Origin of the sequence: Streptomyces subrutilus, assembly GCF_008704535.1 — a bacterium.
Lineage (GTDB): Bacteria > Actinomycetota > Actinomycetes > Streptomycetales > Streptomycetaceae > Streptomyces > Streptomyces subrutilus.
The window spans coordinates 3,242,916-3,357,720 of record NZ_CP023701.1; the positions used below are offsets into that span (position 1 = coordinate 3,242,916).

Consider the following 114,805-nt stretch of genomic DNA (forward strand, 5'->3'; position numbering starts at 1 on the left):
AGTTGCACGCCCACCAGAACAGCGGTGCGGCCGTCCGCACCCTCGGCGGCTCCGGCTACGCCTGCAACCTCTCCGCCGAGTGGCTCAAGTCCTGACCTCCGCCCCCGTGGCACCCCCACCCCCTTTCCTGTGAACGGAGTCACCGCATGAACCTGCGCTCCAGCTGGGTGGCCCAGACCGGCCAGACCCGCGAGGACACCCGGCTCACCCAGACCGGTGCGACCACCCCGGCCAACCCCCTCCAGGCCCGCTCGGGCATCCTGCCCGGCTCGTACGACGGCCAGTACCGGCTCTCCGGCTTCTGGCTGGAGGGCACCTCGGCCATGGCCGCCACCCTCCACGAGGGCCGCGCCGTCATCCAGGGCATGAGCGGCCAGGGCGTCTACCCGGTGGCGCTGCCCGAGACCGTCGTCCTGACCTTCGCCGACGGCGACGCCCAGGCCGGCCGCGTCGACCTCGTCGTGCTGCGCGTGTACGACAGCTCGTACGACACCTCCGGCAAGTACGAGGCCGTCGTCGAGGTCGTCCAGGGCACCCCGGGCCCCGCCCCGGCCGCACCCGCGGCCCCGCCGCTGTCGCTGCCGCTGTACCGGGTGGCCGTCCCGGCCGGCGCCAGCGCCGGCAAGGGCGGCATCCCGTGGGGCTCCGGCCTGACGGACCTGCGCAGCACCGTCGTCGCGATCGGCGGCATCCTGCCCGCCGTCGGCGACACCGGCAACGGCGCCTACCCGGGCCAGTACCAGGACTCCGGCGCCGCCCTCCAGCGCTGGGACGGCGCCGCCTGGGTCCCGTACCCGTCCGCGCTCGGCGGCATCGCCCCCAAGGGCACGCTGACCACGGCCAGTTACGCGGGCCAGTACCGCGACACCCCCCAGCGGGTCCTCCAGCGCTGGAGCGGCGCCGCCTGGCAGCCCGCCTTCCCCGCGCCGCTGTTCGCCGAGTCCCGGGACGCCGGGTTCGTGACCTCCGTGGCCTACACCGCGGCGCTCCAGGACACCGCCGTCACCGCGCTGACGCTCGCCTTCACCGGCCCGGCGTCGGGCGCGGCGCTGCTCACCCTGGGCGCCCGCGCCTGGACCACCGACGCCCCGGGCGCGTACGCGTACACCTCGGTGCGCATCACCCAGGGCGCGACCGTCGTCTGGGAGCCGGACGACGAACGGGCCGCCGTCTCCTCCGGGGCGTTCGCCAACTCGGTCTCCACCGTCCTGCGGCTGTCGTCGCTGACCGCCGACGCCCCGTACACGGCGACGGTGATGCACCGCGGCTCGCAGGCGGCCCCGCGGACCTGGTTCGACAGCATCTTCCTGCGCGTCGACCCGCTGTTCTGAGGCCCGTGACCACACCGGACCGCCCGTGACCGCCCCGATCCACCCCGAGAAGAACCTCCCGAGGAGAAGCACGTGAACCTCCGATCCGCCTGGCTCGCCGTGACCGGCCAGACCCGTTCCGACACCCGCGTCGCCCCGCTCGGCGCCCTCACCCCCGTATCCCCGGTCGCCAGCCGGTCCGGCATCATGCCGGGTTCGGCCGACGGCAAGCTGCGGATCTCCGGGTTCACGATGGCCGGCACCACCGCGATGGGCGCCACCGTCTACCCGGGCCGGGCCGTGGTCCAGGGCACCGACAGCCAGGGCGCCTACCCGGTCGCCCTCACCCAGAGCGTCGCGCTGACCTTCGCCGACGGCCACGGCACGTACGGCCGCATCGACCTCGTGGTCATCCGCGTCTACGACAACGAGTACGACGCCTCCGGCCGCACCGAGGCCGCCGTCGAGGTCGTCCGGGGCACCCCGTCCGCGACCCCCGCCGTCCCCGCGGCCCCGCCGCTCTCCCTCCCGCTGTACACGGTCGCCGTCCCGGCCGGCACCAGCGCGGGCACGGGCGGCATCAACTGGACCACCGCCCTCGTCGGCCTGCGGACGGCCACGGTCGCCGTCGGCGGCATCCTGCCCGTCACCACCGACACCGCGCTCGGCGCCTACCCGGGCCAGTACCGGGACATCGCCGGCGGCCTGGAGCGCTGGGACGGCACGGCCTGGCTGCCGTACCCGGCCAAGCCCGTCTGGCAGGACTGGACCCCGGTGTGGACCACGGCGACCGGCGCGGCCCTCCCGTCCTTCGGGGACGCGTCGATCACCGCCCGCTACATCCAGCAGGGCCCGACCGTGCACCTCGACTTCTCGATCACCTTCGGCGCGTCCACGAACTTCGGGCCCGGCGCGTCCGTCTCCGACAACTGGCGCTTCACCCTGCCCGTGAAGGCGGCGTCGCTGACCCGCTGCATCGGGTTCGCCGAGCTGAACGCCACCACCGTGAACCGGGCGGTCGCGCGGATGCGGCTGACCTCCACCTCCTTCTTCGAGCTGGAGCTCTCCTCCGGCATGCCCGGCGCCGTGCCGGTCAGCGCCTCCGGCCTCACCGACGCCCTCACCCCCTGGACCTGGGCCGCCGGCCACACCATCAGCGGCTCCGGGACCTACGAGGCCGCCAAGTGAGCGCCCACACCCCGTACCGCGCGATCTTCTGCGACGTACGCACCGACCGGACCATCGACATCCTGCCTCTGCGGGACGTCTCCATCGACGACTACATCGGCAAGCCCGGCGCCCTGTCCGGCACGATCCCGATCCCCGACAGCGCCATCGCGGCGCGCGTCGCCCGCATCGAGGAGGGCCGGACCGCCGTCTACCTGGAACGCGGCGGCGACCTGTGGTGGGGCGGGATCATCTGGACCAGCACCCTGCAGAGCGACGGGCGCGGCGTGCTCTCGCTGAGCCTGCAGGCCGCGACCTTCGACTCGTACGCCACCCGCCGCCGCATCCGCGCGGACCTCGCGTTCCCGCCCACCGACCAGCTGGAGCTCGCCCGCGAACTCTGGCGGCACCTCCAGCGCGCGGAGGGCGGCGACATCGGTGTCACCTACGGCACCGAGAGCTCCGGCCGGCTGCAGTCGGCGTCCTGGCGGGACGGCGACGAGGTCCTCTACTCCGAGGCGATCGAGGGCCTGGCCGCGTCGGAGAACGGCTTCGAACAGCAGATCTCGGTCTTCCGCGACCCGGTCACCGGGAACCGCACCCGCCAGCTGCGCCTGGGCAGCCCGCGCATCCACACCGGCGTCACCGACCTCGTCCTGGACCGGCCGGGTGCGATCCTCTCGTACTCCTTCCCCCGCGACGCGACGCGCGGCGGCACCACCTCCCGGGCCCGCGGCGCCTCCGTCAACGCCAACCAGGCCGAGGAGTCCCGCCCGGTCTACTCGGACGAGCTGGTCGCCCAAGACCTGATCGACGGCGGCTGGCCCCGGATCGACCTGGCCTCGGACCACAACACGGTCGGCGACAAGGCCGCGCTCACCTCACTGGCCGCGGCCGAGCTGGCCCAGGCCCGGGGCGCCGTGGTCATCCCCGCGATCACCATCCGCCTCGGCGGCGTGGTGCCGCCGACGCTGCTCGGCCGCACCACCCGCATCCGCATCACCGACGAGTGGCACCCCGAGGGCCTCGACGCCCGCTACCGGATCATCGGCGCCAAGGTCACCCCGCCGGAGCGGGGCCGCCCGGACACCGCCGAGCTCTACCTGGAGGAGGTCTGATGCCCCAGCTGCCCGAGGACATCATCGATCGGCTGACCGCGATGGAGCGCCGCATCCAGCAGCTGTCCACCGCCGTCAACACCCGCCCGGCGCTCAACAACGTCTCCGGCGGCGAGGTCCGCATCACCGACGGCGGTTCGCTGTCGGTGGTCGAACCCGGCGGCACCAAGATCCTGGGCGTGGGCTTCTGGTCGACGACCGAGTACGGCATGGAGATCAAGCGGCAGAGCGGCAAGACCGCCCTGACCGTCCGCAACGTCACCGCCGGCGACTACGACCAGGCGGTCCGCGTCTTCGACGCCTACGCGCACGAGCTCTTCTCCGACGACGTCGTCAGGGGCGGCCTCGCCCGCCCCTGGCTGGCGATGCTGCCCCCGCAGGACACCGCCACCACCCGCTGGCCGCAGACCACCAGCACCGCCTGGACCACCGTCGCCCGCTCCTTCAACCCGCTGTGGCAGCCCCGGATGCGGCTCAACTTCCTCACCGCGGCCGCGGCCGGGGTCACCGGCCAGGTCCGGGTCCTCGTCGACGGGGTCCAGTGGGGCGACCCGGTCACCACACCGGCCGCCTTCGACCGCACCGCCCTCGTCGTCGAGGACCTCACCACCCGATTCGGCAGCCTGGTGAAGGTCGAGATCCAGGCCATGGTCACGGCCGGCACGGGGGCCGTGTTCGCACAGCCGCTGATGATGTACGGCACCCAGAGCTGACCCCCCACCCGACCCGAGAGGACCCCACCCACCCATGGACATCGACCCGAACCAGCCCTGGGGCATCGCCATCGACTACGCGGGCCGCGCCACCGTCACCGAGGCCGGCCACACCATCCACGTACGGGTCTACGACGCCGGGCTCGGCAGCAGCCAGGAACCGGACCCGGTCAACGGCTACCCGGCCGTCTACGTCACCGCCCAGTTCGCCGAGAACGGCGACCTCGGCTCCCAGCTGCGCGGCTCCGGCCAGGTCGTCCTGGAGCCGCCGGCCGACGGCCCGGTGACCCCCGACCCCACCGCGGTGGCCGAAGCGGTGGCCGCGTCCCTCACCGACTTCGCCCGCCGCACCACGGCCTACCGCACCCTCTGCACCACCTGGCCCACCCCCTGACACCCCCGCCCAGCCCCGCCGACGTTCGAGGCGCGGGCCGGGGCAGCGCCCGAACCCCGCGCAGCGACCCCCACCCAGCCCCGCCGACGTTCGAGGCGCGGGCCCGCACCCCCGCCTGGCCCGGCCGGCACGTGATGCCCGAGTCCACACCCCCCGGCCACGCCGCCGCTTGAGGCGCAGGCCGGGGCAGCGCCCCCACCCGGCCCCGCCGACACCCGAGGCGCAGGCCCGCACCCCCTCCAGCCCCGCCGGCGTTCGAGGCGCGGGCCCGGGCAGCGCCCGAAACCCGCGCAGCGGCCCCCACCCGCACACCCGCACCCCGGCCGAAGGCACACCAGCCCCGCCGGCGTTCGAGGCGCGGGCCCGCACCCGCACCCGCACCCCCACCGCCCCCACAGCCCCCACAGCCCCCGCCAAAGCCACCGGCTTCGCCCTGCCCGCCCGAAGGAGGCCCCCATGGCCACCCCCCTCACCCCCCCGACCCTGCTGGAAGCCCTCCGCGCCGAGGGCGTCAACGTCGTCGAACACCCCGGCTGGCGCACCCGCAACCGCAACCACAAGGGCCCCTGGGGCCCGGTCAACGGCGTCGTCATCCACCACACCGTCAGCTCCGGCAGCACCTCCAGCGTCGCCCTGTGCCGCGACGGCTACGCCGAACTGCCCGGCCCGCTCTGCCACGCGGTGATCGACAAGGCCGGCACCGTGCACCTGATCGGCCACGGCCGCACCAACCACGCCGGGCTCGGCGACGGCGCCGTACTCGACGCGGTCGTCGCCGAAGCCCCCCTCCCCGCCCCCCGCCGCAACGACACCGACGGCAACGCCCACTTCTACGGCTTCGAGTGCGTCAACCTCGGCGACGGCCGCGACCCCTGGCCCGCGGCCCAGCTCGACGCCATCGAGCGCGCCTCCGCCGCGCTGTGCCGCGCCCACGGCTGGCAGGCCGCCTCCGTCATCGGCCACAGGGAGTGGACCAACACCAAGGTGGACCCGCGCGGTTTCACCATGGAGTCCCTGCGCACCCGCATCGGCGCCCGCCTCTCCGGCACCCCCGCCGACGGCAACGGCAACGGCAGCACCGGCGGCGCCGACAACGGCAGCGACAACGGCACCGCCAAGGGCCGGGCCCCCTTCCCCGGCGCCGGCTTCTTCCGTTCCTCCCCCGTCTCCCCCCTCGTCACCGCCATGGGCCGCCGCCTCGTCGCCGAGGGCTGCTCCGCGTACGCCGTCGGCCCCGGCCCGCAGTGGTCGGAGGCCGACCGCCGCTCGTACGCGAAGTGGCAGCAGAAGCTCGGCTTCCGCGGCGCCGACGCCGACGGCTGGCCGGGCCGCACCTCCTGGGACGCCCTCAAGGTCCCCGCCAACTGAGCACACAGCACACAGCACCCCCCGAGAGAAGGTCTCCGCATGTCCGACGCGTCGAAACGCACCCTCCGCACACTTGTCCAGACGGCCCTCGCCCTGGCCGTCCTGCTGCCCGCCGTCATCGACGCGTCCGGCCTCCCCGCGACCCTCCCCTGGGTCGCCGGCGCCCTCGCCGCGGCCGGCGCGCTCACCCGTGTGATGGCCCTGCCGGGCGTCCAGGCAGTCCTGCCCGGCTGGCTCCGTACGGAGTGGCCGTACGACCGGGACCGCGACCTCCTCGCCCTCGCCACCCGCCCCGAAAGCGCCACCGGGAGCGAGGAGGGCGACCGCGCATGACGGACCCCGATCCGCTCTCCGTGGCGGTGGAACTGGAGCGCCTGCGCGGCACGATGGAGGCCGGCTTCGCCCGCGTCGACGGCTCGCTCGCCCTGCTCGTGCAGCGCAGTGACCAGACGGACCGGCAGCTGGCCGACCACGAGTCCCGCCTCGACTCCCTGGAACACGCCCGCTGGCCCCTGGCGAGCCTGACCGCCCTGGCCGGAGTCGCGGCGGTCATCATCACCGCCTGGCAGATGACCCGCTAGCCGGGCGCGGGGGTGCTGCCGGGGCCCACCGTCCCCGGCAGCACCCCACCCCCTCAACCCGACCGCACCGCACCGCGCCCACCACACCCACCGTCCCCGGCCTGCCCGACCACCCCCCGCCCCCGCCCTAAGCTGCCGACTGCCCCCGCGCCCCCCGCGCGAGACGCCGACCAGCAGGGAGCAGCACATTGGGCACCGTGGCCCCGGAGCCGACCAGCGTCGACGACGCCCCGCCCGCCGACCCGGACCGCCGGCCACCCGGCCGCACGCCCCGGCTGCGCGGCCTCCACGGCCCGCTGCTCGCCTTCCTCGTCACCTCGGGCGCGTTCTGCGCGGCCTGGGCCGCCCGCGGCGCCTACCCCTTCGGCAGCACCGGCCGCGCCGTCAACGACCAGGCCAACCAGTACGTCCCCTTCCACCGGGCCCTGTGGGACCTGGCCCACGGACAGGCCGCCGGCGACCTCCTCTTCACCTGGCGCGGCGGCTTCGGCCAGCAGTTCCTGTCCGACTACTCGACGTACCTCGGCAACCCGTTCTCCTGGCTCGTCGTCCTCGTCCCGCGCGCCCACGTCGACCTCGCCGTCTTCGCGCTCACCCCGCTCACCCTCGGCACCGCCGCCGCCCTCATGACCGCCTACCTCGGCCGGCTGCAGCCCGGCCCGTGGTGGCAGCGCGCGGTCCTCGGCTCCTGCTACGGCCTGTGCGGCTGGGCCCTCAGCGACGCCTCGTACATCCCGATGTGGCTGTGGGGCCTGGTCGCCCTCCCGCTGCTCGGCATCGCCGTGGAGTGGTGCGTCGAGGAACGCCGCTGGCCCGCCGCGGCCCTGCTCGTCGCCCTGGCCTGGTACGGCAACTTCTACACCGCCATGATGGCGACCATGGCCGCCGGCATCCTCCTCGCCGTGCGCCTCGCCACCCTCGACCTCACCCGGGCCCACCGGCTGCGCGCCGCCGGCCGGGCCGCTTCGGCAGCCGCGACCGGCGTCCTCCTGACCCTCCCGTTCCTGCTGCCGTCGTTCCTCTCCAGCGGCGCCGCGCAGCCCACCCGGGCGGCCTCGTTCGACCCCGTACGGATCGACGTCCTGCTGGCCGGCATGCTGCCCGCGACCCACCTGTGGGGCGGCCGCCCGCGCCTGTACGTGGCCTCGCTCGGCCTGATCCTCGCCGGCTCCTTCGTCCTCAACACGGCCGTCGCCCGGCGCACCCGCCTGGTGTGGACCGCGGCGCTCCTGCTCGTCCTCGCGTCCTTCCAGTTCCCGCCCACCCAGTACGCGTGGCACGGACTGGCCGTCCCCAACGGAAACCCGTACCGCGAGGCCTTCGTCTTCAGCGGCCTGCTGGTGATCGTCGCCTGGCTCTCGCTGGCCCACCGCCCGCGCCCGCTCCACCTCGCCCTGGCCGCCGCCCTGCTGGTGACGGCCGCCTTCGCGCTGCGCCGCACCGACGACTTCGGCGGCTGGACCTGGCCCGCCGTCCTGGGCGGCGGCGCGCTGTCACTGCTGGCGCTGGTGCTGCTGGGGCTCGGCGAACGGCGCCGGTACCTGGTCCCCGTGGCGGCCGTGCTGATGGTCGGCGTCGTCTTCGCCGAGTCCACCGCGGCCGCCGCCAACGCCGACGCCCGCCGCGCCCGCGAACGCTGGGCGAAGCCGGCCGCGACCTCCGGCCCGTCCATCGGCGCCCACTTCGCCGCCGTCCGCGCGGTGGACGGCTGGCCCGCGTACCGGACCGACTCCGGCGCGCCCCAGACCTCGTACAACGACGCGCTCGCCCTGCGCGCCGAGGGCCCGCAGTACTACAGCAGCTACCTCCCCGAGGCCACCTACCGCGCCCTCGAACCGCTCGGCTACGGCTACAAGAACGACGGCCGCACCTTCTTCGGCGCCGACAACCCGGTGCTCGACGCGATCTTCGCCATCGGCGCCCGCGTCCGCCCCGGCACCGCCCCGGGCACCTGGACCGGACAACGCTTCCCGGCCCCGCCCCTGGTCACCGTCCGCTCCGCCCCCCACACCTCGCCGAACCCGGCGGACAGCGTCTTCGCCCGCCAGGAGCAGGTCCTGGGCGCCACCGTCTACGCGGTCCCCCCGGTCACCCGCACCGCCACCCCCGCCGGCGCGGCCTACACCGCCCGCTGCACCCCCGGCACCGAGGCCTTCTGGTACTCCCCCGCCCTCACCGGCACCCTCACCGCCCCCGCCCCGGACCGGCCCCTGGCCGGCCCCGCCACCGGCGTGCTCCCCCTGGGCCCGGTCCCCGCCACGGGCCGCGTCGACGTCACCGTCCGCACCCGCGGCGCGGCCGCCGCCCCCCACCCCCTCGGCTGCCTCGACCGCGCCGCCCTCACCCGGGCCGTCACCGCCCTCACCGCCACGGGCGCCACCACCACGACCACCACCGGCCACAGCGTCGAGGCCGCCTTCCCCGCCACCGCCACCGGCACGGCCGTCATCGCCACCACCGCGGTCCCGGGCTGGCACTGCGACCACCCGCTGCGCCCCTTCCACGGCCTCCTCGCGGTAGCCCTCCCCCAGGGCACCACCCGCATCGCATGCACCTTCACCCCCCGCGGCCTCACCCCCGGCCTGGCCGGCGCCGCCCTGGCCGCCCTCCTCCTCACCACCACCGCCACCACACCCCACCTCCGCCGCCGCCGAGGGCGCACCGGCCCCGACTGACCGCCGCCCGCGGCCCCCCGGACCGGCGCCGTCGGCCGGAAACGGAGAAGCCCCCCGCCGCTCCTTTCGGAGCGGCGGGGGGCTTCCCGTCACGCGTTCACGAACCTCAGCCGTTGTACGGGCCGTAGTCGTAGTCCTCCAGCGGAACGGCCTGGCCGGAGCCGGTGCCGAAGGGCGAGTAGTCGATGTCGTCGTAGCCGACGGCCGAGTACATCGCGGCCTTCGCCTCCTCGGTGGGCTCCACTCGGATGTTGCGGTAGCGGGCGAGGCCCGTACCGGCCGGGATGAGCTTACCGATGATGACGTTCTCCTTGAGGCCGATCAGGGAGTCGGACTTGGCGTTGATCGCCGCGTCCGTCAGGACCCTGGTCGTCTCCTGGAAGGACGCCGCCGACAGCCACGACTCGGTCGCGAGCGAGGCCTTGGTGATACCCATCAGCTGCGGACGGCCGGAGGCGGGGTGACCGCCCTCGGTGACCACACGACGGTTCTCGGTCTCGAACTTCGACCGCTCGACCAGCTCGCCCGGCAGGAGCTCCGCGTCGCCGGACTCGATGATCGTCACGCGGCGCAGCATCTGCCGGATGATGATCTCGATGTGCTTGTCGTGGATCGACACGCCCTGCGAGTTGTAGACCTTCTGGACTTCGCCGACCAGGTGGACCTGGACGGCACGCTGACCGAGGATGCGCAGCACGTCGTGCGGGTTGGTGGCACCCATGGTGAGCTTCTGGCCCACCTCGACGTGGTCGCCCTCGTGCACGATGACCTTGGCGCGCTTCGAGATCGGGAACGCCGTCTCGTCGCTGCCGTCGTCGGGCGTGATGACGATCTTCTTCGTCTTCTCGGTCTCCTCGATCCGCACGCGGCCGGCGGCCTCGGAGATCGGGGCGACACCCTTCGGGGTACGGGCCTCGAAGAGCTCGACGACACGCGGCAGACCCTGCGTGATGTCGTCACCGGCCACACCACCGGTGTGGAAGGTACGCATCGTCAGCTGGGTACCGGGCTCACCGATGGACTGGGCGGCGATGATGCCGACCGCCTCACCGATGTCGACCAGCTTGCCGGTGGCGAGCGAGCGTCCGTAGCAGAAGGCACAGGTGCCGACCGCGGACTCGCAGGTCAGGACCGAGCGGGTCTTGACCTCCTCGACGCCGTTGGCGACCAGGGCGTCGATGAGCACGTCACCGAGGTCGACGTTGGCCGGCGCGATGACCTTGCCGTCGATGACGACGTCCTCGGCCAGCATGCGGGCGTAGATCGAGGTCTCGACGTCGTCGGCCTTGCGCAGCACGCCGTCCTCGCCGCGGACGGCGATCTTCAGCTTCAGGCCGCGCTCGGTGCCGCAGTCCTCCTCGCGGATGATCACGTCCTGCGAGACGTCCACCAGACGACGGGTCAGGTAACCCGAGTCGGCGGTACGCAGGGCGGTGTCCGCCAGACCCTTACGGGCACCGTGCGTGGAGATGAAGTACTCCAGAACGGTGAGGCCCTCGCGGAAGGACGCCTTGATCGGACGCGGGATGGTCTCGTTCTTCGCGTTCGACACCAGACCACGCATACCGGCGATCTGTCGCATCTGCATCATGTTTCCTCGGGCACCCGAGTCAACCATCATGAAGATGGGGTTGGTCTTGGGGAAGTTCGCGTTCATCGCCTCGGCAACCTCGTTGGTCGCCTTGGTCCAGATCGCGATGAGCTCCTGCGTGCGCTCGTCCTTGGTGATCAGACCGCGCTCGTACTGCTTCTGGACCTTCTCGTCCAGCTCCTCGTAGCCCTTGACGATGGCCTTCTTGGCCTCGGGCACGACGACGTCGGAGATGGCCACGGTGACGCCCGAACGGGTCGCCCAGTGGAAGCCGGCCGCCTTCAGGTTGTCGAGCGTCGCCGCCACGATGACCTTGGGGTAGCGCTCCGCCAGGTCGTTGACGATCTCGGAGAGCTGCTTCTTGCCCACCGAGTAGTCGACGAACGGGTAGTCCTCGGGCAGCAGCTCGTTGAAGAGCGCGCGGCCCAGGGTGGTCTTCAGCCGGAAGCTGTCGCCCGGCTGGAACTCCTGCTCGCCCTCCTCGGCGACCGGCGCCACCCAGCCGCGCGGCGGGATGGTGCCCACCGGGAAGCGGATGTCGACGGAGGACTGGAGCGCGAGCTCGCCGTTGTCGAACGCCATGGTCGCCTCGGCGGTCGAGCCGAACGCACGGCCCTCGCCCTTGACGTCACGGAGCTCGCCGTCGGTGGTCAGGAAGAACAGACCGAGGACCATGTCCTGGGTCGGCATCGTGACCGGACGGCCGTCGGCCGGCTTGAGGATGTTGTTCGAGGACAGCATCAGGATGCGGGCCTCGGCCTGCGCCTCCGCGGAGAGCGGCAGGTGCACGGCCATCTGGTCACCGTCGAAGTCCGCGTTGAACGCGGTGCAGACGAGCGGGTGGATCTGGATGGCCTTGCCCTCGACCAGCTGGGGCTCGAAGGCCTGGATGCCGAGGCGGTGCAGCGTGGGCGCACGGTTCAGCAGGACCGGGTGCTCGGCGATGACCTCTTCGAGCACGTCGTAGACGACCGTGCGGCCGCGCTCGACCATGCGCTTCGCCGACTTGATGTTCTGCGCGTGGTTCAGGTCCACCAGGCGCTTCATCACGAACGGCTTGAAGAGCTCCAGCGCCATGGCCTTGGGCAGGCCGCACTGGTGCAGCTTCAGCTGCGGGCCGACGACGATCACGGAACGCGCGGAGTAGTCCACGCGCTTGCCGAGGAGGTTCTGGCGGAATCGACCCTGCTTGCCCTTCAGCATGTCGCTGAGGGACTTCAGGGGACGGTTGCCGGGACCGGTCACCGGACGACCGCGACGACCGTTGTCGAAGAGGGCGTCCACGGCCTCCTGAAGCATGCGCTTCTCGTTGTTCACGATGATCTCGGGGGCACCGAGGTCCAGGAGGCGCTTCAGGCGGTTGTTGCGGTTGATCACGCGGCGGTACAGGTCGTTCAGGTCGGAGGTCGCGAAGCGGCCACCGTCCAGCTGCACCATCGGACGCAGGTCCGGCGGGATCACCGGCACGCAGTCCAGAACCATGCCCTTGGGCTTGTTGCTGGTCTGCAGGAACGCGGAGACGACCTTGAGGCGCTTGAGCGCACGGGTCTTCTTCTGGCCCTTGCCGGTACGGATGATCTCGCGGAGGCGCTCGGCCTCCTCCTCCAGGTCGAAGGACTCCAGACGCTTCTGCAGCGCGGCGGCGCCCATGCAGCCGTCGAAGTACGTGCCGAAGCGGTCACGCAGCTCGCGGTAGAGGAGCTCGTCGCCCTCCAGGTCCTGGACCTTGAGGTTCTTGAAGCGGGCCCACACCTCGTCGAGGCGGTCGATCTCGCGCTGGGCGCGGTCACGGAGCTGCTTCATCTCGCGCTCGGCGCCTTCGCGCACCTTGCGGCGCACGTCGGCCTTCGCGCCCTCGGCCTCCAGCTCGGCCAGGTCGGTCTCGAGCTTCTTGGCCCGGCCTTCGAGGTCCGCGTCGCGGCGGTTCTCGATCTGCTGGCGCTCGACGGAGACGTGCGCCTCCAGCGACGGGAGGTCGCGGGTGCGGCGCTCGTCGTCGACGAACGTGATCATGTACGCGGCGAAGTAGATGACCTTTTCGAGGTCCTTCGGCGCGAGGTCCAGCAGGTAGCCGAGGCGCGACGGGACGCCCTTGAAGTACCAGATGTGGGTGACGGGAGCGGCGAGCTCGATGTGGCCCATCCGCTCGCGGCGCACCTTGGCGCGCGTGACTTCGACGCCACAGCGCTCACAGATGATGCCCTTGAAGCGGACACGCTTGTACTTGCCGCAGTAGCACTCCCAGTCCCGGGTCGGACCGAAGATCTTCTCGCAGAAGAGTCCGTCCTTCTCGGGCTTGAGGGTGCGGTAGTTGATGGTCTCCGGCTTCTTGACCTCGCCGTGGGACCAGGTTCGGATGTCGTCCGCGGTGGCAAGGCCGATCCGCAGCTCGTCGAAGAAGTTGACGTCGAGCACTGTGCGTCAATCCCTCTTTCGGGGTCGAGTCTCAATCATGGTCTGAACGGTCCCGGGGATGACGGGGGGCTCTTGAGTGAGCCCCCCGTCAGGCCCGTCAGACCTCTTCGACGCTGCTCGGCTCACGCCGGGACAGGTCGATACCGAGCTCCTCCGCCGCGCGGAAGACGTCCTCGTCGGTGTCGCGCATCTCGATGGACATGCCGTCCGAGGACAGCACCTCCACGTTGAGGCAGAGCGACTGCATTTCCTTGATGAGCACCTTGAAGGACTCGGGAATGCCCGGTTCGGGGATGTTCTCGCCCTTGACGATGGCCTCGTAGACCTTCACGCGGCCGGTGACGTCGTCGGACTTGATGGTCAGCAGTTCCTGGAGGGCGTATGCGGCGCCGTAAGCCTCGAGCGCCCACACCTCCATCTCACCGAATCGCTGGCCACCGAACTGTGCCTTACCACCCAGCGGCTGCTGCGTGATCATCGAGTACGGACCGGTCGACCGCGCGTGGAGCTTGTCGTCGACCAGGTGGTGGAGCTTGAGGATGTACATGTACCCGATCGAGATCGGGTCCGGGAACGGCTCACCGGAGCGGCCGTCGAACAGACGCGCCTTGCCGGACGGGAGGACCAGGCGGTCGCCGTCGCGGTTCGGGATGGTGTGCTCGAACAGGCCGGCGAGCTCGTCCTCACGGGCACCGTCGAACACCGGGGTGGCGACGTTGGTACCGGGCTCGACCTTGTCGGCGCCGATGACCTTCAGCCGCTCGGCCCAGTCCTCGGCCAGGCCGGAGACGTCCCAGCCGCGGCTGGCGAGCCAGCCGAGGTGGATCTCCAGGACCTGTCCCGGGTTCATTCGGGACGGGACACCCAGCGGGTTGAGGATGATGTCGACCGGCGTGCCGTCTTCCAGGAAGGGCATGTCCTCGATCGGAAGGATCTTGGAGATGACGCCCTTGTTGCCGTGGCGGCCGGCGAGCTTGTCGCCGTCGGTGATCTTGCGCTTCTGGGCGACGTAGACGCGGACCAGCTGGTTCACGCCCGGAGGAAGCTCGTCGCCCTCCTCGCGGTCGAAGACGCGGACACCGATGACCTTGCCGATCTCACCGTGAGGGACCTTGAGCGAGGTGTCGCGCACCTCGCGGGCCTTCTCACCGAAGATCGCGCGGAGCAGGCGCTCCTCGGGGGTCAGCTCGGTCTCGCCCTTGGGCGTGACCTTGCCGACCAGGATGTCGCCGGCGACGACGTCCGCACCGATGCGGATGATGCCGCGCTCGTCGAGGTCGGCGAGGACCTCCTCGGAGACGTTCGGGATGTCCCGGGTGATCTCCTCGGGGCCCAGCTTGGTGTCACGGGCGTCGACCTCGTGCTCCTCGATGTGGATCGAGGAGAGGACGTCGTCCTGTACGAGGCGCTGCGACAGGATGATCGCGTCCTCGTAGTTGTGGCCTTCCCACGGCATGAACGCCACGAGCAGGTTCTTGCCGAGGGCCATTTCGCCCTCTTCGGTCGCGGGACCGTCGGCGAGGACCTGGGACTCGATGATCCGGTCGCCCTCGTTGACGATGACCTTCTGGTTGACCGAGGTGCCCTGGTTCGAGCGGGAGAACTTGGCGACGCGGTACGTGGTGTACGTGCCGTCGTCGTTGGCGACGGTGATGTAGTCGGCCGAGACCTCCTGGACCACACCGTCCTTCTCCGCGCGGATCGAGTCACCGGCGTCGACCGCACAGCGGTACTCCATGCCGGTGCCGACGAGCGGCGCCTCCGCCTTGATGAGCGGAACGGCCTGGCGCATCATGTTCGCGCCCATGAGGGCGCGGTTGGCGTCGTCGTGCTCCAGGAAGGGGATCATCGCGGTCGCGACGGACACCATCTGGCGCGGGGAGACGTCCATGTAGTCGACGTCGTCGCCGGCGATGTAGTCGATCTCGCCGCCACGGCGGCGGACCAGCACGCGGTTCTCGGTGAAGCGCATCTCGTCGTTCAGGCCGGCGTTGGCCTGGGCGATGACGAAGCGGTCTTCCTCGTCGGCGGTCAGGTAGTCGACGTCGTCCGTGACGACACCGTCGATGACCTTGCGGTACGGGGTCTCGACGAAGCCGAACGCGTTGACGCGGCCGTAGGAGGCGAGCGAGCCGATCAGACCGATGTTCGGGCCTTCGGGGGTCTCGATCGGACACATGCGGCCGTAGTGCGACGGGTGCACGTCACGGACCTCGAAGCCGGCCCGCTCACGGGACAGACCACCGGGACCCAGAGCCGAGAGACGACGCTTGTGCGTCAGACCCGACAGCGGGTTGTTCTGGTCCATGAACTGCGACAGCTGGCTGGTGCCGAAGAACTCCTTGATGGAGGCGACGACCGGCCGGATGTTGATCAGGGTCTGCGGCGTGATCGCCTCGACGTCCTGGGTCGTCATCCGCTCGCGGACGACGCGCTCCATACGAGCCAGACCCGTGCGGACCTGGTTCTGGATGAGCTCGCCGACGTTGCGCAGACGACGGTTGCCGAAGTGGTCGATGTCGTCGGTCTCGACGACGATCGAACGGCCGGACTCACCGGTGGTCTCGGTCTCGCCGGCGTGCAGCTTGACCAGGTACTTGATCGTCGCGATGACGTCGTCGGTGGTGAGCACCCCGGCGTCCAGCGGCTCGTCGGCGCCGAGCTTCTTGTTCACCTTGTAGCGGCCGACCTTGGCGAGGTCGTAGCGCTTGGGGTTGAAGTAGAGGTTCTCGAGCAGCGTCTGAGCGGCCTCGCGGGTCGGCGGTTCGCCCGGACGCAGCTTGCGGTAGATGTCGAGCAGCGCGTCGTCCTGACCCTGGGTGTGGTCCTTCTCCAGGGTGGCGCGCATGGACTCGTACTCGCCGAACTCCTCCAGGATCTGCTCGGTGGTCCAGCCGAGAGCCTTCAGGAGGACGGTGACGGACTGCTTGCGCTTGCGGTCGATGCGGACACCGACCATGTCGCGCTTGTCGATCTCCATCTCCAGCCAGGCACCCCGGGACGGGATGATCTTGGCGGAGAAGATGTCCTTGTCGGACGTCTTGTCGATCGAGGAGTCGAAGTAGACACCGGGGGAGCGGACAAGCTGCGACACGACGACACGCTCGGTGCCGTTGATGACGAAGGTGCCCTTGTTGGTCATGAGCGGGAAGTCGCCCATGAAGACCGTCTGAGACTTGATCTCTCCGGTCTCGTTGTTCGTGAACTCGGCCGTGACGAACAGCGGAGCCGCGTACGTGAAGTCGCGCTCCTTGCACTCGTCGACAGAGTTCTTCGCCGGCTCGAAACGGTGGTCGCGGAAGGTCAGCGACATCGACCCGGAGAAGTCCTCGATCGGCGAGATCTCCTCGAAGATCTCTTCCAGACCGGACTTGGTGGGGACGTCCTGTCCACTCTCAAGCGCCGACTCGACGCGAGACTTCCAGGCCGCGTTGCCGAGAAGCCAGTCAAAGCTCTCGGTCTGCAGCGCCAGGAGGTTCGGAACCTCGAGAGGCTCCTTGATCTTTGCAAAGGAGATGCGCAGCGGGGCGCTGCTGGCACCGTTGTTCGTATTGGTCGAGGCGTTGCGCGAGGCGGCCAAGAGGGGGTCCTTCCGAGGGCTCGGACTCACTACGCGCGTACCGGTCCCAGCAGACACAGAAGACGGCCGCTCCCGAACCGGCCGAAAGGACCAGGTCAGGACGATCAATCAGGTGTGCTCAAGCGTGGGCATGCCCCTGGCGACGGGCAGGGGGCAGCTAACAGGCAGCGCAAAGGGTCAGTGTAGCCACTTGGCTCACTGATGTCCAGACCAGGTTTCCGGAAACCGGCAACAGGCCTTCCCCTTGTAGTCCAACGCGTGCGGCCCTCGTACACAGAGCGCGTATCAGTACTGCCCTCTTCGTAGTCGATCCATGCCTCGGATCTCGGATCGGACCGGCCGAGGTGGCGACGGCTCTGAGAATTGCGCGCCGCGTCCCGTTCGTCAAGGCCCCCTGCTCCGTGCGGATCATCTTCGGACCCGGCCGCGGGGCAACGAAGATCACCCTACTCCCCAACGAGACCAGGGCAAATCAGGCACCCGGGGTACGCCAAAGGGCGACCACCCTTACGGGTGATCGCCCTTCGCCGGAGCCTCGCAGAGGCCCCGGAGGTGTTACTTGACCTCGACAGCCGCGCCGGCAGCCTTGAGGGACTCGGCAGCCTTGTCAGCGGCCTCCTTGGCGACCTTCTCCAGGACGGGCTTCGGGGCGCCGTCCACGAGGTCCTTGGCCTCCTTGAGGCCCAGGGAGGTGAGCTCGCGCACGACCTTGATGACCTGGATCTTCTTGTCGCCGGCACCGGTGAGGATGACGTCGAACTCGTCCTGCTCCTCCGGGGCGTCGGCAACGGCGCCCGGGCCGGCCGGACCGGCAACGGCGACGGCCGCGGCGGCGGTGACGTCGAACTTCTCCTCGAAGGCCTTCACGAACTCGGAGAGCTCGATGAGGGTCATGCCCTCGAACTGGGCGAGGAGGTCGTCCTGAGAGAGCTTCGCCATGATGGGCGATCCTTCCACTAATTCGGCAGGTGCCGGATGTATATAGAGGCGGGCGTAACGGCCCGCTACGACCCACGCACTAGGCGGCGTGGATCAGTGCGCGAGCCGAATTACTCGGCACCGCCCTGCTCGGCGAGCTTGACGCGAAGCGCTTCCGCGGTGCGGACGAACTTCGACGGCAGCGCCTGGAAGAGCGAGGCAGCCTGAGACTGCTTGCCCTTGAACGCGCCGGCCAGCTTGCTGAGCAGAACCTCGCGGGACTCGAGGTCCGCAAGCTTCTTGATCTCATCGGCGGTGAGCGCCTTGCCATCAAGGACACCCGCCTTGATGATGAGGTTGGGGTTGTCCTTGGCGAAGTCACGCAGGCTCTTCGCCGACTCCACCGGGTCACCGGTGATGAAGGCGACCGCGGTCGGACCAGCGAAGTGCTCGTCCAGCGCGGTGATCCCGGCCTGGTTGGCCGCAATCTTGGTCAGCGTGTTCTTCACCACGGCGTACTGGGCGTTCTCACCGAGCGAACGACGCAGCGTCTTGAGCTGCGCGACGGTGAGACCCCGGTACTCGGTCAGCACGGCGGCGTTCGAGCTCTGGAACTGGTCCGTGAGCTCGGCTACCGCGGCAGCCTTGTCGGGCCTTGCCATAGAGCGTCGGCCTCCTTCCGGGTGATGAGGACCGCTCAGAAGGGGCTGAACAAGACGAAACGCCCCGGCGCACGCGCACGGGGCGTAAGCTCGACCGAATCACTCCGGGAGCTTCTCCACGAACACCTGCGCAGGACGTCCGCAGTCAGCGGATCCTTCGGCCACCGCACCCTTGCGAGCACGGCAACGACCAGCGGTCTTTGGCTTCTCGGGAAGCGTACGTGAAACGCCCCAGCCGAGGCAAATCGCCTCCGGCTCCGGCGGGCGGCGGACGCCGGGGCCGCCCGCCCGCGGCCCGCGCGGAGGCTCAGGCGGCGCCGCCGCCGGAGTCCTTCATCGCGGCCCCGAGGTCGGTGACCTGGTCGGCGGGCGGCGCGGTGATCTCGACGGGCTGGTTGTAGCCCTTGAGCTTCATGGTCACGTCCGTGGCCCCCGCGGTGCCCTGGGCGCGCGAGCGGAGCTGCTTGGTGCGGCTGTTCTCGTCGATCCACAGGTCCAGGGTCATGGTGGTGACGCCGGCCTTCTCCAGCGACCGCAGCGTGGTCTCCTGGCGCTGGCGGGCCTCGGGGTCGGCCTTGGCGACGGCCTCCCGCATCTGGTCCAGCGTGACGGTGCCCGTGAGGTGCTGCGTCTTCTGGCCGTCGAGGACCTCCTCGCCGACGATCCTGACGTCCTTGGACTGGAGCAGCGCGTCCACCTTGTCGCCCGGGTTCTCGGCGCCCTTGGTGCTCTTGCCCAGTCCGTCCAGCTCCGCGCCGGCCTTGGGGTCCATGGCCTTCACGTCGAACTTGAGGTACTTGCCCGCGGAGCCGAGGTACATGATCCCGTCGACCAGGCGGATCTCGACCTGCTCCGGGCTCTCCGCCGAGGACATCTTCATGGCGAGCGCGGTCGACGGCTTCAGCCGCATCGAGACGTCTGCGGAGAACGCGCCCTCGGGGCTGGTGCCCGTCATCGCGTACTCCAGCGACGTGATGTCCGCCGCGGCCTTCTTCGTGCTCTCCAGCAGGGAGGCCGGGGTGGCCGCGGCCGCTCCCCGGGTCCCGGCCGCCGGCGCGGACGCCGAGGCCGAGGGCGCCCCCGCCGCGCCGGTCTCGTCCTTCTTGCCGTTCTCGCACGCCGTGGCGCCGCCCACCAGCAGTACGGCGGCCAACGCGGCGACAACGGTCTTCTTGCGGTACGCAGACACGGAGGTCCCCACCCCTTTTGATCGAAAGTTCACTCGACCCGACCTTACGTTTCGCCTCCGACAATGCGTACGGGGTTTCGGCCCGGGTGAGCGATATGTGGCGCGGAACACCGAAACGGGCCCCCCGCCGCCCGGTGAAGGGAGGCGAGGGGCCCGTTCAGCCGCTCGGTGAGCCGTCAGGCTCAGACCGCGGCCGGGTCTTCCTCGACGAGGAGGTTCCGGGTGCGGTTGGAGTCCAGCTGGATACCGGGGCCCATCGTGGTGCTCAGGGCGGCCTTCTTGATGTAGCGGCCCTTCGCGGCGGACGGCTTCAGACGCAGGATCTCGTCCAGGGCCGCGCCGTAGTTCTCGACCAGCTGCTCATCGGAGAAGGAGACCTTGCCGATGATGAAGTGCAGGTTCGAGTGCTTGTCGACGCGGAACTCGATCTTGCCACCCTTGATCTCGGTGACGGCCTTCGCGACGTCCATCGTGACGGTGCCGGTCTTCGGGTTCGGCATGAGGCCACGGGGACCGAGCACGCGGCCGAGGCGGCCGACCTTGCCCATGAGGTCCGGGGTGGCGACCACGGCGTCGAACTCGTTCAGGCGGTTGCCCTTGGCGATCTCGTTGATCAGCTCGTCGTCGCCGACGATGTCGGCGCCGGCGGCTTCCGCGGCTGCTGCACGGTCACCGGTCGCGAAGACCAGGACCCGGGCGGTCTTGCCGGTGCCGTGCGGGAGGTTCACGGTGCCGCGGACCATCTGGTCGGCCTTGCGCGGGTCGACACCCAGGCGGAAGGCGACCTCGACGGTGCTGTCGAACTTGGTCGTGGAGGTGTCCTTGGCGAGACGGACGGCCTCGAGCGGGGCGTACTGCTTCTCCCGGTCGACCTTGGCGTCCGCAGCGCGGAGAGTCTTGCTGCGCTTCACTTCTGCTCCTGTGTTGTGGCTTCAGGTGTGGAGTCGTGGTGCGGACCAGCGCTTGGTCCTACCACTGGTGGTGCTGGGGGTGGCTGGATCAGCCTTCGACCGTGATGCCCATCGAACGCGCGGTGCCGGAGATGATCTTCTCCGCGGCGTCGATGTCGTTGGCGTTCAGGTCGGGCATCTTCAGCTCGGCGATCTCGCGGACCTGGGCGCGCGTCAGCTTCGCGACCTTGGTCTTGTGCGGCTCGCCGGAGCCCTTCTCCACGCCCGCGTGCTTCAGGATGAGGCGCGCGGCCGGCGGAGTCTTGGTGATGAAGGTGAAGGAGCGGTCGTCGTAGACCGTGATCTCCACCGGCACGACCATGCCGCGCTGCGACTCGGTCGCGGCGTTGTAGGCCTTGCAGAACTCCATGATGTTGACGCCGTGCTGACCGAGCGCGGGGCCGACCGGCGGAGCCGGGTTGGCCGCACCGGCCTTGATCTGAAGCTTGATAAGCCCCGTGATCTTCTTCTTCTTGGGAGGCATTGCTCTCTCCGGGTCCTAGTGAGAGTTTTTCGCCGCCGTCCGGTCATCCGGATGGAGGCATACCGCACCACGATAACGGGTATGGGTGCGGGGCTGAAAACCGAGCAGGTCAGACCCCCCTTTACGGGCGGTCTGACCTGTCCGGAAGCTGTGGCTCAGAAGCCGTCGCCCACGCGAAGCGGAGCCGCGCGGGTCAGTTCTTCTGGATCTGGTCGAAGCTCAGCTCGACCGGGGTCTCGCGGCCGAAGATCTCGACGAGGCCCTTGACCTTCTTCGAGTCCGGGTTGATCTCGTTGATGGTCGCCTGGAGCGTGGCGAACGGGCCGTCGGTGACGGTGACCGAGTCGCCGACCTCGAAGTCCAGGACCTCGATGGTGCGCTTGACGGAGGGCGCGGGCAGACCGGCCTCTTCCGCGGCGGCCTTGGCGGCCTTCTCCTGCGCCTCGGGGGCGAGCATCTTGACGATCTCGTCCAGCGTCAGCGGGTACGGGTCGTACGCGTTGCCGACGAAGCCGGTGACACCGGGGGTGTTGCGGACGACGCCCCAGGACTCGTTCGTCAGATCCATGCGGACGAGAACGTAACCGGGCAGCTTGTTCTGCCGGACGTTCTTGCGCTCGCCGTTCTTGATCTGGACGATCTCTTCCTCGGGCACCTCGGCCTGGTAGATGAACTCCTCGACGTTCAGCGAGACGGCACGCTGCTCCAGGTTGGCCTTCACGCGCTTCTCGTAGCCGGCGTAGGTGTGGATCACGTACCACTCGCCGGGCAGGAGGCGCAGCTCCTCGCGGAGGGCCTGGATGGGGTCGACGGGCTCGGCCGGCTCTTCCTCGGCGGCCTCGTCGTCAGCCTCGACCTCGGCCGCGGCCTCGGTGTCGCCCTCGTCCTCGGCTTCGTCGGCGGCCGGCGCCTCCTCGGCGTCGTCCTCGACCTCGGCGTCAGCCTCGACCGCGTCCTCGTCCTCGACGTGCAGCGCGGCCTCCTCGGCCGGTGCACCCGCCTCGGCGTCGGCGAGTTCGACTTCGTCGGAGTCCGCGTCTGCGGCCTCGACGATGTCGAGCGCGTCCTCGACGGACTCGACGGAGTCGGGGCTCGCGTTCAGGTTCGGGTCAGACACGGTGGCTGCTTCTTCCTGGATACAAAAGGTGGTCGAACATGCGAAAACGGGCGGCACCCATCAAGGCGCCGCCCTCCGCGGGGATCAGCCGAAGACGAACTTGATGGCTTCCTGGAACCCATAGTCAATCACGGTCACCAGACCGATCATGATGACGACGAAGACAATCACCACGGTGGTGTACGTCGTGAGCTGGTTGCGAGTGGGCCATACAACCTTGCGGAGTTCCGCGACGATCTGACGGTAGAAGAGCGCGAGACGACCCAGGGGGCCCTTCTTGCCGCGCTTACCGCCCTTGCGGGCCTTCTTCTCGCGAGTGTCGTCCTCGGCGTCAGGCATGTCGATGGAGCCCAGGGCGTCCGTCACGTCTCTCACCTGAATCCGGGTCGTGGCCGTACCGCGCCCGGTTGCGCCGCACGGCACTGCATCGAAGTACGTACCTGCGCACACACGTCCGAGAAGGAGTGTGGAGCAGGGCCGGAGGGACTCGAACCCCCAACCGCTGGTTTTGGAGACCAGTGCTCTACCAATTGAGCTACGACCCTTTGCGTCCCCCAACCTACCGCATCCGGGCGAGTGCACGGAGTGCTCACGCTCTGGAGCGGCTGGCGAGGTCCAACGACAGGTGAGTGTACGTGAACCCGGCCCTGACGTCGAACAGAACCCCTCCGGACATCTCCGCGGTCCGGTGACTGAAACGGTGTGCGGCCCTTCTTGGCGGTCTGGGACGATTGGCCGCATGACCTCTGCAACGCCTTCCTCCGAGCGCCGGGTGTCCGCCCGTATCGGCGCCATTTCCGAGTCCGCCACCCTCGCCGTCGACGCCAAGGCCAAGGCCCTCAAGGCCGCCGGGCGCCCGGTGATCGGCTTCGGCGCGGGCGAGCCCGACTTCCCGACGCCGGACTACATCGTCGAGGCCGCGGTCGAGGCCTGCCGCAACCCCAAGTACCACCGCTACACGCCGGCGGGGGGTCTTCCGGAGCTGAAGGCCGCCATCGCCGCGAAGACGCTGCGCGACTCCGGCTACGAGGTCGACGCGTCGCAGGTCCTGGTGACCAACGGCGGCAAGCAGGCGATCTACGAGGCCTTCGCGGCCATCCTGGACCCGGGTGACGAGGTCATCGTCCCGGCTCCGTACTGGACCACCTACCCGGAGTCGATCCGCCTGGCGGGCGGTGTCCCGGTCGAGGTGGTGGCCGACGAGACCACCGGTTACCGGGTCTCCGTCGAGCAGCTGGAGGCCGCGCGCACCGAGCGCACCAAGGTCGTCCTCTTCGTCTCCCCGTCCAACCCGACCGGAGCCGTCTACTCCGAGGCCGACGCCGAGGCGATCGGCCGCTGGGCCGCCGCCAACGGCCTGTGGGTCCTCACCGACGAGATCTACGAGCACCTGGTCTACGGCGACGCCAAGTTCGTCTCGCTCCCGGCGATCGTCCCCGAGCTGGCCGACCGCTGCATCATCGTCAACGGCGTCGCCAAGACGTACGCCATGACCGGCTGGCGCGTGGGCTGGATCATCGGCCCGAAGGACGTGGTCAAGGCCGCCACCAACCTCCAGTCGCACGCCACCTCCAACGTCTCCAACGTGGCGCAGGTCGCCGCGCTGGCCGCCGTCTCCGGCAACCTGGACGCGGTGCACGAGATGCGCACCGCCTTCGACCGGCGCCGCCAGACGATCGTGCGGATGCTCAACGAGATCGACGGCGTCTTCTGCCCGACCCCCGAGGGCGCGTTCTACGCGTACCCCTCGGTCAAGGAGCTGCTCGGCAAGGAGATCCGCGGCAAGCGCCCGCAGACCTCGGTCGAGCTGGCCGCCCTGATCCTGGACGAGGCCGAGGTCGCGGTCGTCCCGGGCGAGGCCTTCGGCACCCCCGGCTACCTGCGCCTCTCGTACGCGCTGGGCGACGAGGACCTGGTGGAGGGCGTGTCCCGGCTCCAGAAGCTACTGGCGGAGGCCACGGCCTAGAGCGGCCCGGCGGTTCCCGAGTGGCGGCTCCCCCGCGGGGGAGCCGCCACTGCGCGTTCGGGGCCGCCGGCGGGCGCCGCGGTGGCCGACTCACACGTTCGAGCAAGCCCCCGATCGGTAAAACGCCCTCCCGTTCGGGGCGCGCGTACGGCAGGATCACCGGATGGAGCACGCACGCGACCTCACGCTTCTGCCCAAGGCCCACCTGCACCTGCACTTCACCGGCTCGATGCGACCGTCGACGCTGCTGGAGCTCGCCGACAAGTACGGCGTCCGCCTCCCCGACGCGCTGACCGCCGGGGAGCCCCCCAAGCTGCGCGCCACCGACGAGCGCGGCTGGTTCCGCTTCCAGCGGCTCTACGACGCCGCCCGCTCCTGCCTGCGCGAGCCCGACGACATCCGGCGCCTGGTGCGCGAGGCCGCCGAGGAGGACGTGCGGGACGGGAGCGGCTGGCTGGAGATCCAGGTCGACCCGACCTCGTACGCCCCGCTGCTCGGCGGCATGATCCCGGCCGTCGAGATCATCCTCGACGCCGTGGACGCGGCCTCGCGCGAGACCGGCCTCGGGATGCGCGTGGTCATCGCCGCGAACCGCATGAAGCACCCGCTGGACGCCCGTACCCTCGCCCGGCTCGCCGTCCGCTACGCCGATCGCGGGGTCGTCGGCTTCGGACTCTCCAACGACGAGCGGCGCGGCATGGCCCGCGACTTCGACCGGGCCTTCGCCATCGCCCGCGAGGGCGGCCTGCTCGCCGCCCCGCACGGCGGCGAGCTCACCGGCCCGTCCTCGGTGCGCGACTGCCTCGACGACCTGCACGCGGCCCGCATCGGGCACGGCGTACGGGCGGCCGAGGACCCCAGGCTGCTCAAGCGGCTGGCCGACCGGCAGATCACCTGCGAGGTCTGCCCGGCCTCGAACGTGGCCCTCGGGGTCTACGAGCGCCACGAGGACGTGCCGCTGCGGACGCTCTTCGACGCGGGGGTGCCGATGGCGCTGGGCGCCGACGACCCGCTGCTGTTCGGCTCGCGGCTGGCGGCGCAGTACGAGATCGCGCGGACGCACCACGGCTTCACCGACGCCGAACTCGCCGAGCTGGCCCGCCAGTCGGTGCGCGGGTCGGCGGCGCCCGAGGACACGCAGGCCAAGCTGCTGGCCGGGATCGACCACTGGCTCAGCGGGTGAGCCTGAGGTCCCCTTCGTAGCAGTCGGCGCGCACCCGGCCGCCGTCCGGGAAGCCGATCTCCAGGTGGGTGCGGCCCTGTTCGGGCAGGGCGTACTCGGCGACGGAGGCGACGGTCTCGCCGAGGTGGCGCAGGAACGGGTGGTCGCCGAGGTCCTCGCCGACCTCGATGCGGCCCCACTCCCCCATGTCGTACGGGGCGTGCGGCGCACCGGACTCGACGATCAGGCACTGGTCGGATCCGGTGGTGATCCGGATGGAGTCGCCGACGCTGTCGATCAGCCACACGTCGAGCGGTGCCTCGGAGCGCTCGCCGTCGCTGACGTGCCAGGACGCGACGACTCTGCTGAGGGTGCGCCCCACGAGTCGGGTGGGGTCCGTACCGGCCCCGTGGAGCGGACAGAGCATGGGCGGCCGGGGCTCCTCAGATGCTGACGCCGACCGTCACCGGCTCGTTGACGAGGGTGACGCCGAAGGCCGCGTGGACGCCCGCGACGACCTCGCGGGCGAGGGCGAGGAGGTCCTCGGTGGTGGCCTCGCCGCGGTTGGTGAGGGCGAGGGTGTGCTTGGTGGAGATGCGGGCGGGGCCGGTGCCGTAGCCCTTGGTGAATCCGGCCTTGTCGATCAGCCAGGCCGCGCTGGTCTTCGTCCGGCCGTCGCCCGCCGGGTAGGCGGGCGGGGCGGTGTCGGGGCCGAGGCGGTCCTGGGCGCGGGTGAGGAAGGCGGCGTAGGCCTCGTCGGTGAGGACCGGGTTGTGGAAGAAGGAGCCGGCCGACCAGGTGTCGTGGTCGGCGGGGTCGAGGACCATGCCCTTGCCGGCCCGCAGCCGCAGCACGGTCTCGCGGGCGGTGGCGGCCGGCACCCGGTCGCCGGCCGCGACGCCGAGGGCGCGGGCGGTCTCGGGGTACTTGATCGGCGCGGAGAGCCCGCCGGCGTCCTCCAGGGCGAACCGCACGCGCAGGACGACGTACCGCTCGGGCCGGTCCTTGAAGAGGCTGTGGCGGTAGCGGAAGGCGCACTCGGCGGCGGTCAGGGTGACCGTCTCGCGCAGGGTGCGGTCGTAGGCGACGACCTCGGTGATGGTGTCGCGGACCTCCTGGCCGTACGCCCCGACGTTCTGGATCGGGGTGGCGCCGGCGGAGCCGGGGATGCCGGCGAGGCACTCGATGCCGGCGAGGCCCGCTTCGACGGTACGGGCGACGGCGTCGCTCCAGTTCTCGCCCGCGGCGAGCTCCAGGCGGGTGCCGTCCAGCGCGAAGCCGGTGGTCGCGATGCGCAGGGCGGTGCCGTCGAAGCCCCGGTCGCCGATGACCAGGTTGCTGCCGCCGCCGATGACCAGGAGCGGGGTGCCGCTCTCGTCCGCGGCGCGGACGGCCGCGACGACCTCGGCGTCGGTGGTGGCGGTGATCAGGCGGGCGGCGGGGCCGCCGAGCCGGAAGGTGGTCAGCGGGGCGAGGGGGGCGTCGTGGAGTTCCTGCACGGGGACAAGAGTACGGTCCGCGGCCCCCGCATCCCTGCGGGGCCACGGACCGTAACCGCGAGCGGTGGGGCGGGCCGGCGGGTCAGCCGGCGGAGCGCACCTTCCGCGGCGGCGCGGCCGCGCGGGCGGCGGGCACGGCCGGCGCGGACCCCGGCCGGCGCGGCAGCAGCAGGGCCAGCGCGGCGGCGAGGGCGACGGCCCCGGCGCCGATCCACAGGGCGGGGACGGTGCCGTCGGTGAAGGCCTGCGGGGTCTCGTAGCCGCCCCGGGCGGAGAAGACGGAGGCCAGGATCGCGACGCCGAGGGCGCCGCCGACCTCGCGCAGGGCGTTGTTGGTGCCGGAGGCCTTGCCCTGGTCGGCGGGGCCGACGGTGGACATGAGGACGTTGGCGGCGGGGGCGAAGTAGAGGGCCATGCCGATCCCGCTGAGGATCAGCGGCGGCAACTGGGCGGCGTAGGGGAGGTCGGTGGTCAGGATGGCCGCGAACCAGCCGAGGCCGAGGGCCTGGAAGGCCAGTCCGGCGGCGACGACGGGACGGCCGCCGATGCGGTCGGACAGGATGCCGGCGATCGGGGCGACGATCATCGGCATGCCGGTCCACGGGAGCATGCGCAGGCCGGCTTCGGTGGGCGAGTAACCGGCCACGCCCTGGAGGAACTGGCTGAGCAGGAAGATCGAACCGAACATACCGAGGAACATCAGCAGGCTGGCGAAGTTGATTCCGAGGAAGCCCCGGTTGCGGAAGAGACGCATGGGGAGCATCGGGTTGGGGCTGCGGAAGCCGTGGCGGACGAAGGCGCCGACGAGCGCGGTGCCGGCGATCAGGCCGGTGAGCACGGGGGCGCTGGTCCAGCCGTGGGCGTTGGCGTTCACCAGCCCGTAGACGATGCCGAAGAGCCCGCCGCTGATCAGCAGGGTGCCCGGGACGTCGAGGCGGGAGCCGGGGGCGGTGGACTCGGCGAGGCGCAGGCGGGCGAGCGGGATGAGCGCGAGGCCGATCGGGACGTTGAGCCAGAAGATCCACTGCCACGAGATGTGCTCGGTCAGGCTGCCGCCGATCAGCGGCCCGCTGGCGACCGCGAGGCCGGTGACGGCGCCGTAGATGCCCAGTGCCATGCCGCGGCGGGCCGCCGGGACGGCCGCGGTCAGCAGGGTCAGGGTGAGCGGCATCATGATCGCGGCGCCGACGCCCTGGACGGCGCGGGCGGCGATGAGGGCGTCGATCCCGGGCGAGAGCGCGGCGGCGGCGGAGGCTCCGGTGAAGACCGAGAGCCCGACGACGAACAGCCGGCGGCGGCCGAATCGGTCACCGAGGGCGGCGCCGAACATCAGCAGGACGGCGAAGGTGAGCGTGTACGCGTTCACCGTCCACTCCAGGTCCTCCAGCTTGCCGCCGAGGTCGGACCGGATGGCGGGGAGGGCGGTGGTGACGACGAGGTTGTCGAGGGCGGCCATGAAACTGGCGGTACCCGTGAGCACGAGCGCCCAGACGGCCGGGCCACGGAGCCTGGTGTCGGTGGCGGAGGCGGAGGCGGAGGCGGAGGCGGTGGTGGGGTCGGTGCCGTCTTTGGTGGCGGCACCTGCTTCGGTGCCGGTTTTCCTGTTCGGCTCTCTCTTCGGCCCTCTGCCGGTCTCGCTGCCTGGCGTGTTCACGGTTCCCCCTGCTGATTGCTGTTAGTTATTGCTGACTAACTTGTGCGACCAGAAAGACGCGCACACGGCCCCCACCCCCGAACCGACCGCGGACCGGGGTCGGTCCGGGGCTGCGCGCCGTGCGGTCGGACTACCACCCGGACTACTACGGGGTGGTGGAGGCGGTCTGCGTCTGGGGCCGGGGCTGGGGCTGGGGCTGGACCACCGAGTAACACCCCTCCCACACCCGGTGGCCGGGCGGAAAGCCCATGGCGGCCAAGGCGTTGATGAGCATCCCGTAGGCCATGAAGGTGGTGGTCTCACCGGTGTCGGCCCCCAGGGGCAGGTGCACGGTGTCCCACAGCTCCATCCAGCCGGCCCGCACCATCTCCCCGAACTCCGGCTCGCCGGCGGCCTCGGCGGCGGCCACGGTCACGTAGGTCTGCATCTGCATCTGGAGCTTGTCGGGCTGGTCGGTGATGAGCTGCATGTACGCCGCCCCCATGACCTTGACGGCCTTCTCCCCGTGGACCCCCTTCCCCGCCTCCTCCAGCGCGAGGCGGATGTCCTCCATGCAGCGCGCGCTGGCGGCGAGGAAGATCGCCTGCTTGTTGGGGAAGAGCCGGAACAGGTACGGCTGCGAGACACCCACCCGCTTGGCGATCGCCTCGGTGGAAGTCCCGTAATAACCCCCCCGCGCGAACTCGTGCATCGCCGCACGGATGACACTCTCCCGCCGCTCGGCGGCGCTCATCCTGACCATGCGAGAAAGTTAGTGGCTAATCACTAACTTGGTCAAGGGGGTGTGGGGAGCGGGGGTTGGGGACCCGGGCGGTGGGACGGGTCGGTCGGCGGTGTGGGGGCGGCGGTGCGCCCGCCGCCCCCCTCCGCCCCTTCCCGCGTCCCCTCAGCCCAGCGCCACCACGGCCCGGGCCATGCCCAGGACCTTCTGGCCGGCGCTCGTGGCCGTCAGGTCCACTCGGACGCGGTTGTCGTCCAGCTTGGCGGCGACCTTGGCCGTGACCTCGATCAGACCGCCCCGGTCGTCGTTCGGTACGACGACCGGGCGGGTGAAGCGCACGCCGTACTCGACCACCGCGCCCGGGTCGCCGACCCAGTCGGTGACCACGCGGATCGCCTCGGCCATGGTGAACATGCCGTGCGCGATCACGTCCGGCAGTCCCACCTCCTTGGCGAACTTCTCGTTCCAGTGGATCGGGTTGAAGTCGCCCGAGGCGCCGGCGTACCGGACCAGCGTGGCGCGCGTCACGGGGAAGGAGCCCGCCGGGAGCTCGGTGCCGACCTCGACGTCCGCGTACGTGATCTGCGCTGCCATGTCAGGCCTCCTCGGGGGCGCGGGAGACGAGCTTCGTCCAGGCCGTCACCACGTGCTCGCCGGACTCGTCGTGGACCTCGCCGCGGATGTCGATGATGTCGTTGCCGGCCATCGACTTCACGGCCTCGATGGTGGAGGTCACCGACAGGCGGTCACCGGCGCGCACCGGGCGGGCGTACGCGAACTTCTGGTCGCCGTGCACGACCCGGCTGTAGTCCAGGCCCAGCTGCGGGTCCGCGACGACCTGGCCGGCCGCGGCGAAAGTGATGGCGAACACGAAGGTCGGCGGCGCGATCACGTCGGGGTGGCCGGCGTTCTTGGCGGCTTCGGGGTCGGTGTAGACGGGATTGTCGTCACCCACTGCCACCGCGAATTCGCGGATCTTCTCCCGGCCGACCTCGTAAGGATCGGTGGGCGGGTAGCTCCGCCCTACGAAGGACTGGTCGAGAGCCATGACTCGCTACCTCCTGGTGAAGGGACTGGGACACGAAAGAACGGAAAGGAACAGGGTGGAACGACTGGTGGAACGATGCGGGAAACGACATGAGGCCGCCCCCCAGTGAAGGGGGACGACCTCATGACTGTGCCTGTTAAACGGGACTTCGCTGGTGTCAGCGGGTCTCGCGGTGCGCGGTGTGCGAGTTGCAGCGCGGGCAGTGCTTCTTCATCTCAAGACGGTCCGGGTTGTTACGCCGGTTCTTCTTGGTGATGTAGTTCCGCTCCTTGCACTCCACGCAGGCCAGCGTGATCTTCGGGCGGACGTCGGTGGCAGCCACGTGAGTGCTCCTTGACGGAAATTGGGACGGATGAACGCATACAAGAGTAGCCGACCGGGAGACCGACCCCGCAATCGGCTACTGTGTGTAGCGGCGACCGGACTTGAACCGGTGACACAGCGATTATGAGCCGCTTGCTCTACCGACTGAGCTACGCCGCTTTGATGTGATCGACTCCCCACCCGAGGGTGGGGAACCTCTCTCACCAGAGCCCCAATGCGGAATCGAACCGCAGACCTTCTCCTTACCATGGAGACGCTCTACCGACTGAGCTATTGGGGCGAGCGATGAAGACATTACACGGTTGCCCGCCGATCGCCCAAATCCTTTGCGGGGACAGGGCTCCGAGGGGGTCGGCCCCTCATTCCCGATCAAGGCGAAGAGGGCTTCGGACCCCGATTTCGCGCAGATTGTGTCCGGGCTCACATCCCCGCGCCCGCCCGGAGCCCCCGGTGAGCCCCCCGCGAGCCCGCTGCGAGCCGCCCGGGAGCGCTCGACGAGCACCCCTGGGAGCCCTCGGCGGGAGCCGGGCGCGTGCGGGCGGGTGCTCCGGCGCGCGGGCACCACACCGGTACGACTATTTCCCTCCTCCGCGAAGCGGCGTGCCCCGCGCCCTAGGCTCTGAGCACGCTGCGTGATCTTGGGCCGCGGGCCGGAGGCCACGGCTCAGGAACCGCCCGAGCCACCGCAGGAGCGCGATGTCCGACAGCCAGCCGCAGCAGCCGTTCCAGTCCCCGCGCGGTGGCCGCGGCGAGGGCGGCGGCCACGGACCCGCACACGGCCCCGCGGACGGCACCGGTCACCGCGGCGGCCCCACCCCCGGCCACCCGGTCGCCGCCGAGGGCGGCACGCTGCTGCTCACCGGCGCCCGGCTCACCGACGGCCGCACCGTCGACGTGCGGCTCGGCGGGGGGCGCATCCAGGCCGTCGGCACCGCCGGGAGCCTGCCGGCCGCGGCCCTGTCCCGAGTGGACCTGACCGGCTACCTGTTGCTGCCCGCCCCCGCCGAACCGCACGCCCACGGCGACACCGCCCTGACCGCCGACGGCGACGGGCCCGTCTCCTACGCCCCCGACGAGGTCCAGCGCCGCGCCACCGAGGCCGCCCTGCTCCAGCTCGGCCACGGCGCCACGGCCGTGCGTTCGCACGTACGGATCGGGGACGTGCACGGCCTCGGCCCGATGGCGGCCGTGCTCCAGGCCCGCCGCTCCCTGCGGGGCCTCGCCGACCTCACCGCCGTGGCCGTGCCCCGGCTGCTGACCGGGCTGGCGGGTGCGGACGGGCTCGCCATGCTGCGCGACGCGGTCAAGATGGGCGCCTCCGTGATCGGCGGCTGCCCCGACCTGGACCCCGACCCGGCCGGGTTCCTCGAAGCCGTCCTGGAGCTCGCCGCCGAACACGGCTGCCCCGTGGACCTCCACACCGACGGCGACGACCCGGCCCGCCTCGCCCGCCTCGCCGCCATGGCCGGCGGGCTGCGCCCCGGGGTGACCATCGGACCCTGCGGCGGGCTGTCCCGGCTCCCGCTCGACGTGGCCGGCCGCGCCGCCGACCAGCTGGCCGCGGCCGGGGTGCGCGTCACCTGCCTCCCCCAGGGCGACTGCGCGGCCCTGGAGCGCCGCGGTCTGCGCACCGCGCCCGTACGCCTCCTGCGGGCCTCCGGGGTCGGGGTCGCGGCCGGCAGCGGGGCGCTGCGCGACGCCGGGAACCCGGTCGGGCGCGGGGACCCGCTGGAGGCCGCGTACCTCCTGGCGTCCCAGGGCGGGCTGCGTGCGGGCGAGGCCTACGAGTCGGTGAGCTCCTGTGCCCGCGAGGCGATGGGTCTGCCGGAGGTGCGGGTGGAGGCCGGCTTCCCGGCGGAGCTGCTGGCCGTGCGCGGGGACCGGATCGCGGGCGTGCTCTCCCTCGCGTACAGCCGCATCGTGATCCACCGGGGGCGGGTCGTAGCCCGTACGAGTGCCGTACGGGAGTACTGCGACTCGGCGGTCGCGGTGGCCCTGGACCTGCCCCGTCAGGGCCGTACGGAGCCCGGGCCGTGAAGGTCCGCCGGAGCGTTCGCGGGCGTGGGCGGCCGGGTCGTCGTACGGTCGGGGCATGCGCATCGTCATCGCGGGTGGACACGGTCGGATCGCGTTGCGGCTGGAGCGCCTGCTCGCCGCGCGCGGGTACGAGGTGGCGGGGATCGTCCGCGACCCGGCTCAGGGCGACGCCCTCAGGGACGCGGGCGCCGAACCGGTGCTGTGCGATCTGGAGTCGGCCTCGGTGGAGCACGTCGCGGGCATCCTGCAGGGAGCGGCGGTGGCGGTCTTCGCCGCGGGTGCGGGGCCCGGCAGCGGGGTCGACCGCAAGGACACGGTGGACCGGGGTGCGGCGGTGCTGTTCGCGGACGCGGCCGAACGGGCGCGCGTGAGCCGCTTCCTGATGGTCTCCTCGATGGGCGCCGATGCCCGGCACGAGGGTGACGAGGTCTTCGACATCTACCTGCGGGCCAAGGGCGAGGCCGACGAGCACGTCCGGACCAGGCTGGGTCTGGAGTGGACGATCCTGCGGCCGGGCTCGCTGATGGACGACGCGGGGACGGGGCTGGTCCGCCTGGAGGCGCACACGGGACGCGGATCCGTGCCGCGGGACGACGTGGCCGCGGCGCTGGCCGAGCTGATCGAGACTCCGGCGACGGCGGGGCTGACGCTGGAGCTGGTCTCCGGTTCGACGCCGGTCGCGGTGGCCGTCAAGGACGTGGCGGGCAACTGAGGCCCGCGGCCGGGCGGCGCCGAGGCGGCCGCGTCCGTTCCGCTCGTCTCGGTGCTCGGGACGGGCGGAACGTGCGAGAAGACCCCCGCTGCTGCGTTTCCGCAGCAACGGGAGTCTCTATCGCGTGGCGACGCCAGGATTCGAACCTGGGTAGGCTAAGCCGACGGATTTACAGTCCGCTCCCATTGGCCACTCGGGCACATCGCCATGAGATGTCGCCGTGAGGCCGCTTTGGGGCGGTGCTCTGTGGCAACGACGTAAACGATACCCGATGACCGGGGGTGCTTCGCCACCGGATTGATCAGCGCTGCGGGTGGGCGCGGTGGCTAGGCTTTGCGGAGCGGGCCGGGGACGTCCGGCCGTGCCCTCCGGGGCCGTCACCACCGAATTCAAGGAGCCACAGGACATGGCCGACTCCAGTTTCGACATCGTCTCGAAGGTCGAGCGGCAGGAGGTCGACAACGCCCTCAACCAGACCGCCAAGGAACTTTCGCAGCGCTACGACTTCAAGGGCACGGGCGCCACGATCGCCTGGTCCGGCGAGAAGATCGTGATGGAGGCGAACGCCGAGGAGCGCGTGAAGGCGATCCTCGACGTCTTCGAGACCAAGCTGGTCAAGCGCGGCATCTCGCTCAAGGCGCTGGACGCCGGCGAGCCGCAGCTCTCCGGCAAGGAGTACAAGATCTTCGCCACGATCGAGGAGGGCATCTCCCAGGAGAACGCCAAGAAGGTCGCGAAGATCATCCGTGACGAGGGCCCCAAGGCCGTCAAGGCCCAGGTCCAGGGTGACGAGCTGCGCGTCAGCTCGAAGAGCCGTGACGACCTGCAGGAGGTCCAGGCGCTGCTCAAGGGCAAGGACCTCGACTTCGCGATCCAGTTCGTGAACTACCGCTGACCCAGGTCCCCGACCTGACCCGACGCCGGCCCGGCGGTCCTCTCGGACCGCCGGGCCGCGGCCGTTGCGGCGGTGGGGTCGCGGGGCGTGTGTGCGGGGCGTGAGCGGCGCGCGCGCCACCTTGGGCCTCCGTGGGCACTTGGGTGCCGGTCGGTGCGCCCATCACGCTGCTGTCATCCATCACCGCGTGGCAGGGGGGTTCTCGGATGCCTGGGGCCGGCACGTTTCGCGAAGACTTCGGGGCATCGGTCGTGGTGGCGCTGGTCGCGCTGCCGCTGTGCGTGGGGGTGGCCGTCGCCTCCGGGGTGCCGGCCGAGCTGGGGATCGTCACGGGGGTGGTGGGCGGGCTGGTCACCGGGTGGTTCCGCGGGAGTTCGCTCCAGGTGAGCGGTCCGGCGGCCGGTCTCACCGTGCTCGTCTACGAGGCGGTGAGCACGTACGGACTGCCCGCGCTGGGGGTGCTGGTGCTGGCGGCCGGGGTGCTGCAGGCGGGCATGGGGGTGCTGCGGCTGGGGCGGTGGTTCCGGGCGATCTCGCTGGCCGTGGTGCACGGGATGCTGGCCGGGATCGGGCTGGTGCTGATCGCCGGGCAGTTGTACGCCCTGGGCGGGGTGGCGGCACCTGGGCACACCCTGGCGAAGCTGGGCGGGGTGCACGACCTCGTGGCGCGCGCCGACTGGGCGGCCGTGGGGCTCGGGGCGGGGACCGTGGCCCTGCTGGTGGCGTGGCGCCGCATGCCGGCCCGAATACGGATCGTGCCCGGTGCGCTGGTCGCAGTGGTGGCCGCCACGGCGGTGGCGGCGCTGCTCGGGCTGTCGGTGGACCGGGTACGGGTGACGGGGGTGCTGGAGGCGGTGGCGCCGCCTTCCTGGGGGGACTTCGGGGTGCTGGCTTCCTTCGGGGCGGTCGGCACGGTGGTGGCGCTGGCCCTGATCGCCTCCGCCGAGACGCTGTTCAGCGCGGCGGCCGTGGACCGCATGCACGACGGGCCGAGGACCGAGTACGACCGGGAGCTCATCGCGCAGGGTGTGGGCAACGGTGTGTGCGGGTTGTTGGGGGCGCTGCCGATGACCGCGGTGATCGTGCGGAGCGCCGCGAACGTGGAGGCGGGGGCCCGGACCCGGGCGTCGCGGGTGATGCACGGTGGCTGGCTGCTGCTGTTCGCCGTGGCCGTCCCGCGGGTGCTGGAGCTCGTGCCGTTGGCGGCGCTGGCGGGGGTACTGCTGCACGCGGGCTGGAAGCTGCTGCCGGCCCGGGCGGTGGCGGCGCTGTGGAAGACGCACCGGGGCGAGGCGGTGGTGCTGGTGGCGACGGCGGGCGCGGTCGTGGCCACGAACCTCTTCGAAGGGGTGCTGCTGGGGCTGGGGCTCGCCGTCGCCAAGGCGGCCTGGGAGACCTCCCACGTGCATCTGGAGGAGGTGTGGGAGGGCGGGGAGCTGTGCGTGCGGGTGGTGGGGAACGCCAGCTTCCTGCGGCTGCCGAAACTGCTCGACGCGCTGGACGCCCTGCCGCACGGGAAGCCGGTACGGCTCGATCTGACCGGGTTGCGGCATCTCGACCATGCCTGCCTGACCGCGCTGGAGGGCTGGCAGCGGCGGCGCGATCCGCTGCCGGGCCGGGGCCGGGAGGGCGTGGGGTAGGCGGCTCGGTTCGGGTCCCGTCCGGCCTCGGGGGTACGGGCCCGGTGCGCGGTCGCGAACGCCGGTGCACGGGCTCTCGATGCAGGTGTCAAGGTGCGGGCCGTGGCGGCGCGGCCGTCCGGCTGCGGCCCGTCGAGTCCCCGGTGGCGCTGCGGATCAAAGGGATCGCGGGGATCGCGGGGCGTCGTGCGCCGTGCGTATGTCCTCGGGCCGACCGGGTCTGCCGGGCGTCGCAGGCCTTGGAGGCCTCGGGGGTCTGGTCGTGGCTTGCTGTGGCAACTGCTCCGTTTCGTTCATGTGTTCATGGTGGACCATGCCGCCGTCGGCCCGCCCGGCCTGTGGACAACTCGGCCGGGGCCGGGTCAGCGTGAGGCGAAGGGGGCGTCGGTCGGGACGATTTCGCGGCCCAGGGGGAGCAGTGAGAGCGGGACCATCTTGAAGTTGGCGATGCCGAACGGGATGCCGATGATCGTGACGCAGAGGGCGATGCCCGTGACGATGTGGCCCAGGGCGAGCCACCAGCCCGCGAGGACGAGCCACAGGACGTTGCCCACGCAGGACGGGGCGCCCGCGTCGTGCCGCTCGACCGTGGTGTAGCCGAAGGGCCAGAGGGCGTAGACCGCGATGCGGAAGGCGGCCACCCCGAAGGGGATGCCGATGATCGTGATGCACAGCAGGACGCCCGCGAGGACGTAGCCGAGGAACAGCCAGACGCCGCTGAGCACGAGCCAGATGATGTTCAGGATGGTTTTCACTGCCGGCGGCCTGCCATCTGTTCGAGCCGGGCGATGCGCTCGGCCATCGGGGGGTGGGTGGAGAACATCTTGGAGACCCCCGCGCCGGGGCGGAAGGGGTTGGCGATCATCATGTGGCTCGCCGTCTCCAGTCGGGGCTCCGGGGGCAGCGGGAGCTGCTTGGTGCCGGCGTCGAGCTTGCGCAGGGCGCTGGCCAGGGCGAGCGGGTCGCCGGTGAGCTGGGCTCCGGAGGCGTCGGCCTCGTACTCGCGCGAGCGGCTGATGGCGAGCTGGATCACGGACGCGGCCAGCGGGCCGAGGATCATGATCAGCAGCATGCCGAAGAGGCCGGGGCCCTCGTCGTCGTTGGACCGGCCGACCGGGATCAGCCAGGCGAAGTTGACCAGGAACATGATCACGGAGGCGAGTGCTCCGGCGACGGACGAGATGAGGATGTCGCGGTTGTAGACGTGGCTGAGCTCGTGGCCGATGACTCCGCGCAGCTCGCGTTCGTCGAGGATGCGCAGGATGCCCTCGGTGCAGCAGACCGCGGCGTTGCGCGGGTTTCGGCCGGTGGCGAACGCGTTGGGTGCCTCGGTCGGTGAGATGTAGAGCCTGGGCATGGGCTGGCGGGCCGAGGTCGAGAGCTCGCGGACCATGCGGTAGAGCTCGGGGGCCTCGAACTCGCTGACGGGCCGGGCGCGCATCGCGCGCAGCGCCAGCTTGTCGCTGTTCCAGTACGCGTACGCGTTCGTCCCGAGGGCGACCAGGACGGCGACGATCAGGCCCGTCCGTCCGAAGAAGCTGCCGATGAGGATGATGAGTGCGGACATCCCGCCGAGGAGTACGGCGGTCTTGAGCCCGTTGTGCCGGCGGTGCACGGTACGCCCTCCAAGTGGTGCGGCAGGGGACCCGTCGATGGTCGGTGGATCTGAGGGTCTACGGTCCAGTGGACCCTTCCTTCCTGGTCAACGCGAGGTGGCGGCGTCAGGTTCCCAGGGCGCGGCGGGCCGGCCGCCGGGCGCCGCCCGCCCGGGGCGGGCGGGGGCGGGCGGCGGTGCGTTGGCCCGTACGGGTGAGGGCGGGCGGCGGGCGGGCCGGGGCTACTGGGCGAAGAGGCTGCCCGTCGCGAAGCGCAGGACCAGCTGCGGGGCTCCGGACAGGGCCAGGGCGATGGCGGCGGTGAGCACGATGGCGGCCGTGACGGGCCACGGGGCCCGTGCGGCGGCGGCCGGGGCCTCGGTGTCGCTTCCGGGGTCCGCGGGGTCCTGGGCGGCCCCTGTGGCCTCGGCGGCCGGTTCCGGGGTGCGGAAGAGGAGCGCCGTCCAGCGCAGGTAGTAGTACAGGGCGACGACGACGTTGACGGCCATGACCGCGGCGAGCCAGCCCAGGCCCGCGTCGACGGCGGAGCGCAGGACGGTGACCTTGGCGAAGAGGCCGATGATGCCCGGCGGCAGGCCGGCGAGGCAGAGCAGGAAGAAGGCCAGGGCGAGTGCGGCGAGCGGGCGCTGCGCGTAGAGGCCGCGGTAGTCGTCGAGCCGGTGGAGCGGCTTCGTCCGGGCGACGAGCGCGGCCACGGAGAAGGCGCCGAGGTTCACGGCCGCGTACATGAGGGCGTAGGCGACGGTGGAGCCGATCTGGTCGCGGTCGGAGTACGCGGCGGCGGCGATCGGGACCAGCAGGTAGCCGGCCTGGCCGACCGAGGACCAGGCGAGCAGGCGTACGGCGCTGTTCGGGCGGTCCGGGGACTGGCGCAGGGCGGCGGCGTTGCCCAGGGTCATGGTGAGGGCGGCGAGGACGGCGAGGGCGGGGCCCCAGATGTCGGAGTACGCCGGGAAGGCGATGACGGTGACGAGGATCAGGCCGGTGAAGCCGACGGCCTTGCCGATCACCGAGAGGTAGCCGGCGATGGGCAGGGGGGCGCCTACGTAGGTGTCGGGGACCCAGAAGTGGAAGGGGACGGCCGCGGTCTTGAACGCGAAGCCGACGAGGGTGAGCGCGACGCCGGCCATGGCGAGGGTGTCGAGCTGCCCGGGCACGTCTTCGAGGCGGTCGGCGACCTGGGTGAGGTGCAGGGAGCCGGTGGCGGCGTAGACGAAGCTGACGCCCATCAGGGAGACGGCGGTGGCGGTGACGGAGGAGAGGAAGAACTTGAGGGCGGCCTCGGAGGAGAGGCGGTCGCCGCGGCGCAGGCCGACGAGGGCGAAGGCGGGCAGCGAGGCCACTTCGAGGGCGACGATCAGGGTGGCGAGGTCGCGGGAGGCGGGCAGCAGGGCGGCGCCGGCGGCGGACGAGAGCAGCAGGAACCAGTACTCGCCGGCGGGCATGCGGGCGTCGCGGACGGCGGTGACCGACAGCAGGGCGGTGATGAGGGCGCCGCCGAGGACGAGGAACTGGACGACGAGGGCGAAGTGGTCGGCGGTGTAGCTGCAGGTGTCGGGGGTGCCGGGGAGGCAGAAGGTGGTGCGGTCGCCGGCGCGCAGCGGCAGCAGGGAGGCGGTCGCGGCGGCGAGGCCGGCGACGGAGACCCAGCCGAGGACGGGCTTGCGGCGTTCCGGTACGAAGAGGTCGGCGACGAGGACGGCGAGGCCGACGGCGGCGGTGAGGACGACGGGTGCGACGGCGAGCCAGTCGACGGACTGGACCAGGCTGGGGGTCCCGGCGGCGGAGGCCGTGAGGGCCGTCATGAGGTGCCTCCTGCGAGGAGCTTCTGGACGGCCGGGTCGGTGAGGCCGAGGAGGACCGCGGGCCACAGGCCGGCGAGGACGGTGAGGGCGACGAGCGGGGTCCAGGCGGCGAACTCGTGGCGCTGGATGTCCGCGACGGTCAGGTCGGGGCCGGTCGCGGGGTCGCCCATGCAGACGCGCCGGACGACGATCAGCAGGTAGGCGGCGGTGAGCAGGGTGCCGAACGCGCCGAGGGCCATGTAGGTGAGGAAGGCGGGGCGGGAGAGGCCGGGGGCCGGGTCGAAGGCGCCGAACAGGGCCAGCATCTCGCCCCAGAAGCCGGCCAGTCCGGGCAGGCCGAGGGAGGCGACGGCGGCGAAGGCGAGGAACGCGCCGAGGCGGGGGGCGCGGCCGTAGAGGGCGGCGCCGGTGGCGCCGGCGAGGGTGTCGAGGTCGGCGGTGCCGTAGCGGTCCTTGAGCGCGCCGACCAGGAAGAAGAGCAGGCCGGTGATCAGGCCGTGGGCGATGTTGGCGAAGAGCGCGCCGTTGACGCCGGTGGGGGTCATGGTCGCGATGCCGAGGAGCACGAAGCCCATGTGGCCGACGGAGGAGTACGCGATGAGGCGCTTGAGGTCGCCCTTGCTCCCCTTGCGGGCGAGCGCGAGGCAGGCGAGGGAGCCGTAGACGATGCCGACGGCGGCGAAGGCGCCCAGGTAGGGCGCGAAGGTGGCCATGCCGTCGGGGGTGACGGGCAGCAGGATGCGGACGAAGCCGTAGGTGCCCATCTTCAGCAGGACGCCGGCCAGCAGGACGGAGCCGACGGTGGGGGCGGCGGTGTGGGCGTCGGGGAGCCAGCTGTGCAGCGGCCACATCGGGGTCTTGACGGCGAGGCCGGTGCCGATGGCGAGGACGGCCAGGAGCTGGGTGGTGTGGGTGAGTTCGCGGCCGTTGTCAGAGGCGAGTGCCACCATGTCGAAGGTGCCGCTGTTCACGCCGATGAGCAGCAGTCCGAGCAGCATGACGACGGAGCCGAGGAGGGTGTACAGGATGAACTTCCAGGCGGCGGACTGCCGTTGTGCACCGCCCCAGCGTGCGATGAGGAAGTACATCGGGATGAGGACCATCTCGAAGGCGAGGAAGAACAGCAGCAGGTCGAGGACGGCGAAGGTCGCGAGGGTGCCGGATTCGAGGACGAGCAGCAGGGCGACGAAGGCCTTCGGGGAGGGGCCTGCGGGGAGCTTGAAGTAGCTGTAGAGCGCGCAGAGGAAGAACAGCAGCGCGGTCATCAGGAGGAGGGGGAGCGAGATGCCGTCGATGCCGAGGTGGATGCGGACGTCCAGCGCCTGGATCCAGCTGATGTCGGTGGTGGCCTGGAAGCGGGCCGGGGCGTCGTGGTCGAAGCCCAGGGCGAGGGCGATCGCCGCGGCGAGGATCACGCCGGTGACGGTCACGCCGTGGCGCAGGACGGCCTGTTCGGGGTTGCGGCCCTTGAGGCCGGGCGGGGGCGGCAGGAGGGCTGCGACGGCGCCGAGGAGCGGTGCGGCCACGACGAACGCCAGGAGGAACTGCATCACGGACGGGCTGATATCAATCACGGCTGACTCACGGCTCACGATCCGGCGTTGACGTTGGCGAGGACGGCGGTGGCGATCGCCAGGACCACGGCGCCGGCGAGCAGGGCGCTCAGGTAGGTCTGCACGTTGCCGGTCTGGGCGCGGCGGACGAGGGTGCCCAGCAGCCGGGGGGCGGCGCCCGCGCCGCGGACGTACGTGTCGACGACCTCGCGGTCGAGGAACCGGACGAGGCGTGCGGCCGCGCGGACGGGGCGGACGAACAGCCGGTCGTAGACGGCGTCGAGGTGGAAGCCGTCGGCGGCGTGGCGGTGCAGGGGGCCCAGCAGCGCGCGTCCGGGGTCGGGGGCGGGGCCGGTCGGTACTGCGGGGTGCTGGTGGGTGACCTCCGCGACCTCGGGGGTCTCGGCGGCGGATTCGGCGGCGGCGGTGGCGGCGGAGATGCGGGCGGAGACGGCGGCGGGCTGTTCGGCGGTGGCTCCGGCCGCGGCGGCCGCGCCGATGGCGGCGGGGGCCGTGGCGGTCCGGGCGGTGTCGCGCTGCCAGAGGCCGTAGGTGAGGAGGGCGCCGATGACGGCGGCGCCGGTGCCGAGGAGGGAGGTGGTGAGGGTGGGGACGAGCCGTCCCCCGTCGAACCAGTCGGCGAGGGGGCCCGCGGCGAGGCCGAATCCGACCGAGGGGATCGCGAGCAGCCACAGCACGCCGGTCATGGCGACGGGTTCCCTGCCGTGGTCGGGGGCGGCGGCGCCGCGGCCGCGGAAGGCCATGAGCCACAGCCGGGTGGCGTAGGCGGCGGTGAGCACGGCGCTGAGCAGGCCGGCGACGAGGACGGTCCAGCCGGCGGCGGGGGGCGCGACGGACGAGTGGCCGGCGGCGCTGAGCTCGGCGGCGACGAGGACGGCTTCCTTGGAGAAGAAGCCGGCGAACGGCGGGATCGCGGCGAGGGCGAGCAGCGCGATCGTCATCGTCCAGAAGGCGTCGGGGATGCGCTTGGCCAGGCCGTCCATCCGGCTCATGGCGGCGAGGGAGTTGGTGCCGGCGGCGTGGATGATCACGCCGGCTCCGAGGAACAGCAGCGCCTTGAAGGCGCCGTGGGACAGGAGGTGGAAGACGGCGGCGCCGCGGTCGCCGACGGCCAGGGCGCCGGTCATGTAGCCGAGCTGGCCGATCGTGGAGTAGGCGAGCACGCGTTTGATGTCGTCCTGGGCGAGGGCGGCGAGGCCGGAGCCGATCATCGTGACGGCCGCCATGACGGCCATGACCAGCAGGGCGGCGTGCGACGCCGTGAAGACCGGCAGGAGGCGGGCGACGAAGTAGACGCCGGCGGCGACCATCGTCGCGGCGTGGATGAGCGCGGAGACCGGGGTGGGGCCGGCCATGGCGTCGGGGAGCCAGGTGTGCAGCGGGAACTGCGCCGACTTGCCCGCGACGCCCGCGAGGAGGAGCAGGGCGACCGGTGTCGGGTGGTCGAGTCCGCCCGCGGCGACGGTGTCGAGGATCTTGGTGATGCGGAAGGAGCCGGCGTCGGTGGCGAGGGCGAACAGGCCGATCAGGAAGGGGACGTCGCCCAGCTTGGTGACGAGGAAGGCCTTCAGGGAGGCGGAGCGGGCCGCCTGCGTCTCCCAGTAGTGGCCGACGAGGAAGTACGAGCAGATGCCCATGACTTCCCAGCCGACCAGCAGCACCATGAGGTCGCCGGAGTAGACGACGAGCAGCATGGCGGAGGTGAAGAGGGAGACGAGGGCGGCGTACGAGGGGTAGCGCGGGTCGTCGCGGAGGTAGGCCGTCGAGTAGACCTGCACACAGGTGGCGACGAGCCCGACCAGGACGGCGACGAGCACGGCGAAGCCGTCCAGGTGCAGGGAGAGCTCGATCGGCACCGAGCCGGTCGGGGTCAGCTCGGTCGCGGTGTCGATGGCGGCTCCGCCGCCTTGGCGGAGGGCGACGAGCACGGCCAGGACGGCGGCGGCCAGCGTCGGGAGGAGGGCGAGGGGGCGTACGAAGCCGGGTGCGGTGCGGCCGAGGAGGAGCCCGGCCACGGCGCCCAGGAAGGGCAGCAGGGGGACGAGTACGGCGAGGGTCGTGGTGCTCACGCGGCGGCCTCCGGCCGTGCGGTGCCGGCGGCGGTGCCGGGGCCGGGGTTCTGGTCGGGCTCGTGGCCTTCGGCGGTGTCGCGCAGCCGGTCGACGTCCGAGGTGCCGCGGTTGCGGTAGACCATCAGCACGATGGCGAGGCCGATGCCGATCTCGGCGGCGGCGATGGCGATGGTGAACAGGGCGAGGGCCTGGCCCGAGTGCAGGGTGTCGCGCAGCCAGACGTCGAAGGCCACCAGGTTGAGGTTGACGGCGTTGAGCATCAGCTCGACGGACATCAGGACCAGGATGGCGTTGCGGCGGGCGAGCACGCCGTACAGGCCCGTGGCGAAGAGGAGCGCCGCCAGGACGGCGGGGTAGGCGAGGTGCATCAGCGCTGCCCCTTGTCGCGGGCGTCGGCGGGGGCAGCGGGGCCCGAGGGGACGGTGGGGGCCGTGGGGACGGTGGGGTCGTTCTTGCGGGACAGCACGATGGCGCCGATCAGGGCCGCGAGGAGGAGGACGGAGAGCGCCTCGAAGGGCAGCACCCAGTACTTGAAGAGGATCGCGCCGGTGACCTCGGTGGAGCCCTGGACGGGACCGTCGAGGTCGATCCAGGTCGCGCGGAAGGCGTCGACGACGACCCAGACGAGCGCGACGGCGGCGACGGCCGCGACGCCGAGCGCGACGGGGCGGTTGCCGGAGTCGGCGTCCGGGGAGCGGCCGATGGGCGCCTTGGTCAGCATCAGCCCGAAGAGGAGCAGGACGACCACGGACCCGAGGTAGATCAGGACCTGGACCCAGGCGATGAACTCGGCGGTCAGCAGCAGGTACTCGACGGCGATGCCGCCGAGGGCGACGACCAGCCAGAGGGCGGCGTGCACCAGCTGTTTGGTGGTGACCGTGACGAGGGCGGCGCCGAGGGTGGCGAGGCCGACCAGGACGAAGGCGATCTCGACCCCGGTCGGGGAGAGGAAACCGGGGGCCTGCGCGGTGGCGGCCGCCGTGGCGGCGGTGAACGGGGCGGTGGGCATCAGGCGGTACCTCCCGCCGGGTCGTCGGGCCGCTCCGGCCCGGGGGCGGGGCCGGGGTCGGGGGCTCGTTCGGTACCGGCGGGCGGGGCCGGGGTCGTGCCCGGGGCAGGGGTCGTGCCTGCGGGCGGGGTCGCGTCCGTACCCGTACCTGTACCCGTACCTGCGGCCGGGGCCGGGGAGGGCGCGGCGGCCGCTGCGGCCGCGGCCTCGGCCTTGTCGGCCGCCTTGCGGGCGGCGGCGAGTTCCTTGGGTTCCTCGGCGGCCGGGTCCAGGGCGGGCGGGGCCGGGACGGTCCACATCCATTCGCGGAGCTTGTCCCGCTCGTGGGTCAGCTCGTGGATGTCGGTCTCCGCGTACTCGAACTCCGGTGACCAGAAGAGCGCGTCGAAGGGGCACACCTCGATGCAGATCCCGCAGTACATGCAGAGCGAGAAGTCGATGGCGAAGCGGTCGAGGACGTTGCGGCTGCGCTCGCGGCCGCCGGGGGTGGAGGCCGGGACGGTCTCCTTGTGGGAGTCGATGTAGATGCACCAGTCGGGGCACTCGCGGGCGCAGAGCATGCAGACCGTGCAGTTCTCCTCGAACAGCCCGATGACGCCGCGGCTGCGCGGCGGGAGTTCGGGCTGGACCTCGGGGTACTGGGCGGTGTGCGAGCGCCTGGTCATCGTGCGCAGGGTGACGGCGAGCCCCTTGGCGAGGCCGTGTCCGGGAATGGGCATCAGTTGATCGCCACCTTCACGATGCCGGTGAGCGCGATCTGGGCGAGCGCGAGCGGGATGAGTACGGTCCAGGCGAGCTTCTGGAGCTGGTCCTCGCGCAGCCGCGGGTAGCTCACCCGGAGCCAGATCACGACGAAGGCGAGCAGCGCGACCTTCAGGAGGGTCCAGACCCAGCCGAGTCCGTCGGCTCCGAGGGGGCCGTGCCAGCCGCCGAGGAAGAGGACGGTGGTGAGGGCGCAGAGGACGACGATGCCGGCGTACTCGGCGAGCAGGAACAGCGCGAAGCGCAGGCCGGTGTACTCGGTGTACGCGCCGAAGATGATCTCGGAGTCGGCGACGGGCATGTCGAAGGGGGGCCGCTGGAGCTCGGCGAGGCCGGCGGTGAAGAAGACCAGTCCGCCGACGATCTGCCAGGGCAGCCACCACCACTCGAAGGCGTCGACGATGCCGGGGAGGGAGACGGTCCCGGCGGCCATCGCGACGGAGGCGGCGGCGAGCAGCATCGGGAGTTCGTACGCGAGCAGCTGGGCGGCGGTGCGCAGGCCGCCGAGCAGGGAGAACTTGTTGGCGGAGGCCCAGCCGGCCATCAGCGAGCCGAGGACCCCGACGCCCATCACGGCGAGCGCGAAGAACAGTCCGGCGTCGACGACCTGGCCGACCGCGCCCTCGCCCGGGCCGATCGGGATGACGAGCAGGACGAGGAGGTAGGGCAGCAGGGCGACGGCGGGGGCGAGTTGGAAGATGCGGCGGTCGGCGTTGGCCGGGACGATGTCTTCCTTCTGCGCGAACTTGACGCCGTCGGCGACGAGCTGGGCCCAGCCGTGGAAACCGCCGGCGTACATGGGGCCGAGACGGCCCTGCATGTGGGCCATCACCTTGTGCTCGGTCTGCCCGACGACGAGCGGGAGCACGAGGAAGACGGCGAAGACGACGATCAGTCGCAGCGCGACGTCGAGGACGTCGTTCACGCGTCGCCTCCGTTGTCGGGGTGTCGGGTACCGGGCCGGGGCTCGGGCTCGGATGCGGGCTCGGGCTCGGGCTCGGGGGTGAGTCCCGGATCGGGCTCGGGCTTGGGCCCCGGCTTCGGCTCGGGCTCGGGCTTGGGCCCCGGCTTCGGCTCGGGCTCGGTTCCCCGCTCGGGCTCGGGCTCGGGCTCGGGTCCCGGTGTGGGCTCGGCCGACGGCTCGGGCTCGGGTCCCGGTGTGGGCTCGGCCGACGGGTCGGGCTCGGGTCGGCTTACGGGTTCCGGTGCCGCCGGTGGTTCTTCGAAGGCGGGCTTCGGGGCGTGCCAGGGCGCGTCCGCGCTGCGCGGGGCCGGTCGCGCGGCCGGGGCCGCCGGTCCGCTCGCCGGGCCCGCGGCCTGGCTGGCCGAGCCCTCCGAGACCGAGCGGGTGCGGCGCGGCGGCCGGGCGGGAGCCGCCGGATCGGGCTCCGCGGCCGGAGGAGTCCCCGGGCCCGCGGCCTGGGTGGCGGAGCCCTCGGACACCGAGCGGGTGCGGCGCGGCGGGGCGCCCTCGCGGCCGGCGCGGCCCGCAGCACCCGCACCCGTACCCGCAGCGCCCGTGCCCGCGGCGGCGGTGCGGGCGGTGCGGGGGGTGCGGGCCGGGCGGGCGGGGGCCGGCGGGAGCTGGCCCTTCATCGGGCCCCAGTCGTTGGGGTCGGGGACGCCGGGCGGGAGCATCTGGCGGCGCTTGGGCCCGTCGGGGTCCGCGCCCTCACCCGGTTCCTTGGCGCCGGGCCAGGCCTTGGCGACGCGCGCGGCCAGGACGAAGTCCTTGCGCAGCGGGTGTCCCTCGAAGTTCTCGGGCAGCAGCAGCGGGACGAGGTGGGGGTGGTCGGTGAAGACCACGCCGAACATCTCGAAGGTCTCGCGCTCGTGCCATGCGGCCCCGGCGTAGACGGCCACGGCGGAGGGCAGCGCGGGCGCTCCGTGCGGGACGGTGGTGCGCAGCAGGAGGCGGCGTACGCGGTGGTCCTCCAGCGAGACCACGTGCGCGCAGACCCGGAAGCCGGTGCCCGGTTCGTCGACGGCGCTCAGCCAGTCGAAGAAGGTGCAACCCAGCTTGTCCCGGGCGATTTCGAGCGCCGGGATCCAGGAGCCGACCGGGACGTCGACGGTCAGGACGTCGTACGCGCGGGAGCCGAGGGCCTCCTCGCCGAAGACGGCCGGCGCCGCGTCGGGCAGCGAGTCGTAGAGGTTCACGTGCCGGCTCCGGGGGTGGGCGGGGGCGTGACCAGGCCGCTGGTGAGCTGGCCGACGGAGGGCGAGTCGGCGTACCGCTCGGCCAGGGACTCGCGGGCGATCTTCTCCTGGAGCTTGAGGATGCCCTGGAGGAGCGCTTCGGGGCGGGGCGGGCAGCCGGGCACGTAGACGTCGACGGGGATGATCTGGTCGACGCCCTTGGTCACCGCGTACGAGTCCCAGTACGGGCCGCCGCAGTTGGAGCAGGCGCCGAAGGAGATGACGTACTTCGGCTCGGGCATCTGCTCGTACAGCCGCTTGACGGCCGGGGCCATCTTGTCGGTGACGGTGCCCGAGACGATCATGAGGTCGGCCTGGCGCGGCCCGGGCGCGAAGGGGATGACGCCGAGGCGGATGAAGTCGTGCCGGGCCATGGACGCGGCGATGAACTCGATGGCGCAGCAGGCGAGGCCGAAGTTGAAGACCCACAGGCTGTAGCGGCGGCCCCAGTTGAGGACCACCTTCATCGGTTCCGGGGCCAGCCGGGAGAGGACGCCCAGGCGCTTGGGCTCCGGCAGCAGCCGGGGCTGCGGCGCCGCGGTGCCCGCCGCCGCGGGCGGGATCGCGCCCGTCGCGCCTGTCGCGCTCGTCGCGCCTGTCACGTCTGGTGCGGTTGCGGCGCCTGTCGCTGCCGGTGTCGCATCCGGTGTCACGTCCATTCGAGGACGCCCTTCTTGTACGCGTAGAGCAGGCCCACGGCGAGGAACCCGAGGAAGATGAACATCTCGACCAGCGTCGTGGTGCCGTAGCCGGCGACGGCGAACACGGTCGCCCAGGGGAACAGGAAGATCGAGTCGACGGCGAAGATGACGTAGAGGAAGGCGTAGACGTAGTAGCGGACCTGGGTGTGCGCCCAGCCCTCGCCGACCGGGTCGACGCCGCACTCGTACGTCAGGAGCTTCTCGGGGGTCGGGACGGCGGGGCGCAGCAGGCGGTTCGCGCCGAAGGCCACGGCGACGAAGAGCACACCGAGGACGGCGAGCAGGCCGACGACCGAATAACTCCGGAAGTAGTCCGCGGCGAGCACGGTCACGGTCGATACCGTTGGTTCGGGCACGTCCGTCTTCGCTCCTCGGCCGCCGTCGGTGATCTGTTACGGACGGGAGTCTAGGGCCTGCCTCCCACGGGGTGGGGTTATCCCCCGTTCACCGCACCCGGCCGCCCCATGGCTCCGGGGGGAGCGGCTTGGCAGGCTGTGCCGCATGACCGCGCGCATGCACACCACCGATCACGCCGGGGACGACCGGCCGCCGCCCGTACGCCCCGCCTTCGACGCCGTGACCTGGAAGGAGATCGTCCATCTGCTGGTGAACCTGCCGGTGGCGGTCGTCGGGTTCGTGTACACGGTGTCCATGGTCGGCGTCTCGGGCGGGCTGGCCGTGACGGCGGTCGGGCTTCCGCTGCTGGCGTGCGGACTGTTCCTGTCCCGCCAGTTGGGACGGCTGGACCGGGCGCGGGCCCGGGTGCTGCTGGGCGTCCGGGTGGAAGAGCCGACTCCGATCCCCGGGCCGAAGCGGTCGGGCGGTTTCTTCCCCTGGTTGTGGACGAGCCTGAAGGACCCGGTGGCGTGGCGCACGGTGCTGTACGGGCTGGTCCGGCTGCCGTGGGGGGTGCTGACCTTCACCGTGGTGCTGACCGGGCTGTTCGTGCTGTGGCCGGTGCTGCCGTACGTGACGCGGCTGCTGGCCAACGCGGACCGGGCGATGGTACGGGGCCTGCTGTCGCCCTCCGACGACCTGGAGCGGCGGATCGCCGAGCTGGAGTCGGACCGGACGGTGGTGGTGGACACCTCGGCGGCGGACCTGCGGCGCATCGAACGGGACCTGCACGACGGGGCCCAGGCCCGGCTGGTGGCGCTGGCCATGGGTCTGGGCCTGGCGAAGGAGAAGCTGCTCGCGGACCCCGAGGGCGCGGCGGCGATGGTCGACGAGGCGCACGGCGAGGTGAAGCTGGCCCTCCAGGAGCTGCGGGACCTGGCGCGGGGCATCCACCCGGCGGTGCTGACGGACCGGGGGCTGGACGCGGCGCTGTCGTCGGTGGCCGCGCGGTGCCTGGTGCCGGTGAAGGTGGCGGTGGACCTGCCGGCGCGGCCGGCGGAGGCGATCGAGGGCATCGCGTACTTCGTGGTCTCGGAGCTGCTGCAGAACGTGAGCAAGCACGCGGCGGCGCGGGGCGCGGCCGTGGAGGTGTGGCGGGCCGGCCCGCGGCTGCTGATCCGGGTGTCGGACGACGGGCGGGGCGGGGCGCGGCCGGAGGGCGGGTCGGGGATGGCGGGGCTCGCGGAGCGGCTGGGGGCGGTGGACGGGGTGTTCGTCGTGGACTCCCCCGAGGGGCGCGGGACGGTGGTGACCGCCGAGCTGCCGTGGCGCGACCGCTCGGCCGCGCCGCCGCGGCACTGACGGCACCCGGCCCGGACGGAGCTTGACGCTGACGCGGCCCGGCACCCCGTGGGCCCCCGCCCGGTTCGGGCGGGGGCCCACGCGTGTCGGGGGCCGGGCCGGGACCTCGGCCCGGCCCGGGGTGGGGTTATCCCCCGGGCGCAGAGGCCCACTCGCCGCATGGCCGGGGGGTGGGGGCGGGCGGCAGGGTGGGGGTATCGAGGGACGACGGGAAGGACGGGCCGGGAGCATGGGCAACGGCAAGGGCGGGGACGGCGCGGTCGGTGCGGGCGGCGGGATCGGCGCGGGCGTCACGGGCGACGCGGGCGGCGGGATCGGTGCGGTGTTGCGGGCTCCGTTCGCGGCGCGGACCTGGGGGGCGCTGGGGTACCTGCTGAGCGGGCTGCCGCTGAGCACGCTGTACTTCTCGCTGGCCGTCGCCGGGGTGAGCGTCGGCGCGGGTCTGCTCGTCACCTTCCTCGGCGTTCCGGTGCTGGCCGGCGTGCTGGCCATGTGCCGCGGGTTCGGGCGCGTGGAGCGGGGCCGGGCGCGCGTCCTGCTGGGGGCACGGGTGGGCGAGCCCGCGCCGGTGCGGGCGAAGAAGGCCGGGGCGCTGGCCGCGCTGGGGGCGGTGCTGAAGAGCGGCAGCGCCTGGCGGCACGTGCTGTACAGCGTGGTCCACTTCCCGTGGGCCGTGTTCGGTTTCGTCGTGGCACTGGTGTTCTGGGTGTGCGGCTGGGCGTACTTCCTGTACCCGCTGTGGTTCTGGGTGTTCCCGGCCTTCACCGACCAGCCCGGTCTGCAGCTCTTCCAGAACGGCGGCCACAGCGTCTACCTGGACTCGCCGGCCCGGATCGCCGTCACCTCGCTGGCCGGGCTGGTGCTCACGCTCGCCACCCCGTGGGTGCTGCGCGCCCTGACCACCGTGGACCGGGTCCTGGTCGGCGCGCTGCTCGGGCCGTCCCGGCTGGACAGCCGGGTCACCGAGCTGGAGTCGGACCGGACGGTGGTGGTGGACACTTCGGCGGCGGACCTGCGGCGCATCGAACGGGACCTGCACGACGGGGCGCAGGCCCGGCTGGCCGCGCTCGCGATGGACCTCGGGCTGGCGAAGGAGCGGCTCGCGCAGGACCCGCGGGCGGCGGCGCGGATGGTGGACGAGGCGCACGGCGAGGTGAAGGTCGCCCTGCAGGAGCTGCGGGACCTGGCGCGGGGCATCCACCCGGCGGTGCTGACGGACCGGGGGCTGGACGCGGCGCTCTCGTCGGTGGCCGCGCGGTGCGCGGTTCCGGTGCGGGTGGCGGTGGACCTGCCGGCGCGGCCGGCGCAGGCGATCGAGGGCATCGCGTACTTCACGGTGTCGGAGCTGCTGCAGAACGTGAGCAGGCACGCGGCGGCCCGGTCCGCCTCGGTGGACGTCTGGAAGTCCGGGGAGCGGCTGCTGATCCAGGTCGCCGACGACGGCCGGGGCGGGGCGGGCCCGGGGGCCGGGTCGGGCCTGACGGGGCTGACGGAGCGGCTGGACGCGGTGGACGGCGTCCTGGTCGTCGACTCCCCCGCGGGCGGCGGGACCACGGTCACGGCCGAGCTGCCCTGGCGCTCGTAGGCCGGGCGCGGGGGCCTCGCGCGCGGTCGCCAGCCGAGCGGGCGCGGGCCCGGCCGGCCGGGCCGCCCCGCGCGAAGTCGGTACGCCGTGCGCGCACCCGTACCCGCTCGCCCTCGCCCTGGCCCTCGCCCTCCGCCTCCCCCGCCCCGGCGGGGTTTTCGGGTGTCCGGGAGAAGTCGGGTCGAACGGCCCGGCCGATGGGCCCGGGCCCGGGCAGCTCCCCTCCCGGACGGCGGCCGTGGCACGGCCCGGCGGCCCGCGGGGAACTGCCGTCGCACGAAAACTCCCCGCGTACGCACCCCTGTTGTGCCGGCTCTGCCGTGATCCGAGCCAGGGACTGGGATGCTTGGGGCAGTCAGGAAGTGCGGGAACGAGTGGACGCGGGAGCTGCTGAATCGTGGAAGACAGGGTGCGGGTGGTCATCGCCGAGGATTCGGTGCTGCTGCGGGAGGGCCTGACCCGGCTGCTGACCGACCTGGGGCACGACGTGGTCGCCGGTGTCGGGGACGCGGAGGCCCTGGTCAAGACGGTGGCGGAGCTCGCGGCCGAGGATGCGCTGCCGGACGTGGTGGTGGCGGACGTACGGATGCCGCCGACCCACACCGACGAGGGGGTGCGGGCCGCGGTGCAGCTGCGGCGCGCGTACCCGGGCATCGGGGTGCTCGTGCTGTCCCAGTACGTGGAGGAGCAGTACGCCACCGAACTGCTGGCCGGTTCGACCACCGGGGTGGGCTACCTGCTCAAGGACCGCGTGGCCGAGGTCCGCGAGTTCGTGGACGCGGTCGTCCGGGTGGCGCGGGGCGGTACGGCCCTGGACCCGGAGGTCGTGGCCCAGCTGCTCGGCCGCAGCCGCAAGCAGGACGTGCTGGCGGGGCTGACCCCGCGGGAGCGCGAGGTGCTCGGGCTGATGGCCGAGGGCCGCACGAATTCCGCCGTGGCGAAGCAGTTGGTGGTGAGCGACGGCGCGGTGGAGAAGCACGTCAGCAACATCTTCATGAAACTGGGGCTGTCGCCGAGTGATGGGGATCACCGGCGTGTTCTCGCCGTTCTCACCTACCTGAAATCTTGATCGACTGACAGTCTGTCAGATATGGCAAGCCGGCCGGACCGTCTCACAGGGCGGTCCGTCGGTCCGGAATGTGACCGCTCCCGGGGACTGGAACCCTACGGACGTAGGGTGGGAACCGGGGGAGCTCACGCCTCGAAGGAGGTCCAGTTCAGTGACCAGCCAGGTCAGTAGCCCAGCCGAGCAGGCCGACGGGGCCGGGGGTGCGGTTGTCGGCGGACAGCGCACCCCGGCGGGCCCGGACGGCAAGGAAGTCCGCCGCCTCGATCGTGTGATCATCCGATTCGCGGGTGACTCGGGTGACGGCATGCAGCTCACCGGTGACCGGTTCACCTCGGAGACGGCGTCGTTCGGCAACGACCTGTCGACCCTCCCGAACTTCCCCGCCGAGATCCGCGCCCCCGCCGGGACCCTGCCGGGCGTGTCCTCCTTCCAGCTCCACTTCGCCGACCACGACATCCTCACGCCGGGCGACGCCCCGAACGTGCTGGTCGCGATGAACCCGGCCGCCCTGAAGGCGAACATCGGGGACGTGCCGCGCGGCGCGGAGATCATCGTCAACACCGACGAGTTCACCAAGCGCCCCATGGCCAAGGTCGGCTACGAGACCTCCCCGCTGGAGGACGGCTCGCTCGACGCCTACAACCTCCACCCGGTGCCGCTCACCACCCTCACCATCGAGGCGCTGAAGGACTTCGGCCTGCCCCGCAAGGAGGCCGAGCGCAGCAAGAACATGTTCGCGCTGGGCCTGCTGTCGTGGATGTACCACCGGCCCACCGAGGGGACCGAGAGCTTCCTGCGGCAGAAGTTCGCGAAGAAGCCGCAGATCGCGGAGGCGAACGTGGCCGCCTTCCGCGCGGGCTGGAACTTCGGCGAGACCACCGAGGACTTCGCCGTCTCCTACGAGGTGGCGCCCGCGACCAAGGCGTTCCCGACGGGCACCTACCGCAACATCTCGGGGAACCTGGCCCTGTCGTACGGGCTGATCGCGGCGAGCAGGCAGGCCGATCTGCCGCTCTACCTGGGTTCCTACCCCATCACCCCGGCCTCGGACATCCTGCACGAGCTGAGCCGGCACAAGAACTTCGGCGTGCGGACCTTCCAGGCCGAGGACGAGATCGCCGGCATCGGCGCGGCCCTGGGGGCGGCCTTCGGCGGCTCGCTGGCCGTGACCACCACCTCCGGGCCGGGCGTGGCACTGAAGTCGGAGACGATCGGGCTCGCGGTCTCCCTGGAGCTGCCGCTGCTGATCGTGGACATCCAGCGCGGCGGACCCTCGACCGGCCTGCCGACCAAGACGGAGCAGGCCGACCTGCTGCAGGCGATGTACGGGCGCAACGGCGAGGCCCCGGTCCCGATCGTGGCCCCGCGCACCCCGGCTGACTGCTTCGACGCGGCGCTCGACGCGGCCCGGATCGCGCTGACCTACCGGACGCCGGTGTTCCTGCTCTCCGACGGCTACCTGGCCAACGGCTCCGAGCCCTGGAGGATCCCCGAGGTCGAGGACCTGCCGGACCTGAAGGTCCGGTTCGCCGCGGGGCCCAACCACGAGCTGGCCGACGGCACCGAGGTGTTCTGGCCGTACAAGCGCGACCCGCGGACGCTGGCGCGCCCGTGGGCCGTCCCGGGCACGCCCGGGCTGGAGCACCGCATCGGCGGCATCGAGAAGCAGGACGGCACGGGCAACATCTCGTACGACCCGGCCAACCACGAGCTGATGGTCCGCACCCGCCAGGCGAAGGTCGACGGCATCGTCGTCCCCGACCTGGAGGTCGACGACCCGGACGGCGCCCGCACGCTCGTCCTGGGCTGGGGCTCCACCTACGGCCCGATCACCGCGGCCGTACGCCGTCTGCGGGTGGCCGGCGAGGCCATCGCCCAGGCCCACCTGCGCCACCTCAACCCGTTCCCGGGGAATCTCGGCGAGGTGCTGGGACGCTACGGGAGGGTGGTGGTGCCGGAGATGAACCTCGGGCAGCTCGCCACCCTGATCCGGGCGAAATACCTGGTCGACGCCCAGTCGTACAACCAGGTCAACGGCATGCCGTTCAAGGCGGAGCAGCTCGCGACGGCTCTCAAGGAGGCCATCCATGACTGAGGTGACGGACTCTCCGGCCCACTCGTCCCACCCGACCCTGCTGTCCCTGGTGCCCAAGGCCGAGGCCAAGCAGTCGATGAAGGACTTCAAGTCGGACCAGGAGGTCCGCTGGTGCCCCGGCTGCGGCGACTACGCGGTCCTCGCCGCCGTGCAGGGCTTCATGCCCGAACTGGGGCTGGCGAAGGAGAACATCGTCTTCGTCTCGGGCATCGGCTGCTCCTCCCGCTTCCCGTACTACATGAACACCTACGGGATGCACTCGATCCACGGCCGCGCCCCCGCCATCGCGACGGGCCTCGCCACCTCGCGCCGCGACCTGTCGGTCTGGGTGGTCACGGGTGACGGCGACGCCCTGTCCATCGGCGGCAACCACCTGATCCACGCGCTGCGCCGCAACGTCAACCTCAAGATCCTGCTGTTCAACAACCGGATCTACGGCCTGACCAAGGGCCAGTACTCCCCCACCTCCGAGGTCGGCAAGATCACGAAGTCGACGCCGATGGGCTCGCTGGACGCGCCCTTCAACCCGGTGTCCCTGGCGCTGGGCGCGGAGGCCTCCTTCGTCGCCCGGACGGTCGACTCCGACCGCAAGCACCTCACCGAGGTGCTGCGGCAGGCCGCCGACCACCAGGGCACGGCGCTGGTGGAGATCTACCAGAACTGCAACATCTTCAACGACGGCGCCTTCGAGGTGCTGAAGGACCGGGACCTGGCCGAGGAGGCCGTGATCCGGCTGGAGCACGGGCAGCCGATCCGGTTCGGCGCGGGCGGTGCCAAGGGCGTGGTGCGCGACCCGGCCACCGGCGACCTGGGGGTCGTCGAGGTCACGCCGGAGAACGAGGCGCGGATCGTGGTGCACGACGTGAACGCCGCGAGCCCCACCACGGCCTTCGCACTGTCCCGGCTGGCCGACCCGGACACCCTGCACCACACCCCGATCGGGGTCTTCCGCAGCGCCGTGCGGCCGGTCTACGACACGCTCATGGCCGAGCAGCTCGACACGGCCGTCGAGCGCAGCGGCAAGGGCGACCTCGGGTCGCTGCTGAGCGGCACCGACACCTGGACCGTCGTCGGCTGAGCCGCGGCGGGCCGGCGGGGCCCGGACCTCCCCGGACGGGGGTCCGGGCCCCGCCGCGTTCCGGGGGACGGGGCCCGGCGGGCCGGCGACACGCCCCCGCAACGCGCTTTCAAAAAGTTAGCGCTTACCGTAGGGTGGTCTTAGTGACCGTCCAGCGAGGAGAGCAACCATGAGCATCGTCGTCACCGGAGCCACCGGAGCCCTCGGCCGTCTGGTCGTCGGGGAGCTGCTGGAGCGGGTCCCCGCCGACCGGGTCGCCGTCGTCGTCCGCGACGCGGCGAAGGCCGCCGACCTGGCCGCGCGCGGCGTGGAGGTCCGCGTCGCCGACTACGACGACCCCGCGGCGCTGGCCGGCGCCTTCCGGGCCGGCGACCGGGTGCTGCTGATCTCCGGCAGCGAGGTCGGGCGGCGCGTCGCCCAGCACACCGCCGTCCTGGAGGCCGCCCGGGCCGCCGGCGTGGCGCAGTTCGCGTACACCGGGATCCTCGGCGGGCCCGAGGCCGACTTCGACCTGGCCGCCGAGCACACCGTCACCGAGCGGGCCGTCCTGGACTCCGGGCTGCCGTACACCTTCCTGCGCAACGGCTGGTACCACGAGAACTACACGGGGCAGCTGGCGGGCGTGCTGGAGCACGGCGCGGTCCTGGCCAGTGCGGGCGAGGGCCGGGTCGCCTCGGCGGCGCGCGCGGACTACGCGGCCGCGGCGGCCGAGGTGCTCACCGGCGAGGGCCACCTGAACCGGGCCTACGAGCTCTCCGGGGACACGGCCTGGAGCTTCGCGGAGTACGCGGCCGAGCTGTCGGCGCGCACGGGCCGGGAGATCCGCTACGCATCGGTGGGCCCCGACGAGCACCTGGCAGTCCTGACCGGCGCCGGCGTGCCCGAGGGCTTCGCGGCGGTGCTCGTCGACGTGGACCGGGCCATCGCCCGCGGCGCCCTGGCGGGCACCGGCGGGGACCTGGCGCGGCTGATCGGGCGCCCGACGACCCCGCTCGGCGACGCGATCGAGGCCGCCCTCGCCTGATCCGGTCGCGGCCGCCGGCCCGCACCGGCCGCGGGCCGGCGGCCGGTCCCCGGGAGCCGACCGCGATGTCATGAGTCTCTCCCGGTAACGGGCATGACATCCGGTCTGCGCGGCGCTACCGTCGTGAGGTTGGCTGGAAGTCGTACAGGAGGCCCCCGTGAAGGCACGGACCGAGCAGCGCACGGGTTTGCTCAGCGGATTCACCGCGTACGGACTGTGGGGGCTGGTCCCGCTCTTCTGGCCGCTGCTCCAGCCCGCCGGCGCCGTCGAGATCCTCGCCCACCGGATGGTGTGGTCCCTGGCCGTGGTCGGCGTGGCCCTGCTCGCGCTCCGCCGCTGGGCCTGGATACGCGAACTGCTGCGCCAGCCCCGCAAACTCGCCCTGACCACCGTGGCCGCCTCGGTGATCACCGTCAACTGGGGCCTGTACATCTGGTCCGTGAACAACGGCCACGTCGTCGAGGCCAGCCTCGGCTACTTCATCAACCCGCTGGTCAGCATCGCGTTCGGCGTGCTCGTGCTGGGCGAGCGGCTGCGCCGCGCCCAGTGGGCGGCCGTCGGCATCAGCGCGCTGGCCGTGCTCGTGCTCGCGGTCGGCTACGGGCGGCCGCCGTGGATCTCCCTCACCCTGGCCTTCTCCTTCGCGACCTACGGGCTGATCAAGAAGAAGCTCGACATGGGCGGCCTGGAGTCGCTGACCGCCGAGACGGCCGTGCTGTTCCTGCCCGCCCTCGGCTACCTGCTGTGGCTCGCCGCCCAGGGCCGGTCCACCTTCGCCGCCGACGGCATCGGGCACGCTGTCCTGCTCGCCGCGACCGGCCTGGTCACCGCGGTCCCGCTGGTGCTCTTCGGGGCCGCCGCGATCCGGGTCCCGCTGTCGACGCTCGGCCTGCTCCAGTACATGGCCCCGGTGTTCCAGTTCGGGCTCGGCGTCCTCTACTTCCACGAGGCCATGCCGCCGGAGCGCTGGGCCGGCTTCTCCCTGGTGTGGGCCGCGCTCGCGCTGCTCACCTGGGACGCCCTGCGCACGGCGCGGCGCTCGCGGGTCCGGCTGGAAACCGCCCCCGTCGCGGCCCCGGAGGCGACCCCCGCGGTGACGCGCGAACCGGCGTAACCCCGCACACACCGACCCCACGGTCCCCGGTACGCATCACGCGTACCGGGGACCGTCCGCTTTCCGAACCACCCTGACCGGATTGTGGTCTTGACGGATTGTCATGCTCTCGCTGAACATCAGCTCGCACTGACGCATGACGCACCGACGCACGACGCACTGACGCACGAATGCTCACCCGCTCTCTCCCCACCCGTTCCGTCACATCCCCGCGGAATCCCGGAGCCCCCACATGAGCCTGTCCGTCTCCCGGCGCCTCGCCGCCGTGACCGCGTTCGCGGTCGCCGGCCTGTTCGCCGCCACCGCCCCCGCCGCACTGGCCGCACCCACGGCGGTCACCGCGGCGCCGACGCCCCCCGACATCCCGCTGGCCAACGTCAAGGCCCACCTGACGCAGCTGTCCACGATCGCCGCGAACAACGGCGGCAACCGCGCCCACGGCCGGACCGGCTACAAGGCCTCGATCGACTACGTGAAGGCCAAGCTGGACGCGGCCGGCTACACGACCACCCTGCAGACCTTCACCTCCAGCGGCGCCACCGGCTACAACCTGATCGCCGACTGGCCGGGCGGCGACCCCAACTCTGTCCTGATGTCCGGCTCCCACCTGGACTCGGTGACCGCGGGCGCCGGCATCAACGACAACGGCTCCGGCTCGGCCGCCGTCCTGGAGGCCGCGCTCGCCGTCTCCCGCGCCGGCCTCCAGCCCACGAAGCACCTGCGCTTCGGCTGGTGGGGTGCGGAGGAGCTGGGCCTGGTCGGCTCGAAGTACTACGTGAACAACCTGCCGGCCGCCGAGAAGGCGAAGATCTCCGGATACCTGAACTTCGACATGATCGGCTCGCCGAACCCCGGCTACTTCGTCTACGACGACGACCCGACCATCGAGCAGACCTTCAAGAACTACTACGCGGGCCTCGGCATAGCGACCGAGATCGAGACCGAGGGCGACGGCCGCTCCGACCACGCGCCCTTCAAGAGCGCCGGGATCGCGGTCGGCGGCCTCTTCTCCGGCGCCGACTACACCAAGACGGCGGCCCAGGCGCAGAAGTGGGGCGGCACCTCCGGCCAGGCCTTCGACCGCTGCTACCACTCCTCGTGCGACTCGCTGACGAACATCAACGACACCGCCCTGGACCGCAACGCCGACGCCATCGCCTACGCGATCTGGAACCTCGGCGCGTCCACTCCGGTGCCCCCCGGCAAGTCCTTCGAGAACACCGCGGACGTCGCCATCCCGGACTCCCCCGCCGCCGCGGTGACCTCGCCGATCACGGTCTCCGGCGTCACGGGCAACGCCCCCGCCACCACCAAGGTCGACGTGAACATCGTCCACACCTACCGCGGTGACCTGGTGATCGACCTGATCGCCCCGGACGGGACGGCCTACCGGCTGAAGAACTCCAGCTCCGACTCGGCCGACAACGTCGTGGCCAGCTACACGGTGAACGCGTCGAGCGAGGTCGCCAACGGCCTCTGGAAGCTCCAGGTCAAGGACGTGGGCGCGCAGGACGTCGGCTACATCAACAGCTGGAAGATCACCTTCTAGCCCTACGCGTCCTCCGCGCGCCCCCGCAGCGACGCGGGCAGCGGCTCCTGTATCCGGGCGCGCAGTTCGTCGGCGACCGCGCCGATGTCCACCCGGCCCAGTTTGGCCGCTTCGACCAGGTCGCCGAGCACCTCCGGCGACGGCAGTTGTCTGGCCCCGGCCACCCGCAGGTACGAGCGGGTGGCCGCGGCCGCGTAGAACTCGTTCATCGGGGACTCCAGCGCCGGGCACACCGCGAGGGTGTGCAGAAACGCGGCGGCCCGCCACGCGGTGTCCGGGGCGGGCTGTTCGGGCACCAGGACGAGGTCGTTCTGGTGCCGGGCGACCGCGGCGGCCACCCCGGAGGGGTCCCACACGGCGGGGTCCGAGGGCAGGTGGTGGGCCAGAGCGGTCCAGGCCCACTCCATGGTGATCTTCAATTCCCGAACCGCTCCTGGAAGTAGCTCCAGTGGTCGGCGAACTCCTCTATGCCGGACAGGAAGCTCTTCCGGTCCTCGTCGAGTTCGCGTTCCGTGACTTCGGTGATGAGCGCGGTGACCGTCGTCCCCAGCGCCGCCGCGCGCGCCTTGAGGCGTTCGTGGAACTCTTCGTCCAGGCGGATGGTGACGTGTCTCGACATGCGCTCCACCGTACAGCGCCACCGCTGTACGCAGGAGCCGCAGGACGCGAGGGTGGCCCGGACCACACGGTCCGGGCCACCCCCTGCGTGCGCGCACCCGCCGGCGCGACTACTTGTTCGCGTCGGCCGTCCGCACCAGCGCGTCCTTGGTGACGGCGCCCACGTAGACCTTGCCGTCGTCCGTGACCAGGGCGTTGACCAGGCGGGTCGACAGGACGCGGCCCTGGCCGAAGCTCCCGCTGACCTTCTCCCCGAGGGAGCTCAGGAACTGCCGGGCCTCCTTGGGGGTGTTCTGGTCCTTCTCCAGCTCGTTCAGGCCCTTGCCGGCGCCGGTGTCGATGCGCGCGACGGTGGCCCAGCCCTCGCCGAGGACCTTCACGTCGCCCTTGCCGCCGGCCACGTCGCCGAAGCCCGGGAGGGACTCCAGGGCCTTCCACTGGCGGTCCCCGCCGGCCTTGCCGTGGTCGGCGCCCTCCGTGCCCTCGGTGACCTTGGCGCCCTTGGGCGGGGTGAAGGCGAAGGCGCCGGCGGCGGGCTTGGCGAAGTCCACCTGGGTGAAGCCGGCGTCCACGATCGGCTTGCCGCCCTGGGCGGACAGCAGCCGCACGCGCAGCGGCACGCCGTTCTCGGCGTCCACCGCGATCTGCACCGAGCCCACCGTGGAGCCGCTCTGCTTGGGCTTCAGCACGAGCTGGTAGGCGTTGCGGCCGGCCACCTGCGCGGTCTCGCCCACACTGACGTCGGTGGTCGGGCCGGCGGCCTTCAGCGCGTCCTGGGCCAGCTGCTGGGGCGAGCCGGTCAGCCGGTCACCCGGCGCGTGGTCCGCGCCCTTGCCGGCGCCCTTCTCGTGGAAGGCCTCGTTCGACTTGGAGTCGTAGCCCCACACGTCGTCGCCGTTGTGGACGAGGGTGTACTCGTCCTTGCCGTCCAGGAAGGTCAGCTTCTGCCGGTCCGGGCCGTCGGCCGCGACCTTGAAGGTGTGCGTGCCGTTCGCCAGCTGCGCGACCTTGTCCTCGGGGGCGGCGGAGCCGCCCGTGACGCCGCCGCCGCCGAGCAGACCGCTGGCGATCTTCGGCAGGCCCAGGTCGGTGCTGAGCTTGGCGGTGCCGGAGAGCTGCTGTACGTCCGAGGCCGCGATCTTCTCGATCAGCTGCTGCGCCGTCACCCCGGGCAGGTCCGGTCCTCCGGCGTTGGCGAAGGCCGGGACCATCGCGATGGTCGCCGCGGCCACACCCGCCACGGCGACCGGCACGCCGTACCGGGCGACCTTGCGAGAAGTCTTCGTGTTCGCTGCCATGTCAGTGCCCTGCCCTCTGTGTCGACGGCGGCGACCCCGGTGTCGCCGCGCTCACCCGATCTGGTGGGGTTGATGACTCCATCTGACCAAATTGCCGGCCCCGGGGCGTCAGCCCCCGGAAGCAACTGCGCGTACGACCGTGGGATGACACGGGCCGGGCCCCGCCGCCCCGCCCCGTAGGGGTCCCGGGGGCGGAAGGGCCCGTTCCAGCGGCGGCCACCGGGGGCTCAGCCCGCGCGGTGCACGACCGCGTCGCACAGTTCTTCCAGTGCCGCCTTGGCGAAGCACTCCGGCAGTGGGGCGAGCGTGGCCCGCGCGTCCTCCGCGTACCGGATGGTGTCCCGGCGCGCCTGCTCCAGGGCCGGGTGGGCCCGCAGCCGGGTCAGGACCTCGGCGTGGCGGGCGTCGTCCGTCAGGTCGCCGTCCAGGAGCCGTACGAGTTCCAGGTCCTCCTCGCGGCCCTCGCGCGCGGCCGTCTCGCGCAGCAGCAGCACGGGCAGGGTCGGGATGCCCTCGCGCAGGTCGGTGCCCGGGGTCTTGCCGGACTCGTGCGCGTCGGAGGCGATGTCGAGGACGTCGTCGGCGAGCTGGAAGGCGGTGCCGAGCCGCTCGCCGTACTGGGTCAGGATGTCGACGACCGACTCGTCGGCGCCGGACATCAGCGCGCCGAAGCGGCCGGACACGGCGATCAGCGAGCCGGTCTTGCCGGCGATGACGTCGAGGTAGTGGGCGACCGGGTCGCGGCCGTCGCGCGGGCCGGCCGTCTCCAGGATCTGGCCCGTGACCAGCCGCTCGAAGGCCTCGGCCTGGATGCGGACGGCCTCCGGCCCGAGGTCCGCAAGGATGTGCGAGGCGCGGGCGAACAGGAAGTCACCCGTCAGGACGGCCACCGAGTTGCCCCAGCGGGTGTTCGCACTGTCCACCCCGCGGCGCACGTCCGCCTCGTCCATGACGTCGTCGTGGTAGAGCGTCGCCAGGTGGGTGAGCTCCACGACCACGGCGGACGGCACGATGCCGGGCGCGTACGGATCGCCGAAGCGGGACGCGAGCATCACCAGCAGCGGGCGGAACCGCTTGCCTCCGGCCCGCACGAGGTGCTGCGCGGCCTCGGTGATGAAGGGGACTTCGCTCTTGGTGGCCTCCAGCAGACCCGCCTCGACGGCGGCCAGTCCGGCCTGGACATCGGTCTCAAGAGCCTGGTCCCGCACGCTCAGTCCGAACGGCCCGACGACGGTCACGAGGGGTACTCCTGTCTGCTGACGATCACGCTGACGATCACATGGATTGTCGATGTGTCGCTGCCATCACTCAAGCCAGCGTATCCGGTCTGATTTCGATCACCGAGAGCGCCTGTCCGGCGGCCACCCGCGCACCGCCCGAACCGCACCGGTATGTTCGTGAGGAGCCGATACAACCGGAGAATACGTTTTGTCCAGAACCATGACCGACAAGGACGAGCCGACGGACCCGGAGGCGGAGCGGCCGCCGCCCTCCGACGACCACGCCTTCCTCGGCCACCCCCGGGGCCTCGCCACCCTGTCCGGGCTGGAGGTCTGGGAGCGCTTCTCGTTCCTGGGCATGCAGGCCATCCTCGTCCTGTACTTCGCCGACGCGGTGGCCGACGGCGGCCTGGGGATGAACCCGGGCACCGCGGCGTCCGTCGCCGCGGCCTACGGGACCATGGTCTACCTCGTCTCCGTCGCGGGCGGCTGGCTCGCCGACCGCATCCTCGGTTCCTACCGCGCCGTCCTGTGGGGCGGCATCCTGATCGCCTGCGGCCACTACGCCATGGCCGTGCCGACCGCCGCCATGACCTGGACCGGCCTGGGCCTGATCAGCGCGGGCACCGGCCTGCTCAAGCCCAACGTCGCCACCATGGTCGGCAAGCTGTACCGCACCGACGACGACCGGCGCGACGCCGGCTTCGCCCTCTACTACATGGGCATCAACATCGGCGCCTTCGCCGGCCCGCTGATCACCGGCTGGCTCGGCGAGCACCAGGGCTGGCACTGGGGCTTCTCCGCCGCCGCCGTCGGCATGACCGCCGGCCTGGTCCAGTACGTCCTGGGCCGCCGTCACCTGGCCGGGCGCCGGCACTCGGCCGAGTACGCCCTGGCGCCCGCCGCGATGCGCACCGCCGTGTGGCGGATCGTCGGCGGCTGCGTCGCCTTCGCGGTCCTCGCGACCGCCCTGGCCGCGGCCGGCTGGCTGACCATGGGCCGCTTCGTCGACCTGCTCACCCTCGTCTCGGTGATCGCCCCGGTCGTCTACTTCGCCGTCATGTTCCGCAGCCCCCGGGTGACGGCGGCGGAGCGCGGGCGGCTGCGCCCGTACGTGGTCCTCTTCCTCGCCTCCGTGGCCTTCAACTTCATCCTCTTCCAGGCGTACTCGACGATGATGCTGCTGGCCTCGACCAACGCCCGCACCTCCATCCTCGGCTTCGAGTTCCCCTCCAGCTGGTACGCCTCCGCCCTCGGCGCCTTCGAGGTGGCGCTGGCCCCGGTCGTCGCCGCCCTGTGGGCCCGGATGGGCCACCGCCAGCCGCACTCCTCCAACAAGATCGCCATCGGCGTGGTCCTGGGCGGCCTGTCCTTCCTGCTGATGGTCGTCCCGACCTCGGGGCACAGCGGCGACTCCTACCAGATGGCCGCCTGGTGGATCGTCGGCTCGTACCTGCTGCTCGGCCTCGGCGACGTCCTGCTGGAGACCTCCGGCATGTCGGCCACCAGCAAGCTCGCGCCCAAGGCCTTCGCCAGCCAGACGATGGCCCTGTGGTTCCTCTCCCTCGCGCTGGCCAACGGCATCCAGGCCCAGGTCGTGAAGGTCTACGACCAGGTCTCGCACCCCGTGTACTTCGGGGTCAACGGCGCCATCGCGGTCGCCGCCGGCCTCGTCGTGATGGCCCTCGCGCCCTGGCTGCGGCGCACGATGCACCCCGTCCACTGAGGCGATGTCCCCTCGGCCGATTGGCGACCCCACCCCATGATTATCCGTACCGATTTCCCCTACGCGACCACCCACGAGGACGTCCGCATCCCGCTGCCCGACGGCGTCGAGCTGTACGCCCGCGTCTGGCGCCCGGTGACCGACGAGCCCGTGCCGGCCCTGCTGGAGTACCTCCCGTACCGGCTGACCGACTGGACCGCCCCCCGCGACTGGCAGCGCCACCCCTGGTACGCGGGCCACGGCTACGCCTCCGTCCGCGTGGACGTGCGCGGCCACGGGTGCAGCGGCGGCCTGCCCGGCGACGAGTACGACGCCCGGGAGCTGACGGACGGGGTCGCGGTCGTGGAGTGGCTCGCGGCGCAGCCGTGGTGCACGGGGGCCGTGGGCATGTTCGGCATCTCGTGGGGCGGCTTCAACAGCCTCCAGATCGCCGCGCTCGCGCCCGAGGCCCTCAAGGCGGTCGTCACCGTCTGCTCGACCGACGACCGCTACGACAACGACGTGCACTACATGGGCGGCTCGGTACTGGCCGTGGACATGCACGCGTGGGCGGCCACCATGCTCGCCTTCGCCTCCCGCCCGCCGGACCCCGCGTACGTCGGCGACGGCTGGCGCGCGCAGTGGCTGGAGCGGCTGGAGGCCGTGGAGCCGCTCGTGCACACCTGGCTCTCGCACCAGACCCGCGACGACTACTGGCGCCACGGCAGCGTCTGCGAGGACTACGGGGCGATCCGCGCCGCGGTCCTCGCGGTGGGCGGCTGGCACGACCCGTACCGGGACACCGTGCTGCGGCTGGCCGAGCACCTGCCGCCGGACCGGGTGCGCGGCCTGATCGGGCCCTGGTCGCACCAGTACCCGGACCGCGGGCTGCCGCCCGGGCCGGCGATCGGTTTCCTCCAGGAGACCCTGCGCTGGTGGGACCACTGGCTCAAGGGCGAGGACACCGGGGTGGCGGACGAGCCGCTGCTGCGCGCCTGGATCAGCGACTCGCACCCGCCCGCGACCGTGTACGAGGAGCTGCCGGGCCGCTGGGTCGGCGAGAGGGCCTGGCCCTCGGCGTCGGTGATCCCCGTCCCGTACGGGCTCCGGGGCGCGCCGGTGGCCGTGGCCTCGCCGCAGCACACGGGGCTGGACGCGGGCCGCTTCTTCCCCTTCGGCAACGACGCCGACCTGCCGCCGGACCAGCGCGAGGAGGACGCCAAGTCGGCCTGCTTCGAGTTCCCGGTGGAGGGCGGGGAGCCGGTGGAGATCCTGGGGCGGCCCTCGGTGACGCTGCGGCTGCGGATGGACGTGCCGTACGGGCAGGTCGTGGCCCGGCTGTGCGACGTTGCCCCGGACGGCTCCTCGACCCTGGTCACGCGGGGCGCGCTGAACCTGTCCGCCCGCCACGGCCGGGACCGGGCGGTGCCGTGGCCGGCCGGCGCCACCGAGGACGTCGTCTTCGAGCTGAACGGCATCGGCCACTCCTTCGCACCGGGCCACCGCATCCGGCTGTCGCTGTCCTCCGCGTACTGGCCGTGGATCTGGCCGCGGGCCGGCTCCGAGGCCGGCTGGACCCTGGACCCGGAGGGCAGCGCGGTGACGCTGCCGGTGCGGGCGGGCTCGGCCGCGGACGGCGGGATCGCGTTCGGGCCGCCGGAGCAGTCCGCCCCCCTGGGGGTGGTGTACCCGGACACGCTGGACGAGCCGCGGCCCGAGCGGCTGGTCGTGCGGGACGTGGCGCGCGGCACGTGGCGGCTGGAGGTGGACCCGCGCTACGGGGGCACGCGGGTGTACCCGGACGGGCTGGAGTTCGGCGAGGACGCGGTGGAGGTGTACGAGATCCAGGACGCCGACCCGCTGTCGGCCAGGACCCGCTCGCAGTGGACGGTGCGGCTGCACCGGCCGGAGCTGGGCTGGGACGCGCGGGTGGAGACGCGCTCGGAGATCTCGTGCGACGAGGGCGGGTTCCTGACGCGCGACGAGGTGGTGTGCCGGGAGGGCGAGGAGGTCCTCTTCCACCGCACCTGGGAGCGCCGCCTGCCCCGCACGGCCGGCTAGCCGGGGGTGCCGCGGCCGCGCGGGGCATCCGTGCGGCCGCGGGCCGCGTCAGGCGAAGAGGCGTTCCAGGACCACCGCGATCCCGTCGTCCTCGTTCGACAGGGTCATCTCGTCGGCCACGGCCACCAGCTCGCGGTGGGCGTTGGCCATCGCCACCCCGCGGGCGGCCCAGGCGAACATGGGGATGTCGTTGGGCATGTCCCCGAAGGCGATCGTCCCGGCCGCCCGGGCGTCCAGGAAGGCCGCCGCCCGCGCCAGTCCGCTGGCCTTGTCGATGCCGGGCGGCTGGAGCTCGACCGTGTGCTCCCCCGCCATGGTGACGTTGACGAGGTCGCCGACCACCGACCGGGCCACCCGCGTCAGCTCGTCGTCGTCCAGCCGCGGGTGCTGGAGCAGCACCTTGTTGATGGGGGCCGACCACAGGTCGCTGCGGCGCGGCACCCGGACCGTGGGCAGGTGCGGGTGCCACATCCGGTAGCCCGGCCCTATCAGCATCTCCGCGTCCAGCCCCTCCTGGTTGACGGCCGCGTACACCTCGCCGATCTCCGCCTCGATCTTGCCGAGGGCCACTTCGGCCAGCCCCCGGTCCATGGAGACGGAGTGCAGCAGCACCCCGCGCGCCGCGTCGTACACCTGCGCGCCCTGCCCGCACACCGCGAGCCCCTCGTAGCCGAGGCCGTCCAGGACGTGCCGGACCTGTGGGACCGGGCGGCCCGTGACGACGATGTGCCGGGCGCCGGCGGCGCGGGCGGTGGCGAGTGCCCGGCGGGAGCGGGCCGAGACGGTGTCCCCGGCGCGCAGCAGAGTCCCGTCCAGGTCGGTGGCGATCAGGTCATAGGGGAGGGCGGAAGTCACCGGGCCAAGGATACGGACCCCCTCGGACAAGTCCTACAAATAGCGCCCGAATCCGGCCTCCCGCAGGCCCCACCGGCCACGTAACGTGTCAACGAGCCACCGGGACACCCCCGGACCGCGTCGAAAGCGAGGCAGCATCCCATGCCCCAGCAGAGCCCCCTCGAAGTACCCGAGGGCGACCCGTTCGGGCCGCACAACCTGCCCTACGGCGTCTTCTCCACCGCCCGGGAGGACCGCCGGCGGATCGGTGTCCGCATCGGCGGGCACGTGCTCGACGCGGGCGCGGCCGCCGCCGCGCTCGGTTCCCCGTACGCCGGACTGCTCGGACAGCCCTCCCTCAACCCGCTGCTGGCCGCCGGGCGCACCGCCTGGCGCGACGTGCGCCGGGCCCTGACCGCCTGGGTCACCGACCCCGGGCACCGGCCGGCCGTGGAGCCGCACCTGCTGCCGCTGGACGAGGTCGTGCTGCACCTGCCGTACGAGGTCGCCGACTACGTCGACTTCTACGCGAGCGAGCACCACGCCACCAACGTCGGGAAGATCTTCCGCCCGGACGGGGACGCCCTGACGCCCAACTGGAAGCACCTGCCGATCGGTTACCACGGCCGGTCGGGCACGATCGTCGTCTCGGGCACCGACGTCGTACGGCCCTCCGGCCAGCGCAAGGCCCCCACCGACCCGGTGCCGGTCTTCGGCCCGTCCGTCAAGCTCGACATCGAGGCCGAGGTCGGCTTCGTCGTCGGCGCCCCCTCCGAGCTCGGGCGCCCGGTGCCGCTGGCCGGGTTCGAGGACCACGTCTTCGGCCTCTTCCTCCTCAACGACTGGTCGGCGCGCGACATCCAGGCCTGGGAGTACGTGCCGCTGGGCCCCTTCCTCGGCAAGTCCTTCGCCACCTCGGTCTCCGCCTGGGTCACGCCGCTGGAGGCCCTGGACGCGGCGCGCACCGCCCCGCCCGCCCGCGACGTCCCGCTGCTGCCCTACCTCGACGACGCGGGCGACGACCGGCCCGGCGGCTTCGACCTGCGCATCACCGTGTCCGTCAACGGGCAGGAGATCGCGCGGCCGCCGTTCGCCTCCATGTACTGGACCGCCGCCCAGCAGCTCGCGCACATGACCGTCAACGGTGCTTCGCTGCGCACCGGCGACGTCTTCGGCTCCGGCACGGTCAGCGGGCCGCGGACGGACCAGCGCGGCTCGCTGCTGGAGCTCACCTGGAACGGCCGCGACGCCATCGAGCTCTCCGACGGCAAGCGCACGTTCCTGGAGGACGGGGACACCGTCACCCTGACCGCGTGGGCCCCGGGCCCCGACGGCACCCGGGTGGGCCTCGGCGAGGTCACCGGCCGCATCACCGCGGCGCGCTAGGACGGCCCGGCGGCGGGCCGCACTCCTTTGGGTGCGGCCCGCGTGCGCGGGCCGGAGCGGGCCGGGATGGTGGACGGGACCGGGTCCGTACCCCACCGCAAGGAGCCGCCATGCCCGTCCGCAGACTGAAGACCGCGCTCGCCTGCACGGCCGCCGCGTCGCTCTGCCTGGCGGCCCTGGCCCCGGCGGCGCACGGGGTGGACGGCCCGGCGCCCGACCCGCGCAACCGGCAGGCCATGCGCGACATGGCGACGGCGATGCGGGTGACGGCCAAGTACGTGGACGAGCGGGCGGCCCTCAGGGACGGGTACGTCCCGCACGGCGAGAGCTGCATGAACAACCCGTTCGGGGCGGGTGCCATGGGCTACCACTACGTCAAGCAGGCCAACTGGGGTTCGAAGGACCCCGCCAGGCCGACCGCACTGCTCTACAGCAGGGAGAAGGACCGCAACGGCCGGCGCACGCTCCAGACGGTGGAGTGGATGTCCACCGACCGGGACCAGGACCTGAAGACGACCGACGACCGGCCGACGATGTTCGGGCTGCCCTTCGACGGGCCCATGCCCGGCCACTGGGCGGGCATGCCCAAGCACTACGACCTCCACATGTGGGCGTACAAGGAGAACCCGGCCGGCCGCTTCCACAACTGGAACCCGGCGCTGACCTGCCCCGGCAAGAAGCCCGCCCCGGCCCACCCGGACCCGGAGCACGCGCACGGCCACTAGAACGCCCCTGCGGTCAGATCGTGCTCGGGCGACGCGCTACGCGGTAGCACGTACGCCGCACGGGCCCGGCCCCCCTCGGGGGCCGGGCCCGTGCGGCGTACGGGTGGTCAGCGGACGAACGTGCTCGCCTGCCCGGCCAGGTCCAGGAAGTACTGCGGGGCCACGCCCAGCACCAGGGTCACCGCGACGCCCACCGCGATGGTGGTCATGGTCAGCGGCGAGGGGACGGCCACGGTCGGGCCGTCGGTCTTCGGCTCGCTGAAGAACATCAGCACGATCACCCGGACGTAGAAGAACGCGGCGATGGCGGACGAGATCACACCGACCACGACCAGCACCCCGGCCCCGCCCTCCGCCGCCGCCTTGAACACGGCGAACTTGCCGGCGAAGCCCGACGTCAGCGGGATGCCGGCGAAGGCGAGCAGGAACACGGCGAAGACCGCCGCCGTCAGCGGCGAACGGCGCCCGAGACCCGCCCACTTCGACAGGTGCGTCGCCTCGCCGCCCGCGTCGCGCACCAGCGTGACCACCGCGAAGGCGCCGATCGTCACGAAGGAGTACGCGCCCAGGTAGAAGAGGACGGCCTGGACGCCCTCCGCCGAGGTCGCGATGACACCGGCCAGGATGAAGCCCGCGTGCGCGATCGAGGAGTACGCCAGCAGCCGCTTGACGTCCGTCTGGGTCACGGCGATCACCGCGCCCGCCAGCATCGTGACGATCGCGACGCCCCACATCACCGGACGCCAGTCCCAGCGCAGGCCCGGCAGCACCACGTACAGCAGCCGCAGCAGCGCGCCGAAGGCGGCCACCTTCGTCGCCGCCGCCATGAAGCCGGTGACCGGGGTCGGGGCGCCCTGGTAGACGTCCGGGGTCCACATGTGGAAGGGGACCGCGCCGACCTTGAAGAGCAGGCCCATCAGGATCAGCGCGCCGCCGATCAGCAGCAGCGCGTCGTTGCCCATGGTGGCCGCCAGCGCCGGGTCGACGGTGGTGACGGTGCCGTCGACCACGTCGGCGATCACCGCGTACGAGACCGAGCCCGCGTAGCCGTAGAGCAGGGCGATGCCGAAGAGGAGGAAGGCGGAGGAGAAGGCGCCCAGCAGGAAGTACTTCACCGCGGCCTCCTGCGACATCAGCCGCTGGCGGCGGGCGACGGCGCAGAGCAGGTACAGCGGGAGGGAGAAGACCTCCAGCGCGATGAACAGGGTCAGCAGGTCGTTGGCCGCCGGGAAGATCAGCATGCCGGCGACGGCGAACATGGCCAGCGGGAAGACCTCGGTGGTGGTGAAGCCCGCCTTCACGGCGGCCTTCTCGCTGTCGCTGCCCGGTACCGACGCCGCCTGGGCGGCGAAGGAGTCCACCCGGTTGCCGTGCGCGGCCGGGTCGAGGCGCCGCTCGGCGAAGGTGAACACCGCCACCACCGACGCCAGCAGGATGGTGCCCTGGAGGAAGAGCGCCGGGCCGTCCACGGCGATGGCGCCCATGGCCGCGATGCGCGCCTTGGTGCTCCCGTACCCGCCGGCGGCGAGGCCGACGACCGCCGCGAAGGCCGAGGCCAGTGCGGCGACGGCCAGGAACACCTGGACGTGGTAGCGGGCCTTGCGCGGGACGAAGGCCTCGACGAGGACTCCGACGATCGCCGCGCCCACCACGATCAGCGTGGGCGCGAGCTGCGCGTATTCGATGACCGGCGCCGGGATCCGGTCGACCGGTCCCTCGGCAGCCAGCGTCCACAGGCTCTGGGCAGCAGTCAGGGTGCTCACTTGGCCGCCTCCCCCTTCTCGGCGGGTACGGCCTCGACCGCCACCTCGGGCTTCGGGTCGGTCTGTTTGACGTCCGACATGGTGTGCTGCACCGCCGGGTTGACGATGTCGGTCAGCACCTTGGGGTACACGCCCAGCCCGATCAGCAGCACGATCAGCGGGGCGACCACCAGCACCTCCCGTACGCGCAGGTCCGGCATGGTGCGGACCTCCTCCTTCACGGGGCCGGTCATCGTGCGCTGGTAGAGCACCAGGGTGTAGAGCGCGGCCAGCACGATGCCGGTGGTGGCGATGATCCCGACGACCGGGTAGCGGGCGAACGTGCCGACCAGGACGAGGAACTCGCTGACGAAGGGGGCCAGCCCCGGCAGCGAGAGGGTGGCGAGGCCGCCGATCAGGAAGGTGCCGGCCAGGACCGGGGCCACCTTCTGCACGCCGCCGTAGTCGGCGATGAGCCGCGAGCCGCGCCGCGAGATCAGGAAGCCGGCGACCAGCATCAGCGCCGCCGTCGAGATCCCGTGGTTGACCATGTAGAGCGTCGCCCCGGACTGGCCCTGGGAGGTCATCGCGAAGATGCCCAGGATGATGAAGCCGAAGTGCGAGATCGACGCGTAGGCGACCAGCCGCTTGATGTCCCGCTGGCCGACCGCGACCAGCGCCCCGTAGACGATGCTGATCAGGGCCAGGACCAGGATCACCGGCGTGGCCCACTTGCTGGCCTCGGGGAAGAGGCCGAGGCAGAAGCGCAGCATCGCGAAGGTGCCGACCTTGTCGACGACCGCGGTGATCAGGACGGCGACCGGGGCCGTGGCCTCGCCCATCGCGTTCGGCAGCCAGGTGTGCAGCGGCCACAGCGGGGCCTTCACCGCGAAGGCGAAGAAGAAGCCGAGGAACAGCAGCCGCTCGGTGTTGGTCGCCATGTCGAGCGTGCCCGCGGCGCGGGCCGCGGTGATCTCCTGGAGCGAGAAGTTCCCGGCGACCACGTAGAGCCCGATGACGGCGGCCAGCATGATGAGGCCGCCGACCAGGTTGTAGAGGAGGAACTTGACGGCCGCGTACGAGCGCTGCGCGGCCGCGTTCTCGTCGGAGCCCGCGTGGGCCCGGTCGCCGAAGCCGCCGATGAGGAAGTACATCGGGATGAGCATGGCTTCGAAGAAGATGTAGAAGAGGAAGACGTCGGTGGCCTCGAAGGAGATGATCACCATCGCCTCGACCATGAGGATCAGGGCGAAGAAGCCCTGGGTCGGGCGCCAGCGCGAGGACTGCGTCTCCAGCGGGTCGGCGTCGTTCCAGCCGGCCGCGATCACGAAGGGGATGAGCAGGGCGGTGAGGGCGATGAGCACCACCCCGATGCCGTCCACCCCGAGCTCGTAGCGGACGCCGAAGTCGGCGATCCACGCGTGGGATTCGGTGAGCTGGTAGCGGTCGCCACCGGGCTCGAAGCGGACCGCGACGACCACGGCCAGGGCCAGCGTCGCCAGCGAGAACAGCAGCGCGAGCCATTTGGCGGCGGTCCGGCGGGCGGCCGGGACGGCCGCCGTCAGGATCGCGCCGACCGCGGGCACCGCCGCCGTCACCGTCAGAAGCGGGACATTCATCTCACACCGCCCTCATCAGCAGGGTCGCGGCGATCAGGATCGCCGTGCCCCCGAACATCGAGACCGCGTAGCTGCGGGCGTAGCCGTTCTGCAGCTTGCGCAGCCGGCCCGACAGCCCGCCGACCGAGGCGGCCGTCCCGTTGACCACGCCGTCGACCAGGCTGTGGTCCACGTAGACGAGCGAGCGGGTCAGGTGCTCCCCGCCGCGCACCAGCACGACGTGGTTGAAGTCGTCCTGGTAGAGGTCCCGCCGGGCCGCCCGGGTGAGGAGCGAGCCGCGCGGGGCGACGACCGGGACGGGCTTGCGGCCGTACATCGACCAGGCGACGGCGACACCGACGACCAGGACGGCCATGGTGGCCGCGGTGACCGTCAGGGCGCTGACCGGCGGGTGGCCGTGCTCGTAGCCGGTGACGGGCTCCAGCCACTTCAGGAACCGCTCGCCGATCTCGAAGAACCCGCCGGCGAAGACCGACCCGAAGGCCAGGACGATCATCGGGATGGTCATGGACCTCGGGGACTCGTGCGGGTGCGGGGCGTGGCCCTCGGCGTCGGGCTGCCAGCGCTTCTCGCCGAAGAAGGTGAGGAGCATGACGCGGGTCATGTAGAACGCGGTGATGCCGGCGCCCAGCAGGGTCACGCCGCCCAGGATCCAGCCCTGGGTGCCGCCCTTGGCGAAGGCCGCCTCGATGATCATGTCCTTGGAGAAGAAGCCGGACAGGCCGGGGAAGCCGATGATCGCGAGGTAGCCGAGGCCGAAGGTCACGAAGGTGATCGGCATGTGCGTGCGCAGGCCGCCGTACTTGCGCATGTCGACCTCGTCGTTCATCCCGTGCATCACGGAACCCGCGCCGAGGAAGAGGCCGGCCTTGAAGAAGCCGTGCGTGACCAGGTGCATGATGGCGAAGACGTAGCCGATCGGGCCGAGGCCGGCGGCCAGGATCATGTAGCCGATCTGCGACATCGTCGAGCCCGCGAGGGCCTTCTTGATGTCGTCCTTCGCGCAACCGACGACCGCACCGAAGAGCAGCGTGACCGCGCCCACGACGGTGACGACCAGCTGCGCGTCGGGGGCCCCGTTGAAGATGGCGCCGGAGCGGACGATCAGGTAGACGCCCGCGGTGACCATGGTGGCGGCGTGGATGAGGGCGGAGACCGGGGTCGGGCCCTCCATCGCGTCACCGAGCCAGGACTGCAGCGGCACCTGGGCGGACTTGCCGCACGCGGCCAGCAGCAGCATCAGGCCGATCGCCGTCAGCGTGCCCTCGGAGGTCTCGCCGACGGCACCGAGCACCGGCCCGAAGGCGAACGTTCCGAAGGTGGTGAACATCAGCATGATCGCGATCGAGAGGCCGATGTCGCCGACCCGGTTGACCAGGAAGGCCTTCTTCGCGGCGGTGGCCGCGCTGGGCTTGTGCTGCCAGAAGCCGATCAGGAGGTACGAGGCGAGGCCGACGCCCTCCCAGCCGAAGTACAGCAGCAGGTAGTTGTCGGCGATGACCAGCAGGAGCATCGCCGCGACGAACAGGTTGAGGTAGCCGAAGAAGCGGCGCCGGCGCTCGTCGTGCTCCATGTACCCGATCGAGTACACGTGGATGAGCGTGCCGACCCCGGAGATCAGCAGGACGAAGGTCATCGACAGCTGGTCCAGCTGGAAGGCCATGTCGGCCTGGAAGCCCTCCACCGGGATCCAGCTGAACAGGCGCTGGTGCAGGGTCCGGTCCTCGGCCCCGCGTCCCAGCATGTCCGCGAAGAGGGCGACGCCGAGGCCGAAGGAGACGGCCGCGAGCAGGGTGCCGATCCAGTGGCCGGCCTTGTCGAGGCGGCGGCCGCCGCACAGCAGCACCACCGCTCCGAGCAGGGGCGCCGCCACCAGCAGCGCAATCAGATTCTCCACTGTGAACGCCCCTTACAGCTTCATCAGGCTGGCGTCGTCGACCGAGGCCGAGTGGCGGGTACGGAAGAGCGACACGATGATCGCGAGGCCCACCACGACCTCCGCGGCGGCGACGACCATCGTGAAGAACGCGATGATCTGGCCGTCGAGGTTGCCGTGCATCCGCGAGAAGGTGACGAAGGCGAGGTTGCAGGCGTTGAGCATCAGCTCGACGCACATGAACAGCACGATCGCGTTCTTGCGGATCAGCACCCCGGCCGCACCGATGGTGAACAGCAGGGCCGCCAGGTACAGGTAGTTGACCGGATTCACTTCGAGGCCTCCTCACGGCCGAGCCGCTCCGAGGACCGCTGCTCCAGTGCCTTGAGGTCGTCGAGCGCCTGGCCGGAGACGTCCCGGATCTGGCCGCGGGCGCGCAGCGTCTTGCTGACGGTGAGCTCGGACGGGGTGCCGTCCGGCAGCAGGCCGGGGACGTCGACCGCGTTGTGCCGGGCGTAGACGCCGGGGGCGGGCAGCGGCGGGAGCTGGACGCCCTCGCGGACGCGGCGCTCGGCCAGCTCGCGCTGGGTGGCGGCGCGCTCGGTGCGCTCGCGGTGGGTGAGCACCATCGCGCCGACGGCCGCGGTGATCAGCAGCGCGCCGGTCATCTCGAAGGCGAAGACGTACTTGGTGAAGATCAACTGGGCCAGGCCCTCGACGTGGCCGGCGGAGTTGATCCGGCCCAGCCCGTTGAAGTGGGTGAGCCCGGCGTTGCCGATGCCGGCGATCAGCAGGATGCCGAAGCCGAGGCCGCACAGGGCGGCCAGCCAGCGCTGCCCCTTGATGGTCTCCTTGAGGGAGTCGGCGGCGGTGACGCCGACGAGCATGACCACGAAGAGGAAGAGCATCATGATCGCGCCGGTGTAGACGACGACCTGGACGACGCCCAGGAAGTACGCGCCGTTGGCGAGGTAGAAGACGGCCAGGATGATCATCGTCCCGGCCAGGCTCAGCGCGCTGTGCACGGCCTTCTTCATCAGGATCGTGGCCAGGGCGCCGACGACGGCGACCGTCCCCAGGACCCAGAACTGGACGGCCTCGCCCGTGGAGGTCAGGGAGGTCGCGGCGAGCGAGGTCGCTGCGGTGGCGGCGGCGCTCATGCCTGCACCTCCCCGGAGGGCTCGGCGACCTCGCCCCGGGACACCGCGACCTGCCGGACCGTGCCCGGGGCGGCCCCCGTCACCAGCCCGCGGTAGTAGTCGGTGTCGTCGGTGCCGGGGAAGATCGAGTGCGGTGCCTCGACCATGCCCTCGGTGAGGCCGGCGAGCAGCTGCTCCTTGGTGTAGATGAGCGACTCGCGGCTGGAGTCGGCCAGTTCGAACTCGTTCGTCATGGTCAGCGCCCGTGTCGGGCACGCCTCGACGCACAGCCCGCACAGGATGCAGCGGGCGTAGTTGATCTGGTAGACGGCGCCGTACCGCTCACCCGGGGAGTAGCGCTCCTCCTCGGTGTTGTCCGCGCCCTCGACGTAGATCGCGTCGGCGGGACAGGCCCAGGCGCACAGTTCGCACCCGATGCACTTCTCCAGACCGTCCGGGTGCCGGTTGAGCTGATGCCGTCCGTGGAAGCGCGGAGCGGTGGTCTTCTGCTGCTCCGGGTACTGCTCGGTGAGGCGCTTCTTGAACATGGCCTTGAAGGTCACGCCGAAGCCGGCCACCGGGTTCTGCCACTTGTCGTCGGACATCTCTCAAGCCTCCTCTCGGTCGTTGTCGGTGTTCGCCCCGCCGCTGGCGATCAGCTCCCGCTCGCCGCGCGCCCGTCGGCGCGGTACGGGGGCCGACTGCTGGCCGGGCTTGGGCGGTACGGGGAACCCGCCCGCCATCGGGTCGAAGGGCTCGGCCGCGGCCGCCGTGCCGGCCTCCTCGGCGGCGGCCCGTTCGCGCTTGTCGCGGAAGAGGTCGACGACGAAGGAGAGGAGCAGGATCGCCACGACGGCGCCGCCCACGTAGAGGACGATCTCGCTGAAGTCGTAGGCCTCGTTGCGCAGGGCGCGGACGGTGGCGACGAGCATCAGCCAGACCACGGAGACCGGGATCAGGACCTTCCAGCCGAGCTTCATCAGCTGGTCGTAGCGCACGCGCGGGAGCGTGCCGCGCAGCCAGATGAAGAAGAAGAGGAGCAGCTGGACCTTGATGACGAACCAGAGCATCGGCCACCAGCCGTGGTTCGCGCCCTCCCAGAAGGTGCTGATCGGGTACGGGGCCCGCCAGCCGCCCAGGAAGAGGGTGACCGAGACGGCCGAGACGGTGACCATGTTGACGTACTCGGCGAGCATGAACAGCGCGAACTTGATGCTGGAGTACTCGGTGTTGAAGCCGCCGACGAGGTCGCCCTCGGACTCCGGCATGTCGAAGGGGGCGCGGTTGGTCTCGCCGACCATCGTGATGACGTAGATGATGAAGGAGACCGGCAGCAGCACGATGTACCAGCGGTCCGCCTGGGCCTCCACGATCGCCGAGGTCGACATCGACCCGGAGTAGAGGAAGACGGAGGCGAAGGCCGCGCCCATCGCGATCTCGTAGGAGATCATCTGCGCGCAGGAGCGCAGGCCGCCGAGGAGCGGGTAGGTCGAGCCGGAGGACCAGCCGGCCAGGACGATGCCGTAGATGCCGACCGAGGCCACGGCGAGGATGTAGAGCATCGCGATGGGCAGGTCGGTCAGCTGCATCGTGGTGCGCTGGCCGAAGATGGAGACCTCGTTGCCCGCGGGCCCGAAGGGGATGACCGCGATGGCCATGAAGGCCGGGATCGCCGCGATGATCGGGGCGAGGACGTAGACGACCTTGTCGGCCCGCTTGACGATCAGGTCTTCCTTGAGCATCAGCTTCACGCCGTCGGCGAGCGACTGGAGCATGCCCCAGGGGCCGTGCCGGTTGGGGCCGATGCGCAGCTGCATCCAGGCGACGACCTTGCGCTCCCACACGATGGAGAACAGCACGGTCACCATCAGGAAGGCGAAGCAGAACACCGCCTTGAGGACGACGAGCCACCAGACGTCGCGGCCGAAGAGGGAAAGGTCCTCCGCGGCGAGCTGTACCGCGTTCACGCGCCCACCTCCGCAGTGGTGTCGCCTGCGCCGGCCGGGGTCGCCGGGCCGATGCGTACGAGGGTGCCCGGGCGGGCGCCGGTGTCGGCGAGGACGCCGGAGCCGGTGGAGTTCAGCGGGAGCCAGACGACCCGGTCGGGCATCTCGGTGATCCGCAACGGCAGTTCGACGGTTCCGGCCGGGCCGGTGACCGCGAGGACGTCGCCGTTCTTGACGCCCGTCTCGGCGGCCGTGGCGGCCGAGAGCCGGGCCGCGGCCTCGTGCCGGGTGCCGGCGAGGGCGTCGTCGCCGTCCTGGAGGCGGCCCTGGTCGAGGAGGAGCCGGTGGCCCGCGAGGACCGCCTCGCCCGCTCCGGGCCGCGGCAGCGGCTCGGTGCCGGTGGACTGCTCGGTCGCGAGCGCCCCCTCCCAGGGGCCGAGCCGCTCCAGCTCGCGGCGTACGGCGTGGACGTCGGGCAGGGCGATCGGCCGGTCGGCCGCGTCGGCCAGCATGTGCAGCACGCGGGAGTCGGCGGGGGCCAGGCGGCGGGTCATCTGGTCGGGCTTGAGCGCGGCCTCGAAGGGCCGGAGCCTGCCCTCCCAGTTGATGAACGCGCCGGCCTTCTCGGCGACGGCGGCGACCGGGAGGACCACGTCGGCGTGGTCGGTGACCTCGCTCGGCCGCAGTTCCAGCGAGACCACGAAGGCCTCCTGGAGCGCGGTGCGGGCGCGGGCCGGGTCGGGCAGGTCGGTGACCTCCACGCCCCCGACCAGCAGGGCGGCCAGTTCGCCGCCGGCCGCGGCCTCGACGATCTGGCCGGTGTCGCGGCCGTAGCGGTGCGGGAGCTCGTCCACGCCCCAGGCGGTGGCGACCTCGTCGCGGGCCCGCGGGTCGGTGGCCGGACGGCCGCCGGGCAGCAGGGACGGCAGCGCGCCCGCCTCGACGGCGGCCCGCTCCCCGGCCCGGCGCGGGATCCACACCAGCTCGGCGCCGGTCGCGGTGGCGGCCCGTACGGCGGCGGTCAGCGCGCCGGGCACCCCGGCGAGCCGCTCGCCGACGACGATGACCGCCCCGGGCCCGCGCAGTGCCTCGGCGGCCTCGGCGCCGCCGGCCTCCAGGCCGGTGCGGGTGGCCAGCGCGTCGAGCCACTCGGGCTCGGTGCCGGGCGCGGCGGCCAGCAGGGTGCCGCCCGCCTTCTGCAGGCCGCGGGTGGCGAAGGGGGCCAGGGCGAAGGTCCGCTGCTTGTGCCTGCGGTGGCCCTTGCGCAGCCGCAGGAAGACGCCGGGGGCCTCCTCCTCGGCCTCGATGCCGACGAGGAGCACGGCCGGGGCCGACTCCAGCGAGGTGAAGGTGGGGCCGGTGCCGTCGAGGTCCTTGCCGGTGCCGGCGACGGAGGCGGCCAGGAAGTCGGCCTCCTCCGCGCTGTGCACGCGGGCCCGGAAGTCGATGTCGTTGGTGTCGAGGACCACGCGGGCGAACTTGGCGTACGCGTAGGCGTCCTCGACGGTCAGCCGGCCGCCGGTCAGTACGCCGGACCGGCCGCGCGCCGCCGCGAGTCCGTTCGCCGCGGCCTCCAGGGCCTCGGGCCAGCTCGCCGGGGCGAGGACCCCGTCGGTGCCGCGCACCAGCGGGGTGGTGAGCCGGTCGGGGCGCTGCGCGTAGCGGAAGCCGAAGCGGCCCTTGTCGCAGATCCACTCCTCGTTGACCTCGGGGTCCTCGGCGGCCAGGCGGCGCAGCACCTTGCCGCGCCGGTGGTCGGTGCGGGTCGCGCAGCCGCCCGCGCAGTGCTCGCACACGCTCGGGGAGGAGACGAGGTCGAAGGGGCGGGAGCGGAACCGGTAGGCGGCCGAGGTGAGGGCGCCGACGGGGCAGATCTGGATGGTGTTGCCGGAGAAGTACGACTCGAACGGGTCGCCCTCGCCGGTGCCGACCTGCTGGAGCGCGCCGCGCTCCAGCAGCTCGATCATCGGGTCGCCGGCGATCTCGTTGGAGAAGCGGGTGCAGCGCGCGCACAGGACGCAGCGCTCGCGGTCCAGCAGCACCTGGGTGGAGATGGCGACGGGCTTCTCGTAGGTGCGCTTGCGGCCCTCGAAGCGGGATTCGGCGTTGCCGTGCGACATGGCCTGGTTCTGCAGCGGGCACTCGCCGCCCTTGTCGCAGACCGGGCAGTCCAGCGGGTGGTTGATGAGCAGCAGCTCCATCACCCCGCGCTGGGCCTTGTCGGCGACCTCGGAGGTGAGCTGGGTCTTGACGACCATGCCGTCGGTGCAGGTGATGGTGCAGGAGGCCATCGGCTTGCGCTGGCCCTCGACCTCGACGATGCACTGGCGGCAGGCGCCGGCGGGCGGGAGGAGGGGGTGGTCGCAGAACCGGGGGATCTCGATGCCGAGCTGTTCGGCGGCCCGGATGACCAGGGTCCCCTTGGGCACGGACATCTCGATGCCGTCGATGGTCAGCGAGACCAGGTCCTCGGGCGGCACCGCGGCCTCGCCGCCACCGGCGGGAGCGTTCGTGGTGACGGTCATGCGTTCACCTCCGTGTCAGCCCAGAGGGTCGACTTCTTGGGGTCGAAGGGGCAGCCCCGGCCCGTGATGTGCTGCTCGTACTCCTCGCGGAAGTACCTGAGCGAGGAGAAGATCGGGCTGGCGGCGCCGTCGCCGAGGGCGCAGAACGACTTGCCGTTGATGTTGTCGGCGATGTCGTTGAGCTTGTCCAGGTCGGACATGACGCCCTTGCCGGCCTCGATGTCCCGCAGCAACTGCACGAGCCAGTAGGTGCCTTCGCGGCAGGGGGTGCACTTGCCGCAGGACTCGTGGGCGTAGAACTCGGTCCACCGGGTGACGGCCCGCACCACGCAGGTCGTCTCGTCGAAGCACTGGAGCGCCTTGGTGCCGAGCATGGAGCCGGCCGCGCCGACGCCCTCGTAGTCGAGGGGGACGTCGAGGTGCTCGTCGGTGAACATCGGGGTGGAGGAGCCGCCGGGGGTCCAGAACTTCAGCCGGTGGCCGGGCCGCATCCCGCCGCTCATGTCGAGGAGCTGGCGCAGGGTGATGCCGAGCGGTGCCTCGTACTGGCCGGGTCCGGAGACGTGCCCGGAGAGCGAGTACAGGGTGAAGCCGGGGGACTTCTCGGTGCCCATCGCCTTGAACCAGTCCTTGCCCTGGTTCAGGATCGCGGGGACGGAGGCGATGGACTCGACGTTGTTCACCACGGTGGGGCACGCGTACAGCCCCTCGACGGCGGGGAAGGGCGGCCGCAGCCGGGGCTGGCCGCGCCGGCCTTCGAGGGAGTCGAGCAGGGCGGTCTCCTCGCCGCAGATGTACGCTCCCGCGCCCGCGTGCACCGTGATGTCGAGCTTGAGCCCGCTGCCGAGCACGTCCTCCCCGAGGTAGCCGGCCGCGTACGCCTCGCGCACCGCCTCGTGCAGGCGGCGCAGGACCGGGACGACCTCGCCGCGCAGGTAGATGAACGCGTGCTCGGAGCGGATCGCGTAGCAGGCGATGATCATTCCCTCGATGAGGGAGTGCGGGTTGGCGAAGAGGAGGGGGATGTCCTTGCAGGTCCCCGGCTCCGACTCGTCCGCGTTCACGACGAGGTAGTGCGGCTTGCCGTCGCCCTGCGGGATGAACTGCCACTTCATGCCGGTGGGGAACCCCGCGCCGCCGCGTCCGCGCAGACCGGAGTCCTTGACGTAGGCGATCAGGTCGTCGGGGGTCATCGCGAGCGCCTTGCGCAGGCCCTCGTACCCCTCGTGGCGCCGGTAGGTCTCCAGCGTCCACGACCCGGGTTCGTCCCAGAACGCCGAGAGGACGGGCGCGAGGAGCTTCTCGGGGCTGGATCCGCCGCCGGCCTCGGGCCGGGAGCCGCCTCCGTTGCTCAGTTCCGATGACACGGTCATCACTCCCCTCCCTCGGCGGTGGCCTCGCCCCGCGGGTGCACGATCGAAGGCTGCGGGGATTCGCCGCGGGCGATGCGCAGGCCGATGAGGGAGGCCGGGCCGGCGCCGCCGGTGGCCTCCACCGCGCCGTCGCGCTCGTCCGGGAACCCGGCGAGGATGCGGGCCGTCTCCTTGTACGTGCACAGCGGCGCGCCGCGGGTCGGTGCCACGGGGCGGCCGGCCAGCAGGTCGTCGACCACGGCCTTGGCGGACTCGGGGGTCTGGTTGTCGAAGAACTCCCAGTTCACCATCATCACGGGGGCGAAGTCGCAGGCCGCGTTGCACTCGATGTGCTCCAGCGTGACCTTGCCGTCCGGGGTGGTCTCGTTGTTGCCGACCCCGAGGTGTTCCTTGAGCTCGTCGAAGATGGCGTCGCCGCCCATGACGGCGCACAGGGTGTTGGTGCAGACGCCGACCTGGTAGTCGCCGGAGGGCTTGCGGCGGTACATCGTGTAGAAGGTGGCCACGGCCGTGACCTCGGCGGTGGTCAGGCCCAGCACCTCGGCGCAGAAGCGGATGCCGGTGCGCGAGACGTATCCCTCCTGCGACTGCGTGAGGTGGAGCAGCGGCAGCAGTGCGGACCGGCTGTCGGGGTAGCGGGCGATGACCTCGGCCGCGTCCGCCGCGAGCCGCTCGCGGACCTCCGCCGGATAGTCCGGGGCGGGGAGCTGGGGCATGCCCAGCGAGATGTCGGTCATCGGTCGACGCCTCCCATCACGGGGTCGATGGAGGCGACGGCGACGATGACGTCGGCGACCTGGCCGCCCTCGCACATCGCCGCCATGGCCTGCAGGTTGGTGAAGGACGGGTCGCGGAAGTGGACCCGGTAGGGGCGGGTGCCGCCGTCGGAGACCACGTGGACGCCGAGTTCGCCCTTGGGCGACTCGACGGCCGCGTACGCCTGGCCGGCCGGGACCCGGAAGCCCTCGGTCACCAGCTTGAAGTGGTGGATGAGGGCTTCCATGGAGGTGCCCATGATGTTCTTGATGTGGTCGAGCGAGTTGCCGAGTCCGTCCGGGCCCATGGCGAGCTGCGCGGGCCAGGCGATCTTCTTGTCGGCGACCATGACCGGTCCCGGCTCCAGCCGGTCCAGGCACTGTTCGACGATCCGCAGCGACTGGCGCATCTCCTCCAGGCGGATCAGGAACCGCCCGTAGGAGTCGCAGGTCTCGGTGGTCGGCACGTCGAACTCGTAGGTCTCGTAACCGCAGTACGGGTCGGACTTGCGCAGGTCGTGCGGGAGGCCGGCGGAGCGCAGGATCGGTCCGGTGGCGCCGAGCGCCATGGCGCCGGTGAGGTCGAGGTAGCCGACGTCCTGCATGCGGGCCTTGAAGATGGGGTTGCCGGTGGCGAGCTGGTCGTACTCCGGCAGGTTCTTCTTCATGGTCTTGATGAACGCGCGCAGTTGGTCGACGGCGCCGGGGGGCAGGTCCTGCGCGAGGCCGCCGGGGCGGACGAACGCGTGGTTCATGCGCAGGCCGGTGATCAGCTCGAAGACGTCGAGGATGAGCTCGCGGTCCCGGAACCCGTAGATCATGATCGTGGTCGCGCCCAGCTCCATGCCGCCGGTGGCGATGCACACCAGGTGGGAGGAGAGCCGGTTGAGCTCCATCAGGAGCACCCGGATGACGCTCGCGCGGTCGGGGATCTGGTCGGTGATGCCGAGGAGCTTCTCGACGCCGAGGCAGTAGGCCGTCTCGTTGAAGAACGGCGTCAGGTAGTCCATGCGCGTGACGAAGGTGGTGCCCTGCGTCCAGTTGCGGTATTCGAGGTTCTTCTCGATGCCGGTGTGCAGGTAGCCGATGCCGCAGCGGGCCTCGGTGACCGTCTCGCCGTCGATCTCCAGGATCAGGCGGAGCACGCCGTGGGTGGACGGGTGCTGCGGTCCCATGTTGACGACGATCCGCTCGTCGTCCGCGCGGGCCGCCGACTGGACGATCTCGTCCCAGTCGCCGCCGGTGACGGTGTAGACGAGGCCTTCGGTGGTCTCCCGGGAGGAGGCGTGTGAAGTGGACATCAGCTGTACGACCTCCGCTGGTCGGGAGCCGGGATCTGGGCGCCCTTGTACTCGACGGCGATGCCGCCGAGCGGGTAGTCCTTGCGCTGCGGGAAACCCTGCCAGTCGTCCGGCATCATGATCCGGGTGAGCGCCGGGTGCCCGTCGAAGACCAGGCCGAAGAAGTCGTAGGTCTCGCGCTCGTGCCAGTCGTTGGTCGGGTAGACCGCGACGAGCGAGGGCACGTGCGGGTCGGCGTCCGGCGCGGACACTTCCAGCCGCAGCAGGCGCCCGTGGGTGAGCGAGCGCAGGTGGTAGACGGCGTGCAGCTCGCGGCCCTTGTCGCCGGGGAAGTGCACGCCGGAGACGCCGGTGCAGAGCTCGAAGCGCAGCGCCGGGTCGTCGCGCAGGGTGGAGGCGACCCGGACGAGGTGCTCGCGGGCGATGTGGAAGGTGAGCTCGCCCCGGTCGACCACCGTCTTCTCGATGGCGTTGCCGGGGGCCAGGCCCTGTTCCTCCAGGGCGCCTTCGAGCTCGTCGGCCACTTCGTCGAAGTAGGAGCCGTACGGGCGGGAGGTGGCCCCGGGGAGGGCCACGGTGCGGACGAGGCCGCCGTAGCCGCTGGTGTCGCCGCCCGCGGCGGCTCCGAACATGCCCTTGCGGACGCCGATGACCTCGGGTCCCCGGCCCCGGGGTGCGGGGAGGGTGCCGCCGTTCTCCGGCTCTTGGGTGTCGCTCACCGGAGCAGCCCCTTCATCTCGATGGTGGGGAGTGCCTTGAGGGCCGCCTCCTCCGCTTCGCGGGCGGCCTCTTCCCGGTTCACGCCGAGCTTCGAGCCCTGGATCTTCTGGTGGAGCTTGAGGATCGCGTCCATGAGCATCTCGGGGCGGGGCGGGCAGCCGGGGAGGTAGATGTCCACCGGGACGATGTGGTCGACGCCCTGGACGATCGCGTAGTTGTTGAACATGCCGCCCGAGGAGGCGCACACCCCCATGGAGATGACCCATTTGGGAGCGGGCATCTGGTCGTAGACCTGGCGCAGCACCGGCGCCATCTTCTGGCTGACCCGGCCGGCCACGATCATCAGGTCGGCCTGGCGCGGGGAGCCGCGGAAGACCTCCATGCCGAAGCGGGCCAGGTCGTACCGGCCCGCTCCGGTGGTCATCATCTCGATGGCGCAGCAGGCGAGGCCGAAGGTCGCGGGGAACACGGATGACTTGCGCACCCAGCCCGCGGCCTGCTCGACGGTGGTCAGCAGAAAGCCGCTCGGCAGCTTCTCTTCCAGTCCCATGGAAAATTCAGCCCCTCAGTCCCATTCCAGGCCGCCGCGGCGCCAGACGTAGGCGTAGGCGACGAAGACGGTGAGCACGAAGAGCAGCATCTCGACGAGCCCGAAGATCCCCAGGGAGTCGAAGGTGACGGCCCAGGGGTAGAGGAAGACAACCTCGATGTCGAAGACGATGAAGAGCATCGCCGTCAGGTAGTACTTGATGGGGAAGCGGCCGCCGCCGGCCGGCAACGGTGTCGGCTCGATACCGCATTCGTACGCTTCAAGTTTTGCCCGGTTGTACCGTTTTGGGCCGATCAGCGTGGCCATGACCACGGAGAAGATCGCAAACCCTGCGCCGAGGGCGCCGAGCACGAGGATGGGCGCGTACACATTCACGCTCCTCGCTCCTTCCAGTCGTCCTTGACCGTTGGACCGCTGTGCCGGCGCCGCGCTCCCCGCCCCGCGAAGATCACCCCCCGGTTGGGGGATCGCATGTGAGGCAGTTCACAAGCCGGACTGGTGCGCATCCTATGCCCGGTCGTCTGTGATCTGCGACACGGGTTGCAACAACGAGTTTGTGATCTCCACCACCTGACGAACGATCATGAAGTCAGATGAGCGGTGATCTTCATACGCGAAGCATCCACATGATCACCAAAGGTGACATCCGGCCCTGTCGTTGCAGGTGGAAGGGGTGTCGCTCTATCAAATGATGGCCATTGCAGGCAAATTGGCGGTGATCGGGGGCCGGTGATAAAGGGATCGCCGTCGCCCGGTCGGATGAGCCCGCGCGTACCGAGGTGGACGCGGGGCGGAAGCGGGACAGAACGGACGGTCGGCCGCGTGCACCGGTTCACGAACCCCGCACCGTCTTCACGGCACGGTCACGACACGGCCCCGACGTCCGCACGACGTGACGCTCCTGTGACCTGCACCACTCCGAATCGAGCCTTCCGAAACGGGGCTTGGCCAACTGTCCGGCGGAATGGTAGACCGTGGATCAATTCGGACTTATCGCGGAAACCTCATGATCACAGCCTTGTGACGGTGCGTCCGATTGGCCCGTTACGGCGTCAATGAGAGCCCCGCCGCGCCCGGTTAGCCCCCTCTGCGGCTAACTGTGGCGCACGCCACGTTTCTTGAAGGGACCCCTGGCGCCCTGATAGCGGTTGTCCTCATGTCCCACACCGCTCACATACCCAGCCACCGGAAGCCCCGCCGCAGCGCCTCGAAGCTCGCGGTCCGCGCCGGAGTTGCCGGTGGCGTCCTCAGCACCCTGGCCATGGCCGGCACCGCGAGCGCGTCCCCGTCCGCAGAGCCCGTGGCCGAGACGACGCTCGAAATGCCGGTCCTCACCGCGGACCTGGGCGCCGACGTCTCCTCCGCCGTCACCACCGCGGCCGAGAACACCCGCCTGGCCGCCGTCGAGGGCGAACTGACCGCCCAGGAGGAGACCGCCCGCACGGGCGCCGCCGCCGAGGCGAAGCAGGCCAAGGCCGACGCCCAGCAGAAGGCCGACGCCGAGAAGAAGGCGAAGGAGGAGGCCGACCGCAAGGCCGAGTCGGAGCGCGCCGCCCGCAGCTCCGCCCGCACCACCCTCGCGAGCACCTCCGCGTCCGACTCCGGCTCCGGCTCCGGCTCGTCCGTCACCAAGCCCTCCCGGGGCACCGGTACGGTCACCGCACCCGCCACCGGCTCCGCCGCCGCCATCGTCAACTTCGCCCGCGCGCAGGTCGGCAAGGCGTACGTGCTGGGCGGCACCGGTCCGTCCTCCTTCGACTGCTCCGGCCTCGTCGGCGCTGCCTACCGCCAGGCCGGCATCTCGCTGCCGCGCATGTCGCAGGACCAGTCCGCGGCCGGCACCTCGGTCTCGCTGGGCTCCCTGCAGCCGGGCGACATCCTGTACTGGGGCTCCAAGGGCAACGCGTACCACGTCGCCGTGTACGTCGGCGGCGGCAAGTACGTCGGTGCGCAGAACTCCAAGACCGGCATCGTCGAGCGCTCGCTGAGCTACGACAAGCCGACGGGCGCCGTCCGCATCCTCTGAGCCCCTCCGGGCCGCGGTCGGCCGCCCCGGTCCCCCCGGGCCCCCACGGGCGGCCCAGGGCGCTTCCCGGGCCGTCCCCGGGCGGTCCCCGCGGCCCCGGTCGTCACGAAGGGCCGGTGCTCCCCCGCTCGGGGGTGGAGCACCGGCCCTTCGTGCTGCCCGGGCGCGGTGCGTCGCGGGGGCCCGCCCCGGTCGCCGGGGCCGCCTGCGGGCCCGCCCCGCACGCGAGTTGCCGGGGACCCGCGCGCGACGGGCCGGGCGCCTGCGAAGATGGCCGCGGCGCGTACGACCGGCCCCTGGCCCGAACCCTGGAGGTGGTGGTCCCGTGAGCGCACGCCCCCACGACCGGCCCCACGAACGCCCCCGGGGCGCGGACCCCACCGCGGCCCCGGCCGCGCTCGGGCTCGGCCTCCTCGCCGTGGGCGGCTGGCTGCTGACCACCGCCCGCCCCTGGCACAAGCCCGGCCACCCGCTGGCCCTCGGCCTCGGCTGGAGCGTCTCGGCGCTGCTCCTGCTCGGCGGCCTGGCCCTGCTGACCCGCTGCGTCCGCGCGGTCCACCGCGCCGACCCCCCGCCGGCCCCGGCCGACGCGCCCCCGTACGACCGGACGGGCCCCGCCGGGGACCCCCCGCCGCGACCCGTCGCCTAGCCGTACGCGCACGCGTACCCCGTGCCCCGTCGCCGTCAGGCCTTCGGTGCCACCTTCGAGAGGCCGTTGATGATGCGGTCCATCGCGTCGCCGCCCGTCGGGTCCGTCAGGTTGGCCAGCATCTTCAGCGTGAACTTCATCAGCACCGGGTGGGTCAGGCCGCGCTGCGTGGCGACCTTCATGACCTTCGGGTTGCCGATCAGCTTCACGAAGGCGCGGCCCAGCGTGTAGTAGCCGCCGTAGGTCTCCTTGAGGACCTTCGGGTAGTTGTGCAGCGCGAGTTCGCGCTGCGCCGGGGTCGCTCGGGCGTGGGCCTGGACGATGACGTCGGCCGCGATCTGGCCGGATTCCATCGCGTAGGCGATGCCCTCGCCGTTGAACGGGTTGACGAGCCCGCCCGCGTCTCCGACGAGCAGCAGTCCCTTGGTGTAGTGGGGCTGCCGGTTGAAGGCCATCGGCAGGGCCGCGCCGCGGATCGGCTGGGTCATGTTCTCGGGGGTGTAGCCCCAGTCCTCCGGCATGGACGCGCACCAGGCCTTGAGGACCTCGCGCCAGTCCAGCTCCTTGAAGGCGGAGGAGGAGTTGAGGATGCCGAGCCCGACGTTCGAGGTGCCGTCGCCCATGCCGAAGATCCAGCCGTAGCCAGGCAGCAGCCTGTCCTGCGCGCCGCGCCGGTCCCACAGCTCCAGCCAGGACTCCAGGTAGTCGTCGTCGTGCCGGGGCGAGGTGAAGTACGTACGGACGGCCACGCCCATCGGGCGGTCCTCGCGCCGGTGCAGGCCCATGGCGAGCGACAGCCGGGAGCTGTTGCCGTCGGCCGCGACGACCAGCGGGGCGCTGAAGGTGACCGGGGTCTTCTCCTCGCCCAGCTTCGCCCGCACGCCGGTGATGTGCCCGGTGCGGGGGTCGCGCACGGGCTCGCCGACGTTGCAGCGCTCGTAGAGCCGGGCGCCGGCCTTCTGGGCCTGGCGGGCCAGGGTCTCGTCGAAGTCGTCGCGCTTGCGGACGAGGCCGTAGTCCGGATAGGAGGCGAGATCCGGCCAGTCCAGCTGGAGCCGCTGTCCGCCGCCGATGATCCGCAGGCCCTTGTTGCGCAGCCAGCCGGCCTCTTCGGAGATGTCGATGCCCATGGCGACCAGCTGCTTGGTGGCGCGCGGGGTCAGGCCGTCGCCGCAGACCTTCTCCCGGGGGAAGGCGGTCTTCTCCAGGAGCAGGACGTCCAATCCGGCCTTGGCGAGGTAGTACGCGGTGGTCGAGCCGGCGGGCCCGGCCCCGACGACGATCACGTCCGCGGAGTGTTCGGAGAGGGGCTCGGTCACTGCGGGGTCTCCCGAAGGCTCGATAAAGGGTGCCCAACGGCACCGGACACGTGCAGTCTATGCAGCGAGAGAGATCACGATCCGAAGGGTGCCTCCGATGACCACCTCGCCCGCCCGGCCGCTCCCCGCCGTCCAGCTGCGCGTGCCCACCGACGAGGACGCCCGTGCCTGGCAGCGGGTCTTCGACGACGCCGAGGTCATGGAGTTCCTCGGCGGACCCGCCGAGCTCTCCCTGTACGAGGAGCTCACCGCCCGGCAGCGGCTGCACGACGCCCGGCTCGGCTTCTGCCTGTGGACCCTGCTGGACGCGCAGGGCGCGGTGATCGGCTTCACCGGCGCGCAGCCCTGGCCCGAGACGAAGCCCTGGGGCCCGGTCGGGGAGATCGAGATCGGCTGGCGGCTGGGGCGCGGGGCCTGGGGTCAGGGGTACGCGTACGCCGCCGCCCTGGCCACCCTGGAGCGGGTCCGGGCGGCCGGCGTCCCGCACGTGGTGGCGATGATCAACGACGGGAACGCCCGGTCGATCGCGGTGGCCGAGCGGCTGGGCATGACCCTGGCCGAGCGCTTCCTGCTGCCGAACGGCGTCAGCCACGGCCGCCGGTACACGCTGGATCTCGGGCCCGCCGCGGAGCCGGCCGCGTAGGGCGCCCTAGAAGACCGACAGCCCGGTCAGCGTCGTGAAACGGTCCAGGGCCGCCACGCCCGCGACCGAGTTGCCCTGCGCGTCCAGTCCGGGGCTCCACACGGCGAGGGTGCACTGGCCGGGGACGACCGCGACGATGCCGCCGCCGACCCCGCTCTTGCCGGGGAGCCCGACGCGGTAGGCGAACTCGCCCGCCGCGTCGTAGGTCCCGCAGGTCAGCATCACCGCGTTGATCTGCTTGGCCTCGCTGCGCGTCAGCAGCCGCGAACCGTCCGCGCGCAGCCCGTGCCGGGCCAGGAAGCGGCCCGCGCGGGCGAGGTCGGCGCAGCTCATCTCGATCGAGCACTGCCAGAAGTAGTGCTCCAGCAGGGCCGGCACCGGGTTGTCGATGTTGCCGTACGAGGCCATGAAGTGGGCGACGGCGGCGTTGCGGTGGCCGTTCTCCTGTTCGGAGGCGGCCACTTCGGCGTCGAAGCCGAGGTCGGGGTTGCCGCTCTCCTGGCGCAGGAAGTCCAGCAGTTCGCTGCTCGCGTCGCCGGTCAGGGTCTGGAGCCGGTCGGTGACGACGAGGGCGCCCGCGTTGATGAACGGGTTGCGCGGGACGCCGTTCTCGTACTCCAGCTGCACGAGGGAGTTGAACGGGTTGCCGGACGGCTCCCGGCCCACCCGCTCCCAGAGGCTGTCGCCGCCCTGGGCGAGGGCGAGGGCCAGGGTGAAGACCTTGGTGATCGACTGGGTGGAGAAGGGCACCTGCCAGTCGCCCACCCCGAAGACGTTGCCGTCGAGGTCGGCGACGGCCATCCCGAACTGCCGCGGGTCCACCGACGCGAGCGCCGGTATGTACTCCGCGGGCGTCCCGCTGCCGGTCAGCGGCGCGACGTCCCGCGCGACGCGTTCCAGCAGCGCCGGGTAGTCGAAGGCCGCGGCGTCCACGGAGGGTCAGGCCTTGGTGCCGCGGTGCAGCGTGACGATGCCGCCGCTCAGGTTGCGCCAGGCGACCTTCGCCCAGCCGGCCTTCTGGAGCAGGGCGGCGAGCTGCGGCTGGTCGGGCCAGGCGCGGATGGACTCGGCGAGGTACACGTACGCGTCCGGGTTGGAGGACACGGCGCGGGCCACCGGGGGCAGGGCGCGCATCAGGTACTCGGTGTAGACGGTGCGCAGGGGTGCCCAGGTGGGCTGCGAGAACTCGCAGATGACGACCTGGCCGCCGGGCTTGGTCACCCGGTGGAGCTCGCGCAGCGCGGCGTCGGTGTCCTGGACGTTGCGCAGGCCGAAGGAGATGGTGACGGTGTCGAACGTGTCGTCCTTGAACGGCAGCCTCGTCGCGTCGCCGGCGGTCAGCGGCAGCCACGGGTTGCGCTTCTTGCCCTCGCGGAGCATGCCGAGGGAGAAGTCGCAGGGGACGACGTAGGCGCCGGTCGCGGCGAAGGGCAGCGAGGAGGTCGCGGTGCCGGCCGCGAGGTCGAGGACCTTCTGGCCGGGGCGGGCCGCGACGGCCTTGGCGACCTCCTTGCGCCAGAGCCGGGACTGGCCGAGGGAGAGCACGTCGTTGGTGAGGTCGTAGTTGGCCGCGACCCCGTCGAACATGGAGGCGACTTCGTGCGGCTGCTTGTCCAGGGAAGCCCTTGTCACTGGCGTTCGCCCCTCGGTGTGCGATGCGGATCGGCGGGTACCCGCCCATCCTCTCAGGCCGCGCCGCTCCCGGCGGCGCCGGCTCCGCGGCACCGGCCCGCCGGCCGGGGAGGCCGCAGCGGTACCCCGGTATACCCGCCCGGACCGTGTCCCAACCACACAACTGGCCCGAAGGACAGTTACGCCGGCGCCCCCGGTCCGCGTTGACTGGCGCGGTGCGGCCCGGTGCGGGTCTGCCTCCGGACCGGGGCCCCCGAAGGGCCTGCTCCGGCAGCGGCCGCCGCGAACCGCGAACAGAGGGCTCCACATGCCGGCAGGCCGTTCCACCGGTCGCTCCCCCCGCAGTCCGCGCGCCCTGCGCCGGGCGGAACGGCGCAGGCGGCTGCGGCGCACGCTCCTCGGCACGGCGGCGGTCCTCGCCGTCTCGGCCGCCGCGTACGCCGCGCTGCCCGGGGACGACGACCCCCGGAAGGCGGCGGGCCGCCCGGCCGCGTCCGGACCGCCGGAGCCGGCCGGCGGCCGGGGCTCCGCGGACGGCTCCGGCCCGGCGGCCGCGCAGGGCGCCGGGCCCTCCCCCCTGCCCGAGGACTCCTCCGCCGCGCCCCCGCCGAAGTCCCCCGCCCCGTCGGCCCCGGCGGCCGGCGGACCGGCGCCCGGCCCGTCCGTGCCGGTCCCGGCCTCCGGGCCGGGCACCTTCAAGCCCTCCGGCGCCGCCGGGCAGCCCCAGGGCAAGGGCACCGCGCTGCGTTGGCGGATCGAGGTCGAGGAGAACAGCGGGGTCGACCCGGACACCGCCGCGCGCGCCGTCGAGAAGGTCCTCGGCGATCCGCGCGGCTGGACCCGCGACCCCGCGTACGGCTTCCGGCTGGTCGGCGCCGGCCAGCCGGTGGACTTCACGGTCAGGATCGCGACGCCGACGACCACCGACCGGCTGTGCGAGGTGGTGACCCCGGAGCTCGTCGGCGAGACCAACTGCCGGGCCGGTCACACCGTCGTGGTCAACCTCAAGCGCTGGCAGGAGGGATCGCCGCAGTTCGCCGGGCCGGTGGAGGAGTACCGGGCGCTGATCGTCAACCACGAGGTCGGGCACGAGATCGGCCGCGACCACGAGGGCTGCCCCGGCCCCGGCCGGCCCGCTCCGGCGATGATGCAGCAGATCAGGGGGCTGCTCGGCTGCACCGCCAACGCGTGGCCGTACGCCGCGGACGGAACTTATCTGTCCGGCCCGCGCGTCCCTTAGGTCGGAGGACCGGCCATCGGATGGGCCGGCCGGGGCCAGGGGTGGAAACCGTGCGTGTCGTCAGCTACAGCGTCCCCGCCTGGTTCCCCTCGTACGGACCGCAGCGACGGCCGGAGGCGTCCGGGGCGGAGCCGGCCGCCGCGCCGGCGGCCCAGCTCACCGAGCAGGAGTCCGCGGTGTTCCTGTGCCTGGCCACCGGCGCGTCCAACGCCGAGCTCGCCGACGAGCTGCGGCTGTCCGTCAGCACGGTCAAGTTCCACGTGGTGAACATACGGGCCAAGCTGGGCGGGATCAGCCGCCTCCAGGCCTGCCTGCTGTCCGCGCTCGCCCGCGAGGAGCTGCGCGGCGCGGCCCCCGGCGGACCGTCCGGGCCGCCGCTCAGCGCCGGCGGTGCAGCAGCCGTCCCCCGATGACCGTGGCCACGCACGTGGTCGCCCCCTCCGCCAGCAGCGCCCCCGGGTCCGTGACCGCGAAGACCGCGAACCGGGCCGGTGCGCCCGGCTCCAGGACCCCGTGGAAGGCCTGCCCGGCCTCCTCCCGCCCCGCGAACGGGTCCAGGGAGGCGCCCGCGCCGTCGGCCGGGCCCGCCGGTGCCAGGACCACGAGCCCCGAGCGGACCACGGCCGTGCGCACCGCCGGGATCGTGAAGCGGCCGGTCAGTGCCGTCACCCCGCGGGCGAGCAGCTTCTGCGTACCGCGCCGGGCGCTGTGGCCCCACCGCGCCTCGGTCATCCCGAGGGCGGCCAGGGCCGCCTCCCCGGTGATCGGCCCGGTGCCGAGTTCGGCGGTCTCGTACGGGTCGTCGGGGTAGTAGGTCCGCTCCAGCAGCCCGTCGGCGCCGCGCACCAGCAGCCCCGGGGTGAGGACCCCGGGCCAGCGCCGGACCCGGGCGTGCGGGTGGCTCGCGGCGAGGTCCCCGTACGGCCCCACGCGGGCGATCCGGTCCCCTTCGACGAGCACCGCGCCGTCCGGCACGGGCTCGGAGCCCGCCCCGGCGACGAGGTGTCCTGCGGTGTGGAGCGTCAGCACGGCGCGGTCAGTTCGTCGCGATGAGCTTCAGCTCGGGGTGGGCGGTGCCGCCTTCGAGGGCGGTGGAGGAGATGTGCGAGACCACGCGGTCGTCGGCCGGGTCGTTCGCCGGGTCGTCGTGGACCAGGAGGTGCTCGTAGGTGGTCGCGCGCTGCGCCGGGGTGCGGCCCGCCTTGCGGATCAGGTCGATGATCTCCTGGCGGTTGGAGCGGTGCTTGGCACCGGCCGAGGAGACCACGTTCTCCTCCAGCATGATCGAGCCCAGGTCGTCCGCGCCGTAGTGCAGGGAGAGCTGGCCCGCCTCCTTGCCGACGGTGAGCCAGGAGCCCTGGATGTGGGCGATGTTGTCGAGGAAGAGCCGCGCGATGGCGATCATGCGCAGGTACTCGAAGATCGTCGCCTGGGTCCGGCCCTTGAGGTGGTTGTTCTCGGGCTGGTAGGTGTACGGGATGAAGGCGCGGAAGCCGCCCGTGCGGTCCTGGGTGTCCCGGATCATCGCGATGTGCTCGATGCGCTCGGCGTTGGTCTCGCCGGTGCCCATCAGCATGGTGGAGGTGGACTCCACGCCCAGCCGGTGGGCGATCTCCATGATCTCCAGCCAGCGTTCGCCCGACTCCTTGAGCGGGGCGATGGCCTTGCGCGGCCGCGCGGGCAGCAGCTCGGCTCCGGCGCCCGCGAAGGAGTCGAGGCCGGCCGCGTGGATGCGGCGGATGGCCTCTTCGGCGGAGACCCCCGAGATCCTGGCCATGTGCTCGACCTCGGACGCGCCGAGGGAGTGGATGACCAGCTGCGGGAAGTCCTTCTTGATGGCGGAGAAGTGGTGCTCGTAGTACTCGACGCCGTAGTCCGGGTGGTGGCCGCCCTGGAACATGATCTGCGTGCCGCCGAGCTCGACGGTCTCCGCGCAGCGGCGCAGGATGTCGTCGAGGTCGCGGGACCAGCCCTTCTTCGCGTCCTTGGGGGCCGCGTAGAAGGCGCAGAACTTGCACGCCGTGACACAGACGTTGGTGTAGTTGATGTTGCGCTCGATGATGTACGTCGCGATGTGCTCGGTACCCGCGTAGCGGCGCCGGCGCACGGCGTCGGCGGCCTGGCCCAGGGCGTGCAGCGGAGCGTCGCGGTAGAGGTCGAGCGCCTCTTCCCTGGTGATCCGGCCCCCCGCGGCTGCGCGGTCGAGGACAGACTGGAGAGCGGCCTGGTCGGTCACCGGTGCGTCACCTTTCGGCGGTGTGTCAAGGTCCGGACCGATCCAGCGTACGCCAGCGCCCCCCGGCGGCCGTCAGGGGCTTCGGGTGGGGTCTCCCTCCGGGTTTCCGGCCGGCGCGTCACCCGACCTGTAGTGCAGGGTTCCGCCGTCGTCGAGGGTGAACCGCTCGTCCGCGGAGCCGGCCGAGCAGCCGGTACGCGCCGATGGTCCGCGGTTCGCCGGCTTCGAGCGGCTGCGTCGCGTCCCCCGCCCCCTCCCCCGAGCTCCGGGCCGGACCACGGGTGGGGCCCGGACCCCGGCACCTTGGGGGGTGCAGGGCGACGGGGAGCGGGGGTCCGTCCCTTGCGCTCCTGCTGGTCTTCACCGGCGGGATCGCGGGGCGGGATTCCTTTTCGCATTCACCCGGCAGGGGCCGGATCGCGAAAAGGACGGGAATTCCCGGCACACCCCGGATTCACCCGGACGGGCTCCCGGAACTAGCTCGGGACGGCGTCCGTAAGCCCGTCCGGTACGGGGTCCAGGAGTTCCACGGCGACATCCGCCGGGTAGCCGGTCGTGGGGCCGGTGCGCCGGGCGAATTCCCGTACTCCGGCCAACTGGTCGGGGCCGAAGCGGAAGTCGAGCGTGGTGAAGTAGCGCTCCAGCAGCTCGGCGTCGAAGGCCTCCCAGCGGGCGGCCTGTTCCGCCACCTTGGAGACCTCTTCCAGGGACACGTCCCGGGAGGCGAGGAAGGCCTCGTGGACCTTCCGTACGACGACCGGCTCACGGGCCAGGTAGTCCTTGCGGGCGGCCCAGACGGCGAAGACGAACGGCAGTCCGGTCCACTCCTTCCACATCAGCCCCAGGTCGTGCACGGTGAGGCCGAGCCGCGGGGCGTCGTGCAGCGAGGCGCGCAGCGCGGCGTCGCCGATCAGCACCGCCGCGTCGGCCTCCTGCATCATCACCCCCAGGTCGGGCGGGCAGGTGTAGTAGTCGGGCCGGACCCCGTACTGCTCGGAAAGCAGCAGCTGGGCGAGGCGCACGGAGGTGCGGGAGGTCGAACCGAGCGCGACGCGGGCGCCGTCGAGCTGCTCCAGCGGGACCTGCGAGACGATCACGCAGGACATCACGGGGCCGTCGCAGCCGACCGCGAGGTCGGGGAAGGCGACGAGCCGGTCGGCGTTGCGGAGGAATTCGACGAGGGTGATCGGGGCGATGTCGAGCTCGCCCTCGACGAGGCGCTGGCTGAGCTTCTCGGGAGTGTCCTTGGTCAGCTCCAGGTCCAGCAGCGTGCCGGTTCTGGCCAGCCCCCAGTAGAGCGGCAGGCAGTTCAGGAACTGGATGTGGCCGACGCGGGGCCGGCTGCGATAGACGTCCACATCGCGAGACTAGCCCCCCGTGTCACGTCAGCGTTCGGGCGGGTCTCAAACGTCCGGGTGACGTGATCTTTCCCTCTGGTCCTGGCCCGAGGACGCGTGCTAGGCTCGTCGCAAGTTGCAGTTTGGTTTCCCTTGCAGTACGAGGCCTGCGGAGAATGTGACCCGCGGGCTTTTGTAGTTTTCAGACTTCTTAGCAGGTTCTGGAGCAGGGCGACCCTTTGGCCCATAGGAGGGCTCATGGCTACCGGAACCGTCAAGTGGTTCAACGCTGAAAAGGGCTTCGGCTTCATCGCCCAGGACGGCGGCGGCCCGGATGTCTTCGTCCACTACTCCGCGATCAACGCCGCTGGCTTCCGCTCCCTTGAGGAGAACCAGCTGGTGAACTTCGACGTCACCCAGGGTCCGAAGGGCCCGCAGGCGGAGAACGTCACCCCGGCCTAGTCGCCAGGGCCAACCACATCGCGGTTGGAAACGCAGTACCCAAGGAGCCCCGTCCCCTCTGTGCGAGCAGAGCGGCGGGGCTCCTGCCTTTCCCCTCCCGGGAAGGGGAGGGGCCCGAACGCCGGTGGCCCCGGACCCCGCGCGTGCGGGGTCCGGGGCCACCGGCGTTGCGGGGTCCGGGCGGGTTCAGCCGGCCTTGGCCGGGGTGGTCGGCGCGGTGGTCGGCGGGGTGGTCGGCGCGGTCGTCGGCGGGGTGGTCACCGGGGCGGTGACCTCCACGTCGAGGACCAGGGTGACGCCGTCCGGGGTGGTCAGGCGCAGGTGGTGGGTGCCCGGGGCGGTGTCCGCGGCCGTGAACAGCTCCGGCAGGACGAGCCGGCCGTCGGCCGCGCTCTCCGGGAGCTCCAGGCTGGTCGCCTTCTCGCCCTCGGCACCCTTGAAGTACGGGCTCTTCGCGGTCTTCGGGTCCACCGGGACCCACGCGCCGTCCTTCTTCTCCACCAGCTCGGCGAGGACCCCGGTCACCGCGAGCGGCTTGCCCTCCGCCGTGGCGAGGACCGTGACGCCCGTGATGCTCTTGCCGGCCGCGGCAGTCAGCGGGTCGGCGCCCGCCGGACGGGCCAGCCTGTCCGCGACGGGCTTGGCCGTGACCGAGCCGTCGAGCCGCGCGGTGAGGCCCCCGACCTTGTCGTAGGCCGAGATCCGCAGCGTGAAGGTGCCGGGCTTGGGGCCCGCCTTCAGGCCGGGGGCGGTCGCGACGCCCTCGGCGTCCGTCTTGGCCACCAGGGATTCGGGGGTCTTCGGGAAGGCGGTGCCGCCGGTGGTGTCCGACTCGACCGTGAAGACGACGTCCCGGCCCGCGGCCGGCTTGCCGTCGCTGAGGACCAGCTTGACCTTGGGCACCGCGGTGAAGGCGGTCCCGGCCTCGGCGGTGAGCCCGGTCCCGCCGAGCACGTTCAGCTCGGTGAGGTGGGGCGCGGCGGGCGGGGTGGGCTTCTCCGGCGTCACCGGCGGCGGGGTCGGCTTGGCCGGGGTGGTCGGCGTGACCGGGCCCGGCGGGGTGACGGGCGCGGGCGGGGTGACCGGCGGGCGCGGGGTGGGCAGGGTGCCGGGGGGCGCGGGCGGGTAGCTGCCGGCGGGCGGATTGGCGACCTCGCCGACGCCGTTCTGGTACTGGCGCATGAAGCCGAGCACCGCGTTCACGTACTCGCGCGAGTTGTTGTAGCTGAGGATCGCCTGGTCGAGCCTGGCGGGATCGGAGAGGTCCCGGTCGCCCGCGCACAGGTAGAGGCCGGCCCCGAGGGCGGCGTCGTAGATGTTGTTGGGGTCGCGGTTGCCGTCGCCGTTGCCGTCGGCGCCCCAGGTCCGCCAGGTGGAGGGGATGAACTGCATCGGGCCGACCGCCCGGTCGTACGCGGTGTCCGCGTCCCACTCGCCCTTGTCCGTGTCGCGGATCTCGGCGAAGCCGTTGCCGTCGAGGCGCGGGCCGCGGATGGGCTTCTCGGTGGAGCCGTCGGTCTTGAGCCCGTATCCGGAGGCGTGGACCGACTCGACCCGGCCGATGCCCGCCAGCAGCTGCCAGGGCAGCTTGCAGTTGGGGAGGGCGGCGGCCACCGACAGCGCGCCGCGCCGGTAGGCGTCGAGGGCGGTCTGGGGTATCCCGTCCGACCCGGCCGGGGCGGTGGCGCCCGGTGGCACCTGCGGGTTGGCGACGATGTCGGGCAGGTCCAGCCGCGCGTCTCCGCGGTCGGCGGCCTGCGGGCTGTCCGGAGTGGGCTCGGACTCCCCCGCGTCGGCGGTCGACGGATTGGTCACGACGGCGGCCGTCGTCAGGCTGGCCGCGAGAGCGGCCGTGCACAGGACCTTGCGCGAGGTGTTGACGAGGTGGCGGTGAAGCGGCTTCACAGTGCGGCGATCCCCCCAGGAGCCGTCAAAGGAGCACGGCCGTGCGGGCCGTGAATATCCCCTGTCTATCAGGTATTCGCAGGAGACTCGCCGTCCCCCCGGCAGATGTGACGCACCATTCGTCTCGGCTTCGCCCGGCTCACCCCGCGCCGCGCGGCCGGGGACCTAAGACCCTGACCGGAATGCCCCAATGGCCCCCGCTTTTCGCCCTGTCCCCTCTTTACGCTGGTTCCATGGCGACGAGCAGCACGAAGGACCGGCGCCGCGCGGCCCGCGAACGGCTCCGCGCGCGGCGGGAGGCCCGGGCCCGGCGGGCGGGTTCGCGGGGCCGCCTGCTGCTCGGCGGCGCCGTGGCCGCGGTGCTCGCGTTCGCGGCCGGGATCGGCGTCCATGCGGCCGCCTCGTCCGGGCCGGGCGGGTCTTCGCCGGACGGGCCGGCGGGCGGGCCATTCGTCCAACCCGCCCACACCACCGGCCGGGACGGCATCGTGATCCCGTACGGCAGGGCGGACGCGCGGCACACGCTGACCGTCTGGGTCGACGCCCGCTGCCCGTTCTGCGCGGGTTTCGAGCAGGGCCTGGGAGCGACCGTCAAGGAGCAGGCGGACGCGGGCGAGTACCGGGTCGAGTACCGCTTCGCGACCTTCCTCGACACGTCGCTGGGCGGCGGCCAGGGCTCCCGGCGGGCCCTCAACGCCCTGGGCGCCGCGGTGAACGAGGGGCCCGAGAAGTTCGTGGAGTACCTCCGGGTGCTCTTCGCGAACCATCCCGCGCAGGAGACGGAGGACCGCTTCGGGGCCACCGCCACCCTCCTCGAACTCGCCGACGGGGTGCCGGGACTGCGGACGCCCGCCTTCAACCGCGCCGTCAAGGAACTCACGTACATGCCCTGGGTGGAGAAGGTCGGGCAGGCCTTCTACGACGAGAACGTCAACGGCACCCCGTCGGTGTTCGTCGACGGCCGCAGGATCACGGTCAATTCGGGCCGGGGCATCGAGTCGATCACCCCGGACGCCTTCCGCGCGCTGGTCACGGAGAACCGCCGCCCGTAGCCCCGCCGGGGTGGTCGAGGCGACGGCCGGCCCGTACCGGCGTGGGGAGGACCGGGTGGGTGGCCCGGCCAGGAAGGGTGAGCCGCGCGGTTGCCGGGCCGTCTCCTTCGCAGGCCCGCCGGGTCATTCTCCGGCGGGGCAGGACCGCGTCCCGTTCGGCAGCCGGCCGTCGACGAGGAAGCGGTGCGCGTACGCGCGCACGCAGGCCGAGGCGTCGTAGCCGGTGTGGCCGTCGCCCTTGTGGTCCAGGACCACCGCCGAGCCGAGCCGGCGCGCCGTCTCCTCCGTCCACTCGTACGGGGTGGCCGGGTCGCCGCGGGTGCCGACCAGGAGCATCCGCGGGGCTCCCGGGTGGTCGATCCTGCGGAGGAAGTCGGTGCCGGGCGGGCGGCCGTAGCAGGACAGCACGGTGCGCAGCTGGCGCGGCCCGAAGACCTTGGAGGCCTGGAGGAACGCGGGCCTCAGCTCGGCCAGTTCCCGCTGGACGGCCGCCGGCGAGGCCCCGGCGGCCGATCGGTCGGGGTCGTCGGCGCAGTTCACGGCGGCGAGCGCGGCGGCGGCGTTGTCGGCGGGCACCGAGCCGGGTCCGGTGCCGGGCGCGGGCTCCCCCGCGTCCGGGTCGCCGTCCTCGGCGGGGTCCGTCGGGCCGCCGAGCTGGAGCAGCCCGACGGGGTCGGAGCGGCGCTCGGCCAGGGCGAGCGCGTCGGCGAGCGCGGGCCAGGAGCCGCGCGCGTACAGGGCGCTGCCGATCGAGGCGACCGCGTCCTGGCCGGTCACGTACGAGCCGTCGCCGCCGACCAGCGGTTCGCGGTCGAGCCGCGCGATCAGCGCGTCGACCCGCTCCCCGGCCGTTCGGGCGTTGGTCCCGTACACGCAGCCCGGCCGGTGCGTGCACCAGGTCAGGAAGTGGTCCAGGGCGCGCTGCTGGCCGCGCGCCGTGACCAGGGCCTGTTCGCTCAGCGGCTCGCCGAGGGTGTCCACGCCGTCCAGGACCATGCGGCCGGTGGTGCGGGGGAAGAGGGCGGCGTACGCGGCGCCGAGCCGGGTGCCGTAGGAGAAGCCGAGGTAGTGGAGCTTCGCGTCGCCGAGCGCGCGGCGCAGGAGGTCCATGTCGCGGGCGACGTGCACGGTGCCGACGTACGGGAGGACCGGACCGGAGGCCAGTTCGCAGCGCCGGACCACCGCGCGCAGCGCGGCGAGCTGAGCGGCGGCGTCGTCCGCCTCGCCGGCGGTGTCCTGGGAGCCCGCGCAGGAGACGGGGGCGCTGTGGCCGACCCCGCGGGGGTCGAAGGAGACGAGGTCGTAGCGCTCGCCGAGTTCGGCGAAGTCCCGGGCGTCGGCAGCGAGTCCGGCCACGCCCTGGGCGCCTGGGCCGCCGAAGTTCAGCAGCAGCGAGCCGATGCGGCGGGCGGGGTCGGTGGCCGGTATCCGGGCCACCGCCACCCGGATCGTGCCCTTGGCCGGGTCGGCGTGGTCGAGCGGCACCTCGACGGTCCCGCAGCGCATCCCGGCGGGCACCTCCCGGCGCGCGCACGCGCCCCAGCGGACCCGCTGCCCGTGGAGCCGGCCCGCCGGACCGTCCCGGTCCACCGCGGCCCGCGCCGCGGCCGCCCCCACGCCCGCCGGTGCCGGCCCGCCGGCGGCCCCGGGCGCGGCCGCGGGAGCCAGGCCCGCCACCAGCAGCGCGCACCCGACGGCGACGCCCACCCGCCAACCGCCGCCCGCCCGGACACCGGGCCGTGCCGACGCCGACGCCGAAGCGCCGGGAGCCGCGGAGCCCAGCGCGCCGGAACCCGCGGCCGTCCGGATACCGGGACCGGCAGGAGTCAGGGGCTCGGGACCGGCGAACGTCAGGGGGTCGGGACGGCCCGGGACCGGCGCATCGGGCCGAGCGGGCCCCCGCGCACCGAGACCACCCGGCACCGGCGCATCAGGCCGAGCAGGCCCCCGCGCACCGAGACCACCCGGCACCGGCGCATCGGGCCGAGCGGGCCCCCGCGCATCGAGACCGCCCGGGACCGGCGCGTCGGGAGGCGTGTGGGTTTCGCGCGGGACGGCGGGACGGCGACGGGGACGGGGACGGGGCACTGCACCCTCCTCGGGGGTGGCCCCCCGGCCGGTTCGCCCACCGTAGGCGCACCCGCGCGGCCCCGCCCGTCGGCCGGGGATCGCCCGCCGGGGTCACGCGACGGCTCGGCAGGCCCGCGCGCCGCCGACACCCGGCCCCGACCGACCGCGCCCACGGTGAGCCGAAAGAGTGACCCGCGCCCACCCGAACCCGAACTCGGGACCGGGGGCCGGGGCCGGGGCCGGGGCCCGGAAACCAAGGCCGAGGCCGCGGCCCGGCACCGCGGCCAAGCCTCGAAGACGAACCAAGGCCACCGCCAGGTCCCGGGGCCTGGTGCCAGGAAGCGGCCGGCTCGGCGCCCGGCGTCGTCCCGGCGGCGGGTCCCAAGCTCAACAGCACTGCGCGCGAGGGCACATGGGCGTCCGCGCGGCGGAGCCGCCGTGGGCACGGCCTCCGGACCGGCGTCAGCGGCCCGCCCGGTACAAGGCGTCGATCTGCCGGGCGTACTCGCGGGCGACGGCGGCCCGGCGGACCTTGAGGGACGGGGTCAGCTGGCCGCCCTCCTCGGTGAACTGCCCGGGCAGGACGGCGAAGCGCCGGATCGACTCGGCCCGCGACACCAGCCGGTTCGCCTCGTCGACCGCCCGTTGGAGGTCGGCCCGCAGCGCCTCGTCGTGCACCAGCTCGCCGAGGGGCACGCCGGTCTTCTTGTGCATCTGGCGCCAGTGCAGCAGCCCGTCCGGCTCCAGGGTGATCAGGGCGGCGATGTAGGGCCGGTCGTCGCCGACCACCATGCACTGCCCGACCAGCGGGTGGGCCCGCAGCCAGTCCTCCAGCGGCGCGGGGGCCACGTTCTTGCCGCCGGAGGTGATGATCAGGTCCTTCTTGCGGCCGGTGATGGTGAGGTAGCCGTCCTCGTCCAGCTCCCCGATGTCGCCGGTGGGCAGCCAGCCGCCCGGGGCCGCGGCGTGCGGGGCGTTCCAGTACCCGGCGAAGACGTGGCGTCCGCCGAGCAGCACCTCGCCGTCGTGGGCGATCCGTACGGCCGTGCCCGGCAGCGGCCAGCCCACCGTGCCCAGGCGGGGACGCGTCGGCGGGGTGACGGTGCTGGCGCCGGTCGTCTCCGTCAGTCCGTAGCCCTCGAAGACCTCGATGCCCGCGCCGGTGTAGAAGGCGGCCAGGCGTCGGCCGAGCGGGGAGCCGCCGCTGAGGACGTAGAGGACGCGCCCGCCGAGGGCGGCCCGGATGCGCCGGTAGACGAGCGGGTCGTACAGGGCGCGGGCGGCGCGCAGCCGGACGCTCGGGGTGCGGCCCTCGGCGGTCTCGCCGTAGCGGCGCGCGATCCGGGCGGCCCGGTCGAAGGAGGCGGCGCGGCCCATCTTCTCGGCGGTGGCCCGGGCGGTGTTGTAGACCTTCTCCAGCACGTAGGGGATGGCGAGGAGGAAGGTGGGGCGGAAGCCGGCGAGGTCGGCGAGCAGGTCCTCGGTACGGAGGCTGGGCGCGTGGCCGAGCCGGACGCGGGCCCGCATGCAGCCGATGGCGACCATCCGCCCGAAGACGTGGCTGAGCGGCAGGAAGAGCAGGGTGGAGGCGGGTTCCGTGGTGGCGGATCTGAAGACGGGGTGCAGCAGGGCGACCGCGTTGTCGGCCTCGGCGAAGAAGTTGGCGTGGGTGATCACGCAGCCCTTGGGGCGGCCGGTGGTGCCCGAGGTGTAGATGAGGGTGGCGACGGAGTCCGGCCCGCGCGCTTCCCGCCGGGCGTGCACGAGGGCGTCGGGCAGGTGCTCCCCGGCCTTGACCAGACGGGCGACGGCGCCGGTGTCGAACTCCCACAGGTGCGCCAGGCCGGGCAGGTTGGCGCGTTCGGCGCTGATGATCCGGGCCTGGGCGGTGTCCTCGACGGCGCAGGCGACGGCGCCGGAGTCCTGGATGATCCAACGGGCCTGGAGGGCGGAGGAGGTCGGGTAGATGGGGACGGTGACCAGCCCGGCGGCCCATCCGGCGAAGTCGAGGAGGGTCCACTCGTAGGTGGTCCGGGCCATGATGGCGAGCCGGTCGCCCTCGCGCAGGCCCTCGGCGATGAGCCCCTTGGCGACGGCGAGCACCTCGGCCGCGAACCGAGCGGCCGTGACGTCGTGCCACCTCCCGTCCCGGTCCTTGCGGGCGAGCACCGGCTCGCCGGGGGCCTCGCGGGCGTTGTCGAAGGGGATGTCACCCAGGGAGCCCGAGCGGGGCACGGCCGCCAGGGCGGGGACGTGCACCTCCCGCACCCTGCCGTCGATCACGGTCTTGACGGGCTCCACCGGTCGGGGCTCGGCTTCCACGGCGCGCTCTCCTGGGTCAGGGTCCAAAGGGAGTTACCGCCGGTAATCTACGCACCGGTAACCCCCGCTGAACAGCCCTCGGACCCTTTCTTCACGACCGGAGCACAGCCGGACCACAGCCGCGGTGCAAGCGCGCCACACCCGCACCACACGCACCGCACCACACGCACCCCGGCCACCGGCCACCCCTCAGGCGGCGCTCCGCTCCGGTCCGGCCGGACCGTCCCGGCACCGGCCGGGCGCGGGTGCGCGGAAGGCCCGCTCGCAGCCGTCGCAGGTCTGGAAGGGGTCCGGCGGCCGTCCGGCGGGCCCGGCCGCACGGGCCCGTCCGGGACGGCGGGTACCGGGGCCACGGGTACGGGTACGGGAACGGGTACGGGTACGGGTACGGGTACGGCCACGGCACCCGGCGACTCCGGGGCCGACGGGGCCGGGAGCACTGCCGGGCGCCGCCGGGGAAGGGTCCGGGGGCGCGGTCGAGGGCGTCGTGGGCACGGCGGGCACGGCGGGCACGGTGCGCGGCCGGTTGTAGGACACCGTACGGGTGACGACCCGCCCGGAGGGCAGTCGTACGCGGCTGCGCTCCAGGTACCCGTGCGCCTCCGGCTCCCGCAGACCGGCGGCGATCCGCACCTCGCCCTCGGGGAACCGCTCGCAGAGCCGCTTGACGCCGACCCCGGCGCCGGCCGGGAGCGACTGGATGTGGAGGGCGAGGCCTAGGGCGACCAGGGACAACACCCGGTGCTGGGCGAGGTGGTTGCCGACCACGGTGTAGTGGTCGGCGTGCCGCACGTTGACGTGGACGACACCGGATCGGGGGGTCCCGGCCGTAAGCCGGGACGCGGCGCGCGGGGGCGCGCTGGGGTGCTGGAAAGCCATCGGGAGGCCTCGCGGAATCGGGAAGCCTCGCGGACTTCCTGGATGGTCAGGCCCTCGACCGGGATGCCAGTCCCGCCGGGGGCCGTCTCATGCGCTGACGTTTCGGGCCGAGCATGCGCCCGGCAACCCGCGGCGAATCCAGCCGAGTTGGAGCAATTCACCCGTGTGAGTTACGCGGGGCCGGTGGGGTGGGGTGGGTGGGTTTTTCCCCGTTCCTTGAACGCCTGGGACGTCGCCCCCCACCGCGTCCCGGCCGCCCACGACCCGGCCCGCCCCCGGCCCTCCCGGCCCTCCGTCCACCCGCAGCTCCGCCCACACGGTCTTGCCGGGCGGCAGCCCCCGGTCCACGCCCCAGCGGTCGGCGACCGCCGCCACCAGCAGCAGCCCCCGCCCGCCCTCGTCGTCCCCGGCCGCGTCGCGGGCCCCCGGGATCCGGTCCGCGCGGGCGTCGGCCACCTCGATGCGCAGCACGCCACCGGCGAGGACGAGCACGATCCGGAAGTCCCGGCCGGGGACGCGCCCGTGGGTCACGGCGTTCGCGGCCAGCTCGGCCACGACCACGGCCGCCCCCTCCGCGGCCACCCCCCATGCGTCGAGCTGTCCGACGACGAGCCGCCGGGCCAGCCGGGCGCCGCGCGGCGTGGCGGGCAGTTGGGCGGCGAACCGGGGTGCGGAGATACGGATTTGACTGTTCACATCACTCAGCGTGGCGATCCGCGCCTACCGTGGGGAGCTTCGACGCCCTTGCGTACCGCCTTTGTCCTGCGACTGTCCGGCGCTGTCCCGGCTGTCCGGCGGAGCGGGCGGGCACGGAGCGTCGAGGACTTTTCGGACGTCGAAGGCGGGCGGGCATGGGTGTGGACAAGGGCGACACGGAAGACGCGGGCTGGGACGTGGACCCCGAGGACGAACAGGGCGCGGCGGTCCTGGCCGCCCTCGGCCGCCAGCTGCGGGCCTGGCGCGAGTCGGCGGGCCTGCGGTCCGCCGACTTCGGCACGGCGATCGGCTACGGCGAGGATCTGGTCCGCAAGATCGAAGCGGGCAAGCGCATCCCGCGCCCCGAGTACCTGGACAAGGCGGACGAGGTACTGCGGGCGGGCGGCCGGATCGCCGCGATGAAGGCGGACGTGGAGCCCATCCGCTACCCGAAGAAGGTGCGGGACCTGGCGAAGCTGGAGGCGCGGGCGGTGGAAGTCGGCGTCTACAGCACGCACGTCGTGCACGGCCTGCTCCAGATCTCCGACCACGCGCGGGCCCTCTTCGAGATGCGGCAGCCCTCGTACACACAGGACGAGATCGAGCGGTACACGGCCGCTCGAATGGCTCGACAGTCCCTCTTCACCCGGTCTCCCGCACCGGCGATCAGCTTCGTACACGAGGCCTCCGCCCTGCGTAGGCCCATCGGTGGCACGGCGGTGTGGCGCCGGCAGTTGGAACACCTGCTGGAGGTCGGCCGGTTGCGCAACGTCTCCCTCCAGGTCATGCCGAACAGTTGTGAGACCCACGCCGGCATGGACGGCGGCATCGAGATCCTGAAGTTCGGAGACGGCACGGCCGTGGGACGGTCGGAAGGGGCCTTCAACGGCCGTCCGGTCTCGGACCCGAAGCGACTCCGGATCCTCGAACTTCGCTATGGCATCATCCGAGCGGAGGCTCTTACGCCGCGGGAATCGCGGGACTTCATCGAGGAACTGCTGGGAGAGACATGATCGGCTATCCCGAGCTGGACTGGTTCAAGAGCAGCTACAGCAGCGGCAGTGAAGGCGACTCCTGCGTCGAGGTGGCGCACGCCCCCGGCCAGGTCCGTGTCCGCGACTCGAAGGACACCGCGCTCCCCCACCTCACCGTCACCCCCACCGCCTGGACCGGCTTCGTCACATACGCCTCGGCGCGCTGACGAGACCCGGCCGCGGGAACGCCGCAGCCCCCGCCCGGACGGGGGCGGGGGCTGCGGGGCGGGCGGGGCCGGGGGTCAGGCCGGGACCGGGACCTTCTCCTGCGGGGCGGTCTCCGCCGGGGCCGCGGGCTCGTCGTCGAGCGGGGAGGCCGAGGCGGTGGCGTAGGCCTCCTTGTCGAGGATGCCCTCGCGGGCCGACACGATGACCGGGACCAGCGCCTGGCCGGCCACGTTGGTGGCGGTGCGCATCATGTCGAGGATCGGGTCGATCGCCATCAGCAGGCCGACGCCGGCCAGCGGCAGGCCCAGCGTGGAGAGGGTGAGGGTCAGCATGACCGTCGCGCCCGTCAGGCCGGCCGTCGCGGCGGAGCCGATGACCGAGACGAAGACGATGAGCAGGTACTCCTTGATGCCGAGCTGCACGTCGAAGATCTGCGCGATGAAGATCGCGGCGAGCGCCGGGTAGATCGCGGCGCAGCCGTCCATCTTGGTGGTGGCGCCGAACGGGACGGCGAAGGAGGCGTACTCCTTCGGGACGCCGAGGCGCTCGGTGACCTTCTGGGTGACCGGCATGGTGCCGACCGAGGAGCGGGAGACGAAGGCCAGCTGGATGGCCGGCCAGGCGCCCTTGAAGAACTGGACCGGGCTGACCTTCGCGACGGTGGCGAGGAGCAGCGGGTAGACGCCGAACATCACGATCGCGCAGCCGATGTAGACGTCGGCGGTGAAGGTGGCGTACTTGCCGATCAGATCCCAGCCGTAGGTGGCGATGGCGGTGCCGATGAGGCCGATGGTGCCGATCGGGGCGAGGCGGATGACCCACCACAGGGCCTTCTGGAGCAGCTCCAGGACGGACTCGGCGAGGTCCAGGACCGGCTTGGCCTTGCCGCCGAGCTGGAGGGCCGCGATGCCGGCGACGACGGCCAGGAAGACGATCTGGAGGACCTTGAGCTCGGTGAACGGCGTGACGATGTCCGTCGGCACGATGCCGGTCAGGAAGTCGATCCAGCTGCCCGTGCGCTTCGGCTCCTTGCCGTCGGCGGCGGTGAGGCCGGTGCCCGAGCCCGGGTCGGTCAGCAGGCCGATCGCGATGCCGATGCCGACCGCGATCAGCGAGGTGATCATGAACCAGAGCAGCGTGCGGGAGGCGAGCCGGGCGGCGTTGTTCACCTTCCGCAGGTTGGTGATCGACACCAGGATGGCGAAGAAGACGAGCGGGGCGATGGCCAGCTTGAGCAGCTGGATGAAGATGTCGCCGACCTTCTCCAGGGTGGTGGCGAGCCAGCTGACGTCCTGGCTGCGGGCTATCCATCCGAAGAGGACGCCGAGGGCGAGACCGGCGATGATCTGGGCCCAGAAGGGGAACTTGAAGGAGGCTTTGGCGGGGGCCTGGGCCTGGGGGGTCGCGGACACGGACACTCTCCGGGGATGACGCGCAAGGAAGCGGTGCGGGGACGGTTCTGCGGTGACGGCAGCCGGAAGGAGGCCGGCCGGGACCGCTGCTGTATCGATTCGGCTCGGCGCGATGGTGAAGCGGGGCGAGCGGAGCGGACGTCAGCGACGACAGCAACAGGCCGCGGACACGCGGCGGCAGAGGTCGACGTGCAGGCGCGCCACGAGCGTCACGCTCGTGGTCATCGGGTGCGCAGCTGCGGTCAACATGTTGAACACGCTAACACTTGTGCTTTGGGAATCTCAAAGCAGTTCTTTGGGCCCGGCCCGCACGGGGCCCCGGCCGACCCTCCCCTTCCCGGTCCGGAACGCACGAACGCCCCGGCGTTACGGGCGGTAAACCCGTCGCTGGGGCGGTTCGGTGTGTGATGAAGCCAACGGCGGGAGCTAGGAGTTCACGCGCGCAGCGTCGTCCGCCAGGTCCTCCTGGCTGCGGTTCGAGGCGAGCTTCTCCTTCGCACCCGCGACGCGTCCGGAAATCTGCTCGGACATCTGGTCGCGCTGCTTGCGCAGCAGGACGAAGGAGAGCGGGGCGGAGAGGACCAGGGCCAGCAGCACGATCCAGGCGAAGTTGGCGTCCCCGATGGAGGAGGGCACCCACCCGAGCCGGACCAGGCCCGCGACGACGACCAGGCATCCGACGAAGATGCCCAGGCGCATCGCGGTGTAGCGGATCGTCGCGCTCGGCTTGAGGGACACGGTGACCCCTTCTCTCTCGTCGTCCTGCATACGGAATGTCCCGTCCAGTGAAGCACGGCCGCACGGCGCTCCGGCGCAGGGGTCGGCGCAGCGGCGGCGCGGGTCAGTGCAGCGGCAGCAGCATCGTGATGTCGTCGCGGTCGTCGCCCGGGGCCACGCGGATGGCCTGGGGGACGCGGCCGACCTCCTTGTAGCCGCAGGCCTCGTAGAAGCGCTCCAGGCCGTGGCCGCCGCGGCAGCCGAGGCGGATCGCGTCGATGCCGTCGAGGGTCCGGGCGGCCGCCTCGACCGCGGCCATCAGGTCGCGGCCGTACCCGCGGCCCTGGAGGCCCGGGTGGACCATCACCGTGTACGCCCACACCCAGTGCCGCTGGAGCCGGTGGGTGTTGTGGGTGAGGAAGGCGGTGGCGGCGACCCTGCCGTCCGCGTCGTGCCCGACCAGCAGCCGGGTGCCTCCGTCGGCGACCGCGGTGAGCTGTCCGATCAGGGCCGGGCGGATGTCGTCGGCGGTGACCGGCGCCACGAAGCCGACGGCCCCGCCCGCGTTGGTGACGTCGGCCCACAGCTCCAGGACGCCGTCGCGCAGGGCCGGGTCGACGACCGGATCGAACGTGAAAGTAAGGGTCATTATCGCATCGTAACTATTACCTGGCTGTCCGGTCCAGCCCGTCCGGCCCAGGGAAAAGCCCCGGCCGTCACGGCCGGGGCTCTCTCGGCCCGCCACCCGGGATCACGGGGCGGACGGGCACGGGCGGGCGGGTGCGGGGATCAGACCCGCATCGCCTGCGGGGTCTCGCGCAGGCCCTCGACCGGACCGGGGTACTCGCGGATGATCTCGTAGCGCGTGTTGCGCTCCACCGGGCGGAAGCCGGCTTCCCGGATCAGCTCCAGCAGGTCCTCGCGGCCCAGCTTGTTCGGGGTGCCGTAGTTGTCCGCGTCGTGCGTGATCTTGTACTCGACGACCGAGCCGTCCATGTCGTCCGCGCCGTGCTGAAGGGCCAGCTGGGCGGTCTGCACGCCGTGCATCACCCAGAAGACCTTGACGTGCGGCACGTTGTCGAAGAGCAGCCGGGAGACCGCGAAGGTCTTGAGCGCCTCCGCGCCCGTGGCCATCGTGGTGCGCGCCTGGAGCTTGTTGCGCACCTTGCCGTCCTGCATGTCCACGAAGTCGTGCTGGTAGCGCAGCGGGATGAAGACCTGGAAACCGCCGGTCTCGTCCTGGAGCTCGCGCAGCCGCAGCACGTGGTCCACGCGGTGGCGCGGCTCCTCGATGTGCCCGTACAGCATGGTCGAGGGGGTCTTGAGACCCTTCTCGTGCGCGAGCCGGTGGATGCGCGACCAGTCTTCCCAGTGGGTGCGGTGGTCGACGATGTGCTGGCGGACCTCCCAGTCGAAGATCTCCGCGCCACCGCCGGTCAGCGACTCCAGACCGGCCTCGATCAGCTCGTCGAGGATGTCGGAGGCCGACATGCCCGAGATCGTCTCGAAGTGGTGGATCTCGGTGGCCGTGAACGCCTTCAGCGAGACGTTCGGCAGCGCCTTCTTCAGCTCGGAGAGCGAGCGCGGGTAGTAGCGCCACGGCAGGTTCGGGTGCAGGCCGTTGACGATGTGCAGCTCGGTGAGGTTCTCGTTCTCCATGGCCTTCGCCAGGCGCACGGCCTCCTCGATGCGCATCGTGTACGCGTCCTTCTCGCCCGGCTTGCGCTGGAACGAGCAGTACGCGCACGACGCGGTGCACACGTTCGTCATGTTGAGGTGGCGGTTGACGTTGAAGTGGACGACGTCGCCGTTCTTGCGCGTCCGCACCTCGTGGGCGAGGCCGCCGAGCCAGGCCAGGTCGTCCGACCCGTAGAGGGCGATGCCGTCCTCACGCGTCAGCCGCTCGCCGGAGCGGACCTTCTCCTCCAGCTCGCGCTTGAGCCCAGCGTCCATGCCGGTCGCCCGCCTTCCTCTGTGTCCTGCAGTCCCGCTCTGCTGCTGCCTGCAACCGCGACCCACCGTACTCTCAGACTTCCTCCGGCAGTTCCCCGACCCGGTTCTCCCACTTGGTGGAGAGCACGATGGTGGTGCGGGTGCGCGAGACGCCCTTGGTGCCCGAGAGCCTGCGGATGATCTTCTCCAGGCCGTCCACGTCGTTGGCGCGCACCTTGAGCATGAAGGAGTCGTCCCCGGCGATGAACCAGCAGTCCTCGATCTCGGCGAGGTCGCGCAGCCGGCGGGCCACGTCCTCGTGGTCGGCGGCGTCGGAGAGCGAGATCCCGATCAGCGCCGTGACGCCGAGGCCGAGCGAGGCCGAGTCCACGGTCGCGCGGTACCCGGTGATCACACCGGCGCTCTCCAGCCGGTTGATGCGGTCGGTGACGCTGGGGCCGGAGAGGCCCACGAGACGGCCCAGCTCCGCGTACGAGGCACGACCGTTCTCGCGAAGTGCCTGAATGAGCTGCCTGTCCACCGTGTCCATGACGTGGAGCCTTCCATTATTCGGCGATCCTGCAAGCATAGGTATAGAATCTAAGGCACGCAGGGTCAACACCCTGCGAATCTTTCAACAGATCAATGACGATCTTCAGGAGTGGTTCACCGTGTACACGATCGAGATGGCCTACGCGCACATGCGACAGCTCCAGGAGCTGGCCAACCGATCCCGTGCCCACCAGCCCGCCGCCGCCCACCGCGTCGACAAGACCCGCAAGCCCGGCCACACCAAGAAGGCCTGAGGCCCCGACCCGGGCCCTCTAGGCCTGGTCCCGGGGGCGGGAGCCACCGAGCTCCCCCTCCCACCGGCGGTACAGACCGTGCGGCACCCCCGCCGCGTCGAGCACCCGCCCCGCGACGAAGTCCACCAGGTCCTGGATGTGCGTCGCACCCGCGTAGAACGCCGGAGAGGCGGGCAGCACGACCGCGCCCGCCTCGTCCAGCGCCACCAGGTGCCGGAGCGTCTGCCCGTTCAGCGGGGTCTCCCGCACCGCGACCACCAGCCGGCGCCGCTCCTTGAGCGTCACGCTCGCCACCCGCTGCAGCAGGTCCTTCGACAGCCCCAGCGCCACCCCCGCCACGCACGCCGTGGAAGCGGGCACGATCAGCATCCCCTTCGCGGGGTACGAGCCCGAGCTCGGCCCGGCCGCCAGGTCCCCCGCGCCCCAGTACCGCACCCCGTCCAGCGGCACGTCCCGGAAGGTGCCCGGCTTGCCGTCGGCCCCCCGCGCCAGCCACTGCGCGAGGTCCTCGCGCCAGTGCGCGTCGCGGAAGGCGATGCCGGTCTCGTCCAGCAGCGTCAGCCGCGACGCCCGGCTCACCACCAGGTCGAGGTCCTCCCCCGCCGCGAGCAGCCCGCGGATCACCGCCGCCGCGTAGGGCGTTCCGGACGCGCCGGAAACCCCGACCACCCACGGGGTGCGCTTGCGCTCAGTCATGCCTCCGAGACTATCCGGCCACGGCGGGCGGCCGACCGTCACGGTGTCCGGACGGCCCGGCGGCCCGCCCGGGCGCTAGAAGGTCAGGCCGCGCACCGCGAGGTCCAGCAGGGCGCACACGAAGAGGGCGATGCCGATGAAGCCGTTGACCGTGAAGAAGGCCCGGTTCAGGCGGGAGAGGTCGTGCGGCTTGACGATGGTGTGCTCGTAGAGGAAGGCCCCGGCGACGACCACCAGACCGGACCAGAACAGCACGCCCGCGTCCGTCGCGACCGCGTACCAGGCGAGCAGCGCCGTGGTCACCGCGTGCGCACCGCGCGCGCCCCACAGGGCCGCCGGCACGCCGAAGCGGGCCGGGACGGACTTGACGCCCTCGGCCCGGTCGGCCGCCACGTCCTGGCAGGCGAAGATCAGGTCGAAGCCGCCGATCCACACGCCGACCGCGAGCCCCAGGATGACCGCGTCCCACGACCACTCGCCGGTGACGGCCAGCCAGGCCCCGACCGGTCCGATCGCCTGGGCCAGGCCGAGGATGGCGTGCGGGAAGTTCGTGAAGCGCTTGCCGTACGGGTAGACCACCATCGGGATCACCGCGACGGGCGCCAGCGCCAGGCAGAGCGGGTTGAGCAGGGCCGCCGAGCCCAGGAACACCGCGAGCGCGATCCCGGCCCCGGTCCACGCGGACCGCACCGACACCGCGCCGGTGACCAGCTCGCGGCCCGCGGTGCGCGGGTTGCGGGCGTCGATCTCGCGGTCGATGATCCGGTTGGCGGCCATCGCGAAGGTCCGCAGCCCCACCATGCAGACGGTGACGAGCAGCAGCGTGCCCCAGTGCATGGTCCGGTCGAGCTGGAACATGGCGGTGAGGGCCGCGATGTAGGCGAAGGGCAGCGCGAACACCGAGTGCTCGATCATCACGAGCCGCAGGAACGCCTTGACCCGGCCGGTGGCCTCGGGCGCCGGCCCGGGGCCGACCACCCCGTCGGCGGTGGCCATCACGACAGGCTCCGGCGGAACTGTTCGAGCTCGGCGCGCAGCTCGGCGAGCGGCGTCGGCCCGATCTCCACGTCCAGCGGGGCCGCCCCCTCGGACGCCGGCGGGGTCACGCGGGCCAGGAACGCGAAGCCCTCGCCCGCCGGGCGGGCGTCCAGACGCAGCAGGCCGTGGCCGGCCACGGCCAGCTCGGCGGTGAATCCGGCGTCCGGGTCCGCGAGGCCGGCCAGCACCCGGCCGACGAAGGCCGCCGCGTCGGCGTCGGCCAGCCCGGGCAGGGCGACCTCCAGCCCCTCGCCGTCGGTCCGGTCCGCGATCAGCTGCCACAGGTCGGCGGGGCCGGCGAACTCCTCGGGCGTCACGCCCGCCCGCTCGGCGGCCTCGCGGACCTCGGGCTGCGCCGGGTCGATCTCGGGGCGCACCAGGGCCACGCAGGGGGTGTCGGTACCGATGAAGAGGGCGGGGCCGCCCACGGCGATCGGGCTCACAGGCCGTACTCCTTCCAGCGGCGGTCCACCAGGGCCGCCGTCGACGGGTCGGACTCCACCATGTCCGGCCAGCCGCCGTCCCGGGTGTAACCCTCCTCCGGCAGCTTCTTCGTGGCGTCGATGCCCGCCTTGCCGCCCCAGAACTGCTGGTAGGAGGCGTGGTCCAGGTGGTCCACCGGGCCCTCGACGATCGTCAGGTCCCGGGAGTAGTCGGTGTTGCCCAGCGCGCGCCAGGACACCTCGTGCAGGTCGTGGACGTCGCAGTCGGAGTCCACCACGATGATCAGCTTGGTCAGCGACATCATGTGCGCGCCCCAGATGGCGTGCATGACCTTCTGCGCGTGCTTCGGGTACTTCTTGTCGATCGAGACGATCGCGCAGTTGTGGAAGCCGCCCGACTCCGGCAGGTGGTAGTCCACGATGTCCGGCACGATGATCTTCAGGAGCGGCAGGAAGAACCGCTCCGTGGCGCGGCCCAGCGGGCCGTCCTCGGTCGGCGGCCGGCCCACCACGATCGACTGGAGCATCGGGCGCTTGCGCATCGTGACGCAGTCGATGGTCAGGGCCGGGAAGGGCTCCTGCGGGGTGTAGAAGCCGGTGTGGTCGCCGAAGGGGCCCTCCGGGAGCGTCTCGCCCGGCTCCAGCCAGCCCTCGATGACGACCTCCGCGTGCGCGGGCACCTGGAGCGGGACGGTCTTGCAGTCGACCATCTCGATCCGCTTGCCCGCGACGAAGCCGGCGAAGAGGTACTCGTCGATGTCGCCCGGCAGCGGGGCGGTCGAGGCGTACGTCACGGCGGGCGGGCAGCCGAAGGCGATGGCGACCGGCAGCCGCTCGCCGCGCTTGGCGGCGACCGCGTAGTGGTTGCGGCTGTCCTTGTGGATCTGCCAGTGCATGCCGATGGTGCGCTTGTCGTGGCGCTGGAGGCGGTACAGGCCGAGGTTGCGCACGCCCGTCTCCGGGTGCTTGGTGTGCGTCAGGCCGAGGTTGAAGAACGAGCCGCCGTCCTTGGGCCAGGTGAAGAGGGCCGGCAGCAGGTCCAGGTCCACGTCGTCCCCGGTGAGGACGACCTCCTGGACGGGGGCCTCGCCCTTGATCTTCTTCGGCGGCACGTGGACCATCGAGCCCAGCTTGCCGAAGGCCTCGCGGACCCCGATGAAGCCCTGCGGGAGCTCGGGCTTGAGCAGGCCGCCGATCTTCTCGCTGATCTCCGCGTAGGACTTCAGGCCGAGGGCCTTGAGCAGCCGGCGGTCGGTCCCGAAGACGTTCATGGCCAGCGGCATCGCCGAGCCCTTGACGTTCTCGAAGAGCAGCGCGGGACCGCCCGCCTTGTTCACTCTGTCGACGATCTCCCCGACTTCCAGGTACGGGTCGACTTCGGCCTTGATGCGCTTGAGGTCGCCCTCCCGCTCCAGAGCCCGGAGCAGCGAGCGGAGATCGTCGTAAGCCATAGGGGCCAGTATCCGTCACCAACTACCCTGGGGGCGTCACCGGGGCCCCGTGCGGGCCCGCCGCCACTGCCCGGGAGTCGGTCCCACACCGTGTTGCGCTATCTGCCGTTCCTGCTGATCCTCGCGCTGACCATCTACGCCTTCATCGACTGCCTGAACACGCCGGAGGAAGAGGTCAAGCACCTCCCCAAGGTGGTCTGGGTGATCATCATCCTGCTCTTCTCCATCGTCGGCCCGGTGGTGTGGCTGTTCGCGGGCAGGAAGCGGTCCGCGGCCGGCGGCGGGTTCGGCGGCGGGCGCGCCCGCCGCACGCAGTGGGTGGCGCCCGACGACAATCCGGAGTTCCTGAAGTCGCTGCGCGACGAGCAGGCGGAGAAGGACCGGGAGCAGGAGAAGGACGGCGACCG

Annotated in this window: 106 protein-coding genes and 4 tRNA genes (2 of these 110 only partly in view); 39 read left to right on the forward strand and 71 right to left on the reverse strand. The window is 72.0% G+C overall.

The window, feature by feature from the left end; all coding sequences use genetic code 11:
• From CP968_RS14045 to CP968_RS14090, 10 genes are all read left to right on the forward strand, one after another.
• Positions 1–95: the 3' end of a hypothetical protein gene (locus tag CP968_RS14045; RefSeq protein WP_150518334.1), read on the forward strand. 1,099 nt of this gene lie to the left of the window's left edge; 95 of the gene's 1,194 nt are visible here — the last part of the coding sequence; the start codon falls outside the window, past its left edge; its stop codon occupies positions 93–95.
• A 51-nt stretch (positions 96–146) separates the two neighbouring features.
• Positions 147–1,331 carry a hypothetical protein gene (locus CP968_RS14050; RefSeq protein WP_150518335.1) on the forward strand — a complete coding sequence of 395 codons (1,185 nt, stop codon included), beginning with the start codon at positions 147–149 and terminating at the stop codon, positions 1,329–1,331.
• A 72-nt stretch (positions 1,332–1,403) separates the two neighbouring features.
• Positions 1,404–2,498 carry a hypothetical protein gene (locus CP968_RS14055; RefSeq protein WP_150518336.1) on the forward strand — a complete coding sequence of 365 codons (1,095 nt, stop codon included), beginning with the start codon at positions 1,404–1,406 and terminating at the stop codon, positions 2,496–2,498.
• Positions 2,495–3,595, forward strand: a complete 1,101-nt coding sequence (locus CP968_RS14060; RefSeq protein WP_150518337.1) for a hypothetical protein — start codon at positions 2,495–2,497, stop codon at positions 3,593–3,595. Before CP968_RS14055 ends, CP968_RS14060 begins: the two co-directional genes overlap by 4 nt.
• Complete coding sequence (locus CP968_RS14065; protein ID WP_150518338.1) at positions 3,595–4,308, forward strand: hypothetical protein; 714 nt, start codon at positions 3,595–3,597, stop codon at positions 4,306–4,308. Before CP968_RS14060 ends, CP968_RS14065 begins: the two co-directional genes overlap by 1 nt.
• Before the next feature lie 34 nt (positions 4,309–4,342).
• Complete coding sequence (locus tag CP968_RS14070; protein WP_150518339.1) at positions 4,343–4,702, forward strand: ATP-binding protein; 360 nt, start codon at positions 4,343–4,345, stop codon at positions 4,700–4,702.
• Positions 4,703–5,158: 456 nt separating this feature from the next.
• A complete protein-coding gene (locus CP968_RS14075) occupies positions 5,159–6,070 on the forward strand; it encodes a peptidoglycan-binding protein (protein WP_150518340.1) in 912 nt (303 codons plus the stop codon).
• A gap of 39 nt (positions 6,071–6,109) precedes the next feature.
• The gene (locus CP968_RS14080; RefSeq protein WP_229886005.1) at positions 6,110–6,403 is read left to right on the forward strand and encodes a hypothetical protein; all 294 of its coding nucleotides are present in this window, start codon (positions 6,110–6,112) and stop codon (positions 6,401–6,403) included.
• A complete protein-coding gene (locus tag CP968_RS14085; RefSeq protein WP_150518341.1) occupies positions 6,400–6,651 on the forward strand; it encodes a hypothetical protein in 252 nt (83 codons plus the stop codon). Before CP968_RS14080 ends, CP968_RS14085 begins: the two co-directional genes overlap by 4 nt.
• A 197-nt stretch (positions 6,652–6,848) precedes the next feature.
• Entirely contained in the window at positions 6,849–9,326 is a 2,478-nt protein-coding gene (locus tag CP968_RS14090; RefSeq protein WP_229886006.1) for a YfhO family protein, read from the forward strand.
• A 106-nt stretch (positions 9,327–9,432) separates the two neighbouring features.
• Here the strand turns inward: CP968_RS14090 and CP968_RS14095 are convergent, their stop codons facing one another.
• The 10 genes from CP968_RS14095 to CP968_RS14145 all read right to left on the reverse strand — a co-directional run bounded on the left by CP968_RS14095 (position 9,433) and on the right by CP968_RS14145 (position 22,777).
• Positions 9,433–13,332, reverse strand: a complete 3,900-nt coding sequence (locus CP968_RS14095) for a DNA-directed RNA polymerase subunit beta' (protein ID WP_150518343.1) — start codon at positions 13,330–13,332, stop codon at positions 9,433–9,435.
• A 97-nt stretch (positions 13,333–13,429) separates the two neighbouring features.
• A complete protein-coding gene (gene rpoB, locus CP968_RS14100) occupies positions 13,430–16,912 on the reverse strand; it encodes a DNA-directed RNA polymerase subunit beta (protein WP_150518344.1) in 3,483 nt (1,160 codons plus the stop codon).
• A 555-nt stretch (positions 16,913–17,467) separates the two neighbouring features.
• Positions 17,468–17,851, reverse strand: a complete 384-nt coding sequence (rplL, locus tag CP968_RS14110) for a 50S ribosomal protein L7/L12 (RefSeq protein WP_150518345.1) — start codon at positions 17,849–17,851, stop codon at positions 17,468–17,470.
• Between the two features lie 110 nt (positions 17,852–17,961).
• Positions 17,962–18,492, reverse strand: a complete 531-nt coding sequence (gene rplJ / locus CP968_RS14115) for a 50S ribosomal protein L10 (protein WP_030710304.1) — start codon at positions 18,490–18,492, stop codon at positions 17,962–17,964.
• A gap of 307 nt (positions 18,493–18,799) precedes the next feature.
• Positions 18,800–19,681 (reverse strand): SCO4651 family lipoprotein, encoded by an 882-nt coding sequence (locus CP968_RS14120; RefSeq protein ID WP_229886008.1) that lies wholly within the window; start codon positions 19,679–19,681, stop codon positions 18,800–18,802.
• A gap of 182 nt (positions 19,682–19,863) precedes the next feature.
• Entirely contained in the window at positions 19,864–20,592 is a 729-nt protein-coding gene (gene rplA, locus CP968_RS14125) for a 50S ribosomal protein L1 (RefSeq protein ID WP_150518346.1), read from the reverse strand.
• A gap of 88 nt (positions 20,593–20,680) precedes the next feature.
• Positions 20,681–21,115 (reverse strand): 50S ribosomal protein L11, encoded by a 435-nt coding sequence (rplK, locus tag CP968_RS14130; protein ID WP_150518347.1) that lies wholly within the window; start codon positions 21,113–21,115, stop codon positions 20,681–20,683.
• 193 nt (positions 21,116–21,308) lie between these two features.
• Positions 21,309–22,232: a transcription termination/antitermination protein NusG gene (gene nusG, locus CP968_RS14135; RefSeq protein ID WP_150518348.1), complete on the reverse strand. Its 924-nt coding sequence runs from the start codon at positions 22,230–22,232 to the stop codon at positions 21,309–21,311.
• A gap of 84 nt (positions 22,233–22,316) precedes the next feature.
• Positions 22,317–22,598: a preprotein translocase subunit SecE gene (gene secE / locus CP968_RS14140; RefSeq protein ID WP_030298162.1), complete on the reverse strand. Its 282-nt coding sequence runs from the start codon at positions 22,596–22,598 to the stop codon at positions 22,317–22,319.
• A gap of 106 nt (positions 22,599–22,704) precedes the next feature.
• A tRNA-Trp gene (locus tag CP968_RS14145) sits at positions 22,705–22,777 on the reverse strand.
• Positions 22,778–22,971: 194 nt separating this feature from the next.
• On the opposite strand from CP968_RS14145, the gene CP968_RS14150 reads away from it, so the two are divergent.
• On the forward strand, positions 22,972–24,198 hold the full coding sequence (locus CP968_RS14150; protein WP_150518349.1) for a pyridoxal phosphate-dependent aminotransferase: 1,227 nt from the start codon (positions 22,972–22,974) through the stop codon (positions 24,196–24,198).
• Positions 24,199–24,361: 163 nt separating this feature from the next.
• Positions 24,362–25,381, forward strand: a complete 1,020-nt coding sequence (locus CP968_RS14155; RefSeq protein ID WP_150518350.1) for an adenosine deaminase — start codon at positions 24,362–24,364, stop codon at positions 25,379–25,381.
• Here CP968_RS14155 and CP968_RS14160 read toward each other — a convergent pair.
• The 9 genes from CP968_RS14160 to CP968_RS14205 all read right to left on the reverse strand — a co-directional run bounded on the left by CP968_RS14160 (position 25,371) and on the right by CP968_RS14205 (position 30,886).
• On the reverse strand, positions 25,371–25,787 hold the full coding sequence (locus CP968_RS14160) for a hypothetical protein (protein WP_150518351.1): 417 nt from the start codon (positions 25,785–25,787) through the stop codon (positions 25,371–25,373). The genes CP968_RS14155 and CP968_RS14160 overlap by 11 nt on opposite strands.
• A gap of 16 nt (positions 25,788–25,803) precedes the next feature.
• On the reverse strand, positions 25,804–26,859 hold the full coding sequence (locus CP968_RS14165) for a UDP-N-acetylmuramate dehydrogenase (RefSeq protein ID WP_150518352.1): 1,056 nt from the start codon (positions 26,857–26,859) through the stop codon (positions 25,804–25,806).
• An 82-nt stretch (positions 26,860–26,941) separates the two neighbouring features.
• Positions 26,942–28,315, reverse strand: a complete 1,374-nt coding sequence (locus CP968_RS14170; protein ID WP_150518353.1) for a DHA2 family efflux MFS transporter permease subunit — start codon at positions 28,313–28,315, stop codon at positions 26,942–26,944.
• Positions 28,316–28,658: 343 nt separating this feature from the next.
• On the reverse strand, positions 28,659–29,255 hold the full coding sequence (locus CP968_RS14180) for a TetR/AcrR family transcriptional regulator (protein WP_150518354.1): 597 nt from the start codon (positions 29,253–29,255) through the stop codon (positions 28,659–28,661).
• A gap of 144 nt (positions 29,256–29,399) precedes the next feature.
• Positions 29,400–29,828: a MaoC family dehydratase gene (locus CP968_RS14185; protein WP_150518355.1), complete on the reverse strand. Its 429-nt coding sequence runs from the start codon at positions 29,826–29,828 to the stop codon at positions 29,400–29,402.
• Position 29,829: 1 nt separating this feature from the next.
• Positions 29,830–30,282, reverse strand: coding sequence for a MaoC family dehydratase N-terminal domain-containing protein (locus CP968_RS14190; protein WP_150518356.1), 453 nt, complete (start codon positions 30,280–30,282; stop codon positions 29,830–29,832).
• Positions 30,283–30,439: 157 nt separating this feature from the next.
• On the reverse strand, positions 30,440–30,604 hold the full coding sequence (rpmG, locus tag CP968_RS14195; protein ID WP_003956487.1) for a 50S ribosomal protein L33: 165 nt from the start codon (positions 30,602–30,604) through the stop codon (positions 30,440–30,442).
• 88 nt (positions 30,605–30,692) lie between these two features.
• Positions 30,693–30,765: transfer RNA gene (locus tag CP968_RS14200), tRNA-Met, on the reverse strand.
• A 48-nt stretch (positions 30,766–30,813) separates the two neighbouring features.
• Positions 30,814–30,886: transfer RNA gene (locus tag CP968_RS14205), tRNA-Thr, on the reverse strand.
• Positions 30,887–31,302: 416 nt separating this feature from the next.
• Between CP968_RS14205 and CP968_RS14210 the strand changes: the two genes are divergently transcribed.
• Together CP968_RS14210 and CP968_RS14215 are read left to right on the forward strand one after the other, a co-directional pair.
• On the forward strand, positions 31,303–32,643 hold the full coding sequence (locus CP968_RS14210; RefSeq protein WP_229886010.1) for an amidohydrolase family protein: 1,341 nt from the start codon (positions 31,303–31,305) through the stop codon (positions 32,641–32,643).
• Positions 32,644–32,698: 55 nt separating this feature from the next.
• Complete coding sequence (locus tag CP968_RS14215) at positions 32,699–33,355, forward strand: SDR family oxidoreductase (protein WP_150518357.1); 657 nt, start codon at positions 32,699–32,701, stop codon at positions 33,353–33,355.
• A 125-nt stretch (positions 33,356–33,480) separates the two neighbouring features.
• Here the strand turns inward: CP968_RS14215 and CP968_RS14220 are convergent.
• Positions 33,481–33,562 (reverse strand) — tRNA-Tyr (locus CP968_RS14220).
• Positions 33,563–33,761: 199 nt separating this feature from the next.
• Between CP968_RS14220 and CP968_RS14225 the strand changes: the two genes are divergently transcribed.
• Positions 33,762–34,250: a YajQ family cyclic di-GMP-binding protein gene (locus tag CP968_RS14225; protein WP_150518358.1), complete on the forward strand. Its 489-nt coding sequence runs from the start codon at positions 33,762–33,764 to the stop codon at positions 34,248–34,250.
• Positions 34,251–34,456: 206 nt separating this feature from the next.
• A complete protein-coding gene (locus tag CP968_RS14230; RefSeq protein ID WP_150518359.1) occupies positions 34,457–35,890 on the forward strand; it encodes a SulP family inorganic anion transporter in 1,434 nt (477 codons plus the stop codon).
• 362 nt (positions 35,891–36,252) lie between these two features.
• On the opposite strand, the gene CP968_RS14235 is transcribed toward CP968_RS14230, so the two are convergent.
• The 12 genes from CP968_RS14235 to CP968_RS14290 form a co-directional block, all read right to left on the reverse strand.
• On the reverse strand, positions 36,253–36,645 hold the full coding sequence (locus CP968_RS14235; RefSeq protein ID WP_150518360.1) for a YccF domain-containing protein: 393 nt from the start codon (positions 36,643–36,645) through the stop codon (positions 36,253–36,255).
• Positions 36,642–37,505, reverse strand: coding sequence for a zinc metalloprotease HtpX (gene htpX / locus CP968_RS14240; protein ID WP_150518361.1), 864 nt, complete (start codon positions 37,503–37,505; stop codon positions 36,642–36,644). The genes CP968_RS14235 and htpX overlap by 4 nt, the downstream gene beginning before the upstream one ends.
• 222 nt (positions 37,506–37,727) lie before the next feature.
• On the reverse strand, positions 37,728–39,311 hold the full coding sequence (locus CP968_RS14245) for an NADH-quinone oxidoreductase subunit N (protein WP_150518362.1): 1,584 nt from the start codon (positions 39,309–39,311) through the stop codon (positions 37,728–37,730).
• Positions 39,308–40,861, reverse strand: a complete 1,554-nt coding sequence (locus CP968_RS14250) for a complex I subunit 4 family protein (protein WP_150521915.1) — start codon at positions 40,859–40,861, stop codon at positions 39,308–39,310. The genes CP968_RS14245 and CP968_RS14250 overlap by 4 nt, the downstream gene beginning before the upstream one ends.
• A gap of 38 nt (positions 40,862–40,899) precedes the next feature.
• A complete protein-coding gene (locus CP968_RS14255; protein WP_150518363.1) occupies positions 40,900–42,954 on the reverse strand; it encodes an NADH-quinone oxidoreductase subunit 5 family protein in 2,055 nt (684 codons plus the stop codon).
• Positions 42,951–43,325, reverse strand: coding sequence for an NADH-quinone oxidoreductase subunit NuoK (gene nuoK, locus CP968_RS14260; RefSeq protein WP_150518364.1), 375 nt, complete (start codon positions 43,323–43,325; stop codon positions 42,951–42,953). Before nuoK (CP968_RS14260) ends, CP968_RS14255 begins: the two co-directional genes overlap by 4 nt.
• A complete protein-coding gene (locus CP968_RS14265; RefSeq protein ID WP_150518365.1) occupies positions 43,325–43,966 on the reverse strand; it encodes an NADH-quinone oxidoreductase subunit J family protein in 642 nt (213 codons plus the stop codon). The genes nuoK (CP968_RS14260) and CP968_RS14265 overlap by 1 nt, the downstream gene beginning before the upstream one ends.
• A complete protein-coding gene (locus CP968_RS14270) occupies positions 43,966–44,688 on the reverse strand; it encodes a NuoI/complex I 23 kDa subunit family protein (protein ID WP_150521916.1) in 723 nt (240 codons plus the stop codon). Before CP968_RS14270 ends, CP968_RS14265 begins: the two co-directional genes overlap by 1 nt.
• The gene (locus CP968_RS14275) at positions 44,685–45,653 is read right to left on the reverse strand and encodes a complex I subunit 1/NuoH family protein (protein WP_150518366.1); all 969 of its coding nucleotides are present in this window, start codon (positions 45,651–45,653) and stop codon (positions 44,685–44,687) included. The genes CP968_RS14270 and CP968_RS14275 overlap by 4 nt, the downstream gene beginning before the upstream one ends.
• On the reverse strand, positions 45,650–46,888 hold the full coding sequence (locus tag CP968_RS14280) for an NADH-quinone oxidoreductase subunit C (protein WP_150518367.1): 1,239 nt from the start codon (positions 46,886–46,888) through the stop codon (positions 45,650–45,652). The genes CP968_RS14275 and CP968_RS14280 overlap by 4 nt, the downstream gene beginning before the upstream one ends.
• Positions 46,885–47,586: an NADH-quinone oxidoreductase subunit B gene (locus CP968_RS14285; protein ID WP_150518368.1), complete on the reverse strand. Its 702-nt coding sequence runs from the start codon at positions 47,584–47,586 to the stop codon at positions 46,885–46,887. Before CP968_RS14285 ends, CP968_RS14280 begins: the two co-directional genes overlap by 4 nt.
• On the reverse strand, positions 47,577–47,984 hold the full coding sequence (locus CP968_RS14290) for an NADH-quinone oxidoreductase subunit A (RefSeq protein WP_150518369.1): 408 nt from the start codon (positions 47,982–47,984) through the stop codon (positions 47,577–47,579). The genes CP968_RS14285 and CP968_RS14290 overlap by 10 nt, the downstream gene beginning before the upstream one ends.
• A gap of 145 nt (positions 47,985–48,129) precedes the next feature.
• Between CP968_RS14290 and CP968_RS14295 the strand changes: the two genes are divergently transcribed.
• From CP968_RS14295 to CP968_RS14330, 8 genes are all read left to right on the forward strand, one after another.
• On the forward strand, positions 48,130–49,326 hold the full coding sequence (locus tag CP968_RS14295; protein ID WP_150518370.1) for a sensor histidine kinase: 1,197 nt from the start codon (positions 48,130–48,132) through the stop codon (positions 49,324–49,326).
• 229 nt (positions 49,327–49,555) lie between these two features.
• Positions 49,556–50,911, forward strand: coding sequence for a sensor histidine kinase (locus CP968_RS14300; RefSeq protein WP_150518371.1), 1,356 nt, complete (start codon positions 49,556–49,558; stop codon positions 50,909–50,911).
• 409 nt (positions 50,912–51,320) lie between these two features.
• Positions 51,321–51,980: a response regulator transcription factor gene (locus CP968_RS14305; RefSeq protein WP_150521917.1), complete on the forward strand. Its 660-nt coding sequence runs from the start codon at positions 51,321–51,323 to the stop codon at positions 51,978–51,980.
• A 151-nt stretch (positions 51,981–52,131) separates the two neighbouring features.
• Positions 52,132–54,075 (forward strand): 2-oxoacid:acceptor oxidoreductase subunit alpha, encoded by a 1,944-nt coding sequence (locus CP968_RS14310; protein ID WP_150518372.1) that lies wholly within the window; start codon positions 52,132–52,134, stop codon positions 54,073–54,075.
• Positions 54,068–55,153 carry a 2-oxoacid:ferredoxin oxidoreductase subunit beta gene (locus CP968_RS14315; RefSeq protein WP_150518373.1) on the forward strand — a complete coding sequence of 362 codons (1,086 nt, stop codon included), beginning with the start codon at positions 54,068–54,070 and terminating at the stop codon, positions 55,151–55,153. Before CP968_RS14310 ends, CP968_RS14315 begins: the two co-directional genes overlap by 8 nt.
• A gap of 169 nt (positions 55,154–55,322) precedes the next feature.
• Complete coding sequence (locus CP968_RS14320; RefSeq protein ID WP_150518374.1) at positions 55,323–56,177, forward strand: SDR family oxidoreductase; 855 nt, start codon at positions 55,323–55,325, stop codon at positions 56,175–56,177.
• 157 nt (positions 56,178–56,334) lie between these two features.
• Positions 56,335–57,291: an EamA family transporter RarD gene (gene rarD, locus CP968_RS14325; protein ID WP_150518375.1), complete on the forward strand. Its 957-nt coding sequence runs from the start codon at positions 56,335–56,337 to the stop codon at positions 57,289–57,291.
• A gap of 232 nt (positions 57,292–57,523) precedes the next feature.
• Positions 57,524–58,840, forward strand: a complete 1,317-nt coding sequence (locus tag CP968_RS14330) for a M28 family metallopeptidase (protein ID WP_150518376.1) — start codon at positions 57,524–57,526, stop codon at positions 58,838–58,840.
• Positions 58,841–58,842: 2 nt separating this feature from the next.
• Here CP968_RS14330 and CP968_RS14335 read toward each other — a convergent pair whose 3' ends face one another.
• The 4 genes from CP968_RS14335 to CP968_RS14350 all read right to left on the reverse strand — a co-directional run bounded on the left by CP968_RS14335 (position 58,843) and on the right by CP968_RS14350 (position 61,994).
• Positions 58,843–59,259, reverse strand: a complete 417-nt coding sequence (locus tag CP968_RS14335) for a hypothetical protein (RefSeq protein WP_229886013.1) — start codon at positions 59,257–59,259, stop codon at positions 58,843–58,845.
• Entirely contained in the window at positions 59,256–59,459 is a 204-nt protein-coding gene (locus CP968_RS14340) for a hypothetical protein (RefSeq protein WP_229886015.1), read from the reverse strand. The genes CP968_RS14335 and CP968_RS14340 overlap by 4 nt, the downstream gene beginning before the upstream one ends.
• A 109-nt stretch (positions 59,460–59,568) precedes the next feature.
• Positions 59,569–60,756, reverse strand: a complete 1,188-nt coding sequence (locus CP968_RS14345; RefSeq protein WP_150518378.1) for a LolA family protein — start codon at positions 60,754–60,756, stop codon at positions 59,569–59,571.
• Positions 60,757–60,983: 227 nt separating this feature from the next.
• Positions 60,984–61,994 (reverse strand): polyprenyl synthetase family protein, encoded by a 1,011-nt coding sequence (locus CP968_RS14350; protein ID WP_150518379.1) that lies wholly within the window; start codon positions 61,992–61,994, stop codon positions 60,984–60,986.
• A 202-nt stretch (positions 61,995–62,196) separates the two neighbouring features.
• Between CP968_RS14350 and CP968_RS14355 the strand changes: the two genes are divergently transcribed.
• Positions 62,197–63,702 carry a peptide MFS transporter gene (locus CP968_RS14355; RefSeq protein WP_150518380.1) on the forward strand — a complete coding sequence of 502 codons (1,506 nt, stop codon included), beginning with the start codon at positions 62,197–62,199 and terminating at the stop codon, positions 63,700–63,702.
• Between the two features lie 36 nt (positions 63,703–63,738).
• The gene (locus tag CP968_RS14360; protein WP_150518381.1) at positions 63,739–65,742 is read left to right on the forward strand and encodes a CocE/NonD family hydrolase; all 2,004 of its coding nucleotides are present in this window, start codon (positions 63,739–63,741) and stop codon (positions 65,740–65,742) included.
• 48 nt (positions 65,743–65,790) lie between these two features.
• Here the strand turns inward: CP968_RS14360 and CP968_RS14365 are convergent, their stop codons facing one another.
• Positions 65,791–66,597 carry an HAD-IIB family hydrolase gene (locus CP968_RS14365; RefSeq protein WP_150518382.1) on the reverse strand — a complete coding sequence of 269 codons (807 nt, stop codon included), beginning with the start codon at positions 66,595–66,597 and terminating at the stop codon, positions 65,791–65,793.
• Positions 66,598–66,738: 141 nt separating this feature from the next.
• Here CP968_RS14365 and fahA point away from each other — a divergent pair, with 141 nt between their 5' ends.
• Both fahA and CP968_RS14375 read left to right on the forward strand, forming a co-directional pair.
• A complete protein-coding gene (gene fahA / locus CP968_RS14370) occupies positions 66,739–67,962 on the forward strand; it encodes a fumarylacetoacetase (RefSeq protein WP_150518383.1) in 1,224 nt (407 codons plus the stop codon).
• A 110-nt stretch (positions 67,963–68,072) separates the two neighbouring features.
• The gene (locus CP968_RS14375; RefSeq protein ID WP_150518384.1) at positions 68,073–68,687 is read left to right on the forward strand and encodes a hypothetical protein; all 615 of its coding nucleotides are present in this window, start codon (positions 68,073–68,075) and stop codon (positions 68,685–68,687) included.
• A 107-nt stretch (positions 68,688–68,794) separates the two neighbouring features.
• On the opposite strand, the gene nuoN is transcribed toward CP968_RS14375, so the two are convergent.
• From nuoN to CP968_RS14445, 14 genes are read right to left on the reverse strand one after another with little or no spacing between them, the layout of a single operon-like run.
• Positions 68,795–70,441 (reverse strand): NADH-quinone oxidoreductase subunit NuoN, encoded by a 1,647-nt coding sequence (gene nuoN / locus CP968_RS14380; protein WP_373304009.1) that lies wholly within the window; start codon positions 70,439–70,441, stop codon positions 68,795–68,797.
• Positions 70,442–70,446: 5 nt separating this feature from the next.
• Positions 70,447–72,048 (reverse strand): NADH-quinone oxidoreductase subunit M, encoded by a 1,602-nt coding sequence (locus CP968_RS14385; protein ID WP_150518386.1) that lies wholly within the window; start codon positions 72,046–72,048, stop codon positions 70,447–70,449.
• A gap of 1 nt (position 72,049) precedes the next feature.
• Complete coding sequence (gene nuoL, locus CP968_RS14390) at positions 72,050–73,945, reverse strand: NADH-quinone oxidoreductase subunit L (protein ID WP_150518387.1); 1,896 nt, start codon at positions 73,943–73,945, stop codon at positions 72,050–72,052.
• Between the two features lie 12 nt (positions 73,946–73,957).
• Positions 73,958–74,257 (reverse strand): NADH-quinone oxidoreductase subunit NuoK, encoded by a 300-nt coding sequence (gene nuoK, locus CP968_RS14395; RefSeq protein ID WP_007265827.1) that lies wholly within the window; start codon positions 74,255–74,257, stop codon positions 73,958–73,960.
• A complete protein-coding gene (locus tag CP968_RS14400) occupies positions 74,254–75,084 on the reverse strand; it encodes an NADH-quinone oxidoreductase subunit J (RefSeq protein WP_150518388.1) in 831 nt (276 codons plus the stop codon). The genes nuoK (CP968_RS14395) and CP968_RS14400 overlap by 4 nt, the downstream gene beginning before the upstream one ends.
• Positions 75,081–75,668, reverse strand: coding sequence for an NADH-quinone oxidoreductase subunit NuoI (gene nuoI / locus CP968_RS14405; protein ID WP_150518389.1), 588 nt, complete (start codon positions 75,666–75,668; stop codon positions 75,081–75,083). The genes CP968_RS14400 and nuoI overlap by 4 nt, the downstream gene beginning before the upstream one ends.
• A gap of 3 nt (positions 75,669–75,671) precedes the next feature.
• Entirely contained in the window at positions 75,672–77,030 is a 1,359-nt protein-coding gene (nuoH, locus tag CP968_RS14410) for an NADH-quinone oxidoreductase subunit NuoH (RefSeq protein ID WP_150518390.1), read from the reverse strand.
• Positions 77,027–79,534, reverse strand: a complete 2,508-nt coding sequence (locus tag CP968_RS14415) for an NADH-quinone oxidoreductase subunit G (protein WP_150518391.1) — start codon at positions 79,532–79,534, stop codon at positions 77,027–77,029. The genes nuoH and CP968_RS14415 overlap by 4 nt, the downstream gene beginning before the upstream one ends.
• Positions 79,531–80,907, reverse strand: a complete 1,377-nt coding sequence (nuoF, locus tag CP968_RS14420; protein ID WP_150518392.1) for an NADH-quinone oxidoreductase subunit NuoF — start codon at positions 80,905–80,907, stop codon at positions 79,531–79,533. The genes CP968_RS14415 and nuoF overlap by 4 nt, the downstream gene beginning before the upstream one ends.
• Positions 80,907–81,644, reverse strand: coding sequence for an NADH-quinone oxidoreductase subunit NuoE (gene nuoE / locus CP968_RS14425; protein ID WP_150518393.1), 738 nt, complete (start codon positions 81,642–81,644; stop codon positions 80,907–80,909). Before nuoE ends, nuoF begins: the two co-directional genes overlap by 1 nt.
• Positions 81,641–82,963, reverse strand: a complete 1,323-nt coding sequence (locus tag CP968_RS14430) for an NADH-quinone oxidoreductase subunit D (protein ID WP_150518394.1) — start codon at positions 82,961–82,963, stop codon at positions 81,641–81,643. The genes nuoE and CP968_RS14430 overlap by 4 nt, the downstream gene beginning before the upstream one ends.
• Positions 82,963–83,682 carry an NADH-quinone oxidoreductase subunit C gene (locus CP968_RS14435; RefSeq protein ID WP_150518395.1) on the reverse strand — a complete coding sequence of 240 codons (720 nt, stop codon included), beginning with the start codon at positions 83,680–83,682 and terminating at the stop codon, positions 82,963–82,965. The genes CP968_RS14430 and CP968_RS14435 overlap by 1 nt, the downstream gene beginning before the upstream one ends.
• On the reverse strand, positions 83,679–84,233 hold the full coding sequence (locus CP968_RS14440) for a NuoB/complex I 20 kDa subunit family protein (protein ID WP_007265818.1): 555 nt from the start codon (positions 84,231–84,233) through the stop codon (positions 83,679–83,681). Before CP968_RS14440 ends, CP968_RS14435 begins: the two co-directional genes overlap by 4 nt.
• Before the next feature lie 15 nt (positions 84,234–84,248).
• Positions 84,249–84,608, reverse strand: coding sequence for an NADH-quinone oxidoreductase subunit A (locus CP968_RS14445; protein WP_150518396.1), 360 nt, complete (start codon positions 84,606–84,608; stop codon positions 84,249–84,251).
• A gap of 781 nt (positions 84,609–85,389) precedes the next feature.
• Between CP968_RS14445 and CP968_RS14450 the strand changes: the two genes are divergently transcribed.
• Positions 85,390–86,259 (forward strand): C40 family peptidase, encoded by an 870-nt coding sequence (locus tag CP968_RS14450; protein ID WP_150518397.1) that lies wholly within the window; start codon positions 85,390–85,392, stop codon positions 86,257–86,259.
• 325 nt (positions 86,260–86,584) lie between these two features.
• The gene (locus tag CP968_RS14455) at positions 86,585–86,908 is read left to right on the forward strand and encodes a hypothetical protein (RefSeq protein WP_150518398.1); all 324 of its coding nucleotides are present in this window, start codon (positions 86,585–86,587) and stop codon (positions 86,906–86,908) included.
• 35 nt (positions 86,909–86,943) lie between these two features.
• Here CP968_RS14455 and CP968_RS14460 read toward each other — a convergent pair whose 3' ends face one another.
• Positions 86,944–88,227 (reverse strand): geranylgeranyl reductase family protein, encoded by a 1,284-nt coding sequence (locus CP968_RS14460; RefSeq protein WP_150518399.1) that lies wholly within the window; start codon positions 88,225–88,227, stop codon positions 86,944–86,946.
• 97 nt (positions 88,228–88,324) lie between these two features.
• On the opposite strand from CP968_RS14460, the gene CP968_RS14465 reads away from it, so the two are divergent.
• Positions 88,325–88,870, forward strand: a complete 546-nt coding sequence (locus CP968_RS14465) for a GNAT family N-acetyltransferase (RefSeq protein ID WP_150518400.1) — start codon at positions 88,325–88,327, stop codon at positions 88,868–88,870.
• A 6-nt stretch (positions 88,871–88,876) separates the two neighbouring features.
• On the opposite strand, the gene CP968_RS14470 is transcribed toward CP968_RS14465, so the two are convergent.
• Both CP968_RS14470 and CP968_RS14475 read right to left on the reverse strand, forming a co-directional pair.
• A complete protein-coding gene (locus tag CP968_RS14470) occupies positions 88,877–89,803 on the reverse strand; it encodes a glutaminase (protein WP_150518401.1) in 927 nt (308 codons plus the stop codon).
• Positions 89,804–89,809: 6 nt separating this feature from the next.
• Positions 89,810–90,502, reverse strand: coding sequence for a demethylmenaquinone methyltransferase (locus CP968_RS14475; protein WP_150518402.1), 693 nt, complete (start codon positions 90,500–90,502; stop codon positions 89,810–89,812).
• A 307-nt stretch (positions 90,503–90,809) separates the two neighbouring features.
• Here CP968_RS14475 and CP968_RS14480 point away from each other — a divergent pair, with 307 nt between their 5' ends.
• Positions 90,810–91,742, forward strand: coding sequence for a DUF3152 domain-containing protein (locus CP968_RS14480; RefSeq protein WP_150518403.1), 933 nt, complete (start codon positions 90,810–90,812; stop codon positions 91,740–91,742).
• Positions 91,743–91,792: 50 nt separating this feature from the next.
• Entirely contained in the window at positions 91,793–92,155 is a 363-nt protein-coding gene (locus CP968_RS14485) for a response regulator transcription factor (RefSeq protein WP_167536804.1), read from the forward strand.
• On the opposite strand, the gene CP968_RS14490 is transcribed toward CP968_RS14485, so the two are convergent.
• The 3 genes from CP968_RS14490 to CP968_RS14500 form a co-directional block, all read right to left on the reverse strand.
• Positions 92,121–92,771 carry an imidazolonepropionase-like domain-containing protein gene (locus tag CP968_RS14490; RefSeq protein WP_150518405.1) on the reverse strand — a complete coding sequence of 217 codons (651 nt, stop codon included), beginning with the start codon at positions 92,769–92,771 and terminating at the stop codon, positions 92,121–92,123. The genes CP968_RS14485 and CP968_RS14490 overlap by 35 nt on opposite strands.
• Positions 92,772–92,778: 7 nt before the next feature.
• A complete protein-coding gene (gene mqnC / locus CP968_RS14495; RefSeq protein WP_150518406.1) occupies positions 92,779–93,978 on the reverse strand; it encodes a cyclic dehypoxanthinyl futalosine synthase in 1,200 nt (399 codons plus the stop codon).
• Between the two features lie 476 nt (positions 93,979–94,454).
• Positions 94,455–95,336: a menaquinone biosynthetic enzyme MqnA/MqnD family protein gene (locus tag CP968_RS14500; RefSeq protein ID WP_150518407.1), complete on the reverse strand. Its 882-nt coding sequence runs from the start codon at positions 95,334–95,336 to the stop codon at positions 94,455–94,457.
• A gap of 237 nt (positions 95,337–95,573) precedes the next feature.
• Here CP968_RS14500 and CP968_RS14505 point away from each other — a divergent pair, with 237 nt between their 5' ends.
• Positions 95,574–95,777, forward strand: a complete 204-nt coding sequence (locus tag CP968_RS14505) for a cold-shock protein (RefSeq protein WP_112451444.1) — start codon at positions 95,574–95,576, stop codon at positions 95,775–95,777.
• A 186-nt stretch (positions 95,778–95,963) separates the two neighbouring features.
• Here the strand turns inward: CP968_RS14505 and CP968_RS14510 are convergent, their stop codons facing one another.
• Positions 95,964–97,682 (reverse strand): lytic murein transglycosylase, encoded by a 1,719-nt coding sequence (locus CP968_RS14510; RefSeq protein WP_229886017.1) that lies wholly within the window; start codon positions 97,680–97,682, stop codon positions 95,964–95,966.
• Positions 97,683–97,915: 233 nt separating this feature from the next.
• Here CP968_RS14510 and CP968_RS14515 point away from each other — a divergent pair, with 233 nt between their 5' ends.
• The gene (locus CP968_RS14515; RefSeq protein WP_150518409.1) at positions 97,916–98,734 is read left to right on the forward strand and encodes a thioredoxin domain-containing protein; all 819 of its coding nucleotides are present in this window, start codon (positions 97,916–97,918) and stop codon (positions 98,732–98,734) included.
• Between the two features lie 123 nt (positions 98,735–98,857).
• Here CP968_RS14515 and CP968_RS14520 read toward each other — a convergent pair whose 3' ends face one another.
• The 4 genes from CP968_RS14520 to CP968_RS14535 form a co-directional block, all read right to left on the reverse strand.
• Positions 98,858–100,441 (reverse strand): alpha/beta hydrolase, encoded by a 1,584-nt coding sequence (locus CP968_RS14520; protein ID WP_150518410.1) that lies wholly within the window; start codon positions 100,439–100,441, stop codon positions 98,858–98,860.
• 825 nt (positions 100,442–101,266) lie between these two features.
• The gene (locus tag CP968_RS14525) at positions 101,267–103,126 is read right to left on the reverse strand and encodes an AMP-dependent synthetase/ligase (protein ID WP_229886019.1); all 1,860 of its coding nucleotides are present in this window, start codon (positions 103,124–103,126) and stop codon (positions 101,267–101,269) included.
• 189 nt (positions 103,127–103,315) lie between these two features.
• A complete protein-coding gene (locus CP968_RS14530; RefSeq protein ID WP_150518412.1) occupies positions 103,316–104,005 on the reverse strand; it encodes a helix-turn-helix domain-containing protein in 690 nt (229 codons plus the stop codon).
• An 87-nt stretch (positions 104,006–104,092) separates the two neighbouring features.
• Positions 104,093–104,701, reverse strand: coding sequence for an ATP-binding protein (locus tag CP968_RS14535; protein WP_229886021.1), 609 nt, complete (start codon positions 104,699–104,701; stop codon positions 104,093–104,095).
• Between the two features lie 155 nt (positions 104,702–104,856).
• Here CP968_RS14535 and CP968_RS14540 point away from each other — a divergent pair, with 155 nt between their 5' ends.
• Both CP968_RS14540 and CP968_RS14545 read left to right on the forward strand, forming a co-directional pair.
• Positions 104,857–105,714, forward strand: a complete 858-nt coding sequence (locus CP968_RS14540) for a helix-turn-helix domain-containing protein (protein WP_150518414.1) — start codon at positions 104,857–104,859, stop codon at positions 105,712–105,714.
• A complete protein-coding gene (locus tag CP968_RS14545) occupies positions 105,711–105,902 on the forward strand; it encodes a DUF397 domain-containing protein (protein WP_150518415.1) in 192 nt (63 codons plus the stop codon). The genes CP968_RS14540 and CP968_RS14545 overlap by 4 nt, the downstream gene beginning before the upstream one ends.
• Positions 105,903–105,977: 75 nt before the next feature.
• Here CP968_RS14545 and CP968_RS14550 read toward each other — a convergent pair whose 3' ends face one another.
• The 5 genes from CP968_RS14550 to CP968_RS14570 form a co-directional block, all read right to left on the reverse strand.
• Positions 105,978–107,321: a dicarboxylate/amino acid:cation symporter gene (locus CP968_RS14550; RefSeq protein ID WP_373304004.1), complete on the reverse strand. Its 1,344-nt coding sequence runs from the start codon at positions 107,319–107,321 to the stop codon at positions 105,978–105,980.
• A 420-nt stretch (positions 107,322–107,741) separates the two neighbouring features.
• Positions 107,742–108,083 carry a DUF4229 domain-containing protein gene (locus tag CP968_RS14555; protein WP_150518417.1) on the reverse strand — a complete coding sequence of 114 codons (342 nt, stop codon included), beginning with the start codon at positions 108,081–108,083 and terminating at the stop codon, positions 107,742–107,744.
• A gap of 73 nt (positions 108,084–108,156) precedes the next feature.
• The gene (locus CP968_RS14560) at positions 108,157–108,681 is read right to left on the reverse strand and encodes a GNAT family N-acetyltransferase (protein ID WP_150518418.1); all 525 of its coding nucleotides are present in this window, start codon (positions 108,679–108,681) and stop codon (positions 108,157–108,159) included.
• A gap of 140 nt (positions 108,682–108,821) precedes the next feature.
• A complete protein-coding gene (gene mqnE / locus CP968_RS14565) occupies positions 108,822–109,985 on the reverse strand; it encodes an aminofutalosine synthase MqnE (protein WP_150518419.1) in 1,164 nt (387 codons plus the stop codon).
• Between the two features lie 73 nt (positions 109,986–110,058).
• Positions 110,059–110,514: an Lrp/AsnC family transcriptional regulator gene (locus CP968_RS14570; RefSeq protein WP_150518420.1), complete on the reverse strand. Its 456-nt coding sequence runs from the start codon at positions 110,512–110,514 to the stop codon at positions 110,059–110,061.
• A 121-nt stretch (positions 110,515–110,635) separates the two neighbouring features.
• On the opposite strand from CP968_RS14570, the gene CP968_RS35360 reads away from it, so the two are divergent.
• Positions 110,636–110,770, forward strand: coding sequence for a hypothetical protein (locus tag CP968_RS35360; RefSeq protein WP_268253249.1), 135 nt, complete (start codon positions 110,636–110,638; stop codon positions 110,768–110,770).
• A gap of 18 nt (positions 110,771–110,788) precedes the next feature.
• On the opposite strand, the gene CP968_RS14575 is transcribed toward CP968_RS35360, so the two are convergent.
• From CP968_RS14575 to CP968_RS14590, 4 genes are all read right to left on the reverse strand, one after another.
• Positions 110,789–111,466: a UbiX family flavin prenyltransferase gene (locus tag CP968_RS14575; RefSeq protein WP_150518421.1), complete on the reverse strand. Its 678-nt coding sequence runs from the start codon at positions 111,464–111,466 to the stop codon at positions 110,789–110,791.
• 75 nt (positions 111,467–111,541) lie between these two features.
• Complete coding sequence (gene mqnP / locus CP968_RS14580; protein WP_150518422.1) at positions 111,542–112,462, reverse strand: menaquinone biosynthesis prenyltransferase MqnP; 921 nt, start codon at positions 112,460–112,462, stop codon at positions 111,542–111,544.
• On the reverse strand, positions 112,462–112,947 hold the full coding sequence (locus CP968_RS14585; protein WP_150518423.1) for a hypothetical protein: 486 nt from the start codon (positions 112,945–112,947) through the stop codon (positions 112,462–112,464). Before CP968_RS14585 ends, mqnP begins: the two co-directional genes overlap by 1 nt.
• The gene (locus CP968_RS14590) at positions 112,944–114,398 is read right to left on the reverse strand and encodes a menaquinone biosynthesis decarboxylase (protein ID WP_150518424.1); all 1,455 of its coding nucleotides are present in this window, start codon (positions 114,396–114,398) and stop codon (positions 112,944–112,946) included. The genes CP968_RS14585 and CP968_RS14590 overlap by 4 nt, the downstream gene beginning before the upstream one ends.
• 90 nt (positions 114,399–114,488) lie before the next feature.
• On the opposite strand from CP968_RS14590, the gene CP968_RS14595 reads away from it, so the two are divergent.
• Positions 114,489–114,805, forward strand: partial view of a PLD nuclease N-terminal domain-containing protein gene (locus CP968_RS14595; RefSeq protein WP_150518425.1) — the 5' portion only. 31 nt of this gene lie beyond the right edge of the window; only the first 317 of its 348 coding nucleotides appear in the window; its start codon is at positions 114,489–114,491; its stop codon lies off the right edge, out of view.

Coding starts and splice junctions, on each gene's coding strand:
- CP968_RS14050 (WP_150518335.1), top strand. CDS start 147: ATGAACCTGCGCTCCAGCTGGGTGGCCCAGACCGGCCAGACCCGCGAG.
- CP968_RS14065 (WP_150518338.1), top strand. CDS start 3,595: ATGCCCCAGCTGCCCGAGGACATCATCGATCGGCTGACCGCGATGGAG.
- CP968_RS14070 (WP_150518339.1), top strand. CDS start 4,343: ATGGACATCGACCCGAACCAGCCCTGGGGCATCGCCATCGACTACGCG.
- CP968_RS14075 (WP_150518340.1), top strand. CDS start 5,159: ATGGCCACCCCCCTCACCCCCCCGACCCTGCTGGAAGCCCTCCGCGCC.
- CP968_RS14080 (WP_229886005.1), top strand. CDS start 6,110: ATGTCCGACGCGTCGAAACGCACCCTCCGCACACTTGTCCAGACGGCC.
- CP968_RS14085 (WP_150518341.1), top strand. CDS start 6,400: ATGACGGACCCCGATCCGCTCTCCGTGGCGGTGGAACTGGAGCGCCTG.
- rplL (WP_150518345.1), bottom strand. CDS start 17,851: ATGGCGAAGCTCTCTCAGGACGACCTCCTCGCCCAGTTCGAGGGCATG.
- rplJ (WP_030710304.1), bottom strand. CDS start 18,492: ATGGCAAGGCCCGACAAGGCTGCCGCGGTAGCCGAGCTCACGGACCAG.
- rplK (WP_150518347.1), bottom strand. CDS start 21,115: ATGCCTCCCAAGAAGAAGAAGATCACGGGGCTTATCAAGCTTCAGATC.
- CP968_RS14150 (WP_150518349.1), top strand. CDS start 22,972: ATGACCTCTGCAACGCCTTCCTCCGAGCGCCGGGTGTCCGCCCGTATC.
- CP968_RS14155 (WP_150518350.1), top strand. CDS start 24,362: ATGGAGCACGCACGCGACCTCACGCTTCTGCCCAAGGCCCACCTGCAC.
- CP968_RS14160 (WP_150518351.1), bottom strand. CDS start 25,787: ATGCTCTGTCCGCTCCACGGGGCCGGTACGGACCCCACCCGACTCGTG.
- CP968_RS14170 (WP_150518353.1), bottom strand. CDS start 28,315: ATGGCCGCCCTCGACAACCTCGTCGTCACCACCGCCCTCCCCGCCATC.
- CP968_RS14180 (WP_150518354.1), bottom strand. CDS start 29,255: ATGGTCAGGATGAGCGCCGCCGAGCGGCGGGAGAGTGTCATCCGTGCG.
- CP968_RS14185 (WP_150518355.1), bottom strand. CDS start 29,828: ATGGCAGCGCAGATCACGTACGCGGACGTCGAGGTCGGCACCGAGCTC.
- CP968_RS14190 (WP_150518356.1), bottom strand. CDS start 30,282: ATGGCTCTCGACCAGTCCTTCGTAGGGCGGAGCTACCCGCCCACCGAT.
- CP968_RS14210 (WP_229886010.1), top strand. CDS start 31,303: ATGTCCGACAGCCAGCCGCAGCAGCCGTTCCAGTCCCCGCGCGGTGGC.
- CP968_RS14215 (WP_150518357.1), top strand. CDS start 32,699: ATGCGCATCGTCATCGCGGGTGGACACGGTCGGATCGCGTTGCGGCTG.
- CP968_RS14225 (WP_150518358.1), top strand. CDS start 33,762: ATGGCCGACTCCAGTTTCGACATCGTCTCGAAGGTCGAGCGGCAGGAG.
- CP968_RS14230 (WP_150518359.1), top strand. CDS start 34,457: ATGCCTGGGGCCGGCACGTTTCGCGAAGACTTCGGGGCATCGGTCGTG.
- CP968_RS14245 (WP_150518362.1), bottom strand. CDS start 39,311: ATGACGGCCCTCACGGCCTCCGCCGCCGGGACCCCCAGCCTGGTCCAG.
- CP968_RS14250 (WP_150521915.1), bottom strand. CDS start 40,861: ATGCAGTTCCTCCTGGCGTTCGTCGTGGCCGCACCGCTCCTCGGCGCC.
- nuoK (WP_150518364.1), bottom strand. CDS start 43,325: ATGCACCTCGCCTACCCCGCCGTCCTGGCGGCGCTCCTCTTCGCCACG.
- CP968_RS14265 (WP_150518365.1), bottom strand. CDS start 43,966: ATGCCCACCGCCCCGTTCACCGCCGCCACGGCGGCCGCCACCGCGCAG.
- CP968_RS14285 (WP_150518368.1), bottom strand. CDS start 47,586: ATGGACGTGACACCGGATGCGACACCGGCAGCGACAGGCGCCGCAACC.
- CP968_RS14295 (WP_150518370.1), top strand. CDS start 48,130: ATGACCGCGCGCATGCACACCACCGATCACGCCGGGGACGACCGGCCG.
- CP968_RS14300 (WP_150518371.1), top strand. CDS start 49,556: ATGGGCAACGGCAAGGGCGGGGACGGCGCGGTCGGTGCGGGCGGCGGG.
- CP968_RS14315 (WP_150518373.1), top strand. CDS start 54,068: ATGACTGAGGTGACGGACTCTCCGGCCCACTCGTCCCACCCGACCCTG.
- CP968_RS14320 (WP_150518374.1), top strand. CDS start 55,323: ATGAGCATCGTCGTCACCGGAGCCACCGGAGCCCTCGGCCGTCTGGTC.
- CP968_RS14330 (WP_150518376.1), top strand. CDS start 57,524: ATGAGCCTGTCCGTCTCCCGGCGCCTCGCCGCCGTGACCGCGTTCGCG.
- CP968_RS14340 (WP_229886015.1), bottom strand. CDS start 59,459: ATGTCGAGACACGTCACCATCCGCCTGGACGAAGAGTTCCACGAACGC.
- CP968_RS14345 (WP_150518378.1), bottom strand. CDS start 60,756: ATGGCAGCGAACACGAAGACTTCTCGCAAGGTCGCCCGGTACGGCGTG.
- CP968_RS14355 (WP_150518380.1), top strand. CDS start 62,197: ATGACCGACAAGGACGAGCCGACGGACCCGGAGGCGGAGCGGCCGCCG.
- CP968_RS14360 (WP_150518381.1), top strand. CDS start 63,739: ATGATTATCCGTACCGATTTCCCCTACGCGACCACCCACGAGGACGTC.
- fahA (WP_150518383.1), top strand. CDS start 66,739: ATGCCCCAGCAGAGCCCCCTCGAAGTACCCGAGGGCGACCCGTTCGGG.
- CP968_RS14375 (WP_150518384.1), top strand. CDS start 68,073: ATGCCCGTCCGCAGACTGAAGACCGCGCTCGCCTGCACGGCCGCCGCG.
- CP968_RS14385 (WP_150518386.1), bottom strand. CDS start 72,048: ATGAATGTCCCGCTTCTGACGGTGACGGCGGCGGTGCCCGCGGTCGGC.
- CP968_RS14400 (WP_150518388.1), bottom strand. CDS start 75,084: ATGAGCGCCGCCGCCACCGCAGCGACCTCGCTCGCCGCGACCTCCCTG.
- nuoI (WP_150518389.1), bottom strand. CDS start 75,668: ATGTCCGACGACAAGTGGCAGAACCCGGTGGCCGGCTTCGGCGTGACC.
- CP968_RS14415 (WP_150518391.1), bottom strand. CDS start 79,534: ATGACCGTCACCACGAACGCTCCCGCCGGTGGCGGCGAGGCCGCGGTG.
- nuoF (WP_150518392.1), bottom strand. CDS start 80,907: ATGACCGTGTCATCGGAACTGAGCAACGGAGGCGGCTCCCGGCCCGAG.
- nuoE (WP_150518393.1), bottom strand. CDS start 81,644: ATGACCGACATCTCGCTGGGCATGCCCCAGCTCCCCGCCCCGGACTAT.
- CP968_RS14430 (WP_150518394.1), bottom strand. CDS start 82,963: ATGTCCACTTCACACGCCTCCTCCCGGGAGACCACCGAAGGCCTCGTC.
- CP968_RS14440 (WP_007265818.1), bottom strand. CDS start 84,233: ATGGGACTGGAAGAGAAGCTGCCGAGCGGCTTTCTGCTGACCACCGTC.
- CP968_RS14450 (WP_150518397.1), top strand. CDS start 85,390: ATGTCCCACACCGCTCACATACCCAGCCACCGGAAGCCCCGCCGCAGC.
- CP968_RS14465 (WP_150518400.1), top strand. CDS start 88,325: ATGACCACCTCGCCCGCCCGGCCGCTCCCCGCCGTCCAGCTGCGCGTG.
- CP968_RS14480 (WP_150518403.1), top strand. CDS start 90,810: ATGCCGGCAGGCCGTTCCACCGGTCGCTCCCCCCGCAGTCCGCGCGCC.
- CP968_RS14505 (WP_112451444.1), top strand. CDS start 95,574: ATGGCTACCGGAACCGTCAAGTGGTTCAACGCTGAAAAGGGCTTCGGC.
- CP968_RS14515 (WP_150518409.1), top strand. CDS start 97,916: ATGGCGACGAGCAGCACGAAGGACCGGCGCCGCGCGGCCCGCGAACGG.
- CP968_RS14530 (WP_150518412.1), bottom strand. CDS start 104,005: ATGGCTTTCCAGCACCCCAGCGCGCCCCCGCGCGCCGCGTCCCGGCTT.
- CP968_RS14540 (WP_150518414.1), top strand. CDS start 104,857: ATGGGTGTGGACAAGGGCGACACGGAAGACGCGGGCTGGGACGTGGAC.
- CP968_RS14545 (WP_150518415.1), top strand. CDS start 105,711: ATGATCGGCTATCCCGAGCTGGACTGGTTCAAGAGCAGCTACAGCAGC.
- CP968_RS14555 (WP_150518417.1), bottom strand. CDS start 108,083: ATGCAGGACGACGAGAGAGAAGGGGTCACCGTGTCCCTCAAGCCGAGC.
- CP968_RS14560 (WP_150518418.1), bottom strand. CDS start 108,681: ATGACCCTTACTTTCACGTTCGATCCGGTCGTCGACCCGGCCCTGCGC.
- mqnE (WP_150518419.1), bottom strand. CDS start 109,985: ATGGACGCTGGGCTCAAGCGCGAGCTGGAGGAGAAGGTCCGCTCCGGC.
- CP968_RS14570 (WP_150518420.1), bottom strand. CDS start 110,514: ATGGACACGGTGGACAGGCAGCTCATTCAGGCACTTCGCGAGAACGGT.
- CP968_RS14575 (WP_150518421.1), bottom strand. CDS start 111,466: ATGACTGAGCGCAAGCGCACCCCGTGGGTGGTCGGGGTTTCCGGCGCG.
- mqnP (WP_150518422.1), bottom strand. CDS start 112,462: ATGGCCACCGCCGACGGGGTGGTCGGCCCCGGGCCGGCGCCCGAGGCC.
- CP968_RS14590 (WP_150518424.1), bottom strand. CDS start 114,398: ATGGCTTACGACGATCTCCGCTCGCTGCTCCGGGCTCTGGAGCGGGAG.